At 71.3% G+C, this 90,084-nt stretch carries 85 protein-coding genes and 3 pseudogenes (1 of these 88 cut by a window edge); 60 read left to right on the top strand and 28 right to left on the bottom strand.

Annotation, left to right across the window (positions count from 1 at the left end):
• Positions 1–81: 81 nt before the first annotated feature.
• The 8 genes from ABEB00_RS02955 to ABEB00_RS02920 all read left to right on the top strand — a co-directional run bounded on the left by ABEB00_RS02955 (position 82) and on the right by ABEB00_RS02920 (position 6,870).
• The gene (locus ABEB00_RS02955) at positions 82–726 is read left to right on the top strand and encodes an HAD family hydrolase (protein ID WP_345617223.1); all 645 of its coding nucleotides are present in this window, start codon (positions 82–84) and stop codon (positions 724–726) included.
• Positions 727–800: 74 nt separating this feature from the next.
• The gene (locus ABEB00_RS02950; RefSeq protein WP_345617222.1) at positions 801–2,009 is read left to right on the top strand and encodes an MFS transporter; all 1,209 of its coding nucleotides are present in this window, start codon (positions 801–803) and stop codon (positions 2,007–2,009) included.
• Positions 1,960–3,135 carry an acetoin utilization protein AcuC gene (locus tag ABEB00_RS02945; protein ID WP_345617221.1) on the top strand — a complete coding sequence of 392 codons (1,176 nt, stop codon included), beginning with the start codon at positions 1,960–1,962 and terminating at the stop codon, positions 3,133–3,135. Before ABEB00_RS02950 ends, ABEB00_RS02945 begins: the two co-directional genes overlap by 50 nt.
• A 73-nt stretch (positions 3,136–3,208) precedes the next feature.
• Complete coding sequence (locus tag ABEB00_RS02940; protein WP_345617220.1) at positions 3,209–4,024, top strand: phosphatase; 816 nt, start codon at positions 3,209–3,211, stop codon at positions 4,022–4,024.
• Positions 4,025–4,153: 129 nt separating this feature from the next.
• The gene (locus ABEB00_RS02935) at positions 4,154–4,363 is read left to right on the top strand and encodes a helix-turn-helix domain-containing protein (RefSeq protein ID WP_320783200.1); all 210 of its coding nucleotides are present in this window, start codon (positions 4,154–4,156) and stop codon (positions 4,361–4,363) included.
• A gap of 111 nt (positions 4,364–4,474) precedes the next feature.
• The gene (locus ABEB00_RS02930; RefSeq protein ID WP_003948845.1) at positions 4,475–4,573 is read left to right on the top strand and encodes a 30S ribosomal protein bS22; all 99 of its coding nucleotides are present in this window, start codon (positions 4,475–4,477) and stop codon (positions 4,571–4,573) included.
• 183 nt (positions 4,574–4,756) lie between these two features.
• Positions 4,757–5,821, top strand: a complete 1,065-nt coding sequence (locus tag ABEB00_RS02925; protein ID WP_345617219.1) for an NAD-dependent epimerase/dehydratase family protein — start codon at positions 4,757–4,759, stop codon at positions 5,819–5,821.
• A 14-nt stretch (positions 5,822–5,835) separates the two neighbouring features.
• On the top strand, positions 5,836–6,870 hold the full coding sequence (locus ABEB00_RS02920; protein ID WP_345617218.1) for a lysophospholipid acyltransferase family protein: 1,035 nt from the start codon (positions 5,836–5,838) through the stop codon (positions 6,868–6,870).
• Positions 6,871–6,968: 98 nt separating this feature from the next.
• On the opposite strand, the gene ABEB00_RS02915 is transcribed toward ABEB00_RS02920, so the two are convergent.
• The 3 genes from ABEB00_RS02915 to ABEB00_RS02905 form a co-directional block, all read right to left on the bottom strand.
• The gene (locus ABEB00_RS02915; protein WP_345617217.1) at positions 6,969–8,204 is read right to left on the bottom strand and encodes a DUF5667 domain-containing protein; all 1,236 of its coding nucleotides are present in this window, start codon (positions 8,202–8,204) and stop codon (positions 6,969–6,971) included.
• 252 nt (positions 8,205–8,456) lie between these two features.
• Entirely contained in the window at positions 8,457–9,302 is an 846-nt protein-coding gene (locus ABEB00_RS02910) for an ECF subfamily RNA polymerase sigma factor, BldN family (protein ID WP_345617216.1), read from the bottom strand.
• 351 nt (positions 9,303–9,653) lie between these two features.
• Positions 9,654–10,571 (bottom strand): HAD family hydrolase, encoded by a 918-nt coding sequence (locus ABEB00_RS02905; RefSeq protein ID WP_345617215.1) that lies wholly within the window; start codon positions 10,569–10,571, stop codon positions 9,654–9,656.
• A 171-nt stretch (positions 10,572–10,742) separates the two neighbouring features.
• On the opposite strand from ABEB00_RS02905, the gene ABEB00_RS02900 reads away from it, so the two are divergent.
• The 6 genes from ABEB00_RS02900 (at position 10,743) to hemB (ending at position 17,628) form a co-directional block, all read left to right on the top strand.
• Positions 10,743–11,039, top strand: coding sequence for a glutaredoxin family protein (locus ABEB00_RS02900; protein ID WP_345617214.1), 297 nt, complete (start codon positions 10,743–10,745; stop codon positions 11,037–11,039).
• A gap of 284 nt (positions 11,040–11,323) precedes the next feature.
• Positions 11,324–12,079 (top strand): redox-sensing transcriptional repressor Rex, encoded by a 756-nt coding sequence (locus ABEB00_RS02895; protein WP_345617213.1) that lies wholly within the window; start codon positions 11,324–11,326, stop codon positions 12,077–12,079.
• Positions 12,076–13,788 carry a glutamyl-tRNA reductase gene (locus tag ABEB00_RS02890; protein ID WP_345617211.1) on the top strand — a complete coding sequence of 571 codons (1,713 nt, stop codon included), beginning with the start codon at positions 12,076–12,078 and terminating at the stop codon, positions 13,786–13,788. The genes ABEB00_RS02895 and ABEB00_RS02890 overlap by 4 nt, the downstream gene beginning before the upstream one ends.
• Positions 13,785–14,795: a hydroxymethylbilane synthase gene (gene hemC, locus ABEB00_RS02885; RefSeq protein ID WP_345617210.1), complete on the top strand. Its 1,011-nt coding sequence runs from the start codon at positions 13,785–13,787 to the stop codon at positions 14,793–14,795. Before ABEB00_RS02890 ends, hemC begins: the two co-directional genes overlap by 4 nt.
• Positions 14,792–16,501: a bifunctional uroporphyrinogen-III C-methyltransferase/uroporphyrinogen-III synthase gene (locus ABEB00_RS02880; protein WP_345617209.1), complete on the top strand. Its 1,710-nt coding sequence runs from the start codon at positions 14,792–14,794 to the stop codon at positions 16,499–16,501. The genes hemC and ABEB00_RS02880 overlap by 4 nt, the downstream gene beginning before the upstream one ends.
• Before the next feature lie 131 nt (positions 16,502–16,632).
• Positions 16,633–17,628 carry a porphobilinogen synthase gene (gene hemB / locus ABEB00_RS02875; RefSeq protein ID WP_345617208.1) on the top strand — a complete coding sequence of 332 codons (996 nt, stop codon included), beginning with the start codon at positions 16,633–16,635 and terminating at the stop codon, positions 17,626–17,628.
• On the opposite strand, the gene ABEB00_RS02870 is transcribed toward hemB, so the two are convergent.
• The gene (locus tag ABEB00_RS02870) at positions 17,622–18,359 is read right to left on the bottom strand and encodes a DUF4232 domain-containing protein (protein ID WP_345617207.1); all 738 of its coding nucleotides are present in this window, start codon (positions 18,357–18,359) and stop codon (positions 17,622–17,624) included. The two genes, hemB and ABEB00_RS02870, sit on opposite strands and share 7 nt — an antisense overlap.
• A 229-nt stretch (positions 18,360–18,588) precedes the next feature.
• Here ABEB00_RS02870 and ABEB00_RS02865 point away from each other — a divergent pair, with 229 nt between their 5' ends.
• Both ABEB00_RS02865 and ABEB00_RS02860 read left to right on the top strand, forming a co-directional pair.
• Entirely contained in the window at positions 18,589–19,836 is a 1,248-nt protein-coding gene (locus ABEB00_RS02865; protein ID WP_345617233.1) for a helix-turn-helix domain-containing protein, read from the top strand.
• Between the two features lie 83 nt (positions 19,837–19,919).
• On the top strand, positions 19,920–21,158 hold the full coding sequence (locus tag ABEB00_RS02860) for an aminotransferase-like domain-containing protein (protein WP_345617206.1): 1,239 nt from the start codon (positions 19,920–19,922) through the stop codon (positions 21,156–21,158).
• 47 nt (positions 21,159–21,205) lie between these two features.
• Here the strand turns inward: ABEB00_RS02860 and argS are convergent, their stop codons facing one another.
• Positions 21,206–22,966: an arginine--tRNA ligase gene (gene argS / locus ABEB00_RS02855; protein WP_345617204.1), complete on the bottom strand. Its 1,761-nt coding sequence runs from the start codon at positions 22,964–22,966 to the stop codon at positions 21,206–21,208.
• 147 nt (positions 22,967–23,113) lie between these two features.
• On the opposite strand from argS, the gene lysS reads away from it, so the two are divergent.
• Positions 23,114–24,856, top strand: a complete 1,743-nt coding sequence (gene lysS / locus ABEB00_RS02850; protein WP_345617202.1) for a lysine--tRNA ligase — start codon at positions 23,114–23,116, stop codon at positions 24,854–24,856.
• A 105-nt stretch (positions 24,857–24,961) separates the two neighbouring features.
• On the opposite strand, the gene ABEB00_RS02845 is transcribed toward lysS, so the two are convergent.
• The 3 genes from ABEB00_RS02845 to ABEB00_RS02835 all read right to left on the bottom strand — a co-directional run bounded on the left by ABEB00_RS02845 (position 24,962) and on the right by ABEB00_RS02835 (position 28,410).
• Positions 24,962–26,344: a DUF2637 domain-containing protein gene (locus tag ABEB00_RS02845; RefSeq protein WP_345617200.1), complete on the bottom strand. Its 1,383-nt coding sequence runs from the start codon at positions 26,342–26,344 to the stop codon at positions 24,962–24,964.
• A 149-nt stretch (positions 26,345–26,493) separates the two neighbouring features.
• Complete coding sequence (locus ABEB00_RS02840; RefSeq protein ID WP_345617199.1) at positions 26,494–27,402, bottom strand: DUF3558 family protein; 909 nt, start codon at positions 27,400–27,402, stop codon at positions 26,494–26,496.
• A 132-nt stretch (positions 27,403–27,534) separates the two neighbouring features.
• Positions 27,535–28,410 carry a DUF3558 domain-containing protein gene (locus ABEB00_RS02835; protein ID WP_345617198.1) on the bottom strand — a complete coding sequence of 292 codons (876 nt, stop codon included), beginning with the start codon at positions 28,408–28,410 and terminating at the stop codon, positions 27,535–27,537.
• 203 nt (positions 28,411–28,613) lie between these two features.
• Here ABEB00_RS02835 and ABEB00_RS02830 point away from each other — a divergent pair, with 203 nt between their 5' ends.
• Positions 28,614–29,807: an RtcB family protein gene (locus tag ABEB00_RS02830; protein ID WP_345617197.1), complete on the top strand. Its 1,194-nt coding sequence runs from the start codon at positions 28,614–28,616 to the stop codon at positions 29,805–29,807.
• Positions 29,808–29,895: 88 nt separating this feature from the next.
• On the opposite strand, the gene ABEB00_RS02825 is transcribed toward ABEB00_RS02830, so the two are convergent.
• Positions 29,896–30,669 carry an SDR family NAD(P)-dependent oxidoreductase gene (locus tag ABEB00_RS02825; RefSeq protein WP_345617195.1) on the bottom strand — a complete coding sequence of 258 codons (774 nt, stop codon included), beginning with the start codon at positions 30,667–30,669 and terminating at the stop codon, positions 29,896–29,898.
• 126 nt (positions 30,670–30,795) lie between these two features.
• Positions 30,796–31,131 carry a YnfA family protein gene (locus ABEB00_RS02820; protein WP_345617194.1) on the bottom strand — a complete coding sequence of 112 codons (336 nt, stop codon included), beginning with the start codon at positions 31,129–31,131 and terminating at the stop codon, positions 30,796–30,798.
• Between the two features lie 244 nt (positions 31,132–31,375).
• Between ABEB00_RS02820 and ABEB00_RS02815 the strand changes: the two genes are divergently transcribed.
• The 5 genes from ABEB00_RS02815 (at position 31,376) to ABEB00_RS02795 (ending at position 37,044) form a co-directional block, all read left to right on the top strand.
• A complete protein-coding gene (locus tag ABEB00_RS02815; protein WP_345617193.1) occupies positions 31,376–32,491 on the top strand; it encodes an LLM class flavin-dependent oxidoreductase in 1,116 nt (371 codons plus the stop codon).
• A complete protein-coding gene (locus ABEB00_RS02810) occupies positions 32,488–33,114 on the top strand; it encodes an FMN reductase (protein ID WP_345617192.1) in 627 nt (208 codons plus the stop codon). The genes ABEB00_RS02815 and ABEB00_RS02810 overlap by 4 nt, the downstream gene beginning before the upstream one ends.
• 178 nt (positions 33,115–33,292) lie before the next feature.
• On the top strand, positions 33,293–34,054 hold the full coding sequence (locus tag ABEB00_RS02805; RefSeq protein ID WP_345617191.1) for a response regulator transcription factor: 762 nt from the start codon (positions 33,293–33,295) through the stop codon (positions 34,052–34,054).
• 1 nt (position 34,055) lies between these two features.
• A complete protein-coding gene (locus ABEB00_RS02800; protein ID WP_345617190.1) occupies positions 34,056–35,552 on the top strand; it encodes a HAMP domain-containing sensor histidine kinase in 1,497 nt (498 codons plus the stop codon).
• A 220-nt stretch (positions 35,553–35,772) separates the two neighbouring features.
• Positions 35,773–37,044 (top strand): ArgE/DapE family deacylase, encoded by a 1,272-nt coding sequence (locus tag ABEB00_RS02795; RefSeq protein WP_345617189.1) that lies wholly within the window; start codon positions 35,773–35,775, stop codon positions 37,042–37,044.
• 150 nt (positions 37,045–37,194) lie between these two features.
• Here the strand turns inward: ABEB00_RS02795 and ABEB00_RS02785 are convergent, their stop codons facing one another.
• A complete protein-coding gene (locus ABEB00_RS02785; RefSeq protein WP_345617186.1) occupies positions 37,195–38,271 on the bottom strand; it encodes a helix-turn-helix transcriptional regulator in 1,077 nt (358 codons plus the stop codon).
• Positions 38,272–38,442: 171 nt separating this feature from the next.
• Between ABEB00_RS02785 and ABEB00_RS02780 the strand changes: the two genes are divergently transcribed.
• From ABEB00_RS02780 to ABEB00_RS02740, 9 genes and pseudogenes are all read left to right on the top strand, one after another.
• Positions 38,443–38,865, top strand: coding sequence for a VOC family protein (locus ABEB00_RS02780; RefSeq protein ID WP_345617185.1), 423 nt, complete (start codon positions 38,443–38,445; stop codon positions 38,863–38,865).
• A 56-nt stretch (positions 38,866–38,921) separates the two neighbouring features.
• Positions 38,922–39,302, top strand: a complete 381-nt coding sequence (locus ABEB00_RS02775; RefSeq protein ID WP_345617184.1) for a thiol-disulfide oxidoreductase DCC family protein — start codon at positions 38,922–38,924, stop codon at positions 39,300–39,302.
• Positions 39,303–39,428: 126 nt separating this feature from the next.
• Positions 39,429–39,587: a hypothetical protein gene (locus tag ABEB00_RS02770; protein WP_345617183.1), complete on the top strand. Its 159-nt coding sequence runs from the start codon at positions 39,429–39,431 to the stop codon at positions 39,585–39,587.
• Between the two features lie 163 nt (positions 39,588–39,750).
• Positions 39,751–40,490, top strand: a pseudogene (locus ABEB00_RS02765) (NUDIX hydrolase).
• Complete coding sequence (locus ABEB00_RS02760; protein ID WP_345617182.1) at positions 40,491–41,654, top strand: 5'-methylthioadenosine/S-adenosylhomocysteine nucleosidase family protein; 1,164 nt, start codon at positions 40,491–40,493, stop codon at positions 41,652–41,654.
• The gene (locus ABEB00_RS02755; RefSeq protein ID WP_345617181.1) at positions 41,651–43,639 is read left to right on the top strand and encodes a hypothetical protein; all 1,989 of its coding nucleotides are present in this window, start codon (positions 41,651–41,653) and stop codon (positions 43,637–43,639) included. Before ABEB00_RS02760 ends, ABEB00_RS02755 begins: the two co-directional genes overlap by 4 nt.
• 106 nt (positions 43,640–43,745) lie before the next feature.
• On the top strand, positions 43,746–44,279 hold the full coding sequence (locus tag ABEB00_RS02750; RefSeq protein ID WP_345617180.1) for a hypothetical protein: 534 nt from the start codon (positions 43,746–43,748) through the stop codon (positions 44,277–44,279).
• Between the two features lie 503 nt (positions 44,280–44,782).
• Positions 44,783–45,532, top strand: coding sequence for a hypothetical protein (locus tag ABEB00_RS02745; RefSeq protein ID WP_345617179.1), 750 nt, complete (start codon positions 44,783–44,785; stop codon positions 45,530–45,532).
• A complete protein-coding gene (locus ABEB00_RS02740; protein WP_345617176.1) occupies positions 45,532–46,008 on the top strand; it encodes a PIN-like domain-containing protein in 477 nt (158 codons plus the stop codon). Before ABEB00_RS02745 ends, ABEB00_RS02740 begins: the two co-directional genes overlap by 1 nt.
• 129 nt (positions 46,009–46,137) lie before the next feature.
• On the opposite strand, the gene ABEB00_RS02735 is transcribed toward ABEB00_RS02740, so the two are convergent.
• The 7 genes from ABEB00_RS02735 to ABEB00_RS02705 all read right to left on the bottom strand — a co-directional run bounded on the left by ABEB00_RS02735 (position 46,138) and on the right by ABEB00_RS02705 (position 51,073).
• Positions 46,138–46,758, bottom strand: a complete 621-nt coding sequence (locus tag ABEB00_RS02735) for a DUF5753 domain-containing protein (RefSeq protein ID WP_345617175.1) — start codon at positions 46,756–46,758, stop codon at positions 46,138–46,140.
• Between the two features lie 68 nt (positions 46,759–46,826).
• Positions 46,827–47,081 (bottom strand): hypothetical protein, encoded by a 255-nt coding sequence (locus ABEB00_RS02730; RefSeq protein ID WP_345617174.1) that lies wholly within the window; start codon positions 47,079–47,081, stop codon positions 46,827–46,829.
• Positions 47,082–47,671: 590 nt separating this feature from the next.
• Positions 47,672–48,481 (bottom strand): protein kinase family protein, encoded by an 810-nt coding sequence (locus tag ABEB00_RS02725; RefSeq protein ID WP_345617231.1) that lies wholly within the window; start codon positions 48,479–48,481, stop codon positions 47,672–47,674.
• Between the two features lie 85 nt (positions 48,482–48,566).
• Positions 48,567–48,779: a hypothetical protein gene (locus ABEB00_RS02720; RefSeq protein WP_345617173.1), complete on the bottom strand. Its 213-nt coding sequence runs from the start codon at positions 48,777–48,779 to the stop codon at positions 48,567–48,569.
• Positions 48,776–49,894, bottom strand: coding sequence for a radical SAM protein (locus ABEB00_RS02715; protein WP_345617172.1), 1,119 nt, complete (start codon positions 49,892–49,894; stop codon positions 48,776–48,778). The genes ABEB00_RS02720 and ABEB00_RS02715 overlap by 4 nt, the downstream gene beginning before the upstream one ends.
• Before the next feature lie 49 nt (positions 49,895–49,943).
• Positions 49,944–50,648, bottom strand: coding sequence for a hypothetical protein (locus tag ABEB00_RS02710; RefSeq protein WP_345617171.1), 705 nt, complete (start codon positions 50,646–50,648; stop codon positions 49,944–49,946).
• On the bottom strand, positions 50,645–51,073 hold the full coding sequence (locus tag ABEB00_RS02705) for a DUF6415 family natural product biosynthesis protein (protein WP_345617170.1): 429 nt from the start codon (positions 51,071–51,073) through the stop codon (positions 50,645–50,647). Before ABEB00_RS02705 ends, ABEB00_RS02710 begins: the two co-directional genes overlap by 4 nt.
• A gap of 337 nt (positions 51,074–51,410) precedes the next feature.
• On the opposite strand from ABEB00_RS02705, the gene ABEB00_RS02700 reads away from it, so the two are divergent.
• Positions 51,411–51,806: an ATP-binding protein gene (locus tag ABEB00_RS02700; RefSeq protein WP_345617168.1), complete on the top strand. Its 396-nt coding sequence runs from the start codon at positions 51,411–51,413 to the stop codon at positions 51,804–51,806.
• Here ABEB00_RS02700 and ABEB00_RS02695 read toward each other — a convergent pair.
• The gene (locus ABEB00_RS02695) at positions 51,784–52,500 is read right to left on the bottom strand and encodes a 2'-5' RNA ligase family protein (RefSeq protein WP_345617167.1); all 717 of its coding nucleotides are present in this window, start codon (positions 52,498–52,500) and stop codon (positions 51,784–51,786) included. The genes ABEB00_RS02700 and ABEB00_RS02695 overlap by 23 nt on opposite strands.
• 19 nt (positions 52,501–52,519) lie before the next feature.
• On the bottom strand, positions 52,520–53,842 hold the full coding sequence (locus ABEB00_RS02690) for a tetratricopeptide repeat protein (RefSeq protein WP_345617166.1): 1,323 nt from the start codon (positions 53,840–53,842) through the stop codon (positions 52,520–52,522).
• 123 nt (positions 53,843–53,965) lie between these two features.
• On the opposite strand from ABEB00_RS02690, the pseudogene ABEB00_RS02685 reads away from it, so the two are divergent.
• Positions 53,966–54,522, top strand: a pseudogene (locus ABEB00_RS02685) (tyrosine-type recombinase/integrase); the annotation flags it as partial.
• Positions 54,523–54,588: 66 nt separating this feature from the next.
• Here the strand turns inward: ABEB00_RS02685 and ABEB00_RS02680 are convergent.
• Entirely contained in the window at positions 54,589–55,551 is a 963-nt protein-coding gene (locus ABEB00_RS02680; RefSeq protein WP_345617165.1) for a hypothetical protein, read from the bottom strand.
• Between the two features lie 212 nt (positions 55,552–55,763).
• Here ABEB00_RS02680 and ABEB00_RS02675 point away from each other — a divergent pair, with 212 nt between their 5' ends.
• Positions 55,764–57,176, top strand: coding sequence for a hypothetical protein (locus ABEB00_RS02675; RefSeq protein ID WP_345617164.1), 1,413 nt, complete (start codon positions 55,764–55,766; stop codon positions 57,174–57,176).
• An 810-nt stretch (positions 57,177–57,986) separates the two neighbouring features.
• Complete coding sequence (locus ABEB00_RS02670; RefSeq protein WP_345617163.1) at positions 57,987–59,078, top strand: IS630 family transposase; 1,092 nt, start codon at positions 57,987–57,989, stop codon at positions 59,076–59,078.
• A gap of 106 nt (positions 59,079–59,184) precedes the next feature.
• Here the strand turns inward: ABEB00_RS02670 and ABEB00_RS02665 are convergent, their stop codons facing one another.
• On the bottom strand, positions 59,185–59,622 hold the full coding sequence (locus ABEB00_RS02665) for a hypothetical protein (RefSeq protein ID WP_345617162.1): 438 nt from the start codon (positions 59,620–59,622) through the stop codon (positions 59,185–59,187).
• Between the two features lie 573 nt (positions 59,623–60,195).
• Between ABEB00_RS02665 and hemL the strand changes: the two genes are divergently transcribed.
• The 8 genes and pseudogenes from hemL (at position 60,196) to ABEB00_RS02625 (ending at position 68,945) form a co-directional block, all read left to right on the top strand.
• Positions 60,196–61,512: a glutamate-1-semialdehyde 2,1-aminomutase gene (hemL, locus tag ABEB00_RS02660; RefSeq protein ID WP_345617161.1), complete on the top strand. Its 1,317-nt coding sequence runs from the start codon at positions 60,196–60,198 to the stop codon at positions 61,510–61,512.
• A complete protein-coding gene (locus tag ABEB00_RS02655) occupies positions 61,509–62,198 on the top strand; it encodes a histidine phosphatase family protein (protein WP_345617160.1) in 690 nt (229 codons plus the stop codon). Before hemL ends, ABEB00_RS02655 begins: the two co-directional genes overlap by 4 nt.
• Before the next feature lie 290 nt (positions 62,199–62,488).
• Complete coding sequence (locus tag ABEB00_RS02650; protein WP_345617158.1) at positions 62,489–63,826, top strand: polysaccharide deacetylase family protein; 1,338 nt, start codon at positions 62,489–62,491, stop codon at positions 63,824–63,826.
• Between the two features lie 66 nt (positions 63,827–63,892).
• A complete protein-coding gene (locus ABEB00_RS02645) occupies positions 63,893–64,525 on the top strand; it encodes a TlpA family protein disulfide reductase (RefSeq protein WP_345617157.1) in 633 nt (210 codons plus the stop codon).
• Between the two features lies 1 nt (position 64,526).
• Positions 64,527–65,294, top strand: a complete 768-nt coding sequence (locus ABEB00_RS02640; RefSeq protein WP_345617156.1) for a cytochrome c biogenesis CcdA family protein — start codon at positions 64,527–64,529, stop codon at positions 65,292–65,294.
• A 4-nt stretch (positions 65,295–65,298) separates the two neighbouring features.
• Positions 65,299–67,122, top strand: coding sequence for a cytochrome c biogenesis protein ResB (gene resB, locus ABEB00_RS02635; RefSeq protein WP_345617155.1), 1,824 nt, complete (start codon positions 65,299–65,301; stop codon positions 67,120–67,122).
• Positions 67,119–68,216 carry a c-type cytochrome biogenesis protein CcsB gene (ccsB, locus tag ABEB00_RS02630; RefSeq protein ID WP_345617154.1) on the top strand — a complete coding sequence of 366 codons (1,098 nt, stop codon included), beginning with the start codon at positions 67,119–67,121 and terminating at the stop codon, positions 68,214–68,216. Before resB ends, ccsB begins: the two co-directional genes overlap by 4 nt.
• Positions 68,217–68,478: 262 nt before the next feature.
• Positions 68,479–68,945, top strand: a pseudogene (locus tag ABEB00_RS02625) (hypothetical protein).
• 11 nt (positions 68,946–68,956) lie between these two features.
• Here ABEB00_RS02625 and ABEB00_RS02620 read toward each other — a convergent pair.
• Entirely contained in the window at positions 68,957–69,559 is a 603-nt protein-coding gene (locus tag ABEB00_RS02620; protein WP_345617153.1) for a TetR/AcrR family transcriptional regulator, read from the bottom strand.
• A gap of 397 nt (positions 69,560–69,956) precedes the next feature.
• Positions 69,957–70,331 (bottom strand): PLD nuclease N-terminal domain-containing protein, encoded by a 375-nt coding sequence (locus ABEB00_RS02615; RefSeq protein WP_345617152.1) that lies wholly within the window; start codon positions 70,329–70,331, stop codon positions 69,957–69,959.
• 68 nt (positions 70,332–70,399) lie between these two features.
• On the opposite strand from ABEB00_RS02615, the gene ABEB00_RS02610 reads away from it, so the two are divergent.
• From ABEB00_RS02610 to ABEB00_RS02565, 10 genes are all read left to right on the top strand, one after another.
• Positions 70,400–71,851 carry a menaquinone biosynthesis decarboxylase gene (locus ABEB00_RS02610; protein ID WP_345617151.1) on the top strand — a complete coding sequence of 484 codons (1,452 nt, stop codon included), beginning with the start codon at positions 70,400–70,402 and terminating at the stop codon, positions 71,849–71,851.
• Positions 71,848–72,753, top strand: coding sequence for a menaquinone biosynthesis prenyltransferase MqnP (mqnP, locus tag ABEB00_RS02605; RefSeq protein WP_345617150.1), 906 nt, complete (start codon positions 71,848–71,850; stop codon positions 72,751–72,753). The genes ABEB00_RS02610 and mqnP overlap by 4 nt, the downstream gene beginning before the upstream one ends.
• Before the next feature lie 108 nt (positions 72,754–72,861).
• Positions 72,862–73,533: a UbiX family flavin prenyltransferase gene (locus ABEB00_RS02600; protein WP_345617149.1), complete on the top strand. Its 672-nt coding sequence runs from the start codon at positions 72,862–72,864 to the stop codon at positions 73,531–73,533.
• 95 nt (positions 73,534–73,628) lie between these two features.
• On the top strand, positions 73,629–74,087 hold the full coding sequence (locus ABEB00_RS02595) for an Lrp/AsnC family transcriptional regulator (protein ID WP_345617148.1): 459 nt from the start codon (positions 73,629–73,631) through the stop codon (positions 74,085–74,087).
• Between the two features lie 103 nt (positions 74,088–74,190).
• Positions 74,191–75,354: an aminofutalosine synthase MqnE gene (gene mqnE / locus ABEB00_RS02590; RefSeq protein ID WP_345617147.1), complete on the top strand. Its 1,164-nt coding sequence runs from the start codon at positions 74,191–74,193 to the stop codon at positions 75,352–75,354.
• 67 nt (positions 75,355–75,421) lie between these two features.
• Positions 75,422–75,946, top strand: a complete 525-nt coding sequence (locus ABEB00_RS02585) for a GNAT family N-acetyltransferase (RefSeq protein WP_345617146.1) — start codon at positions 75,422–75,424, stop codon at positions 75,944–75,946.
• Between the two features lie 96 nt (positions 75,947–76,042).
• Complete coding sequence (locus ABEB00_RS02580; RefSeq protein WP_345617145.1) at positions 76,043–76,351, top strand: DUF4229 domain-containing protein; 309 nt, start codon at positions 76,043–76,045, stop codon at positions 76,349–76,351.
• Between the two features lie 151 nt (positions 76,352–76,502).
• On the top strand, positions 76,503–76,604 hold the full coding sequence (locus tag ABEB00_RS02575; protein WP_345617144.1) for a putative leader peptide: 102 nt from the start codon (positions 76,503–76,505) through the stop codon (positions 76,602–76,604).
• A gap of 61 nt (positions 76,605–76,665) precedes the next feature.
• Positions 76,666–77,991: a dicarboxylate/amino acid:cation symporter gene (locus ABEB00_RS02570; RefSeq protein ID WP_345617143.1), complete on the top strand. Its 1,326-nt coding sequence runs from the start codon at positions 76,666–76,668 to the stop codon at positions 77,989–77,991.
• Positions 77,992–78,109: 118 nt separating this feature from the next.
• Positions 78,110–78,877: a TetR/AcrR family transcriptional regulator gene (locus tag ABEB00_RS02565; protein WP_345617142.1), complete on the top strand. Its 768-nt coding sequence runs from the start codon at positions 78,110–78,112 to the stop codon at positions 78,875–78,877.
• Here ABEB00_RS02565 and ABEB00_RS02560 read toward each other — a convergent pair.
• Complete coding sequence (locus ABEB00_RS02560) at positions 78,865–79,797, bottom strand: MaoC family dehydratase (protein ID WP_345617141.1); 933 nt, start codon at positions 79,795–79,797, stop codon at positions 78,865–78,867. The genes ABEB00_RS02565 and ABEB00_RS02560 overlap by 13 nt on opposite strands.
• A gap of 1 nt (position 79,798) precedes the next feature.
• On the bottom strand, positions 79,799–81,094 hold the full coding sequence (locus tag ABEB00_RS02555; RefSeq protein WP_345617140.1) for a 3-oxoacyl-ACP reductase: 1,296 nt from the start codon (positions 81,092–81,094) through the stop codon (positions 79,799–79,801).
• 96 nt (positions 81,095–81,190) lie between these two features.
• Between ABEB00_RS02555 and ABEB00_RS02550 the strand changes: the two genes are divergently transcribed.
• Complete coding sequence (locus ABEB00_RS02550; RefSeq protein ID WP_345617139.1) at positions 81,191–82,504, top strand: acetyl-CoA C-acetyltransferase; 1,314 nt, start codon at positions 81,191–81,193, stop codon at positions 82,502–82,504.
• A 316-nt stretch (positions 82,505–82,820) separates the two neighbouring features.
• Entirely contained in the window at positions 82,821–84,752 is a 1,932-nt protein-coding gene (locus tag ABEB00_RS02545; RefSeq protein WP_345617138.1) for an AMP-dependent synthetase/ligase, read from the top strand.
• Positions 84,753–84,878: 126 nt separating this feature from the next.
• Here the strand turns inward: ABEB00_RS02545 and ABEB00_RS02540 are convergent, their stop codons facing one another.
• The gene (locus ABEB00_RS02540; protein WP_003974443.1) at positions 84,879–85,082 is read right to left on the bottom strand and encodes a cold-shock protein; all 204 of its coding nucleotides are present in this window, start codon (positions 85,080–85,082) and stop codon (positions 84,879–84,881) included.
• A 300-nt stretch (positions 85,083–85,382) separates the two neighbouring features.
• On the opposite strand from ABEB00_RS02540, the gene ABEB00_RS02535 reads away from it, so the two are divergent.
• The 4 genes from ABEB00_RS02535 to ABEB00_RS02520 all read left to right on the top strand — a co-directional run bounded on the left by ABEB00_RS02535 (position 85,383) and on the right by ABEB00_RS02520 (position 89,135).
• On the top strand, positions 85,383–86,231 hold the full coding sequence (locus tag ABEB00_RS02535; RefSeq protein ID WP_345617137.1) for a menaquinone biosynthetic enzyme MqnA/MqnD family protein: 849 nt from the start codon (positions 85,383–85,385) through the stop codon (positions 86,229–86,231).
• Positions 86,232–86,462: 231 nt separating this feature from the next.
• On the top strand, positions 86,463–87,233 hold the full coding sequence (locus ABEB00_RS02530; RefSeq protein ID WP_345617135.1) for a prepilin peptidase: 771 nt from the start codon (positions 86,463–86,465) through the stop codon (positions 87,231–87,233).
• An 89-nt stretch (positions 87,234–87,322) separates the two neighbouring features.
• Positions 87,323–88,522 (top strand): cyclic dehypoxanthinyl futalosine synthase, encoded by a 1,200-nt coding sequence (gene mqnC / locus ABEB00_RS02525; protein ID WP_345617134.1) that lies wholly within the window; start codon positions 87,323–87,325, stop codon positions 88,520–88,522.
• A 7-nt stretch (positions 88,523–88,529) separates the two neighbouring features.
• Positions 88,530–89,135: a hypothetical protein gene (locus tag ABEB00_RS02520; RefSeq protein ID WP_345617133.1), complete on the top strand. Its 606-nt coding sequence runs from the start codon at positions 88,530–88,532 to the stop codon at positions 89,133–89,135.
• Between the two features lie 38 nt (positions 89,136–89,173).
• Here the strand turns inward: ABEB00_RS02520 and ABEB00_RS02515 are convergent, their stop codons facing one another.
• A protein-coding gene (locus ABEB00_RS02515) for a chitinase (protein ID WP_345617132.1) crosses the window boundary here: on the bottom strand, positions 89,174–90,084 show its 3' portion. Its footprint extends 136 nt past the window's final position; only the last 911 of its 1,047 coding nucleotides appear in the window; its start codon lies off the right edge, out of view; its stop codon occupies positions 89,174–89,176.

Raw genomic sequence — 90,084 nt, 5'->3', positions numbered from 1 at the left:
TTTTTGGGGAAAGCCCCGCATCTTATGATGCGGGGCTTTCCGCATTTCCGGGGCCGTTTGGTGTCGTTTAGTGTCGGGGTCATGCGCTACGACCTGGTTATCTTCGACAACGACGGTGTCCTCGTGGACAGCGAGCCGATCTCCAATCGGCTGCTCGCCGGCTATCTGAGCGAGTTGGGACATCCGACGTCGTACGAGGACTCGCTGCGGGACTACATGGGGGCCGCCCTGCACCGGGTCCACGACCTGATCCGGGAGCGTACCGGGCAGGAACTGCCGGAGGACTTCGACGAGGTCTTCCACGGGCGGGTCTTCGCCGCCTTCGCGCGCGACCTGGAGCCGGTACCCGGAGTCCCCGGGGTGCTGGAGAAGCTCGCCGCGGACGGGGTCACGTACTGCGTCGCCTCCTCGGGAAGCCATCAGCGGATCCGGGTCGGGCACCGGAAGACCGGCCTGGACCGGTGGTTCGACGACCGGCGGATCTTCAGTTCCGAGGACGTGGGGCGGGGCAAGCCGGCGCCGGACCTCTTCCGGTACGCGGCCGAGCGGATGGGGGTCGCGCCGGAGCGGTGCGTCGTGGTCGAGGACAGCCCGCTCGGCGTGCGGGCCGCGGTCGCCGCCGGGATGGACGTCCTCGGGTTCACCGCGATGACGCCGGCCGCCCGGCTCGGCGGAGCCCAGCGGCTCTTCGACGACATGGCGGAGCTGCCCGGCCTGCTGGTCTGACAACCGGTACCGGCAGGTCGGGACGCTCGTCCTGGATCTATCCAGCCGTGGTCGCGGGCCCTACGCTCGCCGCCATGACGGATCTACTGCGGCGCGGCCGGGCCTCGCTGGCGTTCGGCTTCCTCGCCCAGGGCGTCGCCTTCGCGCTGCTCGTGACCCGGATCCCGGCCATCCAGGACCGGTACGGCGTCTCCGACGCGTTGCTGCCGGCCTTCCTGGCGGCCGTACCCGTACTGGCGGGTGTCGGAAGTGTGGTCACCGAGAAGCTGGTGCGGACGGTGCGGCCGAGCCGGGTACTGCGGTGGTCGCAGCCCGTGGTGCTGCTGGCACTGCTCGGAGTGGGGCTCGGGCAGCGGATGGTCGTGCTGGCCGTCGCGCTCGCCGCGTTCGGGCTGGCGGTCGGGGCACTGGACGCCTCGATGAACATGCTCGGGGTCAGCCTGCAGCGGACGTACGGGCGGAGCATCATGCTCGGGTTCCACGCCGCGTACAGCCTGGGCGGGGTGCTGGGGGCCTCGCTGGCCTGGGCGGGGGCGCACTGGGAGCTGGCGCTGTGGGTGTCGTACCTGCCGGTGGTGGCGGTGCTGCTGCCGGCGGTACTGGTGGGAAGCCGCGGTTACGTCGACGGTGACCCGGCCCCGGCGGAAGGGAAGGCCGGCGGCGGGGGCGTGTCCTTCCGGATGCTGCTGCCGCTGTGCCTGGTGATGGCGTTCGCGTACATCGGGGACTCGACGGTCTCCAACTGGAGTGCCAAGTACCTCCAGGACGTGCTGGGCAGCTCCGAGCAACTCGCGACCGTGCCGTACAACGTGTACATGGTGACCACGCTGGTGGGGCGGGCCGTCGGGGACCTCGGGGTGCGGCGGTTCGGGGCCGCGGCGGTGGTGCGGGCGGGGGCGCTGGTGGCGGCGGCCGGGTTCGCCGTGGTGGCGGGGGCGTCCGGGCCGTGGCTGGGCATGGGCGGTTTCACGCTGCTGGGACTCGGACTGTGCGTGCTGGTGCCGCAGACGTTCGCGGCGGCCGGCCGACTCTTTCCCGGGCGGTCGGACGCGGCGGTCGCCCGGCTGAACGTCTTCAACTACGTGGGCTTCCTGGTCGGTTCGCCTTTGGTGGGGGCGCTGGGGGACGCGTGGAGCTACCGCGGCGCCATGCTCGTACCGATGGCGCTGGTGCTGGTGACACTGGTGTACGCCCGGTCGTTCGAGAGTGAACCGGACCGATACGGTGGCGGGCATGAGCGGTCGCGCACGGCTGATGTGGGACGAGGCGGTAACGGGCTATGACTTCGGTCCCGAGCATCCGATGGACCCGGTACGGCTCGACCTGACCAGACGGCTGGTCGACGCGTTCGGCCTCGACCGGGCGCTGGACGTGGTCGCGGCGAAGGCGGCCGGCGAGTCGACGCTGAAGCTGGTGCACCGGCCGGACTACATCGACGCGGTGAAGGCGGCGTCGGCGGATCCGGCGGCGGCCGACGGGTCGTACGGACTGGGGACGGTCGACGATCCCGCCTTCGCGGGGATGCACGGGGTGTCGGCGCTGATCGCCGGGCAGTCGGTGGGGGCGGCGGAGGCGGTGTGGCACGGGGAGGCGCTGCACGCGGTGAACTTCGCGGGCGGCCTGCACCACGCGATGCCGGGGGCGGCCTCGGGGTTCTGCGTGTACAACGACGCGGCGCTCGCCATCGCCCGGCTGCTGGAGCTGGGCGCGGAGCGGGTGGTGTACGTGGATGTCGACGTGCACCACGGGGACGGGGTGCAGGCGGCGTTCTGGGAGGACCCGCGGGTCCTGACGATCTCCCTGCACGAGCATCCGCGGACGCTGTTCCCGCAGACGGGATGGCCCGAGGAGACGGGGGCGGCCGGTGCCGCGGCGGGCTCCGCGGTGAACGTGGCGCTGCCGGCCGGCACGGGGGACGCGGGATGGCTGCGCGCGTTCCACGCGGTGGTGCCGGAGCTGGTGGCGGAGTTCCGGCCGCAGGTGCTGGTCACGCAGCACGGGGCGGACACCCACTTCGAGGATCCGCTGGCGCACCTCGCGGTGTCGCTGGACGCGCAGCGGGCCGTGCAGGTGGCCTGTCACGAGCTGGCGCACGAGCACGCCGGGGGGCGCTGGGTGGCGCTGGGCGGAGGCGGATACGCGGTGGTGGACGTGGTGCCGCGGTCGTGGACGCATCTGGTGGCGGTCGCGGCGGGGCGCCCGGTGGAGCCGGAGACGGTGATTCCCGAGGGGTGGCGGCAGCAGGTGTACGCGCGGACCCGGCAGCCGGGGCCGATGCGGATGACCGACGGGCGGTGGCCGGTGGGGTGGGCGCCCTGGGAGGCGGGGTACGACCCCGCGGACCGGGTGGATCAGGCGGTGCTGGCGGCCCGGCGGGCGGTGTTCCCGCTGCGGGGGCTGCTGGCGTGACGGGCGTTACGCCGGATGTGGGGCCCCGGCCGGTTCGGCGGTGCGGGGAAGGCGGGTCCGGGAGGATCGGGGGGTGGTGACCCCCGGGCAGCTCCGTGCTCATCTGCTGAAGGCCCGTCTCGCCGGGGTGGTGGCGACCTCGCGGGAGGTCAGCCTGCGCAATTACCGCCTGTTCGCCGCCCGGGACCCGCGGGCGATGATGGGGATCGATCCCGAGGGCGCCTGGCCGCACCGGGATCTGCTCGGTCTGATGGCGGACAGGTGCGGCGTTTCGGCCGACCCGCGGCACACTTCGGGGCAGGATGTCATCGACCCCGGCCGGACGCTGTCCGCGCTGGACGCCTTCGCCGGCCGGCTGGCCGCGGCGGCCCGGGACCGCGCCCCGGTGCTCCTCGGCACCGGGCATCCGCACTGTCTGCTCGGTTTCTACGCCGCTCTCGCGGACGCTTTGTCGACGGCGGGATGTGCTGTCCTCACCCCGGCGCAGGGTCGTCGTGTCGACATAACGACCCGGTTCGGTCTACGTACGCACAACCTCGACTACGTACGAGGCGTCGCGCTGGTCCGGGAGGACACCGGTGAACGCTCCGGTGGTGAGCCCGGCGCACACACCCACTCGCCGCTCCCGGTTCGGACCGCTCTGGCCGGTGCGGCAGAGGCGGGAGAGGGCCTGCCGGAGCTGGTGATCGGAGACCACGGATGGGTCTGCGGAGCAGGTCAGCTAGGGTTCGAGGCCATCGGTCTCGCTGATACGGACGACCCCGCCCTCTTCGTGGGGCAGGCAGAGGGGTCGGTGTCCGTCGTCGTTCCACTTGATGACGGCGTGCGGTCCGATTACTACCTGCCGCTTACCCGCTACGTACTCAAACGAGCGTGTCTGTCCCAGTAGGACGCCGATGCGTGCACCTCTTCCCCACTCGCATCACCCGCACCTACATTGGGGAGTGAGCACGCAGCGACGAAGAGTCACCGGAAGGGGAAGCCGGCGGCCGTCGAGTGCGGAAGGTTCAGGTGTGTCATGGCTGCAGACCAGAGGCCTCTGAGCGAGGTTCAGTTCCTTACCGTGGCGGAGGTCGCCTCGGTGATGCGAGTGTCGAAGATGACCGTGTACCGGTTGGTGCACAGCGGTCATCTGCCCGCGATCCGGGTGGGGCGGTCCTTCCGCGTCCCCGAGAACGCGGTTCACGAGTACCTCCGCGAGAGCTTCGTGGGGGTGGACACGGCCTGACGGCCCCTCGATTACGACCTCAGCGCTCGGACGGGTAGGCTAAGCCCTCGTAGGTCGTGTGGGCCCATGGCGCCCAAACAACCGAGTGATGAGAAGTGAGCGAGGGTAGTCGTGGGCTCTGTTATCAAGAAGCGGCGCAAGCGGATGGCTAAGAAGAAGCACCGCAAGCTGCTCAAGCGCACGCGCGTGCAGCGTCGTAACAAGAAGTAGGCGACGCGACGCGACGAAGCGTGGCATGTGGCCCTCCACCGGTTCCGGTGGAGGGCCACAGTCGTGCCCGGCCGTCGTCACAGGGCGGCGCCGACCGGCTAGGTTGGCCCTCTGGCGGGGAACGCGGCAGGGTACCGAGGGGCTCTGCCGGCGGGTTCCCCTGGCGGAAGGAAGGCGCTGATCTTGGGCAAGGTCGTGCTCGTGACCGGGGTGGCCCGTCAACTGGGGGGCCGGTTCGTGCGGCGCCTGCGGCGGGACCCGGACGTGGACCGGGTGGTCGGGGTGGACGCGGTCCCGCCCGAGCACCACCTCGGCGGCGCCGACTTCGTCCAGGCCGACATCCGCCAGCCCACCATCGCGCGGGTGCTCGCCGAGACGGGTGCCGACACGGTCGTGCACATGGACGTCACCGGCACCCCGCTGGGCAGCGGCAGCCGTACGTCGGTCAAGGAGACCAACGTCATCGGCACCCTCCAGTTGCTCGGCGCCTGCCAGAAGTCGCCGGTCGTGCGGCGGCTGGTGGTGAAGTCCAGTACGAACGTCTACGGGTCCGCGCCCCGCGACCCGGCGGTGTGCACGGAGACGACCCCGGCCAAGTCCCTGCCCAGCGGCGGCTTCGCCAAGGACGCCGTGGAGGTCGAGGGGTACGTGCGGGGCTTCGCCCGGCGCCGGCCGGACGTCGCGGTGTGCGTGCTGCGGTTCGCCAACATCCTGGGCCCGCTCACCGACACCCCGCTGGCCTCGTACTTCTCGCTGCCGGTGCTGCCGACGGTGCTCGGTTACGACCCGCGGCTGCAGTTCGTGCACGAGGACGACGCGATCGAGGTGCTGCGGATCGCCTCGCACGAGCCGCGCCGGGCCACGCTGAACAGCGGCACCTTCAACATCGCCGGGGACGGTGTCCTGCTGCTCTCCCAGTGCTCGCGGCGGCTCGGCCGGCCCACCGTGCCACTGCCGCTTCCCGCGGTCACCTGGGCGGGCTCGCTGGTGCGTACGCTGGGGGTGACGGATTTCTCACCCGAGCAGATACGGCTGCTCACCCACGGCCGGGTGGTGGACACCACGCAGATGCGCGAGACGCTGGGTTTCCGGCCGACCCGCACGACCGCCGAGACGTTCGCGGACTTCGCGCGCGGCCGGGGCCCCGGGCTGCTCCCGCCGCAGGCCGTGGCGGCGGCCGTGGACCGGGTCGCGGCGTTGCCCCTCGCGGGCGGCGGTCACCCCACCCCGACGCAGAGCGCCAACTGAGGAGCGCATCAACGATGGCGGACGCCAAGGTCATTCCGTTCGACGACGACCGTTCCCGGCCGGGCGCCGCGTCGCGCCCGCCGCGTCGCCGGGGCGCGGGGAGCCGGCGCAGAAGCGCCGGGGAGGCCACCCCGGTCCACGAGGTGCAGCCGCTGCCCGCGGGGCGGGACGGGGAGCGGGACGGGGAGCGGGAGCCGCAGGAGGACGACGGCGGCCTTCAGGCGCGTCTCGCGGGCGGGCTGGCCTTTCTGCGCCGCCGCCTCACCGGCGAGTACGAGGTCGACGACTTCGGGTACGACGCCGAGCTGACCGACCAGGTGCTGATGTCCGTGCTGCGGCCGGTGTACGAGAAGTACTTCCGGGTCGAGGTGAAGGGCGTGGAGAACATCCCGTCCGAGGGCGGCGCGCTGATCGTCGCCAACCACTCGGGGACGCTGCCGCTGGACGCCCTGATGATGCAGGTCGCCGTCCACGACAACCATCCGGCCGGCCGGCATCTGCGGCTGCTCGCGGCCGACCTGGTCTTCGTGCTGCCGGTCGTCAACGAACTGGCCCGCAAGCTGGGTCACACCCTGGCCTGCGCGGAGGACGCCGCCCGCCTGCTGGACCAGGGAGAGCTGGTGGGGGTGATGCCGGAGGGGTTCAAGGGCCTCGGCAAGCCCTTCGGCGACCGGTACAAGCTGCAGCGGTTCGGCCGGGGCGGGTTCGTCTCGACGGCGCTGCGCGCGGGGGCGCCGATCGTGCCGTGCTCGATCGTCGGGGCGGAGGAGATCTATCCGATGATCGGCAACTCCCGGACGCTGGCGCGGCTGCTGGGCTTTCCGTACTTCCCGATCACGCCGACGTTCCCGTGGCTCGGTCCGCTGGGGGTGATGCCGCTGCCGACGAAGTGGACGATCCAGTTCGGTGAGCCGATCCCCACGGACGGCTATCCGCCGGAGGCGGCCGAGGACCCGATGCTGATGTTCAACCTGACCGACCAGGTGCGGGAGCAGATCCAGCACACGCTCTACAAACTGCTGGTGCAGCGCCGGTCGGTCTTCTTCTGACCGGCCCTGACCGGTTACGGCTGTTTCTGACCGGTTACGGCGGTGGCGGCGTCCTCGTCGGGAGGGGCGCCGCCACCGCCGTAACCGCTCGGGGTGGGTCAGTCCGTGTCCTCGTCCTCGATGCCGAGGCCGGGGAGGAGGCCCGGGAGGAGGGGCGGGAGGGTGACGTCCGGCTCGGGGACGGGCGTCCTGCTTCCCGTGGACGGCGACGCGGGGTCGCTGTCCTTCGGCGGGTCGAGGAGACCGCCGGTGTTGCCGCCGAGGAGGCCGTCGTCCTCGGGGCGGTCGGAGTCGGTGGACTGGCCGGGGCTCTTGCCGCCGTCCGGGTGTCCGTGGTCGGAGGTGCCGCTGCGGCCGGTGCTCGGGGCGGCCGGGTGGCTGGAGCCGGGCGGGCGGGTGGTGGACGGGCCGGTGCCGTCCCGCCGCTCGCCGCCGCCCCGCGCCGGTGGCGCGGGGAGCAGGGACTGCAGCGGGGCCACGTCCTGATCCATGGCGTCGAACACCGACGACACCTGTTCGCTGACGTCTCCGAGCTGCACGGGCAGCCGGTCGCGCAGCGCCCCCCAGGCCTCGCGGTGGGAGTGGGAGAAGGCGGAGAGCGCCCGCATCGGGCCGAGCGAGTCGGGGTCCCGGGCGTACGCCTCGCTGAGCAGCCGGTGGCCTTCGGAGACGTCGTGCCGCATCCCGGACAGGGCGCGGCGTACTTCGCCGAGGGACTCGTGGTCGAGCCGGCCGCCGCGTCCGCGTTCCATCAGCCGGCGGGCTTCGCTCAGTCTGGTCGACGCCTGGTCGAGGTAGGCCCGGCCGCGTTCGTCGTCGCTCTCGGCGAGGCCGCGCTTGAAGTCCTCGATGCCGCGTTTGAGTCCGTAGAGCCCGTCGCCGGGCAGGGCGTCGGAACTGGCCGCGGCCACTCCGCCGAAGGCTCCCGCGGCCACCCCGACGCTGAGTCCGCCCGCGGTCAGGCCCTTGGCCAGCCGGGTGCGGGGGCGGAAGCGTTTGAGCGGGGTCGCCCGGTGGGCGCCGCGGGCGCGGCGCTGCTCGGGCATGGCCGGATTCGCCGTTCCGCCCAGGGCGGTGCCCTCTTGGAGCATGGCCTCGAACGCGGCCACCAACTGGGCGCGCTGGACGACCTTGACCTCGGGGTCCAGCGTCGGCTTGGGCAGCGTGTCGAGACCGGTGGTCAGGGCCGTCAGCCGGCCCTGCTCGGTCTGGTCCGCCGCCTCGGCCGGTGCCGGTCCCTCGGACTGCTCGGCCACCGGGCCCCGATCGGACTGCTCCTCCAGAGCCTGGGCGAAGGCGTTCGCCCGCCGGTGCGCCGATACGTTCGCGATCACTGGCGGCACCTCCTCTCGTCATCACGGTCGGCTCCCCAGGGGGTCCTGAGGGTTGCACTCCCCGGCCGTGACCACACGATCGTGTGATCGAAATCGGCCGGGGAGTGACCACAGGGAGCCTGCACCGGCACAACGAGCGGTACGGCACTTGGGTTACGGACGGCGGGCGAGTGGTGGGCGGAGCCAACGGTGTCTCACCGGTGGTGACTTGGCGGCCGCGCACGGTGGCGGTGCCCCGGCGGGGCCGGGCGGTCAGCGGGCGTCGTCCGGCAGCAGCCGGGCGAGGGTGCGGACGGCCCGGTACTGGAGGGTCTTGATGGCGCCCTCGTTCTTGCCCATCACGCGGGCGGTCTCGGCGACGGAGAGGCCCTGGAGGAAGCGGAGCGTCACGCACTCCTGCTGCTGAGGGTTGAGCCGTCGTACCGCGTCGAGCAGGGCGGCGTTGGAGAGGGACTCCAGGACGGAGTCCTCGGGGGAGCGCGCGACCTCGTTGGCGTCCAGCATCTCGCCGGTGGTCACCTCCAGCCGGAAGCGGCTGGACTTGAAGTGGTCGGCGACGAGGTTGCGGGCGATCGTCACCAGCCAGGCGCCGAAGTCGCGGCCCTGCCAGGTGAAGGTGCCGATGCGGCGCAGGGCGCGCAGGAAGGTCTCGCTGGTCAGGTCCTCGGCGGTGGCCTTGCCTCCCACGCGGTAGTAGATGTACCGGTACACGGTGTCGCTGTACTGGTCGTAGAGACGCCCGAAGGCGTCGGCCTCGCCGGCCTGGGCACGTTCGACCAGGTCCATCATCCGGGCGCTGTCGCTGTCCGCGGCCGGGCGCCGGGCGGCCGTCCCGGACGGCCGCCCGCGTCTGCCGGACTCCCGCCCGTCGCCGGAGCGCCGTCCGCCGACCACGGCGCTGCGCGCCGACCCCTGTTCGAGGCTGTCGGCGAGTGCGTAGCACGGACCGACGGGGGCGGTCGCGAGGGCGAGGGCGGGGACGGGGGCGGGGACGGCGTACGCGGTGGGGACGAAGTCGCGCAACAGGTCGTGAAGCGTGTTGACCGTTGCGCGCAGCGTAGCCAGGCCCGAGGCGTCAACCCCGACGTGTGGGTACACGGGACTCCCAGAGGCAGAGCTTCCATCACGTGCAGTGCGGGACCTTTCACCCGCCGTGGCGACGGAGGGGTACCGGAATGCGTCTGAGGAGAATAACGCTTCGTGCAGGCTCTGCTACACCCAGTTGCTCAAATCGTCGGTTACGTCGCTTCTGTAACCGAATGACGGCCGATCCGGTACCGGAGAGTGATCGATTTCTGATCGGAAGGGCCCGATTTTCGGATGGCTCCGAGACAACTTGTGGCCGGGTGGGTGCTGGGGGACTGAGGCGGGCGCCGCCTGGGTACGTCAGACGGATTGGCCGGCGAACGGGGCCGGCGGCATCAAGGCGTCAACTTCCGACACCGGGGTTCACCGGCGGCGCCGGTGCAGGGCGATCGCGGCGGCGGTGCCGCCCGCCACCGCGCCCACGCCGGCCGCGGCCGGGATGCCGACCTTGGCGGCCTTGCGGCCGGTGCGGTAGTCGCGCAGCCGCCAGTCGAGGTCGCGGGCGTGCCGGCGCAGCTTGGAGTCCGGGTTGATCGCGTAGGGGTGGCCGACCAGCGACAGCATCGGGATGTCGTTGTGGGAGTCGCTGTAGGCCGCGCAGCGGGTCAGGTCCAGGCCCTCCGCCGCCGCCAGGGCGCGGACCGCCTCCGCCTTGGCGGGGCCGTGCAGGGGCTCGCCGACCAGCTTGCCGGTGTAGACGCCGCCGATCGACTCCGCCACCGTGCCCAGCGCGCCGGTCAGGCCGAGGCGGCGGGAGATCACCTGGGCGATCTCCACCGGTGCCGCCGTCACCAGCCAGACCTTCTGGCCCGCGTCCAGGTGCGCCTGGGCCAGCGCGCGGGTGCCCGGCCAGATCCGCTCGGCCATGTACTCGTCGTAGATCTCCTCGCCGATCGACTTCAGCTCGGAGACGCGGTGGCCCTTGACGATCGACAGGGCCGCGTCGCGGGCGTCCTGCATGTGCTCGGGGTCCTCGAAGCCGGCCAGCCGGAACCAGGTCTGCTGCCAGGCGAAGCGGGCCAGGTCGCGGGTCTCGAAGAACTTGCGCTTGTACAGGCCGCGGCCGAAGTGGAAGAGCGCGGCGCCCTGCATGACGGTGTTGTCGAGGTCGAAGAAGGCGGCCGCGCGGTCGTCGCCGTGGACGGGGAAGTCCGGGTCCTTGGCGGAGACGGGAAGGTCCTGGCTGGATTTGCGGGCGGCCTCCGCCGAGGCCTCGCCTGCCAACACGCTCCGCGCCGTGGCGGAACGCCTACGGGGAGTGAGCCATCCGAGAGCGGCCATGTCCGTGAGCATAGCCAGTTTGTTCGGGTGTTCCGGAGTCGAGAGGTTGGGAGGCTGTGAACTCTCCGCGACCGGGTCGTTAAAGAATGTGCCCGGCCCGCGTGTCGGTCCGGCCGGACGGGGAGTCCCGCCGCCGTCGCGGGGGTTCCCGCGGCGCCGGGCCGCGCGAGAATGGCGGGCATGAGCCCCGTCCTCCGCAGAAAGACGCCGCCGCGTCCTGAGCCTCATCTCGTCACCCTCATCCGCAAACCTGGCTGCCACCTGTGTGATGACGCACAGCTCGTCGTCGAGAAGGTCTGTGCCGACCTGGGGGTCCGGTGGGAGTCCCAGGACATCACCGAGAACCGCCGGCTGCACGACGAGTACTGGGAACAGATCCCCGTCGTGCTCGTCGACGGCAGGCAGCACACCTTCTGGCGGGTGAACGAGGAACGCCTGCGCAAGGCACTGACCGACGAGACGGAGTAAGTCCGGGTAATCCGGATGGTCGCTTAGGATCGATGGCGACTTGGTCTCGGGGGCGTTGATCGTGAGGAGCGTGTACGGCTTTGCCCCCAATAGGAGAGGAACGAGTGTGCGGGCGCACCGGTTCCCCAGTCGCGCGCCGGGGGCGCGTGACCCCGGTCACGTTGGCCGGGCAAATCGGACACCATCTTTGTGCACGCGTTCACAAAGACATAGCCTGCATTCGACGGGGCGGTCATGTGGGGACGTATGACCGCCTAGGGCCCCGCTCTACCCGCAGGAGCACCGTGGCAACTGGCCGAACACACCGACCGGCGACCCGTGGCCGAGGAATTCCCGAGGCCACCGTCGCCAGGCTTCCGCTGTACCTCCGAGCCCTCACCGCACTGTCGGAGCGCTCGGTGCCCACGGTCTCCTCCGAGGAGCTGGCGGCCGCGGCGGGAGTCAACTCCGCGAAGCTGCGCAAGGACTTCTCCTACCTCGGTTCCTACGGGACCCGGGGCGTCGGCTACGACGTCGAGTATCTCGTCTACCAGATCTCCCGCGAACTGGGTCTGACCCAGGACTGGCCGGTGGTGATCGTGGGAATCGGCAACCTCGGTGCCGCGCTCGCCAACTACGGCGGTTTCGCCTCCCGCGGGTTCCGGGTCGCCGCCCTCATCGACGCCGATCCGCAGATGGCCGGCAAGCCGGTGGCCGGCATGCCGGTGCAGCACACCGACGAGCTGGAGCGGATCATCCAGGACAACGGCGTCTCGATCGGTGTGATCGCGACCCCGGCCGGCGCCGCCCAGCAGGTCTGCGACCGGCTCGTGGCCGCCGGTGTCACCTCCATCCTGAACTTCGCGCCGACCGTGCTGACCGTCCCCGACGGCGTCGACGTGCGCAAGGTCGACCTCTCCATCGAGCTGCAGATCCTCGCCTTCCACGAGCAGCGCAAGGCCGGCGAGGAGGCCGCCGACACCATGCCGGCCGTCGCCGCCCGCAAGCAGCCCGCCGACAAGGGACCCGACGGGGACGTCCCCGCCGTGATGCCGGCATGAGCCTCCTGGTCGTCGGACTCAGCCACCGCAGCGCGCCGGTCAGCGTGCTGGAGCGGGCCTCCCTCAGCGCGGACGCGCAGGTCAAGCTGTTGCAGGACACGGTCGCCGCCGAACCGGCCGCCGAGGCCGCGGTCCTCGCCACCTGCAACCGCATCGAGCTGTACGCGGACGTGGACAAGTTCCACGCCGGTGTCGCCGAGCTGTCCACGCTCCTCGCCCAGCACAGCGGTGTCGGGCTGGAGGAGCTGACTCCGTACCTCTACGTGCACTACGAGGACCGGGCCGTCCACCACCTGTTCTCGGTGGCCTGCGGGCTGGACTCGATGGTGGTCGGCGAGGGCCAGATCCTCGGCCAGATAAAGGACGCCCTGGCCAGGGCGCAGGACCTGCACACGGCCGGACGGCTCCTGAACGACCTGTTCCAGCAGGCGCTCAGGGTCGGCAAGCGCGCCCACTCCGAGACCGGGATCGACCGCGCCGGGCAGTCCCTGGTCACCTTCGGCCTGGAACAGCTCGCCGCCGGCGCGGACGTGCGGCGCTGGGCCCGGGGCAAGCGGGCCCTCGTCATCGGCGCCGGCTCGATGTCCTCGCTGGCCGCCGCCACCCTGGCGCGGGCCGGGATCGCCGAGATCGTGGTCGCCAACCGCACCTTCGACCGCGCCGAGCGCCTCGCCCGCATCCTGGGCGCAGGCGACGACCCGGACGTGCTGGCCCGAGCGGTACCGATGGACGCGGTGCCGGCCGAGCTGACACGTGCCGACGTGGCCGTCTCCTGTACCGGCGCGACCGGCCTGGTGCTCACCGCCGACGCCGTCGTCGCGGCCGTCGAGGGCCGCACCGGGGAGCCCGCCTCGGTCGCGGCGACCGACGACCGCCGTACGACCGGCGAGGCGGCGGCGCCGCCCGCGAGCGTGGGCGCCGAGGACGGCTGCCCGCTCGACCTGTCCGCCGTGCCCTCCGGCTTCTCCGTGATGGGGGAGGCGGCGGTGGCCGGGATGGACGCGGCGACGCTGGAGCAGCACGCGGCCTGGGCCGCGGGCAGTACGTCCGCCGCGGGCGCCGTCCGCACCCGCGAGGCCGGGCGGCCGGGCCCGACCGCGGACGCCGAGCTGATCACCGCGCTCGCCGCGACGGCCGCGACCGCCGGCCGGATTCCCGAGCGGCGCCGCCCCGAGGCCGTCGCCGAGGTCCCGCGCCCCGAACCCGTCCTCTTCCTCCTCGACCTCGCCATGCCGCGCGACATCGACGCCGCCGCGCACCGGCTGGGCGGGGTCCGCCTGGTGGACATCGAGTCGCTCGCGGACGCCTCCGCCGACGCGCCGATGGCCGCCGACGTCGACCTGGTCCGGCGGATCGTCGCCGACGAGGTCACCGCGTTCGGCGCGGCCCAGCGGGCCGCGCACATCACCCCCACCGTGGTGGCGCTGCGCCTCATGGCCGCCGACGTGGTGGCCGGCGAGATCGCCCGGCTGGAGGGCCGGCTGCCCGGCCTGGACGACAAGCACCGCGCCGAGATCACACAGACCGTGAAGCGCGTGGTGGACAAGCTGCTGCACGCGCCGACCGTACGGGTCAAGCAGCTCGCGGCCGAGCCCGGCGGCGCCGGGTACGCGGACGCGCTGCGCACCCTGTTCGACCTCGACCCCGAGACGGTGGCCTCCGTCTCCCGGGCCGGGAACAGCACTGAGAAGAACCGAGGGCCGGCATGACTGAGAAGGCACTGAGGCTGGGGACCAGGCGGAGCAGACTCGCCATGGCCCAGTCCGGGCAGGTGGCGGACGCCGTGAGCCAGGTGACCGGACGGCCTGTCGAACTGGTCGAGATCACCACCTACGGCGACACCTCGCGCGAGCACCTCGCGCAGATCGGCGGCACGGGGGTGTTCGTGGCCGCGCTGCGAGAGGCGCTGCTGCGGGGTGAGGTGGACTTCGCGGTTCATTCGCTCAAGGACCTGCCGACCGCGCAGCCCGCGGAACTGGTCCTGGCCGCCGTTCCGGAGCGCGAGGACCCCCGTGACGTGCTCGTCGCCCGGGACGCGCTGAAGTTCACCGACCTGATCGCGTCCTCCCCGACGGGGGTCGCGCGCATCGGTACCGGCGCACCCCGGCGCATGGCGCAGCTCAACGCGTACGCCCGCGCGCACGGCCTGGAGATCGAGACGGTTCCGATCCGCGGCAATGTGGACACCCGCATCGGGTATGTCCGCGACGGGAAGCTGGACGCCGTCGTGCTCGCCGCCGCCGGACTCAACCGGATCGGCCGCAGCGACGAGGTGACCGACTTCCTGTCGGTCGACACGATTCTGCCCGCCCCCGGCCAGGGGGCACTGGCGATCGAGTGCACTGCGGGTGACGCAGAGCTGATCGCCGCGCTCGGTGAACTCGACGACCCGCTCACCCGGGCCGCCGTGACCGCCGAACGCGCCCTGCTCGCCGCTCTGGAAGCCGGCTGCAGTGCCCCTGTGGGGGCGCTGGCCGATGTGCCCCCACTCTCGGCTCCGCTGGAGCGGGGGGACTCCCGGACCGACGGGCAGATTGTCAAGGAAATGCGCCTGCGCGGCGTCGTCGGTACCACCGACGGCTCGACGCTGGTGCAGTTGTCCACCACCGGTCCCGTGCCCGACACACACGAGGGGGCACTGGCACTCGGACGCGTACTCGCGGCCGAGATGCTCGCCCAGGGCGCGGCCGGTCTGATGGGGGAGCGAGCACAGTGAGCCCCACCACTCTTCCCGCCGGTCCTGAACACGGGCACGTCACCTTCCTGGGTGCCGGACCCGGAGATCCGGGACTGCTGACTCTGCGCGCCGTCGAGGCGCTCTCGCACGCGGACGTCCTCGTCGCCGAGCACGAGGTGCTCGACGTCGTACGGACGCACGCCAGGCGGGGCGTCGCCGAGGTGCACACCGATCCGGATGCCTCCGGCGGCCCGTTCGCGGGCACAGGCACGCCTCAGCTAGCGGTAGTTGACGGTGCGTCGACCACCGCGAGCGTCCCCGCCGTGCGGGATGCCGCACATCTTGTCATGGAGGCCGCGCGGGGCGGCAGGCGGGTGGTGCGTGCCGTGTCCGGGGACCCCGGGCTGGACACGTACGCCGCCGAGGAGATGCTGGCGTGCGCCGCCGCCGGGGTGCCCTTCGAGGTGGTGCCCGGCATCGCGTCCGCCGTCGGCGTGCCCGCGTACGCCGGTGTGCCGCTGCGGGACGCCGAGGGCGCGGACGTCCGGTTCGTGGACGCCCGTACCGCCTCGGACCGCTGCTGGTCCGAGGTGGGCGCCTCCGACGGCACGGTCGTCGTCTCGACGTCGCTGGACTCGGTGGCGGCCGCCGCCGGGGAGCTGGTGTCGGCGGGGCGCAAGCCGGACACCCCGATGACGGTCACGGTCGGCGGTACGACGACGCGGCAGCGCACCTGGAACGCCACCCTCGGCACCATCGCGCAGACGCTGAAGCAGGCCAAGGTGCTGCCGTCGCCGGACGGCGGCCGGCCGGTGATAGCCGTGGTCGGTGAGCGTTCCGCCCCCGCCCAGCGCGACCAGCTCTCGTGGTTCGAGTCCAAGCCGCTCTTCGGCTGGAAGGTGCTCGTGCCGCGCACGAAGGAGCAGGCGGTGTCGCTCTCCGACCAACTGCGGTCCTACGGGGCGGTGCCCCACGAGGTGCCGACCATCGCCGTCGAGCCGCCGCGCACGCCCCAGCAGATGGAGCGCGCGGTCAAGGGCCTGGTGACCGGCCGCTACGAGTGGATCGCGTTCACCTCGGTCAACGCGGTGAAGGCGGTCCGGGAGAAGTTCGAGGAGTACGGGCTCGACGCCCGTGCCTTCGCCGGGATCAAGGTCGCCGCGGTGGGCGAGCAGACCGCGAGGGCGCTGGTCGCCTTCGGCGTGAAGCCGGACCTGGTGCCCAGCGGTGAGCAGTCCGCCGCCGGTCTGCTGGAGGACTGGCCGCCGTACGACCCGGTCTTCGACCCGATCGACCGCGTCTTCCTGCCGCGCGCGGACATCGCCACCGAGACGCTGGTGGCCGGTCTCATCGAGCTGGGCTGGGAGGTCGACGACGTCACCGCCTACCGGACCGTGCGCGCCTCGCCGCCGCCGGCCCAGACCCGGGAGGCGATCAAGGGCGGCGGTTTCGACGCGGTGCTGTTCACCTCGTCGTCCACGGTGCGCAACCTGGTCGGTATCGCGGGCAAGCCGCACAACGTGACGGTGATCGCGTGCATCGGCCCCGCCACGGCCAAGACGGCCGAGGAGCACGGGCTGCGGGTCGACGTGATGGCCCCCGAGCCGTCGGTGCTCAAGCTGGCGGCGGCGCTGGCGGACTTCGGTACCCGGCGCCGGACGGCGGCGCTGGAGGCCGGGGACCCGGTGACGCGGCCGAGCGAGCGGCGGCCGGGGTCGCGGCGGCGGCGGTCCACCACCACCTGAGGTGCGGCGGGGCGGGGCGGTTCCTGCGGGAGCGCCCCGCCTTCGCGCTGTCCGGCGGGCGGCGGGGCGGGCCGGCCGGGACCGACCGTGCGTCGGCAAAGGCACGGTCCGGGCGGGCGTAGCGTAGGTGTATGACGACGTACGGATCCTTTCCCGGCAGCCGGCCGCGGCGGCTTCGCACCACCCCCGCCATGCGTCGGATGGTCGCCGAGACCCGGCTGCACCCCGCCGATCTCATCCTCCCCGCCTTCGTGCGCGAGGGCGTGAGCGAGCCGGTCCCCATCAGCGCGATGCCGGGCGTCGTGCAGCACACCCGGGAGTCGTTGAAGAAGGCCGCCGCCGAGGCGGTGGCGGCCGGGGTCTCCGGGATCATGCTCTTCGGTGTGCCGGAGGAGGCGAAGAAGGACGCGAACGGGACGGTGGGCACCGACCCGGACGGCATCCTCCAGGTCGCGCTGCGGGACGTGCGGGCCGAGGTCGGGGACGAACTGCTCGTCATGTCCGACCTCTGCCTGGACGAGTTCACCGATCACGGGCACTGCGGTGTGCTCGACTCCGACGGGCGGGTCGACAACGACGCCACGCTGGAGCGGTACGCCGAGATGGCGCAGGTGCAGGCCGACGCGGGCGCGCACATCGTGGCCCCCAGCGGGATGATGGACGGTCAGATCGGGGTGGTCCGGGACGCCCTGGACCAGATCTCCCGGGAGGACGTCGCGATCCTCGCCTACACGGCCAAGTACGCGTCCGCCTTCTACGGGCCCTTCCGCGAGGCCGTCGGTTCCTCGCTCCAGGGGGACCGGCAGACCTACCAGCAGGACGCCGCCAACGCGCGCGAGTCCCTGCGGGAGCTGGCACTGGACCTGGAGGAGGGCGCCGACATGGTGATGGTCAAGCCGGCCGGGCCCTACCTCGACATCCTGGCCAAGGTCGCGGACGCGGTGGACGTGCCCGTCGCCGCGTACCAGATCTCCGGTGAGTACGCGATGATCGAGGCCGCCGCCGAGAAGGGCTGGATCGACCGCGACCGGGCGATCATGGAGTCCCTGACCGGCATCAAGCGGGCCGGCGCGCGCAACATCCTGACGTACTGGGCCACCGAGGTGGCCCGCGGTCTGGCTCAGTAGGCGAGGGCGTCGGCGAGGTCCGACTGCCAGTAGGTGACCCGCAGCGAGCTGTCGTAGTGGACGCCGTCCGCGGGCAGGGCCGGGGTGGCCGCGGCGCCGCCGTCGCTGCCGGGACCGGCGCCCTGGAAGCGGACCGTCAGTTCCCTCGCGGTGGTGCCGGCGTCGCCGCTGCCGTCCGCGGCGGACAGCAGGACGCCCGCGTAACCGGAGTCGCCGGGCCGCAGGGTCGTCACCGCCTGGGGCTTGGACTCCGCGACCGCGTCGGGCACCCACTGCATCCCGTCGAAGCGCAGGTGCGGGAAGTACATCAGGTCGCAGGTCTTCGACCCGGTGTTCTTCACCGTGATCAGCAGGTGGTTGAGCGGGCGGGGAACCGGCTCGGCGGTCACGGTGAGGTTCGAGCCGTTGCACAGGACGCGGTTCGCCGGGGCGTTCGGGTCGGGGGCGGCGCCGGAGCCGGTCCTGTCCGACGTGTTCGGCTGGTTCGGCGTGTCCGTCGCGTCCCTTGTGTCCGTCGTGTTCGAGGCCGGGTGCTGGCCGGTGGCCGGGGTGTTCGTCTTTCCGGTGGCCGGGGCGGTCGGGGCCGTCGAGGTCGTCGCCGAGGGCTGGGGGGCGCCCTCGTCCCTGGTGCCCGTTCCGTCCTCGCAGGCCGTCAGGGCGAGGGCGGCGAGGGCGATGCCGGTCACGGCGAGGACGGGGGAGCGGCGGCGGGCGGTGCGGAACGTGCGCATGGGAGATCTGCCTCTCGTGGCGGGGTGATCGGTGCGGCCGCCGGGAGCGGCGTGCTTGGATGACCAGAGCTTGCGCGGCGATCCGTCCCGGCCGCCAGACCAAGCGGCCGATCAGGGACGGTGGAACGCTGGTAGCGGCCTTGACCTGCGGAAACACCCTTGCCCTGGAACGGGGGAATGGGATGCGGGGGACGGAGGAGACGTGGCGGGTGGGGGACTGGAGAACGGCATGGCGGGTGAGTTCGCGGCGCGGTTGCGCGAGCTGAAGGAGCGCTCCGGGCTGAGTTACGGGACGCTCGCCAAGCGGCTCCACATGAGTACGTCGACGCTGCACCGGTACTGCAACGGGGACGCGGTGCCCACCGACTACGCGCCCGTGGAGCGGCTGGCCCGGCTGTGCAAGGCGACGCCGCAGGAGTTGGTGGAGCTGCACCGGCGGTGGGTGCTGGCGGACGCGACACGGGGGCGCAAGTCCGCCCCCGGGGAACCCGTGTCGGACGGCCCCGCCCCCGAGGAACCGCCGGACCGGCGCCGTACCCGTACCCGTACCGCAGTCGTCGTGGGTATCGCCGTGGCGGCCGTCGTCGGTGCGGTCGTACTCGCCGTGCACCTGCCGCCCGGCGGCTCGGACGACGAACGGCGGGGCGCCGCGGGTGCGGCCGTGGAAGCGGAGACGGAGCGGGACGCGGCGTCGCGGTCGGCGTCGCCGTCGCCGTCGCGCAGTGCCTCGCCGTCCGCCTCCTCCTCCGTCTCTCCCTCTGCCGCGCCGACGAGGACGGAGGGGAGCGGGGAGGGGCAGGGGGGCGCGGCGCGACCGTCGGCGACCGCGGGCGCCGGGGGTGCGGACGACGGCGCCTCGGGCGTTCCGCTGACCGTGGGCGTCCAGCCGTACGACTGGGAGAGCACCTGCGGGATGCGCTATCTGGTGGACCGGCCGTCGACGGAGGTGAAGGAGCCGCCGCTGCGGCAGGACGCGCCGGCCTGGGTGGCGGCGGTGGGTGCCGTCCCCTCGGGCGAGCAGTACGTGACGCTCACCGTGCAGGGCACCGGGGAGCGGACGGTGGTCGTGGAGAGCCTCAGTGTGCGCGTGGCCGGCAAGCGGGCGCCGCTCGCCTGGAACGACTACGTCATGGGGTACCCCGGCGTCGGCTGCGGCGGCGGGGTGCCGACCCGTTCCTTCACCGTCGCCCTCGACGCCGCCCGGCCCGGCGTCGTCCCGCAGGAGGGCGGCGCCGACTTCCCGTTCAAGGTGTCCGAGTCCGACCCGGAGGTGTACCACATCACCGCCGACGCCTCCGCCTACGACGTCGACTGGTACCTGGAGCTGAAGTGGTCCAGCGGCTCCCGGCGGGGCACGCTCCGGGTCGACGACGGCGGGCAGCCGTTCCGTACGAGCGGCAACAACGGGCGGCCCGCGTACGAGTTCCCGCTCGGGGGCGAGAAGTGGGTGCCGGAGGGGACGACCGTCCCGTCCTGAGGGACCTGAGCGGGCGGTTCGCCGCGGCGTCCGGATCACGGAAACGTCCGTGGCGAGGGCACGTATCTCTCTAGGCTGCGGCCATGACCGTCTCCGAACCAGCCACCGCCACCACCGCAGCCGCAGCCGCGAGCGCCTCCGCCCCCGTCCCGCCGCTCGCCGCGCGCGCCCGCGCGGTCGGCGGTTCGGCCGTACGGGACATCCTCGCCGTCACCGCCCGCCCCGAGGTCGTCAACTTCGCGGGCGGGCTGCCGGCGCCGGAACTGTTCGACGCGGAGGGCATGGCCACCGCGTTCCGGGCGGTCCTCGCGGAGTGTCCGGGGCGGGCGCTGCAGTACTCCACGACCGAGGGCGAGCCCGCGCTGCGCACCGCGCTCGCCGCCCGCACCTCGGCCCGCGGTCTGGCCACCGGCCCCGACGACGTGCTCGTCACCACCGGTTCGCAGCAGGCACTGTCGCTGCTGGCCACCGCTCTCCTCGAACCGGGTGACACGGTCCTGGTGGAGGACCCCTGCTATCTCGCCGCGCTCCAGGCGTTCGGCTTCGCGGGGGCGCGGGTGGTCGCGGTGCCCGGCGACGAGCACGGGGTGGACCCGGCGGCGCTGGAGGAGCTGGTGGTGCGCGAGCGCCCCAAGCTGTTCTACACCGTCCCCACCTTCCAGAACCCGACCGGGCGCACCATGCCCGCCGAGCGGCGTGCCGCGCTGGCCCGGGTGGCCGCCCGGCGCGGACTGTGGATCGTGGAGGACGATCCGTACGGGGAGCTGCGGTTCGAGGGTGAGCGGGTGCCGTGGATCGCCTCGTACGAGGGCGCCCGGGACCGGACCGTGCTGCTCGGTTCCTTCTCCAAGGTGATGGCGCCCGGTCTGCGGCTGGGCTGGCTGCGGGCGCCGGCCGCGCTGCTGCGGGCCTGCACGGTGGCCAAGCAGGCCGCCGACCTGCACACCCCGACCGTCAACCAGCTCGCCGCCGCCCGCTATCTGGCCGACCGGGACCTGGACGCCCACGTCCGCCGGGTGGCCGGCGCCTACCGGGAACGCCGGGACGCGATGCTCGCCGCGCTGCCGGACGCGCTGCCGGCCGGTTCGTGGTGGACCCGGCCGGAGGGCGGCATGTTCCTCTGGGTGCGGCTGCCCGAGCGGTACGACACCGCGGCCCTGCTCCCCCGGGCCGTCCGGCACGAGGTGGCGTACGTGCCCGGGGCGCCCTTCCACGCCGGGGAGCCGGACCGCGCCACGATGCGGCTCTGCTTCGTGACGCAGACGCCGGACGAGATCGCGGAGGGGCTGCGCAGGCTGGGGGAGGCGCTGCGGGCGGTCTGAGCGCCGGAACCGGCCGGTGCGGACCGAGCGCCGGAACCGGCCGGTGCTCAGAGGCGCTCGGGCGTCCGGATGCCCAGCAGGGACATGCCCTGGTGCAGGGTGCGGGCGGTGAGGTCGGACAGGAACAGGCGGTTGGCCACCTGCTCGGGCGTCTCGGCCTTCAGCACCGGGCACTTGTCGTAGAACGTCGTGAACAGCGAGGCGAGCTGGTACAGGTACGCCGTCAGCTTGTGCGGGGCGTACTCCTTGGCGGCCTCCGCCACCGTCGCCGCGAAGGAGTCCAGGTGCAGGCCGAGGGCGCGCTCCGCGGGCGTCAGCTCCAGCTCGGGCCGGGGCTCCGGGCGGGCGGCACCGGCCTTGCGCAGGATCGACCGGATCCGGGCGTACGCGTACTGGAGGTAGACGGACGTGTCGCCGTGCAGCGAGACCATCTGGTCCAGGTCGAACTTGTAGTCGCGGTTGGCCGACGTCGACAGGTCCGCGTACTTCACCGCGCCGACGCCCACCTGGGTGCCGCGCTCGGCGATCTCCTCCTCGGACAGGTCCCGCGCCTTCTCCCGGACGACCGCCGAGGCGCGGTCGATGGCCTCGTCGAGGAGGTCGACCAGGCGGACCGTCTCGCCCTCGCGGGTCTTGAACGGCTTGCCGTCCTTGCCGAGGACCGTGCCGAAGGCGAGCTGGACGGCGGTGACGTCGTCGTTCAGCCAGCCGGCCCGGCGGGCGGTCTCGAAGACCATCTTGAAGTGCAGGGACTGGCGGGCGTCGACCACGTAGAGGAGGGTGTCCGCCTTCAGGCCGAGGACGCGGTCGCGGATCGCGGAGAGGTCGGTGGCCGCGTAGCCGTAGCCGCCGTCCGACTTCTGCACGATCAGCGGGACCTGCTTGCCGTCCGGGCCCAGGACGTCGTCGAAGAAGACGCAGAGCGCGCCCTCCGAGCGGACGGCCACGCCCTTCTCCTCCAGGAGACGGCAGGTCTCCGCGAGCATGTCGTTGTAGCCGGACTCGCCGACGATGTCGGGGTCGCGGACCTCCATGTCCAGCTTCTCGAAGACGGAGAAGAAGTAGATCTTCGACTCGTCCACGAACTTCTGCCAGATGGCGAGGGTGTGCGCGTCGCCCGCCTGGAGGTCGACCACCCGGCGCCGGGCCCGGGTCTTGAACTCCTCGTCGGAGTCGAAGAGCCTGCGCGCGGCCTTGTAGAGGCGGTCCAGGTTGGACATCGCCTGCTCGCCGCTGACCTCGCCGCCGTGGTCCAGCTCGTGCGGGTGCTCGTCCAGGTACTGGATGAGCATGCCGAACTGGGTGCCCCAGTCGCCGATGTGGTGCCGGCGCACCACCGTCTCGCCGGTGAACTCCAGGATCTGGCGGACCGCGTCGCCGATCACCGCGGAGCGCAGGTGGCCGACGTGCATCTCCTTCGCCACGTTGGGCTGCGCGTAGTCGATCACCGTGGTGCCCGGCTCGGCGGCCCGGGGCACACCGAGCCGGCCGGTGTCGTCCGCGTAGCGCGCGGCGAGCGTCTCGGTGATCGCCCGGTCGCCGACCGTGATGTTCAGGAAGCCGGGGCCGGAGACCTCGACCTCGGCGAGGAGCGCGCCGGTGGTGAGGCGGGCGACGACCTCGGCGGCCAGCTCGCGCGGGTTGGCCTTCGCCTTCTTGGCCAGCGCGAGGATGCCGTTGGCCTGGTAGTCCGCCCGGTCGCTCCGGCGCAGCAGCGGGTCCGCGCCGGCGGCCTCCGGCCGGACAGCGGAGAGCGCGGACGCGAGCTGCTGCTGGACGGAGTCGCTGAGGGACGTGACCGAGGCCATAGGAAGGGGTGCCGTTCTCCTCGTGGGTGTGGCTGGACCCGGCCAGTATCCCATGGGGGGTAAAGCGGTTTTCGTCGTCGTGGGGCGGTCTGTGAGAATGGGGGGACACCCCGATGCGCAGGGTGCCCCCCGGGCAGGAAGAAGGACGTGCCGATCGTGGCCCAGAGCACCGAGACCACCGACTGGGTCTCCCGTTTCGCCGATGAGGTCATCGAGGCGTCGGAGCGCCGGGCCCCTGGCAAACGCGTGGTCGTCGCCTCCGGCCTGTCGCCGTCGGGCCCCGTCCACCTCGGCAACCTGCGCGAGGTCATGACCCCGCACCTGGTCGCCGACGAGATCCGGCGCCGCGGCCACGAGGTGCGGCACCTGATCTCCTGGGACGACTACGACCGCTACCGCAAGGTGCCGGCCGGGGTCGCGGGCGTCGACGAGAGCTGGGCCGAGCACATCGGCAAGCCGCTCACCTCGGTCCCCGCCCCGAAGGGCTCCGCGCACCCGAACTGGGCCGAGCACTTCAAGGCCGCGATGGTCGAGGCCCTCGGCGAGCTGGGCGTGGAGTTCGACGGCATCAGCCAGACCGCGCAGTACACCTCCGGTGTCTACCGCGAGCAGATCCTGCACGCCATGCGGCACCGCGGTGACATCGACGCGATCCTCGCCCAGTACCGCACCAAGCCCAAGGCCGCGGCCAAGCAGGGCCAGAAGCCGGTGGACGAGGCCGAACTGGAGGCCGCCGAGGGCTCCGGCGCGGCCGCCGAGGACGACGGCGGCTCCGGCTCCGCCGGTTACTTCCCGTACAAGCCGTACTGCGGCAACTGCGCCAAGGACCTGACGACCGTCACCGGCTACGACGACGACACCACCGAACTCACCTACACCTGCGCGGAGTGCGGCTTCTCCGAGACGGTGCGGCTGAGCGAGTTCAACCGCGGCAAGCTGGTCTGGAAGGTCGACTGGCCGATGCGCTGGGCCTACGAGGGCGTGATCTTCGAGCCCAGCGGTGTCGACCACTCCTCGCCGGGTTCGTCGTTCCAGGTCGGCGGGCAGATCGTCGGCATCTTCGGCGGCGAGCAGCCCATCGGCCCGATGTACGCCTTCGTCGGCATCAGCGGCATGGCCAAGATGTCCTCCTCCAAGGGCGGGGTGCCCACCCCGTCCGACGCCCTGCGGATCATGGAGCCGCAGCTCCTGCGCTGGCTGTACGCCCGCCGCCGCCCCAACCAGTCCTTCAAGATCGCCTTCGACCAGGAGATCCAGCGGCTGTACGACGAGTGGGACCGGCTGGACGCCAAGGTGGCCGACGGCTCGGCGCTGCCCGCCGACGTCGCCGGGCACTCCCGGGCGGTGCGCACCGCCGCCGGGGACCTGCCGCGCACGCCGAGGCCGCTGCCGTACCGGACGCTGGCCTCGGTCGCCGACATCACCGCCGGCCACACCGACCAGGCGCTGCGCATCCTCAGCGAGCTGGACCCCGCGCACCCGCTGACCTCGCTGGACGAGGCCCGCCCGCGGTTCGACCGGGCCGAGGCGTGGATCAACACGCAGGTCCCCGCCGACCAGCGGACCATCGTGCGCCAGGAGCCCGACGCCGAGCTGCTGAACTCCCTCGACGAGCGGGGCCGCGCCTCGCTGGCGCTGCTCGTGGAGGGGCTGGCCGACCACTGGTCGCTGGACGGGCTCACCCACCTCGTCTACGGCGTGCCCAAGGTCCAGGCCGGGTTCTCCGCCGACGCCACGGCCAAGGAGCTGCCGCCGGAGATCAAGACCGCCCAGCGGTCCTTCTTCGCGCTCCTCTACCACCTGCTGGTCGGCCGGGACACCGGCCCGCGCCTGCCCACCCTGCTGCTCGCGGTGGGGCAGGAGCGCGTGCGGGTCCTGCTCGGGCGGTAACCCGCCCGGCCGTACGACGGCAGGGGGCGCCCGGTATCCACCGGGCGCCCCCTGCCGCTTGTCCGCCTTGTCGTCGCCCGCCCGCCGCGAATCGCGGGACAGCCCTTAGGCGATGTGGTCTTCCTCCAGCTCCGCGTTGTAGCGGTTGGTGAAGCGGTTGACCATGCGCTTGGCCTCCTCCGGGGGGATGCCGACGCCGAACTCGGCCTCGACGTTCTCGCCGAACTCGCGCGGGGTCGGGTAGCCGCTGTTCGGGATCGGCTTCCGGAAGACCTGGTAGTAGTCCTCCTCGTCCGGCTCCGCGGCCGGTATGCCGCCGCCGTCGCCCAGTTCGCGGGTGCGGTTCGCCGTCACCGGGATGGGGAAGCTGCCCGTCTCCTCCGGGGAGGGCTCGACGGCCGGCGGCTCCTCCTCGTACTGCTCCCGGTACTCGTCCGCCTGCTGCTGCTCCTCGTACCACTGGGCGTACTGCTCGGCCGGGTCGTACGTCGGGTCGTAGCCGCCCTGGTACTCGACCTGCCGCGGGTGCTTGAACCACGGACTCTCGTCGCCGACGGGGCCGTCCGGGCCGTCGTCGCCGTCGGGTCCCTCAAGGCGGTCGGGGCGTACGGGGCCTGCGGGGCCGGTGGGTCCCACGGGGGCCGTGGGGGCCGCGGGTGCGCTGTGCGGCTGCTCGGGGCCCGGCGTGGCCGGCAGTTCGGGGCGCTGCCCGGCGGCGGGGGCCGGCCGTCGTACCGGCTGCCGGGGTTCCGGCTGCTCCGGCAGGGGGGTCTGCGGGGCGGGCGGCAGCAGGGCCGGTTCGATGCCCGCGGCGGCGAGGCCGGAGGGGGCGGTCTGGGCGAGGGGCACGCCGTAGCGGGCCAGGCGCAGCGGCATCAGGGACTCGACCGGGGCCTTGCGGCGCCAGGCGCGGCCGAAGCGGGAGCGGAGCCGGGCCTGGTAGACCAGGCGCTCCTGCTCCAGCTTGATCACCTGTTCGTAGGAGCGCAGCTCCCACAGCTTCATCCGGCGCCAGAGCAGGAAGGTGGGGAGCGGGGAGAGCAGCCAGCGGGTGAGGCGGACGCCCTCCATGTGCTTGTCGGCGGTGATGTCGGCGATCCGGCCGGTGGCGTGCCGGGCGGCCTCGACGGAGACCACGAACAGGATCGGGATCACGCCGTGCATACCGACGCCCAGCGGGTCCGGCCAGGCCGCCGCGCCGTTGAACGCGATCGTCGCCGCGGTCAGCAGCCACGCCGTCTGGCGCAGCAGCGGGAACGGGATGCGGATCCAGGTCAGCAGCAGGTCCAGGGCGAGCAGTACGCAGATGCCCGCGTCGATGCCTATCGGGAAGACGTAACTGAAGTTCCCGAAGCCCTTCTGGAGGGCCAGTTCACGGACCGCCGCGTACGAACCCGCGAATCCGATGCCCGCGATGATGACGGCACCGAAGACGACCATGCCGATGAGAACGCGATGCGTCCGGGTCAGCTCTAGTGGCGCGGCCACCCGTACTCCCCTCCCAGTGCCTGTTGTTGCGCGCTACAGGGTGGCACATGTGTGCGGGGGGACGGGTGGCCGGTCGGGATGCAGGCCCCTGCGCAGGTTTTTCCGGGGGTCGACCGGGGGTCGCGCGGCGGTCGACCGTCGGGTGTCCGTCAGCTCCTGGCCGACGCCGAGGCGCGCTCGGAGGTGCTCTTCGCGGCGCTCTTGGCGGCGCTCTTCGAGGGGCTCTTCGAGGCGCTCTTCGAGGGGCTTTCGGTGGCGCTCTCGGAGGGCGAGGGGGAGGTGCTCGACGCGGCGCCTTCGCCGTTGGCCGCCGAGACCGAGGCCACCGCCTCCTTGGCCGCCCGCTTGGCGTCCTTCACCAGGTCGTCGGCGGAGGGGGACTTGTCGCCCGCCAGGCCGGCGCCGTTGTAGTCGAGGGTGACGACCACGTTCTCGACCCGGGCCACGACCGTCTGCTGCTTGAAGGTGCCTTCCTTCTTCTTCAGTTCGTAGCGCACGACCGCCGCCTCGTCGCCGGTCCCGGTGACCGGGTCGGTCTTCGGGCTCTTCGCGCCGTCGGTGGCCTCGGCGTCCTGAAGCTGCTTCAGATAGTGCTCGCGCGCCCGGGCGTCGCCCGCGCCGCGGCCGGCGTCGGACTCGAACCGCAGCATCGAGACGTTCAGCCAGCGGAACTGCGAGCCCTTGACGCCGTTGTTGTCCAGGCTGTCCCAGGAGCAGTTGCCCCGGGTCGCGGTGTCGGAGGAGGAACCCTCCTTGCCGGACTTGGCCTTGGGCACCAGATCGCCCAGCGTCTTCTTCGACAGCACCTCGCAGGGCTCCGGCAGCTTGCCGTACGCCGCCGGCCGCACTGTCGGGGACGGGCTCGCGGAGGCCGAGGCGGACGCGCTGCCGGCGCTCTTGCCGTCGCCGCCGCCGTCGCCGCTGCCGCCGTCGGAGCCGGAGTCGGAGGAGCAGCCGGCGGCGATCAGCATCACGGGCACGGCCGCCGCGCAGACAAGGACGCGGTGGAGGCGGGTCGCTCGCTGTTCCTGCTGGTCTCGCTGGACTCGTCGCTGCATGGTTCCTTCACTCAGACGCTCGTGTGTTCCGGTGTCCGGAACGTTTCCGGGGGGCCACGCTACGCGGTGGGCAAACCGTGCGGTCCCGCTTCGAGAGCTTCACCACCGCGCGCGCGAGGTGCCGAACGGGCCTCAGCCGCCCAGCGAATCGGCCAGTCGGGCGGCCAGTTTCCGCGCCCTGTCCTGCATTTCCTCGCTGTCGGGGACGACCCCGACCGTGGCCGGCTGCTCCATGTACTCAAGGGTCACGATGACGTTGGACGTGCGGAACGCCACAGTCACCGTGCGCCGCTCGGCGGTCGAGGAGGAGCTGTTCAGCTCGTCGTCCACGAACGCCTCGTCGCCCAGCCCGTCGAGGAGGCGCGGCTGTAGCTCGGCGGGGGAGGTCTCCGAGGTCTCCGAGGAGGCCGAGGCGTCCGAGGAGGCCGGGGCGGAGGGTGATCCGCCGGGCGGGCCGGCCGAGCCGGACGCGGAACCGCTGGGGGACCCGGAGACGGAGGCGGAGGCCGTGGCGGTGTCCGACGGCTCCTCGGCGGACCGGGTCTCGGACACGACCGGTTCCGGGAGGTCCGCCGCGTCCCGCTTGGTGGCGAACAGTTCCTCGGCCTGGCTGTCGTCGCTGACCGCGTTGTCGTACGACACCACCCGCTCGAAGTCGACGGTCAGGTGGTCGGTGGCGGTCGCCGAGTCGACCTTCCAGCGGCAGCCGACCTTGCGGTCGGTGTCGTAGGTCAGCGTCGCCTCGCCCGCGTACGCCTTCTCGCGCTGCTCCTCGTCCGTGATCTCGCGGATGCCGGGCAGCAGCGCGTCGAGCGAGTCGTCGCCGACCGCGCGGCAGGGCTCCGGGAGCGTGCGGTACCGGCCGGGCTGGGCGGCGGCCGAGGTGGCGCCGGTGTCGCCCGGGTTGGCGTCGTCCGTCGAACCACCGTCGCCCGAACCGCCGGTGCAGCCGGCCAGCACCACCGCGAGGAGGGCGGCGGCGCCGGATACGTATGCCTTCCGCTGCACGGTCAGGCTCCTCTCGACGGTGGCGATGGGTCGGTCCTCCAGTGTCCCCGCTGGTTATTCGCTTGCCGCACGGGGGCGTCACCTGGAGACAATGTGTATCGCACGCGCTGCCGCGCACGCCGGTCCGATGTCCTTTTCGTTGATCCAGGCGCCGGTTTTCGCGCTTATGGGCTTCTGTTGGTTTCCGGGGGAATGAGGACGATATGTCGTACGTGGAAGTGCCGGGCGCGAAGGTGCCGATCCGGATGTGGGCGGACCCCGCGACGGTCGAGGGCGGCGCGATGCAGCAGCTCCGGAACGTCGCGACGCTGCCGTGGATCGAGGGTCTGGCGGTGATGCCGGACGTGCACTACGGCAAGGGCGCGACCGTGGGATCCGTCATCGCCATGCGCGGGGCGGTGTGCCCGGCGGCGGTGGGCGTGGACATCGGCTGCGGGATGTCGGCGGTGAGGACGTCCCTGACGGCGAACGACCTGCCAGGCGACCTCTCCCGGCTGCGGTCGAAGATCGAGGAGGCGATCCCGGTGGGGCGGGGCATGCACGACAGCGCCGTCGAGCCGGGGCGGATGCACGGGTTCGCGTCCGGCGGCTGGGACCGCTTCTGGGGCCGGTTCGACGGGGTCGCGGAGGCCGTCAAGTTCCGTCAGGAGCGGGCCGCGAAGCAGATGGGAACGCTCGGCGGAGGCAACCACTTCGTCGAAGTGTGCACGGATACGACCGGTTCGGTTTGGCTGATGCTGCACTCCGGGTCCCGGAACATCGGCAAGGAACTCGCCGAGCACCACATCGGCGTCGCCCGGGAACTTCCGCACAACCAGGGCCTGATCGACCGCGACCTCGCCGTCTTCGTCTCGGACACCCCGCAGATGGCGGCGTACCGCAACGACCTGTTCTGGGCCCAGGAGTACGCGAAGTTCAACCGGTCGATCATGATGGCGCTCCTGAAGGACGTGGTCCGCAAGGAGTTCAGGAAGGCGAAGCCGGTCTTCGAGCCGGAGATCTCCTGCCACCACAACTACGTGGCCGAGGAGCGGTACGAGGGGATGGACCTGCTCGTGACGCGCAAGGGCGCGATCCGGGCGGGCTCGGGCGAGTACGGGATCATCCCGGGCTCCATGGGCACGGGTTCGTACATCGTGAAGGGTCTCGGCAACGACAAGTCCTTCAACTCCGCCTCGCACGGCGCCGGCCGGCGGATGAGCCGCAGCGCGGCCAAGCGCCGGTTCACCACGGCGGACCTGGAGCAGCAGACCCAGGGCGTGGAGTGCCGCAAGGACTCCGGGGTCGTGGACGAGATCCCCGGTGCCTACAAGCCGATCGAGCGGGTCATCGACCAGCAGCGGGATCTGGTGGAGGTCGTGGCGCGGATCAAGCAGGTCGTCTGTGTGAAGGGCTGAGGGAGGGCCGGAGGGCTGAGGGGGTGAGGGAGGGCCGAGGGGGAGCGAGGGAGGGGCTGACGGCACGGGGGCGCGGTGGTGCGGCGGGTCACGCCTCTCGGTGCACCTTCGTGTTCGACGCCTGGGCGCGCGGGCGGACGACCAGGAGGTCGATGTTGACGTGCGCGGGGCGGGTGACCGTCCAGGTGATGGTGTCGGCGACGTCGTCGGCCGAGAGGGGCTCGGCGACACCGTCGTAGACCTTGGCCGCCCGCTCCTGGTCGCCGCCGAAGCGGGTCAGCGCGAACTCCTCGGTCTTCACCATGCCGGGGGCGATCTCGATGACGCGGACCGGGCGGCCGACGATCTCCAGGCGCAGGGTCTCGGCGAGGACGTGCTCGGCGTGCTTGGCGGCGACATAGCCCGCGCCGCCCTCGTAGGTGGCGTGGCCCGCCGTGGAGGAGACGATCACGACCGTGCCGTCGCCGCTCGCCTCCAGCTTGGGCAGGAGGGCCTGGGTGAGGTTGAGGGTGCCGAGGACGTTGGTCTCGTACATGCGGCGCCAGTCCTCGGGGTCGCCGGTGGCCACCGGGTCGGCACCGAGCGCGCCGCCCGCGTTGTTCACCAGGACGCCGATGGTCTTGAAGGCGCCCGCGAACTCGTCGACGGCCGTCCGGTCGGTCACGTCGAGGGGGTACGCGGTCGCCTTGTGGCCCGCCTCGGTGATCTCCTCGGCCAGCGCCTCGATGCGGTCCTTGCGGCGGGCCGTCAGCACGACGCGGTAACCGGCGGCGGCGAGCTGCCGGGCGGTGGCGGCGCCGATGCCGCTGCTCGCTCCCGTGATGACGGCGATACGGGACGCGGGGGACGGGGTGCGGGCCATGGGTGCTCCTCGGGCGGCGTTCGACGGGCCGCCGTCAGGATAGGCGGCCGGTGACGGGGCACGGCTCAGCCCCCCTCGGGGGTGCGGGGCACGGCTCACTCCCCCCTCGGGGGTGCGGGACAAGGCTCAGTCCCCCCTCGGCGCGTACATGATCAGTGCCATCCCGGTCAGGCAGACCAGCGCGCCCGTGAGGTCCCAGCGGTCGGGGCGGTAGCCGTCCGCGGCCATGCCCCACAGGATCGAACCGGCCACGAAGACGCCGCCGTACGCGGCGAGGATGCGGCCGAAGTGGGCGTCGGGCTGGAAGGTGGCGACGAAGCCGTACGCGCCGAGCGCGAGGACACCGCCGGTCGCCCAGAGCCAGCCGCGGTTCTCGCGCACGCCCTGCCAGACCAGCCAGGCGCCGCCGATCTCGAACAGGGCGGCGACGGCGAACAGGGCGGCGGACCGGAGGATGAGCATGCGGGGAGCTTCGCACGGGCGGCACCGGGACCGACGGCTCGCCCGCTCCCGGGCTTGCGGCCGGCCCCGCCCGCTCCCGGGCTCCCGTGCGTCCTGAGGCAAGGCCCCGGGCTTTGTGGGGCATGCCGCCCCGGTGGCGGCCGGTCATCCTGGGGGGCGATGAGCCGCCCCGCTGGAATAACTTCCCCGGCGCACTCGTTCAGGGTTATAGTTGAACGGTCAACAACTTGGAGGATGAGCGACCATGCAGTTCGGGATCTTCACCGTCGGCGACGTCACGCCGGACCCGACCACGGGCCGTACGCCGACCGAGCGGGAACGCATCAAGGCCATGGTCGCCATCGCGCTGAAGGCCGAAGAGGTCGGCCTCGACGTGTTCGCGACCGGTGAGCACCACAACCCGCCGTTCGTGCCCTCGTCGCCGACCACGATGCTCGGCTACATCGCGGCCCGCACCGAGCGGCTGATCCTCTCCACCTCGACCACGCTGATCACGACGAACGACCCGGTGAAGATCGCCGAGGACTTCGCGATGCTCCAGCACCTGGCCGACGGCCGGGTGGACGTGATGATGGGCCGCGGCAACACCGGCCCGGTCTACCCCTGGTTCGGCAAGGACATCCGCGAGGGCATCAACCTGGCGATCGAGAACTACGCCCTGGTGCACCGACTGTGGCGCGAGGACGTGGTGAACTGGAAGGGCAAGTTCCGCACGCCGCTGCAGGGCTTCACCTCCACGCCCCGCCCGCTGGACGGCGTCGCGCCGTTCGTCTGGCACGGCTCGATCCGCTCGCCCGAGATCGCCGAGCAGGCCGCGTACTACGGCGACGGCTTCTTCCACAACAACATCTTCTGGCCGGCCGACCACACCAAGCAGATGATCGAGCTGTACCGCAACCGCTACGCCCACTACGGGCACGGCACCCCGGAACAGGCCATCGTCGGCCTCGGCGGCCAGGTGTTCATGCGGAAGAACTCCCAGGACGCGGTCCGCGAGTTCCGCCCGTACTTCGACGTCGCCCCGGTCTACGGGCACGGGCCGACGCTGGAGGAGTTCACCGAGCAGACCCCGCTGACCGTCGGCTCCCCGCAGCAGGTCATCGAGAAGACGCTCGCCTTCCGCGAGTACGCCGGCGACTACCAGCGCCAGCTCTTCCTGATGGACCACGCCGGGCTGCCGCTGAAGACCGTCCTGGAGCAGCTCGACCTGCTCGGCGAGGAGGTCGTGCCGGTGCTGCGCAAGGAGTTCGCCAAGAACCGCCCGGCCGGCGTGCCGGACGCCCCGAACCACGCGTCGCTGCTGGCCAAGGCCGCCGACGGCGCCGCGAAGGCACAGCGCAAGGAAGGAGCGGACGCGTGAAGCTCGTCGTCGTCTCGGCGGGGCTGAGTGTCCCGTCCTCCACCCGGCTGCTCGGCGACCGCCTGGCCGCGGTCGCCGCTCCGGCGGCCACCGCCCCCGAGCCGCAGCGGGCCGATGTCCAGGTGATCGAGCTGCGCGACCTCGCGGTCGAGATCGCGCACACCTTCACCAGCGGGTTCCCCGAAGAGAAGCTGGCCGAGGCGTTCGGCGCGGTGGCCCGGGCGGACGGCCTGATCGTCGTCACGCCGGTGTTCTCGGCGTCGTACAGCGGACTGTTCAAGTCGTTCTTCGACGCGCTGAGCGTCAACGAACCGGAGGCCCTGACCGGCAAGCCGGTGCTGATCGCCGCGACCGGTGGCACCGCCCGGCACTCGCTCGTCCTCGACCACGCGCTCCGTCCGCTCTTCGCCTACCTCAAGGCCGTCGTCGTCCCCACCGGGGTCTACGCCGCCTCCGAGGACTGGGGCGCCGAGGGACTGGACGGCCGTATCGAGCGGGCCGCGGGGGAGCTGGCCGCCCTGATGGCGGGGCTGTCCACCGCCCGCCCGCTGCCCACGCGCGACACCTTCGAGGCGGTCGTGCCCTTCGAGGAACGGCTCGCGGCGCTGCGCCCCGCCGGGTGAGAGCCCGGTGAGAAGCGGGGACGCCGGGGCCCGCGCCCCGGTGCGCCGCGCGCCGTCTTGGCAGACTGGACGCGTGCGACACGTGCCCCAGGCAGTTCCTCAGACAGTTCCCCAGGTAGCTCCCCAGGCGGCTCCTCAGCCGGATCCCCGGTCCGTTGTTCAGACGGCTGTTCCGCCGGTGCCCCCGGCCGGTCCGCCGGCGGGGCCGCAGACGGTGCTGCTCGCCGAGGACGACCGCGCCATCCGCAACGCCCTGGAACGGGCCCTCACGCTGGAGGGCTACCGGGTCACGGCCGTCGCCGACGGTGCCCGCGCCCTGGCCGAGGCCCGCCGCGCCCGGCCCGACGTCCTCCTGCTCGACGTGATGATGCCGGGCGTCGACGGACTCCAGGTCTGCCGGGAACTGCGCGCGGAGGGCGACCCGACGCCGATCCTGATGCTGACGGCGCTCGTGGAGACCGCCGACCGCATCGCCGGTCTGGACGCGGGCGCCGACGACTACGTGGTCAAGCCGTTCGACGTCGAGGAGGTCTTCGCCCGGCTGCGGGCGCTGCTGCGCCGGACGACCGGCCCGGCCGAGCCGAACCCGCCCGCCCCCGCCGAGGGCGCCGGGGCCCCCGCCCCGGCCGAGCGCGCCGAACGCCCCCTCGCGGCCGCCGGGCTGCGCATGGACCCGCAGGCCCGCCGCGCCTGGCGCGGAACCCGCGAGCTGGAGCTGACCCGCACCGAGTTCGAGCTGCTGGAGCTGCTGGTGCGCAACGCGGGCGTCGTCCTCGACCACGCCACCATCTACGACCGCATCTGGGGCTACGACTTCGGCCCCGGTTCGAAGAACCTCGCCGTCTACGTCGGCTACCTGCGCCGCAAGCTCGACGAGCCGGGCGCGCCGCCGCTGATCCAGACCGTGCGGGGCGTGGGTTACGTGCTGCGGGAGAGCTGAGGTGCGAAGACGTCCGCCGGACCCCTCCGGTGCCGTACGGCGGCCCCGGCTGGCGTCCCTGCGGACCACTTTCGCGGTCTCCTTCGCCACGGTCACGGCCGTGGTGACGGTCCTCGTCGGCGTGCTGTCGTACAACGCCGCCGCCCGGCTGGTCCGGGTCGACCAGGAGACCGTCTTCGACCAGGTCGTCAGCGATCTGCGGGACGAGGTGCGCCAGCAGCGGATGAGCCCGCCCGACTTCTCCTCCTCCGCGCCCGGTCACGACATCGTGCGCCCGGCCCGTACGGACGTGCAGGTGCTCGGGCCGGGCGGTGAGGTCTCGGACGCCTCCAGCCCCCGCCTGCCGGTCACCGGCGCCGACCGCCGCACCGCCGGGACCGGTCCGGCCGGGCGGATGGTCCAGCACGAGGACGTCGACGTCGGCGACGACGTCTACCGCGTCGCGACCGTCTCCCTGGGCGGCGGCCGGGGCGCGGTGCAGGTGGCGCAGGAGTTCAGCGACACCGAGGATCTGCTGCGCGCCCTGCAGCGGCAGTCGCTGGTCCTGATGGCCGCGGTGGTGACCGCGGCGGGGCTCTTCGGCTGGTGGCTGGCCCGGCGTATCACCCGCCGCCTGGTGGCCCTGACCTCGGCCGCCGAGGACGTGGCCCGCACCCGCCGGCTCGGCATCCAGGTGCCGGTCACCGGATACGACGAGGTGGGCCGCCTCGGCCGGGCCTTCGACCGGATGCTGGGCCGCCTCGCCCAGTCGGAGGAGGACCAGCGCCGCCTGGTCCAGGACGCGGGCCACGAGCTGCGCACCCCGCTGACCTCGCTGCGGACCAACATCTCGCTGCTGCGCCGGATCGACGAACTCCCGCCCGCGGCGCGCGAGGAACTCGTCGCCGACCTCGGGCAGGAGGCCCGGGAGCTGACCGACCTGGTCAACGAGCTGGTCGACCTCGCGGCCGGCCAGTCGGACACCGAGCCGCCGCAGCGGGTCGACGTCGCCGCCCTCGCGCACGACGTGGCGGTACTGTCCCGGCGCCGCACCGGCCGCGAGATCACCGTCGTCCGCGGCGGGGACACCGCGGTCGACGGCCGGCCGGCCATGCTGACCCGGGCCCTGTCCAACCTGGTCGAGAACGCCACCAAGTTCGACCGCGAGGGCGTCGCCCCCGTCGAGATCGCCGTCACCGGGCCCGTCCCCGCCGGTCCCCGGCCCGCTTCGGGCGGCATCGTGGCGCCCGCGGGCCCGGTCCGGATCGAGGTCCGCGACCGGGGCCCCGGCATCGAGGAGGGCGACCTGACCCGTGTCTTCGACCGCTTCTACCGCTCCACCGACGCCCGCTCCCGCCCCGGCTCGGGCCTCGGCCTCTCCATCGTGCGGGAGGTGGCACTGGCGCACGCGGGGGCGCCGTTCGCCTTCCGGCGGGACGGGGGAGGGTCGGTGATCGGGTTCACGGTCACCGGGGCGGTACCGGACGAGGACCAGGGGCCCGCCGGGGCGGCGGACTGAGCGGCCGTACGCCGGGGCAGCGTCCGCCGGGGTGGCGGGCTGAGCGGCCGTCCGGCGGGGCAGCGTCCGCCGGGGTGGCGGGCTGAGCGGCCGTCCGGCGGGGCAGCATCCCTCGGGCGGGCGGGCGGCGTCCCGTGAGGGAGACGGCGTGGAGAGGGAGGGGTGGGGTCGTGCGGAGTGACGAGGCCATGCTGAACGTGGACGGTGCGAAGGCCGCGCCGTGCTGAGCGGCGAGGAGGCCGCGGCGCTCGCGGCGGTCGACGAGGCGGAGCTGGCCCGGACGCTGCTGGAGCTGATCGCGGTGCCCAGCGTGACCGGCAGCCCCGCGGAGTCCGAGCTGCAGCACCTGCTGGCGGGCCGGCTGGAACGGCTCGGCCTCGACGTCGACCTGTGGTCCATGGACCTGCCCGCGCTGCGGGCCGATCCGGACTTCCCCGGCGCGGAGGCGGCCCGCGACGAGGCGTGGGGCCTGGTCGGCACCACCGGGGACGGCGGCGGTGACGGCCCGACGCTGATACTCCAGGGACATGTCGACGTCGTGCCGCCCGGCGACCTCGCGGGCTGGGACGGCGACCCGTTCGTGCCCCGGGTGACCGGGGACGTCGTCCACGGGCGCGGCGCCTGCGACATGAAGGCGGGGCTGGCGGCCCAGCTCGCCGCCCTCGCCGCGATCCGGGCGGCCGGGGTGCGCCTGCGCGGCCGTATCGCCGCGCACTTCGTCGTGGGCGAGGAGGACGGGGGCCTCGGCGCCTTCGGCACCCTGCGCCGCGGCCACGGCGGCGACGCCTGTGTCATCGGCGAACCGACCGCCGGCACGCTGGTCACCGCCAACGCCGGCGCCCTGACCTTCCGGATCACCGTGCCCGGCAAGGCGGCCCACGCCGCCACCCGGGAGCAGGGCGTCAGCGCGATCGACGCGTATCTGCCGCTGCACCGGGCGCTCGCGGAACTGGAGCGGGCCCGCAACACGGACCCGCCCCCGCTGATGGCCGAGTACCCCGTCCCGTACGGCCTGTCGGTCGGCAGGCTGCGCGCCGGCGACTGGGCGAGCAGCGTGCCGGACCTGCTGACCGCCGAGGGCCGGCTCGGCGTCCGGCTCGGCGAGGACCCGGCGCGGGCGCGCACCGCGCTGGAACGGTGCGTGGCGCTGGCCTGCGCCGCCGACTCCTGGCTGCGGGACCACCCGGCCACGGTGACCTGGCCCGGCGGCCAGTTCGCGGCCGGCGGCCTCGCCGCCGGCCATCCGCTGCCCGGCCTGCTGCGCTCGGCCCACACCGACGCGGTCCCCGCCCCCGGCCCGCTGCGCGAACGCGGCGCCCCGTACGGCAGCGACCTGCGCCTGTACGCCGCCGCGGGCATTCCCACGCTGCAGTACGGCCCGGGGGACATCCAGGTCGCGCACAGTGGGCGCGAGCGGGTGTCGCTGGGGGAGGTGGTGGCGGTGGCGCGGACGCTGGTGGTGGGGGCGTTGCGGGTGGTCGGGACGGGGTGACGCCGGTGCCGGGGGAGGCGCCCGAGTTCCTCGGTGTGGTCGAGAAGACCGGTTCCGAGGTGCGCGCCCTGCGGCGCGGTGACGAAGTGCTGGCCCCGTTCTTCCACTACGACGACACCTGCGCGTACTGCCGGGCCGTCACCGTCACCGTCACCGGCGACGGCGCGGTGGGCCTGGCCTGGTCCCGCCCCCGCCCCCGGCCCCGGTCCCGCCCCCGGCCCCGGCCTTCGCGTAGCGCGCGGCGAGCATGGTGAAGGCGTCGGCCAGTTCCGGTGGCCCGATGACCTGGATGTCGGTGTCGAAGCGGCCGAGGGCGGCGGCGAGGCCGGTCCACGACCAGGAGCCGAGGGTGAGGCGGCAGCGGTCGGGGCCGAGTTCCTCGACGACACCGTCCGGCGCGAAGGGGGCGACGGCTCGCCCGGGGAGGCCGAGGACGACTTCGCCGCGGCAGGGCCAGTCGGTGCCGGTGCCGTCCGTGCCGCGGAACCGGCCGGTGACGAACGCGGCCACGTCGCGGCCCGGGAGCGCGCGCGGCGTGAAGCGCCGGCCGGTGGGGACGCGGGGCCGCATGCGGTCGACGCGGAAGGTGCGCCAGTCGGCACGGTCGAGGTCCCAGGCGATCACGTACCAGCGGCCGTGCCAGGTGAGCAGGTGGTGGGGCTGGGTGCGGCGGGGCGGCCCGGCGGGGCCGTCGGTGTCAGGGCCGCAGTAGTCGAAGCGCAGTTCCTCGCGGGCGCGGACGACGCGACCCAGCTCGGCGAGGAGCCGCGTGCCGACCGGGGCGGCTGGGGAGGAAGGGGCGGCCGGGGCGGAAGAGGAAGGGGCGGCCGGGGCGGTCCCGGGTGGCGGGACGGCGGTGATCCGCAGCATGTCGACGCGCTGACGCAGCCGGGGCGGCAGGACCTGGCGGACGGTGGCCAGGGCCCGCGCGGCGTCCTCGCCGAGGGCGGGATCGGCGGCCGCGGCCCGCAGGGCGAGGGCGAGGGCGACGGCCTGGCCGTCGTCGAACAGCAGCGGGGGCAGGCGCGAGCCGGCGGCCAGGCGGTAGCCGCCCGAGGGTCCCTTGAGCGCGCGGATCGGATAGCCCAGTTCCCGCAGGCGGCCGATGTCGCGCCGTACCGTGCGCGCGGTGATGCCGAGCCGCCCGGCGAGGTCGTCGCCGGACCAGTCGCGGGGCGTCTGGAGCAGCGAGAGCAGCGTCAGCAGCCTTGAGGACGTCTTCTGCATGCCCGCCAGTGTGCCCGCGGTACAGGACACAACCTGTCCGCCACCGCTGGAAAGGTGGTCACCACAACCCGCCGGAGAGGGCGCACAGGCCCCGGCCCCGGCAGCCGCGGCGCCGCGGGGGCCTGGCTGTCCCGGCCCTCCCGGCCCACCTCATTACTTACGGAGAACGACATGTCCGTCACGACCACCACCCACCTGAACTTCCGGGGCGACGCGCGGGCAGCGCTGGACCACTACCGGTCCGTCTTCGGTGGCCGCGTCACCGCCGTCACGTACCAGGACGTGGGCGAGGTGCGCGTCGAGGAGGAGGCGGACCGGGTGGTGTGGGGCGAGGTGACCGGCGAAAACGGCTTCCACGTCATGGCCTACGACGTGCCCTCCTCCCAGCCCTGGGACCAGGGCAGCAACCCGTTCTACGTCTCCGTACGCGGCGACGACACGGACGAGATCAGCGCCCTCTGGCAGAAACTGGCGCAGGGGTCGACGGTGGTGCATCCCCTGGCCCCCTCGCAGTGGGCCCCGCTGTACGGCATGCTCACCGACCGCTTCGGCGTGACCTGGGTCCTGGACGTGGCCGCCCCGTACCACGGCTGACCCCCGCCCCGGCGGGCCGGGCGTCCGGATTCCCGCGTTGCGGCAGGATTGACGTCATGAGGACCCGACCTGTGCTGGTCTACGACGGTGACTGCCGTTTCTGCACGACGTCAGTGACCGTCCTCCAGCGCCTGCTGCGACCCGACTGCTCCGTCACGCCATGGCAGTTCGCGGACCTGGCCTCGCTCGGCACCACGCGGCGACGGGCCGAGTACGAGGTGCTGTGGATCACGCCCGCCGGGACGGTGTTCGGGGGAGCGCAGGCGGTCGCCAGGCTGTTGCTGCGCGCGGGCAAGGGGTGGGCCGTCCTCGGTGCGCTGCTCACCCTGCCGCCCCTGCGGTGGGTGGCGCACGGCGTCTACCGGATCGTCGCGGACAACCGCGCCCGCCTGCCGGGCGGAACCGCGGCCTGCGCCCTCCCCGCGGACCGCCGCTGACGGTGCGGGGCCGGCCCGCGGGGCACGGACCCGGCCCCCGCTTCGGCGCGCGTCCAGGGACCAGCGCCGACCGCACGCGAGTGGAACGACGTCACCCTTAGGTCCTGACTGAGCACCGTGTCACCGGTGTTCGTGACCCCGGAACCCGCCAGAACCGAGGAACTGGCGGCGGTACCCAGCGGTGCGGGTGTGGCGGTCGCCGGCGTCGACACGACGGCGACCATCACCGCGGCGACCACCGCGGCGACCACCGCGGCGAGGCCCGTGGTCAGCCCTCCCCGATGAGATGAAGCGGGCCGCCCGTCCGGCCACCCTCCCCCCCCCCGCAGTGCCGCCCCCCCCACGTGGGTCCCGGGGTCCGGGAGCTGGAGTGCCTCCGCCATGCGGCGACAACGGCCTCATCTCGCCTTCTTGTCATACTGACAGGAAACGAAGTACGGTGCAGGGCATGCAAGCTGACGTGTGGTCACCCCCGCCGGTGCTCTTGACGGTCGATCTCGTGATCTTGACGCTGCGTGAGGGGCGACTGTGTGTCCTGCTCGTCGAGCGGGGCGAAGATCCTTTTCAGGGCATGCCGGCGCTGCCCGGCGGATTCCTCAATCACGCGGGTGAGGAGATTCTGGACGCCGCCCACCGCGAGCTGAGGAAACCGCTCTGGGCGCCGGATGGGTGCACCTTGAACAGTTGGCGACCTACGGGACCGCAGGCCGTGACCCACGGGGGCGAGTCGTTTCCGTGGCTCACCTGGCGATCGCGCCGGGGCTGCCCGAACCGGTCGCGGGAACGGACGCCGCGGATGTCGCGTGGGTTCCCGCGGCAGCCGTCCTGTCCGGAGAGATGGAACTGGCCTTCGACCACCGCCGGATCGTGACGGACGGAGTCGAGAGCGCGCGCACCAAGCTCGAATACTCGGCGCTGGCCACGGCATTCTGCGGCGAGGTCTTCACCATCGCTGAGCTGCAGCAGGTGTACGAGGCGGTGTGGGGCACCGAACTCGACACCCGCAATTTCTACCGGAAGATCCAGGCCGTGAAGGGATTCATCGTCCCCGCCGGCTCGGCACGCAGGACCACGGGAGGACGGCCCGCGCGGCTGTACCGGGCCGGGCCGAAGACGGTGCTGTCCCCACCGCTGATCCGGCCCGCGCCGTCCACGACGGACGAAGACACGAGAGAGGAAGAGGAGTAGATGTCGAAAGACCTGGTGGTGATCCTCACCGCCCTCAATCTCGAGTACCAGGCAGTGCACCGGAAACTGGCCGGTCCACAGGTGCGCCGTCATGAGCGTGGGACGCGGTTCGAGGTGGGAACCGTGCGGGGCACTTCATGCCGTGTCGCGCTCGGTCTGACCAACAAGGGCAATCATTCCGCCGCGGTGATCGCCGAGCGCGCGATACAGGAGTTCTCGCCGGTGGCCGTGTTGTTCGTCGGCGTCGCCGGTGCCCTGTGGGACACCGCCAGAATGGGCGACGTGGTGATGGCGACACATGTGTACGCCTACCACGGCGGGACCAGTGAGGACGACGGACTCAAGGCCCGTCCCCGGGTGTGGGAGGCGGCGCACGGCATCAGCCAGCTCGGCTCGCATCTGGCTCGGGTGAACGACTGGGCCGACGAGACGCCCGGTCAGGAGCAGGCGCCGCAGGTGCGCTTCGGCGCGATCGCCGCCGGCGAGGTCGTACAGAACTCGAGGATCTCGGCCGAGGCGCGGTGGATCCGGCAGCACTACAACGACGCGCTCGCGATCGAGATGGAGGCCGCCGGTGTGGCGCAGGCCGCTCATCTCAACGGGGCGCCGGTGGCCGTCATCCGGGGAATCAGCGACTGGGCCGACGGTACGAAGAACAGCGCGGAGGACCGTGACCGGCAACCGCGGGCCGCGGCGAACGCGGCGGCGTTCGCCACCCGGCTGGCCGTGGAACTGGTGGGAGAACAGGAGCAGATCGCCATGTCCCAGGAAGACCGGGCCCATGCGCCCGACAGGCTCAAAGGGCACATCAGCAACACCGCCCACGACAGTACCGTCGGCATCATGGCCGGTTCGGTCAAGGGGAGCAGTGTCTCCTTGAACGCCCCGGCGAGGGTGACCGGTCCGGCGGACCTGGTCGCGGAACTGGACGGCTTCCGCGAGCACCTGAAGCGTCACCACGCCGAGGGCGCCCTCGACGACGACACCCATCGGGAGGCGCTGGCCGAGCTGGGCTTCGCCCGCCGGGCGGCAAGGGAGAACTCCCCCGAATCGTCCAAGCGGGCGACCCTGGCACTCAAGCGATTACGGGGTCTGATCGCGGACTTCCCCGAGCTGGCGGCCAGGCTGGCACCGCTGGTCCTCGCCGCCGGTGACTTGTCATGAACGACGGCAGCGCTGGCACGCACAACGCGGCGTACGGCTCCACCGTCGGATTCCAGGCCGAGGTGGTACACAACTCCACCGTCAACTTCGTTCATCCGGACGCCTCGCCCCAGGAGAAGTACACGGTCGGTGTGCGGTTCCTGGCGGACGGCGTCCCCAGCCGGGCCCGCGACCTGATCAGTGACGCGATCGCCCACGGACACGACAACGCGGAGGTCCGCTTCCACTGGGTGCTCGCCATGCTCAGCGCACGCGCCTACCACGACCTCGGCACCGAAGAACTCCAGCGGCTGCGTCAGGCCTCCCGGCTCGTGGAGACCTACGCCGAGGGGGAGTGGAAAGACGCGCTGCGTATCGCTTTCGAGCTGCTGGCGATGCTCAGCACCGCGGACGGTGGAACGGGACGCGTACTGGAGCGGCTGCGAGCCCTGTCGTCGCGCCGGCGTGACCAGATCCTCCGCCACCTCGACCTCGTCCTCACCGGAGGGCTGAAGGACAGCCTGTGGGCCGAGAACCGCGAGCGGGCCGAGACGGCCCGTTTCGGCAGCAACCGGACCCGACGGGTCTGGGCCTACTTCGAACCCGACCCCATCGGGCCTCGGGCCATGCCGCCCCGTCCGAGCACCGCCGCTGCCGCCCGGGCGGCCCTCCCGGTGCGTGCCGGCGTGTTCGTCGTCGTCACCGCGTTCCTCTGGATCCTGGCACTGCTCGCGGATCCGGCCGCGGCGGTCGTCGAGTTGCTGGTGGCGCTCGGTACGGGTCTGACCGCGGCTCGTCTCGGTCACCGATGGTGGTACCAGAAACATCGGTCGAAGGCCAGGAACAGCGAGCAGCACGGCTTGCACCTGCACGATTCCGCCTCCAACGGAGACGGGTTCACCCACCGCGTCCGTCAATCGTTCGACTACCACTTCAGTACCGGCGTGCCCCACGGAGTCACCCCGCGTCAATGGCTCAGTCACACCGCCCACCTCCGCGACGTCCTCGTCACCGAGATCGCGCTTCTCTACCGAGAGAGCCGGATCGGCGTGGACCGGGTCAACTGGCTGATCCGCCATCTCGCTGAGGACGCCCGGGAGCGGCACACCGCGGGTACCTTGCTCGATCACCGCGACCAGAGCCAGAACCGGACGCCGGCGCTGGAGAAGGCGCTGTGCGTGGTCGCGTGCGTCGTTCTCGGCATCACGACCCTGATCCTGCTCGGAACAGTGGCCTCGGGCAGCGGCGTGATGCGGATGCTGCTGGCCCTCCTGGCCTTGGGAGTTGCGGTCCGGTCCGGACGCGCGGCGGCGTCCTCGTGGCTGGAGGCCAAGAGCGAAGAGCGCCGCATGACCGAGGAGACCAAGGAGTACGAGGAGCGGCTGGCCGCCCGGCAGATCGCGTACCTGACCTGGAAGTCGTTCCTGGACATCACGCGACCCAGTGAGCTGGAAATGGAGACCTGGCTCACCTGCGACAAGACGCTGTTCGTCGACGAAGCACTCCGTCACTACCAGCTCACCTGGCGCGACCTGATCACCCACTCCATTCTGGTGACGCCCGCACGTCCCTACAAGCGAGGGCGTCTGAAGGGCGGTCCCTGGCGGTACTCGCGCTACAGCTTCCGGCTTTTCCTGGTCACACAGGACGGCGTCCGTGAGATCAGCACGGAGCTGGATTTCGCCGACGCGAAACGCGGGGACGAGCAGCGGAGCAACTACCGGTTCGACGCGTTGTCCTCCGTACAGGTCACGGAACGTGCCCAGGTCGGCTACGACCTGGAGCTCGTCCTCACCAACGGGCCGTCCAGGAACATTCGTGTCAAGGACGCCGACACCCATCAACTGGCGCCGGACGAGAACGCCCAGGAGATCGCCGAGATCAACCTCAATGCGGCTGGTTTCATCCACACCTTCCGCCTCCTGGAAGGCATCGCGGCGGACGGAAAGGGGTGGATCGAACGGAACAACCCCAACAATCTGCCGCCCTTCCGCGCTGACGACTGAGTCTTCCGGGCCTTCCGGTGAGTCTTCCGGGCCTTCCGGGCGGGCAGGGGCCGGAGCCCTGCCCGCCCACTCATCAGCCCAGCCGGTACCGAGCTTAGGAAGGGCCGTGGCCGCCACCGAGGACGTCACCGAGAGCAGACTGCTGCTGGCCGAGTACGACCGGATAAAGGAGGAGCAGAAGACCCGGATCGGATTCCGTGACAACCTGCTCTACTTCACCCTCGCCGCGTCCACCGCGGTCCTGGCGATCACCGTCCAGAGCCGGCAGGTCCAACTGCTGCTCACCGTCCCGGTGATCTGCCTGGTCCTGGGCTGGACCTACCTGGTCAACGACGAGAAGATCTCGGCGGTCGGCTGTTACATCCGGGACCGTCTGGGACCGCGGCTGGCCGAGCTGACCGGCGCCCACGGCGTGGTGTTCGGCTGGGAGACCTACCACCGCGACGATGCGAGCCGTGCCACGCGCAAGCGACTGCAGAACGCCATGGATCTGTTCACGTTCGTGGTCCTGCCGGTGATCTGTATGACCGCGTTCTGGTGCTCGTCCGACGTCCGGCCGCTACTCGTGATCGTCTCCCTCGCACAGGCACTCGCCCTGGCGGTACTGGGCCGGCAGTTTCTGCGCTATGCGGAGCGGTAGTGCCGGGCCGGCGCGCCCCGCCCCGCCGAAGACCCCGCCCGCGACCATCGACGCCCCCGGCTCAGGGCCAGACAAGGCAGTACGCCTGATGCCCCGCCTCATGCAGCCGGTGGCTGAAGTCCTGCCACTCGTGCAGCGAATGGGAGGGACGGGGTGTTGGCCTGGGTTTCCCGGTGAAACGCGCGTTGATCTGCAGAAACTCCACCCAGTAGTTCTCACCGGTCAACGCCGTTTTCCAGGTTCATGTGCCCTCGATGTGCCCTCGGCGGCTGGAACGAGAGCAGTAGATCACAGGTGGCATGAGGCGGTCTTCTCGTGACGACTCGTGCCGCACCAGTCCGGTCACGCGACACTCACGTACGGAGACCGCTGGGGAACGATGACCTGTGTCGGATGCGTAAGCCGTATGGACTCCACCCGCGCGCGTCTCAGATATTGTGCAGAGGCCATCCGGCCGCATGGAAGCGGGCAGACTAAGGGGTAGAGCGGAGGGGAGGCGGATCGTGTCGGACATCGGTGCTTTGATCAACGCGTTCCTCAATGTGGACACCCGCTTCAGCGTGCCCCTGTACACCCAGGAGGCAGCGGCCCGGTACCTCCGCACTCCCTCGTCCACGTTCCGGTCGTGGGCATGCGGCTACCACAATCACTTCCCGGATCGCCCGGACGTCGTCGGCGCCCCTCTGATCACTTCTCTGGGCAACCCGCGTACTGGCGCATCCGTACCGTTCATCGGACTCGCCGAAGGCATGTTCCTATCGGCGTTGAGGGCAGCCAACGTGCCCATGCAGAAGATCCGACCTGCACTGGAACTGGTTCGCGACGAACTTGGTGTCGAGCACGCACTGGCGTCCCGACGCCTGTACACCGATGGGGCGGAACTGCTCTACGAAGTGAGCGATCACCTCGATGGTGAGGAACGCATCGAGCCTCGCAAGGTCATCGTCCTGCGTAACGGGCAGTACGTATTCCGCGAGGTCGTCGAGCGGTACATGAAGCAGATCAGCTACGACGCCGATGGTGTGGCTGCCTACGCCAACCGAGTTCTACTGCCTGGCTGGGAAGTTGCAGAGATTGCGGTGAAGGCGGACGTCAACTTCGGGCAGCCTTATTTCGTCCACAACGGCACCCCCCTTTCCCTCGTCGAAGATGCTATTGCTGAGGGCGTCCCTTTCGAAGAGGCAGCTGCCGCACAAGGACTGCCCGAAGAGCAGGTTGCCGAGGTCGACTACTACCTCCGTCTCGCCGGATGATGAGTCTGCCGCCGCTGCGGCTGTTTCTGGACCGGAGCACGAACGGCGACGACTTCGTTAAGGGTGTGAAGAGCCTCTGCCCTGACACGGTCTCCATCGGTGAGAGGTACGGCGTCAAGGCCGCCGAGAATGTCAGTGACGAGGCGTGGCTGGCAGAGGCTGCTGCAGAGAGGCGGATCTGCGTCGGAGCCGACAAGAAGATCCTTTCAAGCTCTCGTCCCACAGAGATCGCTGCCGTTCTCAAGCACCGTGCTCGATATCTTGTCTACGCCAACAACAACCTGCGGGCGAATGACCAGCTAAGGCTCTTCAATACTCTCCTACCTGATATTCGGGAGCTGACAGGGACACCAGGGCCGTGGGCCTACACCATGGCCCAGCACGGACTGATACTTACCTCCCGCGAAGAGCTGGAGCAGCGGCTCCTTCAGGCAGCCCAGCGGCTTGGCATCCAGCCCCGGGCTCGACATCGCTGAACGGTCTCGAAGGAACCAACGCCCTGCTTCCGTGGGCCATCATCGACCGATCCGCGCCGACGTTGTGTGTGGCCGACGAGCTCTGCAGCTCGAAGCATTGACGTGGGGCGATGCGGCTGTCCGGCGGACCTACTCCGTGAGAGGCGACTTGGCCCAGAAGGACTGAGCCTGTCGCAGAAGCGAAACGGCCTCTGTGCCGTAGGCGGCTCCCTCGCGTAGCAAGTCGAACATCTTATGGTGGAGAGCGACCTCGCTTTCGTCGGTGATGTCCAGCTCCGAGGAGACAAGTTCCACGTTGACAGTGTCGCCCTCGCCGTAGATCCCGAAGGCAGGGGCGGGGAACATGACCAGGCGCGCTGAGGCAGGGATGATGCCCAAGGCGAGGGATGGCAGGTCGATGTCGCGCAGGAGGCGGTCGATCTGGCCACGCATTACGGTGGGGCCACCGATGTTCGTGTAGAGGGCCTGCTCACCGAGGATGACGTCGTAGTGGTGGTTGCCGTCGTGTAGAACCCCTTGCCGTTCCATGCGTTTGGCCACTCCGGCCGGCACGTCGTCGGGAACGCCGAGAAAGCGTACGACCTGCTTCAGAATCACGGTGGCGTACGCCTCGGTCTGGAGAGTCCCCCAGATCATGTCGGGGACGTACGCTTTACCTTCTTTCGTTCGCTGATACCAGCGGATCACGTCTTCCTGGACGGCTTCCGTGCCGGTGGACAGGCGCTCCTGCCACGGTACTGACTTGGTCATTGCCTTCCCTCCTGGCCATTTGAACGGGTCAGCGCACGTCGGTGGATGTCTCCTGTGCGGCGAGGGACTCAAGAGCCGGGCAGTAGCGCCACGACCGTGGACTGAACGAGCTGAGCTGCTGCGAGGACGCCGGGAATGCCTCCGCATCGTTCGACGAGGTTTTGGAGCACGTAGCGCACGGTGCCCGGATCGTGGTCTGGCTCGTCCAGCCGTGGGGTGATCATGTCCAGGTCGCGCAGGGCGGCGTCCACTTCGGGGTACTGGCCACGCAGTGCTTCAAGGCGTTGCCGCAGATCGTCGATGCTTTCGCGGGCCTTGTCCACAGCTTCGGTGGTGACGCGTGTAGACCCCTTGCCCGATCACCGCTCGGGTGTCGCCCGCGACCCCCAAGGGCACCGCAGGACCGGAGAACACCGACTGGTGCTCCGTGTACGTCAAGTCTTCCCCCCGTGTCTCCAGTGCCAGCCATGATTCGGCGACCCACGGCGGGCACAAAGGGGCATCTTCCTCGGGAAGAAGGAGCACCGCCACACCGCAAATCCCCACAAGACGCCCACGAGAGTCTCGCGGCGGAACAATGACTGAAATCGGCCGCTGTGGTCCTCTGCGCTTGTGGACGGTGCTCGTCGGTTGTGATGGAAACGGATGACAGACTGCTGGCAGGTGGAGATCCACTACGGAGGCGGTGACTCGTCGACGACTCGTTCACCGCGGGCAAGGCGCCGCTGCACCGGTAGACGCCGCTGGCTAGATCAGAACACGACTTCCGTCGGGATGAAACCCGAGGTGTTCAAGGCCCGGCATGCGGCGCCGGGTGAGCCCACCTCCAGCTAGCACGTGAGCTACTTCGTTTGGACATGTCCGTGCCGGGATCTGTCAGACCGCGAGTGAAGGGCTCGTACCAGTCCCCGCTTTACCTGTTCTCTGACATGGCGTGCAGGTGGGCGTGGAAGTCGACCGCGTGGCCAGCCATCGAACCCTTCCAGGCGGCGGGGTCGGCACGGGCGATCTCCTGCCACGCCGCAGCGTTGGAGGCGGCGAACGCCTCTTTGGCCTCCGCTGGTGCGGTGCGCCAGGAGGGAAAGCGGCGGGCGAAGGCGTCCGCCTCAACGAGCGTGTGTCCGGCTTCGAGGAGCCGCAGGATGAGGATGGCGGGGTCGATCCAGGCTGCGCCACGTGTGGGCCAGGCCCAGTCGATGATGTGGGCGCGGTCGTCGACGAGGACGTTGTGCGGGGCGGGGTCGGTGTGCAGGAGAGTGTCGCCGGCGAAGAGGGCGGCAGTTCCCGGCGGGGCATAGGCGGCCCAGCGCTGTTCGGCCGCCTTGATGGGAACGTCCGTCGGAGCGGTGGTCTCCTGGAGTTCCGCAAGAGCGACAGCGACCAGGGGCAGGTCTGGGGAGCCCGGGCTGTAGTCGGCGTGTCGTCCCGGAAGGACTTCGTATCCGAGAAGGTCCCAGCCGGCCACCTCGATGTGCCAGTACAGGCGGGGGCAGGCACGGGGGAGGTGTGGGTTGATCGCGGCCTCTCGACGCTGGGCCGGGGCCTGTGGGTGGTCGGTGGGGATGCCCTTGACGAAGACCGGGCCGTGATCGGTCTCGAGAAACGCGGCGATGCCCGAGTTCAGCCCTCCGTCGGCGGTGCGGGCGGCGTGGACGGAGCCCGCCTTGTCGGCGATGGCCTGGCGTGCCTCCACGGGAAGGTCGTGGAAGTGGCGGCGGATCATGGACACGGCGCGGTTCCTCGGAGAAGACGATGGGCTGCCCCGGCCAGCGTACGGCCGGGGCAGCGCGCCGGAGCGGAGCCCCGGTCTAGTAGGGCTGGTCGTCGCCGGCCGAGCAGCTGCACCCGGCGGACTCGGCGACGTCGACGTCCAGGTCGCCGATGATCCGGAACGTGCCCTCAGGGACCGGGGGCGCGGAGGTGGGCACGGGCAGGGTGCCGGTGGCCTCTGTGGGCGGGCGCAGGCCGATGGTGACCGGGATCGGTGCGGGCCGGGTCAGGGTGGCGCTGGTGGGAGTCATGCTCCGTAACCTCCGTGTTGACAGTAGAGCGATCGGTTGTCCCCCGCCTCCTGGTGGAGCTTGGCCAGCGGTCGGCATGTCCTGCAGGTGCCGACCTTCGAGCAGCCGGAGCATCCACCGGTGCGGAGCTGGAGGGACTCGGCGATGCCGCCGAGTCGGGGGAGGGCGGTCAGACCCTCGGTCATGAGGTTCACGCTGGGGTCGCGGCCGATCTTGCAGACCGAGGCGATGCCGTGCGGGTCCACGTGGAAGAAGGTGTGGCCGGCGTTGCAGCCGGTGAACACACGGCGGGCGCGGACGTACTTCTGGGCCTGTGAGGCGAGCGGCTTCGCCTCTCCGTCGATCGTCGGGGACATGTTCGTGAAGACCTGGTACGGGAAGCTCCAGCGGTCTTCCACCAGGCGGACCATGTCGTCCACCTCGTGGGCGTTCTCCTCGGCGACGATGATGTTGATTCGCACGGGCAGGCCCGCCGCACGGGAGGCGTCCAGGCCGCGGCTGAAGCGGTCGAAGGCGCCGCGGTTGCGGGTGACGGCGTCGTAGGTCTCCCCAATCGCCCCGTAGAGGCTCACCGTCAGGCGGTAGGGCCGCAGGCGGGCGAACAGCTCCTGCATCCTCACTTTGTGGAGCTGGCTGCCGTTCGTCGATACCTGGATCATCATCCCGAGCCCGGTGGCGTATTCGTACGCGGCGGCGAACTGCGGGTCGATCAGTGCCTCGCCGCCGGTGATCTGGAGCCACAGGACACCGGCGTCTCGCAGCATCGTGAGCAGGCGCGTCTTGTCGTCCCAGTCCAGGCCCTCGAACCGCTTCTCGCCGAGGTAGCAGAAGCCGCAGTCGTGGTCACAGCCGAGGTTGATCTCCCATGACGCCTTCGCATACCCGTAGGTGGAGCGTTCACGGACGAGGAGGGTGTCCCGCAGTGGCCCGGTGGGCAGGGGAATCTGCCATGCGGCCGTGGCCGCCTCGGCGAGCCAGGCCGGGGCCGACCGGTCCTCGGTGACCGCCGTGTGCAGTTCCTCGAAGCGGGACTCGGGGATGGCCACTCCCTTGGCGTGACCGGGTCGGAGGAGGAGGTACTGGCCCAGGAACGGACTCGCGATCAGTTGGTGCACGTTGCCTCCATGTCGTCTGGCAGGGGGTGGGGCGGCTCGACGTCGGGAGCTACGAGGCAGTGGCCAGATCGTTGAGCAGCTCGGCGAGGCCGACGACGCGGAACGACTGGAGGCGGCGAACCAACTGGGAGGCGAGGAACGTCCCGATGTTCGGATGGCCGTACGGCAAGGGCGCATCCGGCTGTGCGATGACCTTCACACCGCCCTCGTCCTGGCCGTACAGAGTGCCGTGCACGCCGTACAGGGGTGCGCTCCTGGCCAGGAACACCGTCGGGTCGTCCTCCAGGTGCGGACAAAGCCTCGCGGCAGCACGGGTGTGCCTGCGGCACACCGGAGGTTGATTGGTGAGGATGCTCGGCCGACTTGGATCGTGATCCCGCGGGCCGGCGAGAAAGATGAAGCCGAGGGGCGTGCGGGCGGGACCTGTGCAGACCTGGCAGGTGAGCGTCTGCATGCACACCATCTGCCGGTGGGGGTGCATCAGCTTCCACTGCGGCGCACCGGAGATCCGGCCGTCGGTGTCGACAGGGTTCCACCCGCACCGGGCCCAGAGCACGCCCCGCGGGTCTCGGTCCCGGGGGTCCTCGTCCGCGTAGTACAGCCGCGGGCCGGAGGAGTGACGCGTGATGACGAGGTTGTCCAGTGCCGCGTCCTCCCCTTCCCTCTGGGTGATGTACGGGACCAGGGAGAGACTCTTGTCTCTCGACTCGGCGGCCCGCGGGTTGTACATGAGGCGGAGGGGCGGGAAGGTCACGGTGCCTCCGTAAGGCACTGCTGGGCCACCAAGCGTTCGAGGAGTTCGTGGAACGTCCACGCCATGCGCCGGAGGTGCCCGACGGCACGACGGTGGTCAGTGGGTACTTCCTCGGTCCCGATGGTGCGCCCGCGCTCGATGAGGTCGGCCACCTGCCCGTCCTGCTCGGCCACTTTGAGGGCCAAGGCGAGGTGGACGAGCCGCATCAGTCGGCCACGAAGGCGCTGCGCGTGCTCGTCGACCTCGTGTTCGGTGGGCGTGTAGTCGTCCAGGACGGCTGCCACGTCATCGAGCAGCAGTCCGTCGACGTACGGGGCCCAGCGCTGCACCTTCTCCAGAACCCTTCTCAAGCCGGCCTCGGTGAAGGGCGGTACGGCGGCTCGCACGGGATGGGACCAACCGGGGCGGATGGTGGTGGCCGTCATCGCGCCGACTCCTCTGGCACAGCGAGGCGGAGCCGGTAGGTACCTCGTACGGGGGCGGGCACGGTGATCTCCTCTGCACGAAGTCGGCGATCCGAACGTCCGTCCCTGGAGAGGGCCGGCGATCGGCTTCGAGGTTCCCGTTGCCGTAGTGGCGTTTCCACGCCGTCGCTACGTCGTCTCCCCGCCGCCTGGACGGCGGAGAAGCGTCGGTCGAGCGGCGTGGAGACGCGCTGGAGACAGGAGGAACCTGTGGGTCACGCCCGTTCGTACGACCGGAAGAGCGACCGCGATGCTGAACGACTCAAGCCCGGCAGTGCCCAGTCCGTACACACACTGGGTGGCCCTGGCCGGTCGGTGCGATCCCCTTGCCTCGGCCCGTGACCGGGCACGTACTGTCCTGGCCGACGTCGCCCCCTGCGTGAACGACGCTGTGCTGGTCGTATCCGAGCTGGTGGGCAACGCCGTGCGACACACGACGGCCGGCCCTGACTGTCTGACCATCGAGATCGGCGGGGATCAGGTCATCGTCGCGGTCCACGACCCGGAGCCTGACGACGGTCGTGTGCACCTGTCGGAGATGGCTGCCGATCCGCTGGCCGAGTCCGGCCGTGGGCTGTGGCTGGTGCAGACGCTGGCGTGTCGGTGGTACGTGGAGACCACCGCCGTCGGCAAGGCGGTCGTTGCCGTCCTGCCGCGCGGGGAAACGGCAGTCAGCCGAGCGGCAGGCTCTTGACGACGTTCCACCGATAGGCGCGGTCCTCGCGTCGCAGCTCCACCAACTGCACTTCCTGGACGTGCAGATCGACTGGTGCAAGGCCCCGGAGTGGGGTGACGGCCTCGATGACCGGGGCAGCGGGGCGTGGCCGGTTGTTGTAGGCCAGGCTCAGGTGGGGGCGGAACAGCGCGGTCGGCTTGCGGGGCGCCAGCCCGAGTGAAGCCATGGACTCGCTGAGGGCCGAGTGCAGCGCCAGTACCGGGCCCCAAGGGGCGACCGTCAGGCGTACGGCTCCCCGAGAACCCGCGAGCGGGACCGCCCGCAGGCGGAAGGCCGCCGGGAGAAGCGGGGCCGCCGCGCTGATGACGTCATCGAGACGGCTCAGCGGCAGCGTTGCGGCGGAACCGACGCGTGTGAGCGTGATGTGCAACCCGTCGTCGGGGACCGGGTCCAGGCCGAGCCGCGCGAGGTGCTGCTGGCAGCGAAGAGCGAGGTCGGCCAAAGCTGGGCTGCCGGGGAAGGTGAGCATCCAGTAGTACGCCCGGGTCTGTGCCGTCCAGCCGGGCCGATCCCAGTGATCGACCATGGTCTCCACGGCGTCGAAGGCAGCCTGGTCGTGTGCCGCGATCACCGCCGGGTCACTCAGGTCGGCCGGGGGGTGGGTAGGGAAGGCTGCGGGATCGGCGCTGAGCTGGACGTGCGGCCAAGACACCCGGCGAACTCCTCCGTGATCACCCCGCCTCAGCAGGCGGGAGCTGACAGCCCCAGACGCGGAGCCGTTCGCCATACTCGCGCACCGCCGATCGGGACCGCCAAGGGGATGCTCGCTCGTACAGATCCCGAGAGCGTTGCCGCACCGAACTGATCGGCAGCGGGCTGGCCAGAGTGATCGCCTGTTGCCCGAGGGACATGGCGTGCTCCACGTCCGGTGCTCGCCGTTGCAGCATCGCGGTGGCCACGTCGAGGCGGACCAGCGAGCGGCTCCACGCGGAGTCGGACCTCTCGACCAGCTCGTCGAGGTCCTTGGCATCTCTCAGCACGTGCTCGGTGTTCTGCAGAGCGACACGGGCGGTCAGCGCATTGGCCAGGGTGCGGGCCCGCCCATACGGCAAGAAGGAGATGCAGGAGGTCAGGCCGGGGGGCACGCCATGCCGGTCGGAGAGTTCCAGCGCCCGTCCGATGGCCCGCTCGGCCTGGTTCCGGTCACCGAGCTTGCCGAGCGCCCGGGCCCGGCCGTTGACCAGGAGTCGGATGGCCTGTGGGTGGTTCGGCGCCCGGTCCACTGCGGCGGCGGCCCGCGCGTCGGCCTCGTCGTAACGGCCTGCGTAGTACGCCGCGAAGGACTGGGTGCCGCAGGCCCACATCTCGGTGTCGAGATCGCCGATCGCCCGGCTCAGTTCCAGCGCTTCGGCGCAGTACGCCTCAGCCAGGGGGAACGCGCCGGTGTTCACCGCCATGTAGCCGAGCAGTCCGCCGGCGCGTGCGGTGACCCTGAACAGTTCCCTGCGCGCGGAAGGAGGTTGCTGACCGGCGAGCAGGGTGTGCCCCATGCTGTGCAGGCTCTTTGTCTGTCCCCACAGGCCGTCCGGACCGTCCTTCTCGTACCGCTCGGTGATCACCTCGATCCGGGAGGCGAGAAAGGACAGAGTGGTCTGGTCGACGTTGCCGCAGGCCAGCTGGCGGGCTCGGGCGAGAATGTCCGTCGGATCGTCGGCGGGGGCAGTCGGGCCGGGCTGGGGAGAAGGTGGAACGTCCGCAGGTAGTGGTTCTGGGGCGGCCGGCGGATAGGCCGAGGGCGAAGCGAACAGGTCGCGGGCAGTCCTGCCCAGCAGCTCCTCCAAAATGCGGCACGTGTCGGGGCGGGGAAGCTGCTTCAGCTCACCGCTCATCCACCGGTCGAACTGTCGCGAAGAGACCGCGACCGAGGCCAGCCGAGGGTCACCCGCCTCCTCGGCCAGGTTCCGGGCCGCGCGGGAGAACTGCACCTCGAACGCCGCGTAAGTCGTGAGGTGCCGCTCTTCGAGTAACTGCCGGAGCAGCGTGTCACGGGGCATGGAGACCTCCCAACACGTCGGCGGAACCAAGGGCTCCTCGGTAAACGACACGCACGCCGGACCGTGCGGCGTACGGGATGTCCTACGCAAGAGTGCCGACGCAAGGGGCAACTAGGCAATAGTGGCTGGATCCACGTCAACCGCCAGGTGCTGCTCGTCGGCACGAAGCCGGTTTTCGCTCTGCCCAAGGGCAACCGGATCCGGTCAGTGCCGCTGTCGGCTCAGTTGGCCACTGCCCTCAAGGCCCACATGAGGCGATTCCCGCCCACGGCGGTCACGCTGCCCTGGGCGAAGCCCAACGGCGAGCCCAAGACCTTCCGGCTGCTTTTCGTCGACGAAAAGGGCCGAGCGTACAACCGAAGCGTCTTCAACATGGGCGCCTGGAAGCGAGCCCTGGTCGCCGCCGGCGTGATCCCTCCCCGCGAGCGCGGGGCGAGGTACCTCCAGGCGGCCCCGGAGGACGGCATGCACGCCCTCCGGCACGCGTACGCCTCCGTGCTCCTGGACGCGGGGAGAGCACCAAGGCGCTCTCCGAGTACCTCGGCCACTCGGACCCGGGCTTCACGCTCCGGACGTACACGCACCTGCTGCCGTCCAGCGAGAGCCGGACCCGCAACGCGATCGACGATGCCTTCACCGAATACAGGGAGTCCGAAGCTGGGAGTGCAGCAGGGCCGCCACCCGATCGTGCGGCAGACCCCGAGGCGACCGCTGGCTTGGGTAACGGAAGGGACTTTACGGCGAAGCTATGCCGTAGGCGGCTCAGGGATGCGCCAGGTGATGCGGAACCGCTGGTCCGGTGGAAGCCCGAATCTGCCCACCGGGCCGATCGCCTTGATGAGATAGCCAAAGAGCTGATGGTGGGCTTCCTCGGAGAGTTCATGCCAGGTCTCTGGTGTCGCGGTCATGACCTCCCGCATCAAGGACACGTCCGATTCGGCGCGCAGCATCTCGATACGGTCCTCACGGTCCATGGTCTCGTCAGCATGCATGGCGCTGATCGACCGCTGAAGGAGGTTCGGCTCGACTGCCAGGCGCTGGAGTATCCGGTCGCAGCCATAGCGGAAGGCCGTATGCATTTCGACCGCTTCCTGGTCCGGATAGTGGTAGCCGAAGGGGCTGCCCTCCTCGGCGCCCAGGTAGTCGCCCTTCAGGGTTCGCAGGAGAGCACGTAGAGCAAACTCGGCACCGTTCTCCTCGATGAGGCGGACACCAACCTGCACCCATTCGTCCTCTGAGATCACAGGCTCGTGCGGCACCGCGAGCGAGGGGGCGATCTCAATGGCGTTGAACGGGTTAATCATCACGCCGACGACCGCCTCAGCGGTCCACTGCCCGCCATCCGTGCCCCACCCCCGTGATAGTGCCAGTTCCCGGGCCGACTTCATGCCACCCGGCTGTCCCTCCCGCACTGCGCGCCATAGGGGCAGGAATCGCGCCACCTCGGCCGTCGGGTCTCGGGGTGGATCGACGCAGGCGCTGGCGAGCACCGCCACGATCGACTGCACGGTCTCCCAGCGCGGGACGTTCAGGCCCTTGAGGGTCGTACGGACTCCCTCATGGCTGACGACCGCCGGGTGGTCGCCCTCAGCGATCAGGGCGCTCACCTTTCGCATGCCAGGGCGGCCCGCCGCCCGGTGGAGCTCTTCGAGGGCGCGTACCAGCTTCTCGTGGGCTTCGTTCGGAAGAGAGACGGTGTTGGGAGTCACGAAACGACAGATCCCTTCGATCTTTCAGATGGCGGCCCGGATGACCGTCAGATAGCGCCAAGAGCGTAAAAGTCGCAGGCAGAGTGCCACATGCCAGATTGCGTCAACTTCCCCGTCCCGGGCGCCAAACGATGACAAGCAATCGAAGGAGGCCCCGAGCATGGAGACAGCGTTGTGAGCGAGCCGGTGCCGTTTCCGTAGGAGTTGCTCCCGTGCACATCCCTAACTACGCCTATGCCATGATCCGGTCCGCACTGCCGACTGTCCCTCTATCCCGCCAGGTGGGGGCGCTGGATTGCTGCCTCTGTGACAAGCCCTTTGAAAATCGGCCGCCCGTACCGCTCGGGCCGACTCCCGAGTCGGGACTGTTCGGCTGCCATCCCTGTCTAACCCGGTTGGTCGCCCGGGCGCGGCGGGCCCGTGACGCTGCACTGACCCAGGACGCCGAGCGGGCCCGAACGGAGTCCGCGACCTGGCTGCCGGTGCGTGAGCGGCATCTCGGCCGGCTCGACAGTGCGCGGCAGGCCGCGGAGGCCGTGGCCGGGCTGGCCCGGGACGGTGACACCGAGCCGCTGCAAGTCGCCTGGCTGCTGGTCCCGCTGGAGTCGGCGTACGCCTCTGTCCCGGAGGCGCCGGAGCCACCTACCTCTGCGGAGCGCGAGGACTCAGAGCTGAGGGACGAGGCGTTCCGGCTCGACCTGGCGATGATCACAGCGCGGGAGGCGGTGGCGGAACGGCTCGCCTATCACCTCATCAACGAGGCGCAGCCTGAGGAGCCGGAGATGTGCGAGGAGCTCGAATGCCTGGAAGGCTGCTCGGGACGACATGACTCCTCTCACATCGACTGCGGACCGGACGCCGTCTTCGAGGATCTGGCGAAGCGCGGAATCACCGTGGAGCAGCCGGAGCCCGAACCTCTGTCGCCTCGGCTCGCGGCTCTCTTGGGAAGGACCGAGGCCGAGGAGAGGGACTCGCTGCTGCCGGACATTGAGGAGCAGTCCCCCGTTGTCCTGGCGCACTTCGGTATCGACGCCGACGATACGGATGCCCTGGTGAGCGCGGCGGCGGTCGGGCTGGTGGTAGACGCCTGGCGCGAGGGGCCGCTGGACGTGATCCACGCGGCCGACGACGGGCCAAGCGACGGGGAGATCTTCGCGCAGAGCATCGATCTATACCGCAGGGCTCGCGCCGCGCTGGTGGCCGCACGGGAGGACGGGCCTGAGATGCTGCTCGCGTTCGTGGCCGTCGCCTCGGACCTGGACCTTCCGTGGGCCGGCGGTTCGCGCTTCACGCTGCGGGCGATGTCCGAATCCGTGGCGGAGTTTGTCCAGCACGTCGACGACCGGGTCTGGTTCACCGCGGAAGTGATGCGTGAACAGGGCTGGCGCGCGGGGTTGCTGCATAGAGCCACTTCGGCTGTGTTCAAAGTTCCTACCCACTTCGGTATGCCAGGCTGGCCTGGCGCCGTCGCCTCAGCAATGGACCGTCTCGCCGTGCTGGACATGTCGGGCGCACCCGAGGCGCTAACAGATCTCGCGGCGGTAGAAGCCGCGTTGGTCGAAGCGCCCGGCCAGCTGGGGGCAGACGCCCTCGACTGGGTTTCCCGCCAGGCCCTACTCGGCTAATGCGCCACCCGGCCTGCCCGTCCGCTGACGGACCGGGCTTGGAAAAGCCCTCGCACCAGGGCACCCGAACGGTTGCCCACGGCGTCCTTCGCCCGCGCAGTTCGCTATCCCCACTGCCGTCAAGCGTGTTGCCAGTGACCACGTCCACGTCAGACTCGGTCGCGCGGTTCTGTAGCTGCCCGAGCGCCGCGAGACGACCCAGCAGAAGGTAGAGGCCCCCGGTGAAGTGGGACGAAGTGACCCTCGTCATCCTCGCCGCGTCCGGCTGCGTCACGCTACTGCTGGCGCAGATCAGCGAGGTGCTCGAGAGGCTGCCACAAATCATCCGTGCGTGGCGGCAGGTCCGGCACGAACTGAGCGCCAACACCGATCCCGGCTCTCGGGATCACTCAACAAGGGTCACCGCCCCGGGCACCCTGGCTGTCGACCCAAGCGATGGGGACCATACACCCAGAGGGACCGGAGCAGGGCAAGACGAGGGTTGATCCGGTCAGCGGCATCGCTGGTGAGCGCCATTTGAAGTTGCTGACCGGTTCAGCCGGCGGCCCTCGCCCAGTTATGCACCGGTTGTGCACCACGGTGCGCCGACCTCGTATACGCAGGTCAGGGACGTTTCTGAGCTGTACTTCGACCTCACGCTCTCCGACTACCTCGGACTTCGGCTTCACGTTGCGGACGTACACGCGCCGGCAAGGCGATCGATTACTCCTTCACCGAGGCGGAGCCCCAAGGACACCGGCGAAGCTCAGGGCACATCAGTGCTCTAGTCTTCTGAGTCAGGAATTTTGTTCAGATGTGTAGGGTTGTGGGGTGGCGCGTACTGGGCGGCCGAAGGCCGAGTTGATCCTGTCGGATGCGGAACGGGCTGCGCTGGAGGGGTGGGTGCGGCGCCGTTCCACGCCGCAGGCGTGGGCTTTGCGGTGCCGGATCATCCTGGCGTGCGCCACCGGGGCGTCGAACAAGGACGTGGCCGCCGAGCTGGGCTCGACACCGCATGCGGTGGGCCGGTGGCGGAAGCGGTTCGTGGAACACCGGATCGCCGGGCTGGGCGACATGCCGCGGTCGGGTGGGCCCAGAACGGTTACCGACGAGCAGGTCGCCGCCGTGGTGACCCGCACGCTGGAGTCGACGCCGAAGAACGCCACGCACTGGTCGACACGGGCGATGGCGCGGGAGATGGGCCTGTCGCAGTCGACCGTGTCGCGGATCTGGCGGGCTTTCGGCCTGCAGCCGCACCGCTCGGAGACCTTCAAGCTGTCCACGGATCCGTACTTCATCGACAAGGTCCACGACGTGGTCGGCCTCTGTCTCGACCCGCCCGAGCGCGCTCTGGTGTTCTGCGTCGACGAGAAGTCCCAGATCCAGGCCCTGGACCGCTCACAGCCGGTGCTGCCGATGATGCCGGGCGTCCCGCAGCGGATCACCCACGACCACGTGCGTGCCGGCACCACCACGCTGTTCGCCGCCCTGGAGGTGGCCACCGGCAAGGTGATCGGTTCCCTGCACCGTCGGCACCGCGCCGAGGAGTTCAAGAAGTTCCTGATCAAGCTCGACCAAGAGGTGCCGGCGGGCCTGGACGTGCATCTGGTTTTGGACAACTACGCCACCCACAAGACCCCGGCCATCAAGACCTGGCTGCTGGCCCACCCGCACTTCCACCTGCACTTCACACCCACAGGATCGTCCTGGCTCAACCTGGTCGAGCGGTGGTTCGCCGAGCTGACCAACAAACAGATACGACGAGGCGTCCACAAGAGCGTCCCGGCCCTGGAAAAGGACATCCGTTCCTGGATCGCCGCATGGAACACCGATCCCAAACCCTACGTCTGGACGAAGACCGCAAACGAGATCCTCGAACGCCTCGCCAGCTATCTGGACAGAATTCCTGACTCAGAAGACTAGCCCTAACCCATGTGCCCTCAATGTGCCCCGGCCACCTGACGTCCCCTCCCGGCACATGGCGAGGGCGGAGCCCGAAAGCCCCGCCCGAACCGCGCGAAACCCCAGCTCAGGGCCACACCAGGCAGTACGCCTGATGCCCCGCCTCGTGCAGCCGGTGGCTGAAGTCCTGCCACTCGTGGAGCAGTCGGTACACGTTGAACGCGTCCCGCGGCCCGCCCCGGTCCGGGACCGTCGACCAGATGAAGGCCGCCGCGCCGACCGCTTCCTCGCCGATGCCGCGCAGCGGGTCGACGACGGTCATCGGGAGTTTCACGACGGCGTAGTCGGGGTGCAGGACGACCAGTTCCAGCGGGGGCACGCGGTGGAGGGGGACGCCCTCGATGCCGGTGAGGACCATGGCGGCCATGGTCTCCGGCTTGATCTTGGTGAACATGCCGTTCATGCCCAGTTCGTCGCCGCCCAGCTCCTCGGGGCGCATGGAGATCGGGACGCGGGCCGCGGTCGCGCCGTCGGGCGCACCGAAGTACTTGTACGTCACCCCCACCCGACCACCATTCCTGCTCCCGGCCCGGGGCCGGTCGACCCCGCGGTCGAGCCGGTCGGGCTCACTCGGTACACCGTGGCCCTGTCGTGCCTCGGTGGGTTCCTCCGCCTCGCGCCGGTGCCTGCCCCGCCGGGCGCGTCGAGGACCCAGGCCATCGGTCCCCTCGCCCAGTCCGCCACCGCGATGCATATCTCCACCCGACTGCTTTTCTAGGACGCGTAACCCCCGCCACGCAACCCGATCATCGTGTCAGTGACCTCCCCCACGGCCGCCCGCCGAAACGTGCGCTGAACCATCTGTCCGCAGGTCGCCGGAAGCCGCCGCCCGCCTCCGCCTTCCGGTCACTTGCCGCATGTGTCCGGCTCCGGGCTGCTCCGACGCGGGCTCCCGTCCTCCCCAGTCTTGCAGACGACGCGACCAGGGGACTGGTTGTCCGATCATCACCCTCCTCCCTCCACCGGCCCGCCCGCCCCCGCCGCCCCCGGGACCGCTGGCCTACCCTGAGGAGGTCACCCAGGCAACCGGAGTCCGAGAAGTCGGAGAAGGTCGAGAAGGTCGGAGAAGTCGCAGGTCATGAGCGAACTGGCATATCCATACGAAGCACCTGCCTCGCAGGCGCTGTTCGACCGTGCGGCGGCCGTGACGCCCGGCGGTGTGAACTCCCCGGTGCGCGCCTTCCGCGCGGTGGGCGGCACCCCCCGTTTCATGGTGTCCGGCAGCGGCCCGTACCTCACCGACGCCGACGGGCGCGAGTACGTGGACCTGGTGTGCTCCTGGGGTCCGATGATCCTCGGGCACGCCCACCCCGAGGTGATCGCCGCCGTCCAGGACGCGGCCGCCCGCGGCACGTCCTTCGGCACGCCCGCCGAGGGCGAGGTCGCGCTGGCCGAGGCGATGGTCGAGCGGGTCGCCCCGCTGGAGCAGGTGCGCCTGGTCTCCAGCGGCACCGAGGCGACCATGTCCGCGATCCGGCTGGCCCGCGGCTTCACGCGGCGCACCAAGGTGGTCAAGTTCGCCGGCTGCTACCACGGCCACGTCGACTCCCTGCTCGCCGCGGCCGGCAGCGGAGTGGCGACCTTCGCGCTGCCGGACACGCCGGGCGTCACCGGCGCCCAGGCGAGCGACACCATCGTCCTGCCGTACAACGACCTCGACGCCGTGCACGCCGCCTTCGCCGCCCACCCCGGTGAGATCGCCTGCGTGATCACCGAGGCGTCACCGGGCAACATGGGCGTCGTACCGCCGCTGCCCGGGTTCAACCAGGGACTGAAGGACGCCTGCGCGGCGAACGGCGCGCTCTTCGTCTCCGACGAGGTCATGACCGGCTTCCGGACCAGCCGCGCCGGATGGTTCGGCGTCGAGGGCGTCGTCCCCGACCTGATGACCTTCGGCAAGGTGATGGGCGGTGGGTTCCCGGCCGCCGCGTTCGGCGGCCGCGCCGACATCATGGCGCACCTCGCCCCGGCCGGTCCCGTCTACCAGGCCGGCACCCTCTCCGGGAACCCGGTCGCCACGGCCGCCGGCCTCGCCCAGCTCCGGCTGCTCGACGAGGCGGCGTACCGCACCGTCAACGCGGTCTCGACGCAGGTCCAGGCCCTGGTCACCGACGCCCTGACCAAGGAGGGCGTCGCGCACACGCTGCAGACCGCGTCCAACATGTTCTCCGTCTTCTTCACCGACCGGCCGGTGCGGAACTACGAGGACGCCAAGGCGCAGCAGTCGTTCCGCTACACCGCCTTCTTCCAGACGATGCTGGCGCACGGCGTCTACCTGCCGCCGTCCTCCTTCGAGTCCTGGTTCGTGTCGACCACCCACGACGAGCGGGCCGTCCAGCGGATCGCCGACGCCCTTCCGGCGGCGGCCCGCGCGGCGGCGGAGGCGACGGCATGAGCGAGCAGCGCGACGACGACCTGACCGTCGTCCACCTGATGCGCCACGGCGAGGTGGACAACCCCACCGGCGTCCTCTACGGCCGCCTGCCCGGCTACCACCTCTCCGACCTGGGCCGCCGCATGGCCGACCGGGTCGCCGAGCACCTCGCCCCGCGCGATGTGACGTACGTCGTCGCCTCCCCGCTGGAGCGGGCGCAGGAGACGGCCACGCCGATCGCCAAGGCGCACGGGCTCGACCTCGGCACCGACGAGCGGCTCATCGAGGCGGGCAACGTCTTCCAGGGCAAGACCTTCGGCATCGGCGACGGCGCGCTGCGCCGCCCCGCCAACTGGAAGCACGTGGTCAACCCGTTCCGGCCGTCCTGGGGTGAGCCGTACGTCGACCAGGTCGTACGGATGATGGGCGCGCTGAACGCGGCCAAGGACCGGGCGCGGGGCCACGAGGCGGTCGTGGTCAGCCACCAGCTCCCGATCTGGATCGTGCGCTCGTACGTCGAGCGGCGCCGGCTCTGGCACGACCCGCGCCGGCGGCAGTGCACGCTGGCGTCCCTGACGACGTTCACCTACAAAGGTGACCGGATCGTCTCCGTCGGCTACTCCGAGCCGGCCCGCGACCTCGTCCCGGCCCACCTCCTCGCGGGCGCCAGGCCGGTGAAGGGGAAGGGCAAGGCGTTCGGAGCCTGACCCGGCCGACCTGCGCCCTAGGGGTTCATGACCTGCGCCGTGGGATTCATGACCTTCGTCACGGAATCCGCACGTATTTCCGGAACCCGCCCGTTCGTCGCGTCCTCTGACTGGATGACCACCAGCAGAACGCGACGAACGGGGACGCGATGCGCATTCACCCCCGCAGCACCCATAGCTCTCAAAGCGCCCGAAGCTCTCCTAGCACCCAAAGCTCTCATGGCTCTGAATCCGGCCGCAGTGCCGCTCCTGATGACCGCACCGCCCCCGGTGCACCGACCCGCCGCGGGGTGCTCGGGCTCGGTGCCGGGGCCGCGGCCGCCGTCGGGCTGGCGGGCTGCGGCCCCTCTCCCTCGGGCGGCTCGCGGCACGCCGAAGGCGCCGGCGCGCAGCCTTCCGCCTCCAGCAGCCCCGCGACCGTCCGGCCGCTCGGCGACGGATCGACGGAGTTCACCGGCGGGCAGCCGCACCAGCCGCGGGCGCCGCGGCCGCTGGAGCCCGGCGAGGCCCCGCCGCAGTTCGTCGTCTTCTCCTGGGACGGGGCCGGCGAGGTCGGCAACGGGCTCTTCCCGCGCTTCCTCGACCTCGCCGAGGAGCACGGCGCGCACATGACGTTCTTCCTCTCCGGCCTGTACCTGCTGCCGGAGTCGAAGAAGCGGCTCTACGACCCGCCGAACAACCTGCGCGGCGCCTCCGACATCGGCTACCTCACCGACGGCCACATCAGGGAGACGCTGACGAACGTCCGCCGGGCCTGGCTCGACGGGCACGAGATCGGCACCCACTTCAACGGCCACTTCTGCGCCGGCTCCGGTTCCGTCGCCCACTGGACCCCCGCGCAGTGGCGCAGCGAGATCGACCAGGCGAAGAAGTTCGTGACCCGGTGGCGGACCCACACCGGCTGGACCGACCTGCCCGCCCTGCCCTTCGACTACGACAAGGAACTCGTCGGCGGGCGCACGCCCTGCCTGCTCGGCCAGGAGAACCTGCTGCCCGCCGCCCGTGAACTGGGCTGGCGCTACGACGCCTCCTCGCCCGGCGGCCTCCAGGTGTGGCCGGTGAAGCGGAACGGGATCTGGGACCTGCCGTTGCAGCAGATACCTTTCCCCGGCCACTCCTTCGAGGTCCTGTCGATGGACTACAACATCCTCGCCAACCAGTCGGTCAACTCGACCAAGGCGCCCGCCCACCGCTACCCGGGCTGGCGCGAGCAGGCCGGCCAGGCGTACATATCCGGCTTCCGGCGGGCCTACGAGACGAACCGGGCGCCGTTCTTCATCGGCAACCACTTCGAGGAGTGGAACGGCGGCATCTACATGGACGCCGTCGAGACCGCCCTGAAACACATCGCCCGGGAGCGGGACAAGGGCGGCGACATCCGGATGGTCTCCTTCCGGCAGTTCGCCGACTGGCTGGACGTCCAGCGGCCCGAGACGCTCGCCCGGATGCGCACCCTGGACGTCGGCACCGCGCCGGCCGGCGGCTGGAGCGCCTTCCTCGGAGAGCCGCGGGGCTCGGCGGCGGGGTCCTCGCCGGCCTCCTCGACCACCTCCTCGGCCACCTCTTCGCCCACCTCCTCGGCCACCTCTTCGCCCACCTCCTCGACCGCCGCCGCGGACGCTGTCTGAAATGCGGGTTCCCGCCCGGAAGGGGGGTGCGCAAGATCCTCGGAACGGACATGCGAAACTTTTCACATGAGTGCCGCCAGCCGCGCCCCCCTGTGCTCGAACCGCGCCACCACCCGCGTCCGCAGCCGCGCCGCCCTGACCATAGGGGCCGTCGCGTGCGCGCTGCTCGTGTCCGCTTGCGGCTCCGGAGGGACTTCGGGCGGCGGCGGCAACACGAACTACATCACCGGCTCCGACGGTGTCGCCACCGTCGACAAGGGTGACCGCGCGGACATCCCCGAGCTGTCCGGCAAGACCGTCGACGGCAAGCAGCTCGACGTAGCCGACTACAAGGGCAAGGTCGTCGTCCTCAACGTCTGGGGCTCCTGGTGCCCGCCCTGCCGGGCCGAGGCCAAGAACTTCGAGAAGGTCTACCAGGACATCAAGGACGAGGACGTCCAGTTCGTCGGCATCAACACCCGCGACGCCTCGACGGGACCGGCCAGGAACTTCGAGAAGGAGTTCGCGATCAGCTACCCGAGCCTGTACGACCCCACGGGCAAGCTGATGCTCCGCTTCGAGAAGGGCACGCTCAACCCGCAGGCCATCCCCTCCACCCTCGTCATCGACCGGGAGGGGAAGATCGCCGCGCGCACGCTCCAGGCACTCAGCGAGGAGAAGCTGCGCAAGATGGTCGCCCCCGTCCTCGCGGAGAAGTGACGTGAGCGCAGTCTCCACGCTCGCCGCGGACCCGGGCGAGACCGTACGCAGCGGCGCCCTGCTGCTCGCCCTGCCGATCGCCCTGCTCGGCGGCCTCGTCTCCTTCTTCTCGCCCTGCGTCCTGCCCCTCGTCCCCGGCTACCTGTCCTACGTGACCGGCGTCACGGGTACCGACCTGGCCGAGGCCCGGCGCGGCCGGATGGCGGCCGGGGCCTCCCTGTTCGTCCTGGGCTTCACCGTCGTGTTCGTCTCCGGCGGGGCGCTGTTCGGCTTCTTCGGCCAGACGCTCCAGGAGGAGCGCGACGTCCTGACCAAGGTGCTGGGCGTCCTCATGGTCGTCCTGGGCGTCTTCTTCATGGGCCTGATGCCGTGGCTGAACCAGCGGGAGTACCGCTTCCACCGGCGGCCCACGACCGGGCTGATCGGCGCCCCGCTGCTCGGCGCCCTCTTCGGCATCGGCTGGACACCCTGCATCGGCCCGACCCTCGCCTCGGTCCTCGCGCTCTCCTCCGACCAGGCCAGCGCGGAGCGCGGCGCCATACTCACCGTCGCCTACTGCCTCGGCCTAGGCGTGCCCTTCGTGCTCGCCGCGATCGCCTTCCGCAAGGCGCTGGGCGCTTTCGGCTGGGTCAAGCGCCACTACGTCTGGGTGATGCGCATCGGCGGCGTCATGATGATCGCGACCGGGCTGCTGCTGCTGACCGGCGCGTGGGACAGCATCGTGCAGCAGACACAGACCTGGTCCAACGGCTTCACGGTAGGGATCTGACGCGATGAGCCTGACTTCGAAGACCGGGCGGCCCGGCGACACGCCGACAACCGGTGCCGGTTCCGGCTCCGGCTCCGGTTCGGATACCGGAACCGGTGACGAGCAGGAACTGGGCGCCGCCGGCTCGCAGCTCTCCACCGCGCCGAAGGAGGAGCCGGCGCACCTGCCCGCCATGGGCGTGCTCGGCTGGTTCCGCTGGTTCTGGCGCCAGCTCACCTCGATGCGGGTCGCGCTGCTGCTGCTCCTGCTGCTGTCGCTGGGCGCCATCCCCGGTTCGCTGATCCCGCAGACGGGCGTCGACGCCACCAAGGTCGAGCAGTTCCGCAAGGACCACGACCTGCTCGCCCCGGTCTACGACAAGCTGGGCCTCTTCCACGTCTACAGCTCGGTGTGGTTCTCGGCGATCTACATCCTGCTCTTCGTCTCCCTCATCGGCTGCATCGTCCCGCGCACCTGGCAGTTCGTCGGCCAGATGCGCGGCCGCCCGCCGGGCGCGCCCCGCCGGCTGACCCGGCTGCCCGCCTACACCACCTGGCGGACCGAGGCCGAGCCCGAGCAGATCCGCGAGGCCGCGCTCACGCTGCTGAAGAAGCGCCGCTTCCGCGCCCACCTGACCGGTGACGCCGTCGCCGCCGAGAAGGGCTATCTGCGGGAGGCCGGCAACCTCGCCTTCCACATCGCGCTGATCGTGATGCTGACCGCCTTCGCCTGGGGCCAGCTCTTCAAGTACGAGGGCAACAAGCTGGTCCTGGAGGGCGACGGCTTCTCCAACACGCTCACCCAGTACGACGACTTCAAGTCCGGCAACCTCTTCGACCAGGACGACCTCGCCCCCTTCAGCTTCGAATTGAAGGACTTCAGGGGCACCTACGAGCCGACCGGACCCAACCGCGGCACCCCCCGGACCTACGAGGCGCACCTCACGTACAGCGAGGGCGCCTACGGCGGCGAGAAGAAGACCACGGTCAAGGTCAACGAGCCGCTGGAGATCGACGGCTCCAAGGTGTACCTGGTCAGCCACGGCTACGCGCCGATCGTCACCGTCAGGGACGCCGACGGCAAGGTGGTCATGGACAAGGAGGCCGTGGCGCTGCTGCCGCTCGACTCCAACGTGACCTCCTCCGGCGCCATCAAGGTCATGGACGGCTACCGCAACGCCGAGGGGGAGAAGGAGCAGCTCGGCTTCAACGCCTTCTTCCTGCCGTCCTACGGCGGCAAGGGCGCCACGATGCTCTCCACCTTCCCGGGGCTGCTCAACCCGATGCTCGCCCTCTCCGCCTACCACGGCGACCTCGGTGTCGACTCGGGCATCCCGCAGAGCGTCTACCAGCTCGACGACAAGAACCTGAAGGAGTTCAAGGACTCCGCGGGCGACCTGTACAAGAAGCAGCTCAAGGTCGGCCAGACCATGACGCTCCCGGGCGGCAACGGCTCGGTCACCTTCGACGGCATCCAGGAGTGGGCCGGCTTCCAGGTCACCGCCCAGCCCGCCAGCGGCTGGGCGCTCGGCGGCGCGATCGCCGCCATCTTCGGCCTGGCCGGCTCCCTGTTCATCCAGCGCCGCCGGGTGTGGGTGCGGGCGGTGCGGGGCGCCGACGGCGTCACGGTCGTGGAGATGGCCGGCCTCGGCCGCAGCGAGTCCGCCAAGGTCCCCGAGGAACTCGGCGATCTCGCCGCGATCCTGTACGAGCAGGCACCCGGGTACGCGCCCGCGGCGCCCGACCCGTCCGACACCCCCGAGTCCACCGCCGTATCCGCCGTATCCGCCGTATCCGCCGTACCCGCCGAGTCCACCGCCGTACCTGCCGAGAGGGACGAGAAGAAGTGACTCTCGCCGACGCGACCCAACTGGCCGCCGCGACCAACGAGAACCTCGCGAACACCAGCAACACGCTGATCTACTGCGCGATGACGGTCTACACCCTCGCCTTCCTCGCCTACATCGCCGAGTGGATCCTCGGCGGGCGCAGCAAGGTGGGCCGTACCGCCGCCGCGCTCACCTCCGAGGGCGCCGCCAAGGCCGGCCCGGCCGTCACCGTGAACAAGGCCGGCGGCACCGCCGTACTGGAGCGGCCGAAGGTCGTCGTGCGCGCGGCGGCCGGCTCCCGTGACGTGCCCGACGGGCCCGGCGCGCACGGCGGGACCGAGAAGGGCGACCTCTACGGGCGGATCGCCATCTCGCTCACCGTGCTCGCCTTCCTCATCGAATGCGGCGGTGTGCTCGCGCGCGCGCTCTCGGTGCAGCGGGCGCCGTGGGGCAACATGTACGAGTTCAGCATCACCTTCTCCACGGTCGCCGTGGGCGTGTACCTGGTGCTGATGGCGCTGAAGAAGAACATCCGCTGGCTCGGACTGCCGCTGATCATCACGGTCCTGCTCGATCTCGGTCTCGCCGTCACCGTCCTGTACACCGCCAGCGACCAGTTGGTCCCCGCCCTCCACTCGTACTGGCTCTACATCCACGTCTCCACGGCGATCCTGTGCGGCGCGGTCTTCTACGTCGGCGCGGTCACCACGCTCCTGTACCTGTTCAAGGACTCGTACGAGAACAAGCTCGCCTCCGGCGGCACCCCCGGCCGGTTCGCCGACTCCGTCCTGGACCGGATGCCCGCCGCGTCCTCCCTGGACAAGTTCGCCTACCGGGTGAACGCCGCCGTCTTCCCGCTGTGGACGTTCACGATCATCGCGGGCGCGATCTGGGCGGGCGACGCGTGGGGCCGTTACTGGGGCTGGGACCCCAAGGAGGTCTGGTCCTTCATCACCTGGGTCGCCTACGCCTGCTACCTGCACGCCCGCGCCACCGCGGGCTGGAAGGGCCGCAAGGCCGCCTATCTGGCCCTGATCGCCTTCGGCTGCTGGCTGTTCAACTACTACGGCGTCAACATCTTCGTCTCCGGCAAGCACTCCTACGCGGGCGTGTAGCCGAGCCGGTTCTGCTTCCGCCATCGTTCTCCGCCCCGAAGGCCGGTTGTCGTGACTCCCGTCATGGAAACCGGCCTTCGTCGCAGTCAGGCGCCCCTGCCGCGGTCTCACTTACTTGGGTGAACATCAGCGGCCGGGCTTGAACCCGGACCCCTCAACTCCCCTACGCTCGGCGCAATCCGACCGCAGACACGCGTCCGCCCCGCCACCGTCGCGGGCCCGGCCGCACCGCCGCCGGTCGTCCGTCCAGTGAAGGAACCTCATGGTCAGCCCGCCTCACGAGGCGATGCACCGCATCTTCCAGCACGACCCGGGTCTGTTCAGCCGGGTCTCGCGCTACCTCGGTGTGGACATCCCCGCACCCGTCAGCGCGACGGCCCTGCCGACCGACCTCACCGAGACCAGCCCCGTCGAACGCCGGGTGGACACCCTCCTGCGCTTCGAGACGGCCGAGCAGGGCCCCAGGGCTTGGGCAACCGCCCGGCCAAGCACCCCTGGAGGAACCTGGTGGCCGTGGACCTCTCCTTCTACAAGTCCTACATCTCCGACGAGCTGCGCGCTCAAAGCCGGGCCGAGGACGTCCTCCTCGTTCTGGAGCAGCGCGGTCTCGCCGTCTCCGACGAGGTCCGCGGGCGGGTCACCGAATGCGCCGACCCCGACCTCCTCCGCCAGTGGCTCACCCGTGCCGTCACCGTGCCGGAGGCCGAGGCGATCTTCGGTGACGGCTGATCCGGGAGCGGTCAGGACGGGTCCGCGCTGACGGACCGCCAGATCCGGTCGGGGAGGACCCGGACCGCCTCGTCGAGGTCGACGTCGTGGATGCCGGCCAGCCAGCGCCGGGCGAGGGCGACGACCGGGCCCAGGACCAGGGTCTCCAGCAGGGGCTGCGGGAGCGCGGCGAGTTCGCCCGCCTCGACGCGGGGCCGCGCCCACAGCGCGAGCGCCGACACCGAGGGGGCCTGCGTCTCCCGTACCTCCTCGCCCTTGGCCGGCATGCGGGCGTCGGCGTGCGGGGAGTGGATGAGCAGCGCGGCGCCCGGGTGGACCCGGACGAAGTCCAGGTACGCCTCGACCACCGCCCGGATTCCCGCGCGGGCGGTGTCCGCGGACATCAGCGCGGTGACCAACTGCTCCAGCAGCCGGCGCGTCCAGCGTTCCGTGAGGGCGACGAGCAGGCCGTCCAGGCTGCCGAAGTGGTGGTAGAGGCTGCCCAGGCTGACCCCGCTGGTGCGGGTGACGGCGCTGACGGTGACGCCCTGTTCGCCCGACTCGGCGTAGAGGCTGAGCGCCGCGTCGAGGAGGAGGTCGGCGGTGGCCTCGCCGCGCTGCTGCTTGGGGCTCATCGGCGGCTTTCCTCCGGTGTCGTGCGGTGGGCGTCAGCGTAGAACACGGCCTGGGAGGCCGGTACTAGAACCCACTTCTAGAAAGTCCTTCCCATGTGGCGGGCGTTGCTTCAGACTGGTGGGCGGTCGGGCCCGTGGGTGTCGTGCGGTCGGGGGGAGCGTGCGGCCTCGGGCCCGGCTGTTCGCTGCGCGCGGTGCGCCGAACGCCGCGGGTCAGATGGGTTGGGCGTTCGGGTGGTCGCTCGGCCTCCGTGCTGGGCGGGCGTTCACCTCGGCCGCTCGCCGGGCGGACGGCTCGTCGCCGTGAAGGTGGTCCACGCCGAACTGCTGCGCGGGCCGGAGTTCCGCGACCGGTCGCGCCCGGCAGGGACCCGGGCCGCCGCCGCTCCGGCGCCCCTCACTCGCCCTTGGGCTCCTCGCCCCGGTCCTTCTCCCCGTCCCGCTCCCGGTCCGTCTCCCGGCGCTTCTCGCCGTCCTTCGCCCGGTCCGCCCGCCCGTCCTTCTCCTCGCCCAGTGACTTGAGGAAGTCGGGGTTGTCGTCGGGGGCGACCCACCCGCCCCGGCTCCGGGGACGCCCCGGGGCGCCGGCCGGCTGCCGCTTCTTGCCCGCGATGAGCCACGAGAGGGAGCCGACCAGGGGGAAGAGGAGGACGAGGATCGCCCACAGCGGCTTCGGGATGTGCCGGACGTCCTCGTCCCTCGTGCTGATGCAGTCGATGAACGCGTAGACGCTCAGAGCCAGCGGCACGAGGAACATCAGCACCCGCAGCATTGGGGCCTCTCCAGCGAAAGCGGTGGGCGGTACCGGGCCAGCGTAGCCGCTCGGGGATACTGGACCCCATGGCTTACGACGATCTTCGCTCCCTGCTCAGGGCACTGGAACGCGAGGGCGACCTCAAGCGTGTCAAGGCCGAGGTCGACCCGTACCTGGAGGTCGGGGAGATCGTCGACCGGGTGAACAAGGCCGGCGGCCCCGCCCTGCTCTTCGAGAACGTCAAGGGCTCCGACCTGCCCCTGGCGATGAACGTCTTCGGCACCGACCGCCGCCTGCTCAAGGCGCTCGGCCTGAAGTCGTACGGCGACATCTCCGACAAGATCGGCGGACTGCTGCGGCCCGAACTGCCGCAGGGGTTCGTCGGCATCCGCGAGGCGTTCGGCAAGCTCGGCGCGATGACGCACCTGCCGCCGAAAAAGGTCAAGGAGGCACCGGTCCAGGAGACCGTGCTCACCGGCGACGACGTGGACCTCGACCGGCTGCCCGCCCTCTTCACCTGGCCCAAGGACGGCGGCTCCTTCTTCAACCTGGGGCTCACCCACACCAAGGACCCGGAGACGGGCGTGCGCAACCTGGGCCTGTACCGCCTCCAGCGCCACGACAAGCGCACCATCGGCATGCACTGGCAGATCCACAAGGACAGCCGGAACCACTACCAGGTGGCGGCCAGGAGGGGCGAGCGGCTGCCGGTCGCGATCGCCTTCGGCTGCCCGCCGGCCGTGACGTACGCCTCCACCGCCCCGCTCCCCGGTGACATCGACGAGTACCTCTTCGCCGGCTTCCTGCAAGGCAGGCGGATCGAGATGGTCGACTGCAAGACCGTGCCGCTCCAGGTCCCGGCGCACGCCGAGGTCGTACTGGAAGGCTGGCTGGAGCCCGGCGAGACGCTGCCCGAGGGGCCGTTCGGCGACCACACCGGTTTCTACACGCCGCAGGAGCCGTTCCCGGCGCTGACCATCGACTGCGTGACCACGCGCAGGCGCCCGCTGCTCCAGTCGATCGTGGTCGGACGCCCGCCGACCGAGGACGGGCCGCTGGGACGGGCGACGGAGCGGTTCTTCCTGCCACTGCTGAAGATCATCGTGCCGGACATCGTGGACTACCACCTCCCGGAGGCGGGCGGCTTCCACAACTGTGCGATCGTGTCGATCGACAAGAAGTACCCCAAACACGCCCAGAAGGTGATGCACGCCATCTGGGGTGCGCACATGATGTCCCTCACCAAGCTGATCGTGGTGGTCGACTCCGACTGCGACGTCCACGACCTGCACGAGGTCGCCTGGCGCGCGCTCGGCAACACCGACTACGCCCGCGACCTCACCGTCGCCGAAGGCCCGGTCGACCACCTCGACCACGCCTCCTACCAGCAGTTCTGGGGCGGCAAGGCGGGCATCGACGCGACGAGGAAGCTTCCCGAGGAGGGGTACACCCGGGACGGGGGCTGGCCGGACATGGTGCTGTCCGACCCCGAGACGGCGGCGACGGTCGACCGCCGCTGGAAGGAGTACGGACTGTGACGTCGGCTTCCGCCGCGCTACCGCGGCAGCCGGGGCGCACCAAGGCGTTCCTGCGCCTGGTGATGATCGAACACTCGGTCTTCGCGCTGCCCTTCGCCTACATCGCCGCCCTCACGGCGATGTACGAGCTGGACGGGAACATCCACTGGGGCCGGCTGCTCCTGGTGACCGTCTGCATGGTCGGCCTGCGCACCTTCGCGATGGCCGTCAACCGGATCATCGACCGGGAGATCGACGCCCGGAACCCGCGCACCGCCCACCGCGAGCTGGTGACCGGCGCGATGTCGGTCAGGCACGCCTGGGTGGGCGCGCTCGTCGCCGTCGTCGTCTTCCTCGGGTCGGCGGCGCTGCTCAACCCGCTCTGCCTCGCCCTCGCGCCCGTCGCCGTGATCCCGATGGTGGTGTACCCGTACGGCAAGCGGTTCACCAACTTCCCGCAGGCCATCCTCGCTCTCGCGCAGGCCATGGGGCCGATCGGCGGCTGGCTCGCCATCACCGGCGAGTGGTCCTGGGACGCGGTCGTGCTCGGCCTCGCGGTGGGCATCTGGATCGGCGGCTTCGACCTGATCTACGCCTGCCAGGACGTGGAGACCGACCGCGAGGTCGGCGTCCGCTCGGTTCCGGCGCGCTTCGGCATCCCGGCCGCGATCTGGGGCGCCCGCGCCTGCCACGCGGTGACGACGGCCCTCTTCGTCTGGTACGCCCTCGCCACCGGCGCCGGTGCCTTCTTCTGGCTCGGCCTGGTGATCGTCGCGGGCGCGTTCGGCTACGAGCACACCCTCGTCCGCCCGCACGACCTGACCCGCCTCAACAGGGCGTTCTTCAGCGTCAACGGCTTCATCGGCATCGCCCTGTTCGGGTGCGCGCTGCTGGACCTGCTGGTCCGGGGGCTGACCGTCTGATCACCGGGCGGCCCGGGGACCGCCCGCACGTCCGGCGCATCGCCCCGGTGGACCCCGAGGCCGCCGACCGGTCCTGAGCACCCGGCCGTTCCCCGGTACGCTCAAGACGTGAACGCAGGAAAAACGCAGCGCACGCCTTGGATCGTGGGGGTGTCCGGAGCCTCCGGTACGCCGTACGCCGCCGCCGTGCTGCGTGCCCTGCTCGCCGCCGGTGAGAGCGTCGACCTGGTGGTCAGCAGGGCCTCGCGGCTCACCCTGCTGGACGAGACCGGCATCGCCTTCCGGGACGCGCACTACCGGGACGACCTGCGGGAATGGCTGACCCGCGGCGCCGACGGCAAGCCGGACACCTTCGACGTCGACCTCGACGGCGTACGGCACTGGAGCGCGGGCGACCTCGCGGCGGGGCCGTCCTCGGGGTCGTACCGCGCCAAGGGGATGCTGATCGTGCCCGCGTCCACGGCGTGTGTCGCGGGGGTCGCGCTCGGGCTGTCGAAGGACCTGTTGCAGCGGGCGGCGAGCGTCACCCTCAAAGAGCGGCGCCCGCTGGTCGTGGCCGTCCGGGAGACCCCGCTGGACGGTGTGGTCCTGCGGCACCTGGTGGCGCTGGACGACGCGGGCGCCCGCGTGGTGCCCGCCTCGCCGGCCTTCTACGCGGGGGCGACGCACCTCCAGGACCTGGTGGACTTCGTCGCCGGACGCGTCCTGGACGCGGTGGGCGTCGAGCACCGGCTCTACCGCCGCTGGCGCGGCGATCTCGGCGGGGCGCGTACCGACTGACGCCCCAGCCCCCCCGTACGCCCTTGTGGGCACACGCGACACCCACCCCCCACACTCCGGATCTCAGACCTCATTCATCGGAAGGCTTCGATCGCATGGACGCGGTGGACAGGCAGCTCATCCAGGCTCTGCGGGAGAACGGCCGGGCCTCGTACGCGGAGCTGGGACGCCTCGTCGGCCTGTCGGGACCCAGTGTCACCGACCGCATCAACCGGCTGGAGGCGGCCGGCGTCATCACCGGCTACCGGGCCACGGTGGACTCCGCCTCGCTCGGCCTCGGCGTCATCGCGCTGATCGGCATCTCGCTCTCGGACGCCGCCGACCACGAGGACGTCGCCCAGCGGCTGAAGGAACAGCAGGAGATCGAGGACTGCTGGTTCATCGCCGGCGACGACTCCTACATGCTCAAGGTGCGCGCCACCGACGTGGACGGCCTGGAGCGGATCATCCGCCGGCTCTCCGGCACCAAGGGCGTCTCCCGCACCCGTACCACGATCGTGCTCTCCACCAAGTGGGAGAACCGGGTCGGGCAGCTCCCCGAGGAAGTGGCGTAGGGCGGAGAAGTGGCCCAGGCCGGAGGGTCCGGCCTCCCCGGGCGCGGGGGGCCGGCCCTGCCGGGCGTACGGTTCAGGGGACCGACACGGAAAGAGGTATCGCATGGACGCCGGGCTCAAGCGCGAGCTGGAGGAGAAGGTCCACGCCGGTGAGCGGCTGACCCGCGAGGACGGCATCGCGCTGTACGAGTCGGACGATCTCGCCTGGCTCGGCGGCCTCGCGCACGAGGTGCGGACGCGGAAGAACGGCGACGTCGTCCACTTCAACGTCAACCGCCACCTCAACATGACCAACGTGTGCACCGCGTCCTGCGCGTACTGCTCCTTCCAGCGCAAGCCGGGGGAGAAGGACGCGTACACGATGCGGATCGAGGAGGCGGTCAAGCTCGCCAAGGCGATGGAGGGCGAGAACCTCACCGAGCTGCACATCGTCAACGGGCTGCACCCGAACCTGCCCTGGCGCTACTACCCGCGTTCGCTCAGGGAGCTGAAGGCCGCCCTGCCGGAGGTGTCGCTCAAGGCGTTCACGGCCACCGAGATCCACCACTTCGAGACGATCTCCGGGATGAGCGCGAGCGACATCCTCGACGAGCTGATCGACGCGGGCCTGGAGTCCCTCACCGGCGGCGGCGCCGAGATCTTCGACTGGGAGGTCCGGCAGCACATCGTGGACCACCGCACCCACTGGGAGGACTGGTCCCGCATCCACCGGCTGGCGCACGAGAAGGGGCTCAAGACCCCGTGCACCATGCTGTACGGGCACATCGAGGAGCCCCGCCACCGGGTGGACCACGTGCTGCGCCTGCGCGAACTCCAGGACGAGACGGGTGGCTTCCAGGTCTTCATCCCGCTGCGCTACCAGCACGACTTCGTGGACATGAAGGACGGCAAGGTCCGCAACCGGCTCCAGGCCCGGACCCAGATGGCGACCGGCGCCGAGGCGCTGAAGACCTTCGCGGTCTCCCGGCTGCTCTTCGACAACGTGCCGCACGTCAAGGTGTTCTGGGTCATGCACGGCGTGCAGACCGCCCAGCTCGCCCTCCAGCACGGCGCCGACGACATGGACGGCTCGGTGGTCGAGTACAAGATCACGCACGACGCCGACAACTACGGCACGCCGAACAAGCTGACCCGCGACGACCTGCTGGACCTGATCCGCGACGCCGGGTTCCGGCCGGTGGAGCGGAACACCCGCTACGAGATCATCCGCGAGTTCGACGGCCCGGACCCGCTGCGCCGGGAGTCGCCGCAGCCGATGCGGGTGTGACCCACGGGACGTCCGTACCGGGGCGACGAGGGTGACCCCGCCAAGGTGTAAGGGCTAGGCTACTTCCGTGCCTCTTACCTTCACCCTCGACCCGGCCGTGGACCCTGCCCTGCGCGACGGGGTCCTCGACCTGTGGGCCGACGTCAGCAACGCGGGCGGCTCGGTCGGCTTCGTCCCCCCGGTGACCCGCGAGGAGATACGCCCGGCACTGGTCAAGCACCTCGTGGCCATGGCCGAGGGCCGCACCCGGCTCCTCGTCGGGCACGACGAGGCGGGCCGGGTGGCCGCCACCGCCTTCCTCGCCCTGAACACCCACCGCCTGATGGGCCACTGGCTGTGGCTGTACACGGTGATGGTGCACCCCCGCCTCCAGGGCCGGGGATACGGCCGGGACCTGATGGCCGCCGCCGCGGCCGCGGCCCGCTCCCTCGACGGCATCGAGGCGATCCGCCTGACCTGCCGCGGCGGCCTCGGCCTGGAGCGGTTCTACGCCTCCTGCGGCTACAAGGAGGTCGGCCGGGTCCCCGACGCGATCCGCGTCGCCCCGGGCGACGACCGCGACGACGTGATCATGCTGCTCCCGCTGTCCTGAGCCCCGTACCCCCGCGCACCCCCCTTCGGTGGCGGTGGCCGGGCGTGCTTCACTGGACGGTGCCTCTTTGTGCCAGAAACGGAAGAGTGGATTGAGATGCTCCGTTACACGCTCATGCGGCTCGGGATCTTCGTGGCCTGCCTCGTGGTCGTCTGGGGCCTCGTCTACGCCGGGCTCTTCCCGAGCGCCCTCGGCGACTCCAACGGCATGTGGATCGTCCTGCTCGCCCTGGTGATCTCGGCCCCCATCAGCTTCGTCGCGCTGCGCAAGGAGCGCGACCGGGCCTCCGTGCAGGTCGTGCACAGGGTGGACCGGATGAAGGCCAACCTGGACGCCAACCGCAGCCAGGAGGACGCCGAGGACGACGCCGCCGCCCGGACGCCGGCGCGGGGCCAGACCTCGTAACCTCCGTCACGCGCGCAAAGCGCCCCGGTCTCCCTGGTTCTCCGAACCCATGGGAGACCGGGGCGCTTTGTGTTGTGCGGGAGGAAGCGGTCCCCGACCTCTCAAAGTCAGGCTATGGGCCTCTCAAAGCATTGGTGTTAAAGTCGTCCGCATGAAGTCAGCAGCCGCACCCCAGATGTCCCCGAGCGTCGCGCTCGTGGCGCGGCTGCACGTGGACCTCCGCCGGTGCGCGTCCGCCAACTGTCGCCCCTGACCGTCCCCGCTTCCCGCACCCCCGTCACGTCGGCCTCGCGCGCCCCGTCCCCCTTCGGAGCATGTCCGTGTCCTCACCCCTGAAGTCCTTCAAGGTGCCCTTCTGGGCCCAGATAATCGCCGGCCTCGTGCTGGGCGTCCTGCTGGGCTGGCTCGCCCGCGACCAGGACATCTCCTGGCTGGTCACCACCCTGGAGAAGATCGGCGGCATCTTCATCGGGCTGCTGAAGCTGGCCGTCGCCCCGCTCGTCTTCTTCGCGATCCTGGTCTCGATCACCAACCTCAGGAAGGTCAACAACGCGGCCCGCCTGGCCTCCCGCACCCTCCTGTGGTTCATGATCACCTCGCTGATCGCGGTCGCCATCGGTCTCGCCATCGGCCTGCTCACCAACCCCGGCTCCGGCACCGGCCTCACGCCCAAGGACGGCGCGAAGCCCGACCACACCGGTTCCTGGCTCGACTTCCTCACCGGCATCGTGCCCACCGACGTGATCACGCCGTTCACCGAGCTGAACGTGCTCCAGATCGTCTTCATGGCCGCCGTCGCCGGTATCGCCGCGCTCCAGCTCGGCGAGAAGGCCCAGCCGATCCTCACCCTGAGCGAGTCCGTCCTCGAACTCCTCCAGAAGGCCCTGTGGTGGGTCATCCGCCTGGCCCCGCTCGGCACCGTCGGCCTGATCGGCTACGCCATCGCCACCTACGGCTGGGACCTGATCGGCAAGTACGCCACCTTCACCGCCGACATCTACGTCGGCTGCGCGATCGTGCTCTTCGGGGTCTACCCGGCGCTGCTGGCCGGCGTCGCCAAGGTCAACCCGCTGCAGTTCTTCAAGGGCGCCTGGCCCGCGATCCAGCTCGCCTTCGTCTCCCGCTCGTCGGTGGGCACCATGCCGCTCACCCAGAAGGTCACCGAGCGCCTCGGCGTCCCCAAGGAGTACGCCTCCTTCGCCGTGCCGTTCGGCGCGACCACCAAGATGGACGGCTGCGCCGCGATCTACCCGGCGATCGCCGCGATCTTCGTCGCGCAGATCTTCGACATCCAGTTGGGCATCGGCGACTACCTGCTGATCGCGTTCGTCTCGGTGGTCGGCTCGGCCGCGACGGCCGGCCTCACCGGCGCCACCGTCATGCTGACCCTGACGCTGTCCACGCTGGGCCTGCCGATGGAGGGCGTCGGCCTGCTCCTCGCGATCGACCCGATCCTGGACATGATGCGGACCGCCACGAACGTGGCCGGCCAGGCGCTCGTCCCGGTCCTGGTCTCCGCCCGCGAGGGCCTGCTCGACCACAAGGCGTACAACGAGGCGCACAGCTCGCCGCTGGACGAGATCGAGTCCGAGCGCGCCCCCGAGCCGCAGGACAGGGAGCCGGTGGGCGCCGCCGTCTGACCCCGCCCCGCGACCGGCCCGGCCGGTCGCGCCCAGGACCGCCGGCCCCGCGTGGATCGTGTTTCCGCGCGGGGCCTCGCCGTGCCCGCCGCGGCCGGAGGACCGTACGCTGAAGCGTATGGGTGTCGGGAGAACGAAGCGGATGCCGCGGGCCGTGCGCGAACAGCAGATGCTGGACGCCGCCGTGCGCACCTTCGGCCAACGCGGTTACATGGCCGCGTCGATGGACGAGATCGCCGAACTGGCGGGCGTCTCCAAGCCGCTGGTGTACCTGTACCTCAACTCCAAGGAAGACCTCTTCACCGCCTGTATCCGCCGCGAGGCGGCGGCCCTGACCGAGGCGGTGCGGGCCGGGGTCCGCCCGGGGCTCTCCGCCGACGGCCAGCTCTGGTCCGGGCTGCGGGCGTTCTTCACGCACACCGCCCGTCATCCGGACGCCTGGGCCGTGCTGCACCTCCAGGCCCGCACCCACGGCGAGCCGTTCGCCGCCGAGGTCGCCGCGATGCGCGAGGAGATCGTCGCGTTCGTGACGCAGCTCATCGCCGCGGCGGCCCGTGAGGCGCACCGGGACCCGGACCTGCCCGAGCACGAGGTGGCCGGGCTGGCCGAGGCCCTGGTCGGCGCCGCCGAGTCGCTCGCCGACTGGGCGGGCGCCACCGAGGGCGTCACCGCGAAGCAGGCGGCGGCGACCCTGATGAACTTCGCCTGGGCGGGCCTGGGCAACCTCATGGCCGACCTGCCGTGGACCGCGCCCGAGGAGGACGCGGAGGGGGACGCGGAGAGGGACGCCGAGGGGGAGCGGCACGCGGGCCCTGCGGCAGTGCCTGCGGCAGCGCCGGAGGCGGCCGTCGAGCCCGTCGCCGCGGCCGCCCCTCAGGCCGGGTAGACCTCCCCGGTCAGGTGGAGGCGGGCGCGCCCGCCCGTGCCGCGCAGTTCGAACCGGCCGCCGTCCGCCGCGTACGTCACCGTCCCCGGCAGCGGCACCGGCGCGAGGAACCGGGCCCGTACCACCGCCGCGTCGGGTGTCCCGTGCTCGGCCAGGCACCGGGCCACCGTCCACATGCCGTGCGCGATGGCCCGGGGGAAGCCGAACAGGCGGGCGGTGAGCGGGTGGAGGTGGATCGGGTTGCGGTCGCCGGAGGCGGCACCGTACCGGCGGCCGAGGTCCCCGGCCGGCCGCCACTCGGCGCGCGCGGGCAGCGGCTCGGACGCCGGCGGTGGCGCGGGCACGGGCGGTGGCTCGGGCGCCGAGGCCGCTGCGGGCGCTGTCGCCGTCTGGGGCGCGGGCCGGGTGCTCCCGGTGGCGCCGGTGTCCGTCCGGTGCCGGGCCAGGTAGGTGCTGCGCGACTCCCACACGAGGGCGCCGCCGGTGCGTGCCTCGGTGACGACCGCGGCCTCGGTGCCCCGCCGGTGCGGCGTCAGCCCGGCCACGTGCACGGTGAGTTCGTACTCCGCGCCGGACGGCAGCGCGGTGCGCCGGGTGACGTCGAGAGAGGTGTGGACCAGCCCGAGCAGCGGCAGCGGGAAGTCCCGGCCGCTCATCAGCCGCATGGCCAGCGGAAAGCCCATGAGGTGCGGATACGTGATCGGGAGCGCGTCCTCCCCGACCGGGAAACCGCACACCCGCTCGTACGCCGCCAGTCTGGCGAGGTCGACGCGCACGCCGGGCAGCGTGAGGCGGGCGCGGGGGAAGGGGGCGTCGGGGGCGGGGCGTTTGAAGGGGGAGAGCAGGGCGCCCCGGGCGAGCAGGGGCGTGAGAGCGGGCGCGCTCGACAGTGTGCGCGGGGTGTGCGCGGGGGCGGTCACGTCACGCCCCCAGCAGGCTCTGGCCGCAGACCCGTACGACCTGGCCGTTGACGGCGCCCGAGCCGGGGTGGGCGAACCAGGCGGTGGTCTCGGCGACGTCGACCGGCAGGCCGCCCTGGGCGAGCGAGTTCATCCGGCGGCCCGCCTCGCGGATGAACAGGGGGACCGCGGCCGTCATCCTCGTCTCGATGAAGCCCGGCGCGACCGCGTTCACCGTCACCCCGTGCTCGGCGAGCGCGCGTGGCGCGAGCGAGCGGACCAGGCCGACGATCCCGGCCTTGCTGGCCCCGTAGTTGGTCTGCCCGGCGTTCCCGGCCAGGCCCGCGATGGACGCCGTGGCCACGATCCGGCCGCCGGGGTGCAGCGCCCCCGAGGTCAGCAGGGCGTCGGTGGTGCGCAGCACGGAGGCCAGGTTGACGTCGAGGACCTGGCTCCAGCGGCCGGCGTCCATGTTGACCAGCCGCCGGTCCCGGGTGATGCCCGCGTTGTGGACGAGGACGTCCAGCCCGTCCGGGAGCGCGGCGGCGATCCGGTCGCCCGCGTCGACGGCGGTGATGTCGAGGGCGAGGGCCGAGCCGCCGAGCCGTTCGGCGACCCGCCGGGCGTCCGCCTCGGCCTGCGGCACGTCGAGGACGACGACCCGGGCGCCGTCCCGGGCCAGCGTCGCGGCGACCGCCTCGCCGATGCCGCGCGCGCCGCCGGTGACCAGGGCGGTGCGTCCCGCGAGGGGGTGGTCGGGGTCGTCCGGGGCGGTGAGCGCTCCCGCGCCGACCTCGATCACCTGGCCGCTGACGTAGGCCGACTTGGGGGAGAGCAGGAAACGCAGGGTGGAGGCGGCGGCGGCCGGGTCCGTGAGCCGGACGAGGTTGACGGTCCTGCCCCGGCCGATCTCCTTGCCCAGGGAGCGGGTGAAGCCCTCCAGGGCCTGCTGGGCGGCGGCCTGGTGGTGGTCGGCGGCGTCGAGGGGCGCGCCGAGCACGATCACCCGCCCGCCCGCAGTGATCGTCCGCAGGGCGGGGTGGAGTGCCGCGTGCACGTCGGCGAGGCCGTCGGTGTCCCGGACCCCGGTGGCGTCCAGGACCGCGGCGGCGGCCCGCCGGGAGGAGTCGGCCGAGGCCGGCACGGCGGCCGACAGGTCGAGGCCGGACTTGCCGGCGGTCAGCAGGAGCACGTCGCCGTCGAGGGCGGGGTGCTCGGGCGAGAAGCGGATGAGCGGCGCCGGCTGCGGCAGGCCGAGCCGCCGGGTCAGGAAGCGGCCCGGTCCCGTGCCGGTGAAGCTCAGATAGCGGTCGGCCATTGGTGACTCCCTGCTTCCAAGATGCTTACTCTGGAGTAAGGTTACTGGAGGTAATGCTATGCCGCCGAGCGTGTCGTCGTGGAGGAGCAGGCCGAGATGAGTTCCCTTGAGGACCCCCGGGTCCGCCGCCTCCCGGGCGAGCGCCGGGTCCGCCGCGTCGCGGTCGTCGGCGGCACCCGCATCCCCTTCGCCCGCTCCGACGGCCCCTACGCCACCGCCTCCGACCAGGAGATGCTGACCGCCGCCCTGGACGGACTGGCCGAGCGGTTCGGCCTTGAGGAGCCCGGCGCGGTGGGCGAGTTCGTCGCCGGCGCGGTCCTCAAGCACAGCCGTGACTTCAACCTCGCCCGCGAGACGGTCCTCGGCTCCACGCTGGACGCCCGTACCCCCGCCTACGACCTCCAGCAGGCGTGCGGCACCGGACTCCAGGCCGTGATCGCCGCCGCCAACAAGATCGCCCTGGGGCAGACCGAGTCGGCGGTCGCGGGCGGCGCGGACACCGCCAGCGACGCGCCCCTCGGCGTCAACGACGCGTTGCGCCGCATCCTGCTGGAGGCCCGCCGCGCCAAGTCGGCCGGCGCCCGGCTGAAGGCCCTCGCCAAGGTGCGCCCCGGTCATCTGGTCCCCGACATCCCGCGCAACGCCGAGCCGCGCACCGGCCTGTCGATGGGCGAGCACGCCGCCGTCACCGCCCGCGCCTGGGGTGTCGCGCGCGCGGACCAGGACGCGCTGGCCGCCACCAGCCACCAGCGCCTCGCGGCCGCCTACGACCGCGGCTTCTTCGACGACCTGGTGATCCCGTTCCGGGGCCTGCAGCGCGACCAGAACCTGCGCCCCGGGTCGACGCCGGAGAAACTGGCCGCCCTCAAGCCGGTGTTCGGCCTGTCCGGCCCCGGGCCGACCATGACGGCCGGCAACTCCACCCCGCTCACCGACGGCGCGGCGACGGTCCTGCTCGCGAGCGAGGAGTGGGCGGCGGCCCGGGGGCTGGAGCCGCTCGCGTACCTGACCGTGTACGAGACGGCCGCCGTCGACTTCGTGGGCGGGGACGTCGCCGGCGGCGAGGACGGCCTGCTGATGGCCCCGGCGTACGCCGTCCCGCGACTGCTGGAGCGGGCCGGGTACGGCATCGAGGACTTCGACCTGGTCGAGATCCACGAGGCGTTCGCCTCCCAGGTGCTGGCCACGCTGGCGGCCTGGGAGAAGCGGGGCCTGCGGCCCGTGGACCGCGCCCGGCTGAACGTGGCCGGCTCCTCCCTCGCCACCGGCCACCCCTTCGCCGCGACCGGCGCCCGGATCGTGGCGACTCTGGCGAAACTGCTGGCCGAACGGGGCGGCCCGGGGCGCGGTCTGATCTCCGTCTGCGCGGCCGGTGGCCAGGGGGTGACGGCCATACTGGAACGAAGCTGAGCGCCGACGGGCACAGGTGACCATCGGCGGGCACCGGCGACCACCGACCGGCATAGTGACCACCGACCGGCACAGGTGACCACGGGCGGGCAAACCGGGCCTACTGGCAGGTAGCCCCCGGAATTGCACACCCCCGGCGCCGGAAGATCCCGGAACCCGCACCAACCCCCCACGAGGGCCCCGTACGATCCCCGGACCGACCGCCCGCGCGCCCGTCCCCCGCGGTCACCGGGAGCAGACCGGTGACCGCCTCGGTACGAGGCGCGTACGTTCATGCGGCAGGCAGAGCCGCCGCCGCACGTCCCAGGAGCCGCCCGTGTCCACTCCGCTTCCCTCCTTCGCCGCGTCCGCCGCGTACCTCGACGCGCCCGCCCCGACCCTGGTGGAGCCCGAGACGCGACGGCTGGACGGAGCCGTACGGGAGGCGTACGTACCGCCGTTCGCCCCGCCGGTGCGGCACGGCTCCCTCGCCGAGCTGCCGTTCGACAACGCGAGCGCGGTCCCGGACCAGGTGGTCCTCAGCCGCCGCTCGCCCGAGGGACGCTGGGACGACGTCACGGCGGCCGACTTCGCCGCCCAGGTGCTGGCGCTGGCCAGGGGCCTGATCGGCGAGGGCCTGATGCCGGGCGACCGGGTCGCCGTCATGGCCCGCACCACCTACGAGTGGACCCTGATCGACTTCGCCGCGTGGGCCGCCGGACTGGTCACCGTCCCGGTCTACCCGACCTCCTCGGTCTTCCAGACCCGGTGGATACTCCAGGACTCCGGCGCGGTGGCGCTGCTCACCGAGACCACCGCGCAGGCGGCGGCGCTCGGCCCGGAACTGGACCGCATGCCCGACCTGCGGCACGTCTGGGTGATGGCGAAGGACCACCTGGTGCGGCTGGCCGAACTGGGCGAGCGGGTCCCGGAGGCGGAGGTCGCCGTCCGCCGGGGCATGCTGAGCCCGAGCACGCTGGCCACCCTGATCTACACCTCCGGCACCACCGGCCGCCCCAAGGGCTGCGCCCTCACCCACGGCAACTTCTTCGCCGAGGTCGACAACGCCATCGAGCTGCTCTACCCGGTCTTCAGGTCGACGACCGGTGAGGAGCCGTCGATCCTGCTCTTCCTGCCCATGTCCCACGTCTTCGGCCGCATGGTCGCCGTCGCCTGCGTCCGCGCCCGGGTCCGCCTCGGCCACGCCCCGAGTCTGAAGGCGGCGGAACTGCTGCCGGACCTGGGGGCGTTCCGGCCGACCTGCCTGCTGACCATCCCGTACATGCTGGAGAAGGTCTTCAACACCGCCCGCGCCAAGGCCGAGTCGGCCGGCCGGGCCACCGCCTTCGACCGCGCCTCGGTGACGGCCGTGCGCTACGGGGAAGCCTTAGAGGCCCGCCAGACGGGCACCGGCGGCGGCCCGAGCCGGGCCCTGAAGACGGCCCGCGCCTTCTACGACCCGCTGGTCTACCGCAAGATACGCAACGCCATGGGCGGCCGGGTCCGGTACATCATCTGCGGCGGCTCCCCGCTGGGCCGCCGGATGGCCGCGTTCTACGCCGGCGCGGGCATCGAGATCTTCGAGGGGTACGGGCTGACCGAGACGACGGCTGCGGCGACCGTGACACCGCCGCTCAAACCCCGGCTCGGCACGGTGGGCTGGCCGCTGCCGGGCACCCGGGTCCGGATCGCGGGCGACGGCGAGATCCTGATCGCCGGGGAGCAGGTCCTGCACGGGTACTGGGACCCGCAGGCGGGCGGGGTGGTGCCCGCCGCCCCCGACGGCTGGTTCGCCACCGGCGACCTCGGCAGCCTGGACGACGAGGGGTATCTGACGATCACCGGCCGCAAGAAGGAGCTGCTGATCACGGCGGGCGGCAAGAGCGTGGCGCCGGCGCCGCTGGAGAACTGGCTCCGCTCCCATCCGCTGATCTCCCAGTGCATGGTGCTGGGCGACCGCCGCCCCTACGTCAGCGCCCTGTTCACCCTCGACCCCGAGGGCATCACCCACTGGCGCCGGATGAACGGCAAGCACCCGGTGCCGCCGGAGCTGCTGACCGGCGACGAGGAGGTGCGCGCCGTGCTGGGACGGGCGGTCGAGGAGGCCAACAAGCTCGTCTCCCGCCCCGAGTCCATCCGCCGCTTCGCCGTACTGCCCCGGGACTTCACCGAGGCGGAGGGTCATCTGACCCCGTCGATGAAGCTCCGCCGGGAGGCGATCATGCGGGACTTCGCGGACGCGGTGGAGGGCCTGTACGCGACGGAGTGAGCACCGCGTCCGGAGGGTCCGGTGCGTCCGGAGGGCCCGGTGTGTCCGGAGCAAAGGCAGGAGCCCCGTCGCCGGAAGGCGTGGGGCTCCTTGGGTACTGCACACGATCCGGATCAGAGGATCAGATCAGACCGGGGTGACGTTCTCCGCCTGCGGGCCCTTCGGACCCTGAGTGACGTCGAAAGACACCTGCTGGTTCTCCTCAAGGGAACGGAACCCCTGAGCGTTGATCGCGGAGTAGTGGACGAAGACGTCGGGGCCGCCGCCTTCTTGGGCGATGAAACCAAAGCCCTTTTCGGCGTTGAACCACTTCACGGTTCCGGTAGCCATAAGCCCTCCTTGGGCCCAAAGGGTTGCCCTGCTCCAGAACCAGCAAGTGTGAAGACGAACTCCGCACAACTGCATACGTCTGAGAATGACGAGAGCCCGCGGTCACATGCTCCGCAGGCTCTGTACTGCAAGGGAAACCAAACTGCAACTTGCGACGAGCCTAGCATGCGGGCACCCGAAAGCAACAGGGAACAAGATCACTTCACCCGAATGTTTGAACGTCCGGGGCGTCCGGCCGACAGCCGGGGGCCGGCGGGGGTCGCCGCCGGGCCGGGCGCGGGTGAGGGCTAGCCTCACGATGTGGACAATTCTCGCACCCGGCCGCGCGTCGGCCACATTCAGTTCCTGAACTGCCTGCCCCTTTACTGGGGGCTCGCGAGAACGGGCACGCTCCTCGACTTCGAGCTGACGAAGGACACCCCGGAGAAGCTCAGCGAGCGGCTGGTGCACGGCGAACTCGACATCGGCCCCATCACCCTGGTCGAGTACCTCAAGCACGCCGATCAGCTCGTCGCCTTCCCCGACATCGCCGTCGGCTGCGACGGTCCGGTGATGAGCTGCGTGATCGTCTCGCAGGTCCCGCTGGAGAAACTGGACGGCGCCCGGGTCGCCCTCGGCTCGACCTCGCGCACCTCGGTCCGCCTCGCCCAGCTCCTGCTCGCCGAGCGCTTCGGCGTGCGGCCGGACTACTACACGTGCCCGCCCGACCTCAGCCTGATGATGCAGGAGGCCGACGCGGCGGTCCTGATCGGGGACGCGGCGCTGCGCGCCAACATGCTCGACGGGCCCCGCTTCGGCCTGGACGTGCACGACCTGGGCGCGCTGTGGAAGGAGTGGACGGGACTGCCGTTCGTCTTCGCGGTCTGGGCCGCCCGGCGCGAGTACGCCGAGCGTGAGCCGGTCATCACGCGCAAGGTGCACGAGGCGTTCCTCGCCTCCCGCAACCTCTCCCTGGAAGAGGTCGACAAGGTCGCCGAGCAGGCCGCCCGCTGGGAGGACTTCGACGAGGCGACCCTCGCGCAGTACTTCACCACCCTCGACTTCCGCTTCGGCGCCCCGCAGCTCGCGGCGGTCAGGGAGTTCGCCCGCCGGGTCGGCCCGACCACCGGCTTCCCGGCGGACGTGCGGGTGGATCTGCTCCAGCCCTGAGCGGCGTCCCGACGGCCCACTACCCTGCTGGCAGGTTCCGGCGTACGGGGGAGGGGTGGACGCCATGCGCCCGCTGGAGGTCGACGAGCCCACGGCCGCGGGGCCCTGCCGCCTGCTCGTGCGCCGTGAGGATCGTGCACCCGCACCTCGCGCCCGACGAGGAGTTCCGGGCCGACGGGCGGACGAGTGGGCGGACGGACGAGTGGGTTGACGGACGAGTGGGCTGACGGGATGAACATCGGACTGGCCATCGACCTGGTCCTCCTCGTCGTGGCCGCGCTCTGGGGCGCGGCGGCGGGCTCGCTGCTGCCGCGCGCGGCCTACCGGTTCTCCGCCCCCTCCGGGGAGGACTGGCGGGCGGACTGCCCGGCCGGGCACCCGGTCCGGGGCTGGCTGGGCCCGGCCCGCTGCGAGGAGTGCGGACCGGGCGCCCCCGCGGGAGCGGCCCGCGGCGCCGGGTACGGGCCAGGCGCCGCCGTCCCCGCCACCGTCACCGCCCTCGTCTGCGCGGCGCTGGCCGCCGCCACCGGCACCCGGCCCGAACTGGCCGTCTGGCTGCTGCTCGCACCGGCCGCGGTGCTGCTGACGCTGATCGACATCCGGGTACGGCGGCTGCCCGACCCGCTCACCCTGCCGCTGGCCGCCGCCGCCCTCGTCCTGCTCGGCCTCGCCGCGCTGCTGCCGGAGCACGCCGGCCGGTGGACCACCGCCCTGCTCGGCACCCTCGCACTGGGCGCCGGCTACTTCGCGCTCTTCCTCGTCAACCCCGAGGGCCTGGCCTTCGGGGACGTGAAACTGGCCCTCGGGGCGGGCGCGGTGCTCGGCTGGTACGGCTGGCCGACGCTGCTGCTCGGCACCTTCGCCGGGTTCCTGCTCGGCGCGTCGTACGGCGGGGCGCTCGTCGTCGCGCGGCGCGCGGGACGCCGTACGCAGATCGCCTTCGGGCCGTTCCTGATCGCGGGGGCCTTCCTCGGGCTGCTGGTCGGGGCCTTCACGGCCTGACGTCGGTGGGGGTGAGCGGCTGGCGTAGGCTGGTTCGGTCCGTCCACACGGGACGATCTGTCCACAACCCTTGACGAAAGGGACGCCCGGTGACCGAGAAGGCCGACCTTCAGCCCATCCTCGACCGCGCCGCCGCCGGTGGGCGGATCACCCCCGAAGAAGCTCTGGCCCTCTACCGCGACGCCCCGCTGCACGCGCTGGGCGCCGCCGCCGACGCCGTACGCAGGCGGCGGTACGCCGGGACCGAGCACATCGCGACGTACATCATCGAGCGGAACATCAACTACACGAACGTGTGCGTCACGGCGTGCAAGTTCTGCGCCTTCTACGCGGCCCCCAAGGACACCGCGAAGGGCTGGAGCCGCGACCTCGACGACATCCTGCGCCGCTGCGCGGAGACCGTCGAACTCGGCGGCACCCAGATCATGTTCCAGGGCGGCCACCACCCGGACTACGGCGTCGAGTACTACGAGCAGCACTTCGCGGCCATCAAGAAGGAGTACCCGCAGCTCGTCATCCACAGCCTGGGGGCGAGCGAGGTCGAGCACATGGCCCGGATCTCCAAGGTGTCCGTGCGGGAGGCGATCGAGCGCATCCACGCCGCCGGGCTCGACTCCTTCGCCGGAGCCGGCGCGGAGCTGCTGCCCGCGCGCCCCCGCAAGGCGATCGCGCCGCTGAAGGAGTCCGGCGAACGCTGGCTGGAGATCATGGAGGTCGCGCACGGCCTGGGCGTCGAGTCGACCTCCACGATGCTGATGGGCACCGGCGAGACCAACGCCGAGCGCATCGAGCACCTGCGCATGATCCGGGACGTGCAGGACCGCACCGGCGGCTTCCGCGCCTTCATCCCGTACACCTACCAGCCCGAGAACAACCACCTGAAGGGCCGCACCCAGGCCACCCTGTTCGAGTACCTGCGGATGATCGCCATCGCCCGCGTCTTCCTCGACAACGTGGCCCACATCCAGGGCTCGTGGCTGACCACGGGCAAGGAGGTCGGCCAGCTCTCCCTGCACTACGGCGCCGACGACCTCGGCTCGATCATGCTGGAGGAGAACGTGGTCTCCTCGGCCGGTGCCAAGCACCGCTCCAACCGGCTGGAGATCATCGACCTGATCCGCAAGGCGGGCCGGGTCCCGGCGCAGCGCGCCACCACCTACGAGCACCTGGTCGTGCACGACGACCCGGCGAACGACCCCGTGGACGAGCGGGTCGTCTCGCACATCTCCTCCACGGCGATCGAGGGCGGCACGGCTCACCCCGAGCTGAAGCTCCTCGCCCCCAACTGACCCGGCCGTGCTGACGATCCACGCGGACTCCAGGGGCCGGGCGCTCGCCGTCAAGGGGGCGTGGATCGACGCGGCGGGCACCCTGGAGGAACTGGCCGCCGCGCGTCCGCGGGCCCGGGTGCGCCAGTGGCCGGGCATCCTCACCCCCGGCCTGGTCAGCCTCTACGGCGACGAACTGCTGGAGGAGACCTACCATCCGGACCCGCGGGAGGCCGGCGCGCTGGGCACCGAGCCGCTGACCGGTGCCGCCTTCGCGGCCCTCGCGCCGGACGCGGCCCGCCTCGCGGCGAGCGCCCGGCGCGGCATCCAGCGCCTGCTGCGCCACGGCACGGTGGCGGTGGCCTGCGGCGAGCTGCGCAGCCGCGCGGTGCGGGACGCCGTACGGCGCTCCGGCATCGGGATCGTGGGCCGTTCCGGACGCCCCGAAGGGCCGGTCTCGCTCGACCCGTACGCGTGCGGCCGGCCGGCGGTGTTCGCCGACCCGCGGCAGAGCGGGTCCGCCGCCCGGTTCGCCGTCTTCGACGTCCCCGACGAGGCCGCGCTGGCCGTACGAGGCGCCGCGACCTGCGTGGCGACCGTGGTCGAGGGGCGCATCACCTACCGCCGCCGCTGAACCGGACGGACCCGCCGGACTCACCAAACCCGCCGGACTCAGCCCGCGAACGCCTCCCCGAACGCCCCGTCCTCCTGCGTCACCCCGCTGCAGTCGGTCGCCGCGTCGTCCGCGCCGGAGTCGCCGCCGCAGCTCCGGTCGCGGAACGTGGACCACATCGACACCCAGGCGATCTCCTTCTCCTCGGCGAACGCGCGCACCTCGGCCGCGTCGGCGAGGGTGAACGTCTCACCGGCCACGTCGTTGACGCCGAGCATGGAGGTGAGCGCCATGCCCCGCCAGGCGGCCGCGGCGGAGGAGCCGAAGACCTTCCGGAGCTGGGTGTGGGCGGCCTCGGCGGAGGTCAGCGCGTAGTCGCCCATGTCGCCGCCGTAGGACTCGCCGTAGTTCATGGTCATGAGGTTGACCGTGGAGACCTGTACGCCGTGGTCGTTGGCGGACTCCAGCAGGGCGATGCCGTCGTCGTCGAGGCCGGCGGGCATGACCGGGAGGGTGAAGGTGACGTCGAGGTCCTCGCGCTCGGCCTGGAGCAGCGCGATCGCCTCCGAACGCAGGGCGACCGAGGCGGAGTCGGTCAGTTCGTCGCCCTCGATGTCGAAGTCGGCCAGTGTGGCACCACCGGCCGCGTCCAGCGCCTCGCCGTACGCCTCCGCCAGCGCCCGGGCGCTGCCGCAGACCGCCGCCAGTTCCTTGCCGGAGGCGCCGCCGAAGGAGACGCGGACGGTGGCGCCGTCGTCGGTGAGCTGTTCGATCCGGGAGGCCACCGAGGAGTCGTCGAGGGCGTGGCTGCCGTTCCACCGGGGAGTGCAGTCACCGCCGTCGGAGATCACGAACGCCAGGTTGTACGTCGCCGGGGAGCCCGCGGCGTCCAGGGCGGAGGCCGTGGTGGCGCTGACGTACGGGGCGTACGCCGTGCTCGACGTGCCCGCGCCGCCGGACGGGTCCGAGG

Origin of the sequence: Streptomyces ziwulingensis (genome assembly GCF_039542605.1) — a bacterium.
GTDB lineage: Bacteria > Actinomycetota > Actinomycetes > Streptomycetales > Streptomycetaceae > Streptomyces > Streptomyces ziwulingensis.
This window is presented reverse-complemented; position numbering and strand designations above follow the sequence as displayed.

Coding starts and splice junctions, on each gene's coding strand:
- ABEB00_RS02820 (WP_345617194.1), bottom strand. CDS start 31,131: ATGCTCATCCTCCGGTCCGCCGCCCTGTTCGCCGTCGCCGCCCTGTTC.
- ABEB00_RS02740 (WP_345617176.1), top strand. CDS start 45,532: ATGAGTCTGCCGCCGCTGCGGCTGTTTCTGGACCGGAGCACGAACGGC.
- ABEB00_RS02615 (WP_345617152.1), bottom strand. CDS start 70,331: ATGCTGCGGGTGCTGATGTTCCTCGTGCCGCTGGCTCTGAGCGTCTAC.
- ABEB00_RS02865 (WP_345617233.1), top strand. CDS start 18,589: ATGGCGGGTGAGTTCGCGGCGCGGTTGCGCGAGCTGAAGGAGCGCTCC.
- ABEB00_RS02580 (WP_345617145.1), top strand. CDS start 76,043: ATGCTCCGTTACACGCTCATGCGGCTCGGGATCTTCGTGGCCTGCCTC.
- ABEB00_RS02825 (WP_345617195.1), bottom strand. CDS start 30,669: ATGGCCCGCACCCCGTCCCCCGCGTCCCGTATCGCCGTCATCACGGGA.
- hemC (WP_345617210.1), top strand. CDS start 13,785: ATGACTGAGAAGGCACTGAGGCTGGGGACCAGGCGGAGCAGACTCGCC.
- ABEB00_RS02570 (WP_345617143.1), top strand. CDS start 76,666: ATGTCCGTGTCCTCACCCCTGAAGTCCTTCAAGGTGCCCTTCTGGGCC.
- ABEB00_RS02775 (WP_345617184.1), top strand. CDS start 38,922: ATGAGGACCCGACCTGTGCTGGTCTACGACGGTGACTGCCGTTTCTGC.
- ABEB00_RS02755 (WP_345617181.1), top strand. CDS start 41,651: ATGAACGACGGCAGCGCTGGCACGCACAACGCGGCGTACGGCTCCACC.
- ABEB00_RS02815 (WP_345617193.1), top strand. CDS start 31,376: ATGCAGTTCGGGATCTTCACCGTCGGCGACGTCACGCCGGACCCGACC.
- ABEB00_RS02595 (WP_345617148.1), top strand. CDS start 73,629: ATGGACGCGGTGGACAGGCAGCTCATCCAGGCTCTGCGGGAGAACGGC.
- ABEB00_RS02690 (WP_345617166.1), bottom strand. CDS start 53,842: ATGCCCCGTGACACGCTGCTCCGGCAGTTACTCGAAGAGCGGCACCTC.
- ABEB00_RS02935 (WP_320783200.1), top strand. CDS start 4,154: ATGGCTGCAGACCAGAGGCCTCTGAGCGAGGTTCAGTTCCTTACCGTG.
- ABEB00_RS02645 (WP_345617157.1), top strand. CDS start 63,893: ATGAGTGCCGCCAGCCGCGCCCCCCTGTGCTCGAACCGCGCCACCACC.
- ABEB00_RS02905 (WP_345617215.1), bottom strand. CDS start 10,571: ATGGCCGCTCTCGGATGGCTCACTCCCCGTAGGCGTTCCGCCACGGCG.
- ABEB00_RS02735 (WP_345617175.1), bottom strand. CDS start 46,758: ATGACCAAGTCAGTACCGTGGCAGGAGCGCCTGTCCACCGGCACGGAA.
- ABEB00_RS02565 (WP_345617142.1), top strand. CDS start 78,110: ATGGGTGTCGGGAGAACGAAGCGGATGCCGCGGGCCGTGCGCGAACAG.
- ABEB00_RS02890 (WP_345617211.1), top strand. CDS start 12,076: ATGAGCCTCCTGGTCGTCGGACTCAGCCACCGCAGCGCGCCGGTCAGC.
- ABEB00_RS02785 (WP_345617186.1), bottom strand. CDS start 38,271: ATGCAGAAGACGTCCTCAAGGCTGCTGACGCTGCTCTCGCTGCTCCAG.
- hemB (WP_345617208.1), top strand. CDS start 16,633: ATGACGACGTACGGATCCTTTCCCGGCAGCCGGCCGCGGCGGCTTCGC.
- ABEB00_RS02550 (WP_345617139.1), top strand. CDS start 81,191: ATGAGTTCCCTTGAGGACCCCCGGGTCCGCCGCCTCCCGGGCGAGCGC.
- ABEB00_RS02530 (WP_345617135.1), top strand. CDS start 86,463: ATGAACATCGGACTGGCCATCGACCTGGTCCTCCTCGTCGTGGCCGCG.
- hemL (WP_345617161.1), top strand. CDS start 60,196: ATGAGCGAACTGGCATATCCATACGAAGCACCTGCCTCGCAGGCGCTG.
- ABEB00_RS02705 (WP_345617170.1), bottom strand. CDS start 51,073: ATGACGGCCACCACCATCCGCCCCGGTTGGTCCCATCCCGTGCGAGCC.
- argS (WP_345617204.1), bottom strand. CDS start 22,966: ATGGCCTCGGTCACGTCCCTCAGCGACTCCGTCCAGCAGCAGCTCGCG.
- ABEB00_RS02945 (WP_345617221.1), top strand. CDS start 1,960: ATGAGCGGTCGCGCACGGCTGATGTGGGACGAGGCGGTAACGGGCTAT.
- ABEB00_RS02830 (WP_345617197.1), top strand. CDS start 28,614: ATGTCGTACGTGGAAGTGCCGGGCGCGAAGGTGCCGATCCGGATGTGG.
- resB (WP_345617155.1), top strand. CDS start 65,299: ATGAGCCTGACTTCGAAGACCGGGCGGCCCGGCGACACGCCGACAACC.
- ABEB00_RS02840 (WP_345617199.1), bottom strand. CDS start 27,402: ATGCAGCGACGAGTCCAGCGAGACCAGCAGGAACAGCGAGCGACCCGC.
- ABEB00_RS02920 (WP_345617218.1), top strand. CDS start 5,836: ATGGCGGACGCCAAGGTCATTCCGTTCGACGACGACCGTTCCCGGCCG.
- ABEB00_RS02760 (WP_345617182.1), top strand. CDS start 40,491: ATGTCGAAAGACCTGGTGGTGATCCTCACCGCCCTCAATCTCGAGTAC.
- ABEB00_RS02900 (WP_345617214.1), top strand. CDS start 10,743: ATGGCGGGCATGAGCCCCGTCCTCCGCAGAAAGACGCCGCCGCGTCCT.
- ABEB00_RS02725 (WP_345617231.1), bottom strand. CDS start 48,481: ATGATCCGCCGCCACTTCCACGACCTTCCCGTGGAGGCACGCCAGGCC.
- mqnE (WP_345617147.1), top strand. CDS start 74,191: ATGGACGCCGGGCTCAAGCGCGAGCTGGAGGAGAAGGTCCACGCCGGT.
- ABEB00_RS02620 (WP_345617153.1), bottom strand. CDS start 69,559: ATGAGCCCCAAGCAGCAGCGCGGCGAGGCCACCGCCGACCTCCTCCTC.
- ABEB00_RS02720 (WP_345617173.1), bottom strand. CDS start 48,779: ATGACTCCCACCAGCGCCACCCTGACCCGGCCCGCACCGATCCCGGTC.
- ABEB00_RS02610 (WP_345617151.1), top strand. CDS start 70,400: ATGGCTTACGACGATCTTCGCTCCCTGCTCAGGGCACTGGAACGCGAG.
- ABEB00_RS02655 (WP_345617160.1), top strand. CDS start 61,509: ATGAGCGAGCAGCGCGACGACGACCTGACCGTCGTCCACCTGATGCGC.
- ABEB00_RS02575 (WP_345617144.1), top strand. CDS start 76,503: ATGAAGTCAGCAGCCGCACCCCAGATGTCCCCGAGCGTCGCGCTCGTG.
- ABEB00_RS02870 (WP_345617207.1), bottom strand. CDS start 18,359: ATGCGCACGTTCCGCACCGCCCGCCGCCGCTCCCCCGTCCTCGCCGTG.
- ABEB00_RS02955 (WP_345617223.1), top strand. CDS start 82: ATGCGCTACGACCTGGTTATCTTCGACAACGACGGTGTCCTCGTGGAC.
- ABEB00_RS02540 (WP_003974443.1), bottom strand. CDS start 85,082: ATGGCTACCGGAACCGTGAAGTGGTTCAACGCCGAAAAGGGCTTTGGT.
- ABEB00_RS02860 (WP_345617206.1), top strand. CDS start 19,920: ATGACCGTCTCCGAACCAGCCACCGCCACCACCGCAGCCGCAGCCGCG.
- ABEB00_RS02780 (WP_345617185.1), top strand. CDS start 38,443: ATGTCCGTCACGACCACCACCCACCTGAACTTCCGGGGCGACGCGCGG.
- ABEB00_RS02555 (WP_345617140.1), bottom strand. CDS start 81,094: ATGGCCGACCGCTATCTGAGCTTCACCGGCACGGGACCGGGCCGCTTC.
- ABEB00_RS02950 (WP_345617222.1), top strand. CDS start 801: ATGACGGATCTACTGCGGCGCGGCCGGGCCTCGCTGGCGTTCGGCTTC.